This is a genomic window from Bradyrhizobium sp. CCBAU 53351, assembly GCF_015291745.1.
Taxonomy (GTDB): Bacteria; Pseudomonadota; Alphaproteobacteria; order Rhizobiales; family Xanthobacteraceae; genus Bradyrhizobium.
This window is the reverse complement of the sequence record NZ_CP030060.1, coordinates 461,076-573,924: the sequence shown is the minus strand read 5'-3', so window position 1 is coordinate 573,924 and position 112,849 is coordinate 461,076. Positions and strand designations below refer to the sequence as shown.

General features: G+C 60.5%; 109 protein-coding genes and 5 pseudogenes (1 of these 114 running past the window's edge). 89 read left to right on the top strand and 25 right to left on the bottom strand.

The window, feature by feature from the left end; genetic code table 11:
- Positions 1 to 243: 243 nt before the first annotated feature.
- Positions 244 to 831, top strand: coding sequence for a type IV toxin-antitoxin system AbiEi family antitoxin domain-containing protein (locus XH83_RS37705; RefSeq protein ID WP_232995553.1), 588 nt, complete (start codon positions 244 to 246; stop codon positions 829 to 831).
- A gap of 218 nt (positions 832 to 1,049) precedes the next feature.
- Here the strand turns inward: XH83_RS37705 and XH83_RS37700 are convergent, their stop codons facing one another.
- From XH83_RS37700 to XH83_RS37690, 3 genes are all read right to left on the bottom strand, one after another.
- Positions 1,050 to 1,640 carry a mobile mystery protein B gene (locus XH83_RS37700; protein ID WP_128930051.1) on the bottom strand — a complete coding sequence of 197 codons (591 nt, stop codon included), beginning with the start codon at positions 1,638 to 1,640 and terminating at the stop codon, positions 1,050 to 1,052.
- Positions 1,637 to 2,089: a mobile mystery protein A gene (locus XH83_RS37695; protein ID WP_128955143.1), complete on the bottom strand. Its 453-nt coding sequence runs from the start codon at positions 2,087 to 2,089 to the stop codon at positions 1,637 to 1,639. The genes XH83_RS37700 and XH83_RS37695 overlap by 4 nt, the downstream gene beginning before the upstream one ends.
- A 246-nt stretch (positions 2,090 to 2,335) precedes the next feature.
- The gene (locus tag XH83_RS37690) at positions 2,336 to 3,253 is read right to left on the bottom strand and encodes a LysR family transcriptional regulator (RefSeq protein ID WP_128930053.1); all 918 of its coding nucleotides are present in this window, start codon (positions 3,251 to 3,253) and stop codon (positions 2,336 to 2,338) included.
- A 122-nt stretch (positions 3,254 to 3,375) separates the two neighbouring features.
- On the opposite strand from XH83_RS37690, the gene XH83_RS37685 reads away from it, so the two are divergent.
- The 3 genes from XH83_RS37685 (at position 3,376) to XH83_RS37675 (ending at position 7,305) form a co-directional block, all read left to right on the top strand.
- Positions 3,376 to 4,728 carry an MFS transporter gene (locus XH83_RS37685; protein ID WP_128930054.1) on the top strand — a complete coding sequence of 451 codons (1,353 nt, stop codon included), beginning with the start codon at positions 3,376 to 3,378 and terminating at the stop codon, positions 4,726 to 4,728.
- Positions 4,729 to 4,783: 55 nt separating this feature from the next.
- Positions 4,784 to 5,971, top strand: coding sequence for a mandelate racemase/muconate lactonizing enzyme family protein (locus XH83_RS37680; RefSeq protein ID WP_128930202.1), 1,188 nt, complete (start codon positions 4,784 to 4,786; stop codon positions 5,969 to 5,971).
- Positions 5,972 to 6,054: 83 nt separating this feature from the next.
- Entirely contained in the window at positions 6,055 to 7,305 is a 1,251-nt protein-coding gene (locus XH83_RS37675; RefSeq protein ID WP_164933592.1) for a beta-propeller fold lactonase family protein, read from the top strand.
- A gap of 83 nt (positions 7,306 to 7,388) precedes the next feature.
- Here the strand turns inward: XH83_RS37675 and XH83_RS37670 are convergent, their stop codons facing one another.
- From XH83_RS37670 to XH83_RS37660, 3 genes are read right to left on the bottom strand one after another with little or no spacing between them, the layout of a single operon-like run.
- A complete protein-coding gene (locus tag XH83_RS37670) occupies positions 7,389 to 8,684 on the bottom strand; it encodes a glycerate kinase (protein WP_128955144.1) in 1,296 nt (431 codons plus the stop codon).
- 9 nt (positions 8,685 to 8,693) lie between these two features.
- The gene (locus XH83_RS37665) at positions 8,694 to 9,770 is read right to left on the bottom strand and encodes a tartrate dehydrogenase (RefSeq protein ID WP_128930057.1); all 1,077 of its coding nucleotides are present in this window, start codon (positions 9,768 to 9,770) and stop codon (positions 8,694 to 8,696) included.
- A gap of 27 nt (positions 9,771 to 9,797) precedes the next feature.
- The gene (locus XH83_RS37660; protein ID WP_128930058.1) at positions 9,798 to 11,090 is read right to left on the bottom strand and encodes an MFS transporter; all 1,293 of its coding nucleotides are present in this window, start codon (positions 11,088 to 11,090) and stop codon (positions 9,798 to 9,800) included.
- A 153-nt stretch (positions 11,091 to 11,243) separates the two neighbouring features.
- On the opposite strand from XH83_RS37660, the gene XH83_RS37655 reads away from it, so the two are divergent.
- A complete protein-coding gene (locus XH83_RS37655) occupies positions 11,244 to 12,161 on the top strand; it encodes a LysR family transcriptional regulator (RefSeq protein ID WP_128930059.1) in 918 nt (305 codons plus the stop codon).
- Positions 12,162 to 12,769: 608 nt separating this feature from the next.
- Positions 12,770 to 13,024, top strand: coding sequence for a hypothetical protein (locus tag XH83_RS37650; protein ID WP_232995554.1), 255 nt, complete (start codon positions 12,770 to 12,772; stop codon positions 13,022 to 13,024).
- 443 nt (positions 13,025 to 13,467) lie between these two features.
- On the opposite strand, the gene XH83_RS37645 is transcribed toward XH83_RS37650, so the two are convergent.
- Entirely contained in the window at positions 13,468 to 14,373 is a 906-nt protein-coding gene (locus tag XH83_RS37645) for a LysR family transcriptional regulator (RefSeq protein ID WP_128955145.1), read from the bottom strand.
- Positions 14,374 to 14,815: 442 nt separating this feature from the next.
- Here XH83_RS37645 and XH83_RS37640 point away from each other — a divergent pair.
- The 17 genes and pseudogenes from XH83_RS37640 (at position 14,816) to XH83_RS37560 (ending at position 31,280) form a co-directional block, all read left to right on the top strand.
- Positions 14,816 to 15,800, top strand: a pseudogene (locus XH83_RS37640) (pyruvate kinase).
- A 232-nt stretch (positions 15,801 to 16,032) separates the two neighbouring features.
- The gene (locus XH83_RS37635; RefSeq protein ID WP_128930062.1) at positions 16,033 to 17,010 is read left to right on the top strand and encodes a LysR substrate-binding domain-containing protein; all 978 of its coding nucleotides are present in this window, start codon (positions 16,033 to 16,035) and stop codon (positions 17,008 to 17,010) included.
- Positions 17,000 to 18,667, top strand: coding sequence for a GspE/PulE family protein (locus tag XH83_RS37630; RefSeq protein WP_128930063.1), 1,668 nt, complete (start codon positions 17,000 to 17,002; stop codon positions 18,665 to 18,667). Before XH83_RS37635 ends, XH83_RS37630 begins: the two co-directional genes overlap by 11 nt.
- Before the next feature lie 4 nt (positions 18,668 to 18,671).
- Complete coding sequence (locus tag XH83_RS37625) at positions 18,672 to 19,886, top strand: type II secretion system F family protein (RefSeq protein WP_128955146.1); 1,215 nt, start codon at positions 18,672 to 18,674, stop codon at positions 19,884 to 19,886.
- Positions 19,887 to 19,906: 20 nt separating this feature from the next.
- Positions 19,907 to 20,377, top strand: a complete 471-nt coding sequence (gene gspG, locus XH83_RS37620) for a type II secretion system major pseudopilin GspG (protein ID WP_128930065.1) — start codon at positions 19,907 to 19,909, stop codon at positions 20,375 to 20,377.
- Positions 20,259 to 20,831: a GspH/FimT family pseudopilin gene (locus XH83_RS37615; RefSeq protein ID WP_313753858.1), complete on the top strand. Its 573-nt coding sequence runs from the start codon at positions 20,259 to 20,261 to the stop codon at positions 20,829 to 20,831. Before gspG ends, XH83_RS37615 begins: the two co-directional genes overlap by 119 nt.
- Positions 20,809 to 21,207 carry a general secretion pathway protein GspI gene (locus XH83_RS37610; RefSeq protein ID WP_128930067.1) on the top strand — a complete coding sequence of 133 codons (399 nt, stop codon included), beginning with the start codon at positions 20,809 to 20,811 and terminating at the stop codon, positions 21,205 to 21,207. The genes XH83_RS37615 and XH83_RS37610 overlap by 23 nt, the downstream gene beginning before the upstream one ends.
- Complete coding sequence (locus XH83_RS37605) at positions 21,204 to 21,938, top strand: general secretion pathway protein GspJ (RefSeq protein WP_128930068.1); 735 nt, start codon at positions 21,204 to 21,206, stop codon at positions 21,936 to 21,938. Before XH83_RS37610 ends, XH83_RS37605 begins: the two co-directional genes overlap by 4 nt.
- Before the next feature lie 82 nt (positions 21,939 to 22,020).
- Positions 22,021 to 22,884: a general secretion pathway protein GspK gene (locus XH83_RS37600; RefSeq protein ID WP_164933593.1), complete on the top strand. Its 864-nt coding sequence runs from the start codon at positions 22,021 to 22,023 to the stop codon at positions 22,882 to 22,884.
- On the top strand, positions 22,881 to 23,954 hold the full coding sequence (locus XH83_RS37595; RefSeq protein ID WP_128930070.1) for a PilN domain-containing protein: 1,074 nt from the start codon (positions 22,881 to 22,883) through the stop codon (positions 23,952 to 23,954). Before XH83_RS37600 ends, XH83_RS37595 begins: the two co-directional genes overlap by 4 nt.
- A complete protein-coding gene (gene gspM / locus XH83_RS37590) occupies positions 23,932 to 24,489 on the top strand; it encodes a type II secretion system protein GspM (RefSeq protein WP_128930071.1) in 558 nt (185 codons plus the stop codon). The genes XH83_RS37595 and gspM overlap by 23 nt, the downstream gene beginning before the upstream one ends.
- Complete coding sequence (locus tag XH83_RS37585; protein ID WP_128930072.1) at positions 24,486 to 25,085, top strand: hypothetical protein; 600 nt, start codon at positions 24,486 to 24,488, stop codon at positions 25,083 to 25,085. The genes gspM and XH83_RS37585 overlap by 4 nt, the downstream gene beginning before the upstream one ends.
- A 460-nt stretch (positions 25,086 to 25,545) precedes the next feature.
- Entirely contained in the window at positions 25,546 to 26,823 is a 1,278-nt protein-coding gene (locus XH83_RS37580; RefSeq protein WP_128955148.1) for an MBL fold metallo-hydrolase, read from the top strand.
- 82 nt (positions 26,824 to 26,905) lie between these two features.
- Positions 26,906 to 27,556: a DUF1007 family protein gene (locus XH83_RS37575; protein WP_128930074.1), complete on the top strand. Its 651-nt coding sequence runs from the start codon at positions 26,906 to 26,908 to the stop codon at positions 27,554 to 27,556.
- Between the two features lie 279 nt (positions 27,557 to 27,835).
- Positions 27,836 to 30,133, top strand: coding sequence for a type II secretion system secretin GspD (gene gspD / locus XH83_RS37570; protein ID WP_128955149.1), 2,298 nt, complete (start codon positions 27,836 to 27,838; stop codon positions 30,131 to 30,133).
- A gap of 16 nt (positions 30,134 to 30,149) precedes the next feature.
- Positions 30,150 to 30,749 carry an A24 family peptidase gene (locus tag XH83_RS37565; RefSeq protein WP_128930076.1) on the top strand — a complete coding sequence of 200 codons (600 nt, stop codon included), beginning with the start codon at positions 30,150 to 30,152 and terminating at the stop codon, positions 30,747 to 30,749.
- A gap of 45 nt (positions 30,750 to 30,794) precedes the next feature.
- On the top strand, positions 30,795 to 31,280 hold the full coding sequence (locus tag XH83_RS37560; RefSeq protein ID WP_128930077.1) for an SEL1-like repeat protein: 486 nt from the start codon (positions 30,795 to 30,797) through the stop codon (positions 31,278 to 31,280).
- A gap of 732 nt (positions 31,281 to 32,012) precedes the next feature.
- On the opposite strand, the gene XH83_RS37555 is transcribed toward XH83_RS37560, so the two are convergent.
- Both XH83_RS37555 and XH83_RS37550 read right to left on the bottom strand, forming a co-directional pair.
- Entirely contained in the window at positions 32,013 to 33,098 is a 1,086-nt protein-coding gene (locus tag XH83_RS37555) for a TRAP transporter substrate-binding protein (RefSeq protein WP_128930203.1), read from the bottom strand.
- A gap of 88 nt (positions 33,099 to 33,186) precedes the next feature.
- A complete protein-coding gene (locus tag XH83_RS37550) occupies positions 33,187 to 34,863 on the bottom strand; it encodes a thiamine pyrophosphate-binding protein (RefSeq protein WP_164933594.1) in 1,677 nt (558 codons plus the stop codon).
- A 183-nt stretch (positions 34,864 to 35,046) separates the two neighbouring features.
- On the opposite strand from XH83_RS37550, the gene XH83_RS37545 reads away from it, so the two are divergent.
- From XH83_RS37545 to XH83_RS37535, 3 genes are all read left to right on the top strand, one after another.
- Positions 35,047 to 36,522: an aldehyde dehydrogenase gene (locus XH83_RS37545; RefSeq protein WP_128955150.1), complete on the top strand. Its 1,476-nt coding sequence runs from the start codon at positions 35,047 to 35,049 to the stop codon at positions 36,520 to 36,522.
- Positions 36,523 to 36,653: 131 nt separating this feature from the next.
- On the top strand, positions 36,654 to 38,024 hold the full coding sequence (locus XH83_RS37540) for an amidohydrolase family protein (protein ID WP_128930081.1): 1,371 nt from the start codon (positions 36,654 to 36,656) through the stop codon (positions 38,022 to 38,024).
- Between the two features lie 101 nt (positions 38,025 to 38,125).
- A complete protein-coding gene (locus tag XH83_RS37535) occupies positions 38,126 to 39,097 on the top strand; it encodes a tripartite tricarboxylate transporter substrate binding protein (protein ID WP_164933595.1) in 972 nt (323 codons plus the stop codon).
- 27 nt (positions 39,098 to 39,124) lie between these two features.
- Here XH83_RS37535 and XH83_RS37530 read toward each other — a convergent pair whose 3' ends face one another.
- Positions 39,125 to 39,919 (bottom strand): GntR family transcriptional regulator, encoded by a 795-nt coding sequence (locus tag XH83_RS37530; protein WP_128930083.1) that lies wholly within the window; start codon positions 39,917 to 39,919, stop codon positions 39,125 to 39,127.
- Positions 39,920 to 40,472: 553 nt separating this feature from the next.
- On the opposite strand from XH83_RS37530, the pseudogene XH83_RS40535 reads away from it, so the two are divergent.
- Positions 40,473 to 40,595 (top strand): annotated as a pseudogene (locus tag XH83_RS40535) (LysR family transcriptional regulator); the annotation flags it as partial.
- Positions 40,596 to 40,634: 39 nt separating this feature from the next.
- Positions 40,635 to 41,432, top strand: a complete 798-nt coding sequence (locus XH83_RS37525) for a LysR substrate-binding domain-containing protein (RefSeq protein ID WP_232995557.1) — start codon at positions 40,635 to 40,637, stop codon at positions 41,430 to 41,432.
- Positions 41,433 to 42,222: 790 nt separating this feature from the next.
- Here the strand turns inward: XH83_RS37525 and XH83_RS37520 are convergent.
- Positions 42,223 to 42,750 carry a GNAT family N-acetyltransferase gene (locus XH83_RS37520; RefSeq protein WP_128930085.1) on the bottom strand — a complete coding sequence of 176 codons (528 nt, stop codon included), beginning with the start codon at positions 42,748 to 42,750 and terminating at the stop codon, positions 42,223 to 42,225.
- A complete protein-coding gene (locus tag XH83_RS37515) occupies positions 42,738 to 43,052 on the bottom strand; it encodes a DUF1778 domain-containing protein (protein WP_128930086.1) in 315 nt (104 codons plus the stop codon). The genes XH83_RS37520 and XH83_RS37515 overlap by 13 nt, the downstream gene beginning before the upstream one ends.
- A 421-nt stretch (positions 43,053 to 43,473) precedes the next feature.
- Between XH83_RS37515 and XH83_RS37510 the strand changes: the two genes are divergently transcribed.
- Positions 43,474 to 43,761, top strand: a complete 288-nt coding sequence (locus XH83_RS37510) for a type II toxin-antitoxin system Y4mF family antitoxin (RefSeq protein WP_128930087.1) — start codon at positions 43,474 to 43,476, stop codon at positions 43,759 to 43,761.
- Between the two features lie 9 nt (positions 43,762 to 43,770).
- On the opposite strand, the gene XH83_RS37505 is transcribed toward XH83_RS37510, so the two are convergent.
- The 4 genes from XH83_RS37505 to XH83_RS37490 all read right to left on the bottom strand — a co-directional run bounded on the left by XH83_RS37505 (position 43,771) and on the right by XH83_RS37490 (position 45,067).
- A complete protein-coding gene (locus tag XH83_RS37505; protein WP_188637393.1) occupies positions 43,771 to 44,001 on the bottom strand; it encodes a hypothetical protein in 231 nt (76 codons plus the stop codon).
- A 37-nt stretch (positions 44,002 to 44,038) separates the two neighbouring features.
- Positions 44,039 to 44,221, bottom strand: coding sequence for a hypothetical protein (locus tag XH83_RS37500; RefSeq protein WP_188637394.1), 183 nt, complete (start codon positions 44,219 to 44,221; stop codon positions 44,039 to 44,041).
- 49 nt (positions 44,222 to 44,270) lie between these two features.
- Positions 44,271 to 44,501, bottom strand: a complete 231-nt coding sequence (locus XH83_RS37495) for a hypothetical protein (RefSeq protein ID WP_188637395.1) — start codon at positions 44,499 to 44,501, stop codon at positions 44,271 to 44,273.
- A 209-nt stretch (positions 44,502 to 44,710) separates the two neighbouring features.
- On the bottom strand, positions 44,711 to 45,067 hold the full coding sequence (locus tag XH83_RS37490; RefSeq protein WP_232995558.1) for an XRE family transcriptional regulator: 357 nt from the start codon (positions 45,065 to 45,067) through the stop codon (positions 44,711 to 44,713).
- A 291-nt stretch (positions 45,068 to 45,358) separates the two neighbouring features.
- On the opposite strand from XH83_RS37490, the gene XH83_RS37485 reads away from it, so the two are divergent.
- The 8 genes from XH83_RS37485 (at position 45,359) to XH83_RS37450 (ending at position 53,635) form a co-directional block, all read left to right on the top strand.
- The gene (locus XH83_RS37485) at positions 45,359 to 45,538 is read left to right on the top strand and encodes a hypothetical protein (protein WP_128930088.1); all 180 of its coding nucleotides are present in this window, start codon (positions 45,359 to 45,361) and stop codon (positions 45,536 to 45,538) included.
- 612 nt (positions 45,539 to 46,150) lie between these two features.
- Positions 46,151 to 48,214 (top strand): hydantoinase/oxoprolinase family protein, encoded by a 2,064-nt coding sequence (locus XH83_RS37480; RefSeq protein WP_128930089.1) that lies wholly within the window; start codon positions 46,151 to 46,153, stop codon positions 48,212 to 48,214.
- Positions 48,211 to 49,872: a hydantoinase B/oxoprolinase family protein gene (locus XH83_RS37475; RefSeq protein ID WP_128955152.1), complete on the top strand. Its 1,662-nt coding sequence runs from the start codon at positions 48,211 to 48,213 to the stop codon at positions 49,870 to 49,872. Before XH83_RS37480 ends, XH83_RS37475 begins: the two co-directional genes overlap by 4 nt.
- 14 nt (positions 49,873 to 49,886) lie before the next feature.
- The gene (locus XH83_RS37470) at positions 49,887 to 50,246 is read left to right on the top strand and encodes a DUF4286 family protein (protein ID WP_128930091.1); all 360 of its coding nucleotides are present in this window, start codon (positions 49,887 to 49,889) and stop codon (positions 50,244 to 50,246) included.
- A gap of 152 nt (positions 50,247 to 50,398) precedes the next feature.
- Positions 50,399 to 51,655 carry an MFS transporter gene (locus XH83_RS37465; protein WP_245477392.1) on the top strand — a complete coding sequence of 419 codons (1,257 nt, stop codon included), beginning with the start codon at positions 50,399 to 50,401 and terminating at the stop codon, positions 51,653 to 51,655.
- 71 nt (positions 51,656 to 51,726) lie between these two features.
- Positions 51,727 to 52,362 carry an RraA family protein gene (locus XH83_RS37460; RefSeq protein ID WP_128930093.1) on the top strand — a complete coding sequence of 212 codons (636 nt, stop codon included), beginning with the start codon at positions 51,727 to 51,729 and terminating at the stop codon, positions 52,360 to 52,362.
- A gap of 21 nt (positions 52,363 to 52,383) precedes the next feature.
- Entirely contained in the window at positions 52,384 to 52,758 is a 375-nt protein-coding gene (locus XH83_RS37455) for a cupin domain-containing protein (protein WP_128930094.1), read from the top strand.
- 67 nt (positions 52,759 to 52,825) lie between these two features.
- Complete coding sequence (locus tag XH83_RS37450; protein ID WP_128930095.1) at positions 52,826 to 53,635, top strand: alpha/beta fold hydrolase; 810 nt, start codon at positions 52,826 to 52,828, stop codon at positions 53,633 to 53,635.
- Between the two features lie 73 nt (positions 53,636 to 53,708).
- Here XH83_RS37450 and XH83_RS37445 read toward each other — a convergent pair whose 3' ends face one another.
- Together XH83_RS37445 and XH83_RS37440 are read right to left on the bottom strand one after the other, a co-directional pair.
- On the bottom strand, positions 53,709 to 54,656 hold the full coding sequence (locus XH83_RS37445; RefSeq protein WP_128930096.1) for an AEC family transporter: 948 nt from the start codon (positions 54,654 to 54,656) through the stop codon (positions 53,709 to 53,711).
- A gap of 337 nt (positions 54,657 to 54,993) precedes the next feature.
- Positions 54,994 to 55,449 carry a MarR family winged helix-turn-helix transcriptional regulator gene (locus XH83_RS37440; protein WP_128930097.1) on the bottom strand — a complete coding sequence of 152 codons (456 nt, stop codon included), beginning with the start codon at positions 55,447 to 55,449 and terminating at the stop codon, positions 54,994 to 54,996.
- 125 nt (positions 55,450 to 55,574) lie between these two features.
- Here XH83_RS37440 and XH83_RS37435 point away from each other — a divergent pair, with 125 nt between their 5' ends.
- A complete protein-coding gene (locus XH83_RS37435) occupies positions 55,575 to 56,783 on the top strand; it encodes an ABC transporter substrate-binding protein (protein WP_128930098.1) in 1,209 nt (402 codons plus the stop codon).
- Positions 56,784 to 56,797: 14 nt separating this feature from the next.
- Positions 56,798 to 57,976 (top strand): cytochrome P450, encoded by a 1,179-nt coding sequence (locus tag XH83_RS37430; RefSeq protein ID WP_128930099.1) that lies wholly within the window; start codon positions 56,798 to 56,800, stop codon positions 57,974 to 57,976.
- Positions 57,977 to 58,652: 676 nt separating this feature from the next.
- Here XH83_RS37430 and XH83_RS37425 read toward each other — a convergent pair.
- Positions 58,653 to 60,461 carry a bifunctional diguanylate cyclase/phosphodiesterase gene (locus XH83_RS37425; protein ID WP_128930100.1) on the bottom strand — a complete coding sequence of 603 codons (1,809 nt, stop codon included), beginning with the start codon at positions 60,459 to 60,461 and terminating at the stop codon, positions 58,653 to 58,655.
- Positions 60,462 to 60,659: 198 nt separating this feature from the next.
- Here XH83_RS37425 and XH83_RS37420 point away from each other — a divergent pair, with 198 nt between their 5' ends.
- The 19 genes from XH83_RS37420 to XH83_RS37325 all read left to right on the top strand — a co-directional run bounded on the left by XH83_RS37420 (position 60,660) and on the right by XH83_RS37325 (position 78,203).
- Positions 60,660 to 62,102, top strand: coding sequence for a sigma-54 dependent transcriptional regulator (locus XH83_RS37420; protein ID WP_128930101.1), 1,443 nt, complete (start codon positions 60,660 to 60,662; stop codon positions 62,100 to 62,102).
- A 593-nt stretch (positions 62,103 to 62,695) separates the two neighbouring features.
- Entirely contained in the window at positions 62,696 to 63,658 is a 963-nt protein-coding gene (locus tag XH83_RS37415; RefSeq protein ID WP_128930103.1) for a hydrogenase, read from the top strand.
- 57 nt (positions 63,659 to 63,715) lie between these two features.
- Positions 63,716 to 65,314, top strand: a complete 1,599-nt coding sequence (locus XH83_RS37410) for a nickel-dependent hydrogenase large subunit (protein WP_128930104.1) — start codon at positions 63,716 to 63,718, stop codon at positions 65,312 to 65,314.
- 107 nt (positions 65,315 to 65,421) lie between these two features.
- Positions 65,422 to 65,733, top strand: coding sequence for a hypothetical protein (locus XH83_RS37405; RefSeq protein ID WP_128930105.1), 312 nt, complete (start codon positions 65,422 to 65,424; stop codon positions 65,731 to 65,733).
- A gap of 22 nt (positions 65,734 to 65,755) precedes the next feature.
- Positions 65,756 to 66,073 (top strand): hypothetical protein, encoded by a 318-nt coding sequence (locus tag XH83_RS37400; protein WP_128930106.1) that lies wholly within the window; start codon positions 65,756 to 65,758, stop codon positions 66,071 to 66,073.
- A 24-nt stretch (positions 66,074 to 66,097) separates the two neighbouring features.
- Positions 66,098 to 66,580 (top strand): hydrogenase maturation protease, encoded by a 483-nt coding sequence (locus XH83_RS37395; protein WP_128930107.1) that lies wholly within the window; start codon positions 66,098 to 66,100, stop codon positions 66,578 to 66,580.
- Positions 66,580 to 66,888 carry a hypothetical protein gene (locus tag XH83_RS37390; protein WP_128930108.1) on the top strand — a complete coding sequence of 103 codons (309 nt, stop codon included), beginning with the start codon at positions 66,580 to 66,582 and terminating at the stop codon, positions 66,886 to 66,888. Before XH83_RS37395 ends, XH83_RS37390 begins: the two co-directional genes overlap by 1 nt.
- Positions 66,889 to 66,942: 54 nt before the next feature.
- A complete protein-coding gene (locus XH83_RS37385; RefSeq protein WP_232995559.1) occupies positions 66,943 to 68,004 on the top strand; it encodes a hypothetical protein in 1,062 nt (353 codons plus the stop codon).
- Between the two features lie 28 nt (positions 68,005 to 68,032).
- Positions 68,033 to 68,242, top strand: coding sequence for a hypothetical protein (locus XH83_RS37380; protein ID WP_128930109.1), 210 nt, complete (start codon positions 68,033 to 68,035; stop codon positions 68,240 to 68,242).
- A gap of 259 nt (positions 68,243 to 68,501) precedes the next feature.
- Positions 68,502 to 69,371 (top strand): NifU family protein, encoded by an 870-nt coding sequence (locus tag XH83_RS37370; RefSeq protein ID WP_128930111.1) that lies wholly within the window; start codon positions 68,502 to 68,504, stop codon positions 69,369 to 69,371.
- Positions 69,372 to 69,436: 65 nt separating this feature from the next.
- A complete protein-coding gene (locus tag XH83_RS37365; protein WP_232995560.1) occupies positions 69,437 to 70,573 on the top strand; it encodes an NHL repeat-containing protein in 1,137 nt (378 codons plus the stop codon).
- Positions 70,570 to 73,026 (top strand): carbamoyltransferase HypF, encoded by a 2,457-nt coding sequence (gene hypF, locus XH83_RS37360; RefSeq protein ID WP_128955153.1) that lies wholly within the window; start codon positions 70,570 to 70,572, stop codon positions 73,024 to 73,026. The genes XH83_RS37365 and hypF overlap by 4 nt, the downstream gene beginning before the upstream one ends.
- Positions 72,996 to 73,286 (top strand): HypC/HybG/HupF family hydrogenase formation chaperone, encoded by a 291-nt coding sequence (locus tag XH83_RS37355; protein ID WP_128930114.1) that lies wholly within the window; start codon positions 72,996 to 72,998, stop codon positions 73,284 to 73,286. The genes hypF and XH83_RS37355 overlap by 31 nt, the downstream gene beginning before the upstream one ends.
- Before the next feature lie 4 nt (positions 73,287 to 73,290).
- On the top strand, positions 73,291 to 73,983 hold the full coding sequence (locus XH83_RS37350) for an SIS domain-containing protein (protein WP_128930115.1): 693 nt from the start codon (positions 73,291 to 73,293) through the stop codon (positions 73,981 to 73,983).
- Positions 73,980 to 75,110 carry a hydrogenase formation protein HypD gene (gene hypD / locus XH83_RS37345; RefSeq protein WP_128930116.1) on the top strand — a complete coding sequence of 377 codons (1,131 nt, stop codon included), beginning with the start codon at positions 73,980 to 73,982 and terminating at the stop codon, positions 75,108 to 75,110. The genes XH83_RS37350 and hypD overlap by 4 nt, the downstream gene beginning before the upstream one ends.
- Positions 75,107 to 76,174: a hydrogenase expression/formation protein HypE gene (hypE, locus tag XH83_RS37340; protein WP_128955154.1), complete on the top strand. Its 1,068-nt coding sequence runs from the start codon at positions 75,107 to 75,109 to the stop codon at positions 76,172 to 76,174. The genes hypD and hypE overlap by 4 nt, the downstream gene beginning before the upstream one ends.
- Before the next feature lie 8 nt (positions 76,175 to 76,182).
- Positions 76,183 to 76,524, top strand: a complete 342-nt coding sequence (locus XH83_RS37335) for a hydrogenase maturation nickel metallochaperone HypA (RefSeq protein ID WP_128930118.1) — start codon at positions 76,183 to 76,185, stop codon at positions 76,522 to 76,524.
- The gene (hypB, locus tag XH83_RS37330) at positions 76,524 to 77,501 is read left to right on the top strand and encodes a hydrogenase nickel incorporation protein HypB (protein WP_128955155.1); all 978 of its coding nucleotides are present in this window, start codon (positions 76,524 to 76,526) and stop codon (positions 77,499 to 77,501) included. Before XH83_RS37335 ends, hypB begins: the two co-directional genes overlap by 1 nt.
- 15 nt (positions 77,502 to 77,516) lie before the next feature.
- Entirely contained in the window at positions 77,517 to 78,203 is a 687-nt protein-coding gene (locus XH83_RS37325) for an urease accessory protein (RefSeq protein WP_128930120.1), read from the top strand.
- A gap of 642 nt (positions 78,204 to 78,845) precedes the next feature.
- On the opposite strand, the gene XH83_RS37320 is transcribed toward XH83_RS37325, so the two are convergent.
- Positions 78,846 to 79,349 (bottom strand): MarR family winged helix-turn-helix transcriptional regulator, encoded by a 504-nt coding sequence (locus tag XH83_RS37320; RefSeq protein ID WP_128930206.1) that lies wholly within the window; start codon positions 79,347 to 79,349, stop codon positions 78,846 to 78,848.
- Between the two features lie 83 nt (positions 79,350 to 79,432).
- Here XH83_RS37320 and XH83_RS37315 point away from each other — a divergent pair, with 83 nt between their 5' ends.
- The 3 genes and pseudogenes from XH83_RS37315 (at position 79,433) to XH83_RS37305 (ending at position 82,255) form a co-directional block, all read left to right on the top strand.
- Complete coding sequence (locus XH83_RS37315) at positions 79,433 to 80,656, top strand: cytochrome P450 (protein ID WP_128930121.1); 1,224 nt, start codon at positions 79,433 to 79,435, stop codon at positions 80,654 to 80,656.
- A gap of 12 nt (positions 80,657 to 80,668) precedes the next feature.
- A pseudogene (locus XH83_RS37310) lies at positions 80,669 to 80,993 on the top strand (2Fe-2S iron-sulfur cluster-binding protein).
- A gap of 50 nt (positions 80,994 to 81,043) precedes the next feature.
- Positions 81,044 to 82,255, top strand: a complete 1,212-nt coding sequence (locus XH83_RS37305; RefSeq protein WP_128930122.1) for an ABC transporter substrate-binding protein — start codon at positions 81,044 to 81,046, stop codon at positions 82,253 to 82,255.
- A gap of 261 nt (positions 82,256 to 82,516) precedes the next feature.
- Here XH83_RS37305 and XH83_RS37300 read toward each other — a convergent pair whose 3' ends face one another.
- Together XH83_RS37300 and XH83_RS37295 are read right to left on the bottom strand one after the other, a co-directional pair.
- Complete coding sequence (locus XH83_RS37300; RefSeq protein WP_128930123.1) at positions 82,517 to 83,182, bottom strand: RraA family protein; 666 nt, start codon at positions 83,180 to 83,182, stop codon at positions 82,517 to 82,519.
- Positions 83,183 to 83,208: 26 nt separating this feature from the next.
- On the bottom strand, positions 83,209 to 84,417 hold the full coding sequence (locus XH83_RS37295; protein WP_128955156.1) for an aspartate transaminase: 1,209 nt from the start codon (positions 84,415 to 84,417) through the stop codon (positions 83,209 to 83,211).
- 172 nt (positions 84,418 to 84,589) lie between these two features.
- Between XH83_RS37295 and nac the strand changes: the two genes are divergently transcribed.
- The 12 genes from nac to XH83_RS37235 all read left to right on the top strand — a co-directional run bounded on the left by nac (position 84,590) and on the right by XH83_RS37235 (position 94,281).
- Positions 84,590 to 85,528 carry a nitrogen assimilation transcriptional regulator NAC gene (gene nac / locus XH83_RS37290; protein WP_128930125.1) on the top strand — a complete coding sequence of 313 codons (939 nt, stop codon included), beginning with the start codon at positions 84,590 to 84,592 and terminating at the stop codon, positions 85,526 to 85,528.
- A 113-nt stretch (positions 85,529 to 85,641) separates the two neighbouring features.
- The gene (locus XH83_RS37285; protein WP_128930126.1) at positions 85,642 to 86,082 is read left to right on the top strand and encodes an acetyl-CoA carboxylase biotin carboxyl carrier protein subunit; all 441 of its coding nucleotides are present in this window, start codon (positions 85,642 to 85,644) and stop codon (positions 86,080 to 86,082) included.
- Positions 86,083 to 86,086: 4 nt separating this feature from the next.
- Complete coding sequence (accC, locus tag XH83_RS37280) at positions 86,087 to 87,439, top strand: acetyl-CoA carboxylase biotin carboxylase subunit (RefSeq protein WP_128930127.1); 1,353 nt, start codon at positions 86,087 to 86,089, stop codon at positions 87,437 to 87,439.
- On the top strand, positions 87,436 to 88,095 hold the full coding sequence (gene pxpB, locus XH83_RS37275; protein ID WP_128930128.1) for a 5-oxoprolinase subunit PxpB: 660 nt from the start codon (positions 87,436 to 87,438) through the stop codon (positions 88,093 to 88,095). Before accC ends, pxpB begins: the two co-directional genes overlap by 4 nt.
- Complete coding sequence (locus tag XH83_RS37270; protein WP_128930129.1) at positions 88,092 to 89,078, top strand: biotin-dependent carboxyltransferase family protein; 987 nt, start codon at positions 88,092 to 88,094, stop codon at positions 89,076 to 89,078. Before pxpB ends, XH83_RS37270 begins: the two co-directional genes overlap by 4 nt.
- Entirely contained in the window at positions 89,075 to 89,500 is a 426-nt protein-coding gene (locus XH83_RS37265; protein ID WP_128930130.1) for a biotin/lipoyl-containing protein, read from the top strand. The genes XH83_RS37270 and XH83_RS37265 overlap by 4 nt, the downstream gene beginning before the upstream one ends.
- Positions 89,497 to 90,288 carry a LamB/YcsF family protein gene (locus XH83_RS37260; protein WP_128930131.1) on the top strand — a complete coding sequence of 264 codons (792 nt, stop codon included), beginning with the start codon at positions 89,497 to 89,499 and terminating at the stop codon, positions 90,286 to 90,288. The genes XH83_RS37265 and XH83_RS37260 overlap by 4 nt, the downstream gene beginning before the upstream one ends.
- An 83-nt stretch (positions 90,289 to 90,371) precedes the next feature.
- A complete protein-coding gene (locus XH83_RS37255) occupies positions 90,372 to 91,139 on the top strand; it encodes an SDR family oxidoreductase (RefSeq protein WP_128930132.1) in 768 nt (255 codons plus the stop codon).
- 13 nt (positions 91,140 to 91,152) lie between these two features.
- Entirely contained in the window at positions 91,153 to 91,854 is a 702-nt protein-coding gene (locus XH83_RS37250; RefSeq protein ID WP_128930133.1) for an amino acid ABC transporter permease, read from the top strand.
- 1 nt (position 91,855) lies between these two features.
- Positions 91,856 to 92,608 carry an amino acid ABC transporter permease gene (locus tag XH83_RS37245; RefSeq protein WP_128930134.1) on the top strand — a complete coding sequence of 251 codons (753 nt, stop codon included), beginning with the start codon at positions 91,856 to 91,858 and terminating at the stop codon, positions 92,606 to 92,608.
- A gap of 38 nt (positions 92,609 to 92,646) precedes the next feature.
- Complete coding sequence (locus tag XH83_RS37240) at positions 92,647 to 93,381, top strand: amino acid ABC transporter ATP-binding protein (RefSeq protein WP_128930135.1); 735 nt, start codon at positions 92,647 to 92,649, stop codon at positions 93,379 to 93,381.
- 126 nt (positions 93,382 to 93,507) lie between these two features.
- Positions 93,508 to 94,281, top strand: coding sequence for an ABC transporter substrate-binding protein (locus XH83_RS37235; RefSeq protein WP_232995647.1), 774 nt, complete (start codon positions 93,508 to 93,510; stop codon positions 94,279 to 94,281).
- 221 nt (positions 94,282 to 94,502) lie between these two features.
- Here XH83_RS37235 and XH83_RS37230 read toward each other — a convergent pair whose 3' ends face one another.
- Positions 94,503 to 95,420, bottom strand: coding sequence for a LysR family transcriptional regulator (locus tag XH83_RS37230; RefSeq protein ID WP_232995648.1), 918 nt, complete (start codon positions 95,418 to 95,420; stop codon positions 94,503 to 94,505).
- A gap of 180 nt (positions 95,421 to 95,600) precedes the next feature.
- Between XH83_RS37230 and XH83_RS37225 the strand changes: the two genes are divergently transcribed.
- The 8 genes and pseudogenes from XH83_RS37225 to rpe all read left to right on the top strand — a co-directional run bounded on the left by XH83_RS37225 (position 95,601) and on the right by rpe (position 103,401).
- Positions 95,601 to 96,638, top strand: a complete 1,038-nt coding sequence (locus tag XH83_RS37225) for a class 1 fructose-bisphosphatase (protein ID WP_128955157.1) — start codon at positions 95,601 to 95,603, stop codon at positions 96,636 to 96,638.
- A gap of 12 nt (positions 96,639 to 96,650) precedes the next feature.
- A complete protein-coding gene (locus XH83_RS37220; RefSeq protein ID WP_100233973.1) occupies positions 96,651 to 97,526 on the top strand; it encodes a phosphoribulokinase in 876 nt (291 codons plus the stop codon).
- Between the two features lie 16 nt (positions 97,527 to 97,542).
- Positions 97,543 to 99,573, top strand: a complete 2,031-nt coding sequence (gene tkt / locus XH83_RS37215; protein WP_128955158.1) for a transketolase — start codon at positions 97,543 to 97,545, stop codon at positions 99,571 to 99,573.
- Positions 99,570 to 100,121, top strand: a pseudogene (locus tag XH83_RS40030) (type I glyceraldehyde-3-phosphate dehydrogenase); the annotation flags it as partial. The gene tkt and the pseudogene XH83_RS40030, both read left to right, overlap by 4 nt.
- A gap of 57 nt (positions 100,122 to 100,178) precedes the next feature.
- Positions 100,179 to 101,246: pseudogene (locus XH83_RS40025) on the top strand (ribulose-bisphosphate carboxylase large subunit); the annotation flags it as partial.
- A gap of 12 nt (positions 101,247 to 101,258) precedes the next feature.
- Positions 101,259 to 101,666 (top strand): ribulose bisphosphate carboxylase small subunit, encoded by a 408-nt coding sequence (locus tag XH83_RS37205; protein WP_128929478.1) that lies wholly within the window; start codon positions 101,259 to 101,261, stop codon positions 101,664 to 101,666.
- Positions 101,667 to 101,770: 104 nt separating this feature from the next.
- Positions 101,771 to 102,721, top strand: coding sequence for a CbbX protein (gene cbbX / locus XH83_RS37200; protein WP_128955160.1), 951 nt, complete (start codon positions 101,771 to 101,773; stop codon positions 102,719 to 102,721).
- Positions 102,718 to 103,401 (top strand): ribulose-phosphate 3-epimerase, encoded by a 684-nt coding sequence (gene rpe, locus XH83_RS37195; protein ID WP_128929480.1) that lies wholly within the window; start codon positions 102,718 to 102,720, stop codon positions 103,399 to 103,401. The genes cbbX and rpe overlap by 4 nt, the downstream gene beginning before the upstream one ends.
- Before the next feature lie 146 nt (positions 103,402 to 103,547).
- Here the strand turns inward: rpe and XH83_RS37190 are convergent, their stop codons facing one another.
- A complete protein-coding gene (locus XH83_RS37190) occupies positions 103,548 to 103,703 on the bottom strand; it encodes a hypothetical protein (RefSeq protein WP_164933596.1) in 156 nt (51 codons plus the stop codon).
- 445 nt (positions 103,704 to 104,148) lie between these two features.
- Between XH83_RS37190 and XH83_RS37185 the strand changes: the two genes are divergently transcribed.
- The 8 genes from XH83_RS37185 to XH83_RS37150 are packed head-to-tail and all read left to right on the top strand — an operon-like array spanning position 104,149 to position 112,797.
- Complete coding sequence (locus tag XH83_RS37185; RefSeq protein ID WP_246755941.1) at positions 104,149 to 105,462, top strand: sugar ABC transporter substrate-binding protein; 1,314 nt, start codon at positions 104,149 to 104,151, stop codon at positions 105,460 to 105,462.
- 47 nt (positions 105,463 to 105,509) lie between these two features.
- Positions 105,510 to 106,484, top strand: coding sequence for a carbohydrate ABC transporter permease (locus XH83_RS37180; protein ID WP_245478029.1), 975 nt, complete (start codon positions 105,510 to 105,512; stop codon positions 106,482 to 106,484).
- Positions 106,485 to 106,495: 11 nt separating this feature from the next.
- Positions 106,496 to 107,356, top strand: a complete 861-nt coding sequence (locus XH83_RS37175; protein WP_128929482.1) for a carbohydrate ABC transporter permease — start codon at positions 106,496 to 106,498, stop codon at positions 107,354 to 107,356.
- Entirely contained in the window at positions 107,353 to 108,294 is a 942-nt protein-coding gene (locus XH83_RS37170) for a ribokinase (RefSeq protein ID WP_128929483.1), read from the top strand. Before XH83_RS37175 ends, XH83_RS37170 begins: the two co-directional genes overlap by 4 nt.
- Complete coding sequence (locus XH83_RS37165; RefSeq protein WP_128929484.1) at positions 108,291 to 109,061, top strand: SDR family NAD(P)-dependent oxidoreductase; 771 nt, start codon at positions 108,291 to 108,293, stop codon at positions 109,059 to 109,061. The genes XH83_RS37170 and XH83_RS37165 overlap by 4 nt, the downstream gene beginning before the upstream one ends.
- On the top strand, positions 109,054 to 109,878 hold the full coding sequence (locus tag XH83_RS37160; RefSeq protein ID WP_128955161.1) for an HAD-IIA family hydrolase: 825 nt from the start codon (positions 109,054 to 109,056) through the stop codon (positions 109,876 to 109,878). Before XH83_RS37165 ends, XH83_RS37160 begins: the two co-directional genes overlap by 8 nt.
- The gene (locus XH83_RS37155; RefSeq protein ID WP_128929486.1) at positions 109,878 to 110,987 is read left to right on the top strand and encodes an ABC transporter ATP-binding protein; all 1,110 of its coding nucleotides are present in this window, start codon (positions 109,878 to 109,880) and stop codon (positions 110,985 to 110,987) included. Before XH83_RS37160 ends, XH83_RS37155 begins: the two co-directional genes overlap by 1 nt.
- Positions 110,988 to 111,021: 34 nt before the next feature.
- Positions 111,022 to 112,797 (top strand): phosphoenolpyruvate hydrolase family protein, encoded by a 1,776-nt coding sequence (locus tag XH83_RS37150; protein WP_128929487.1) that lies wholly within the window; start codon positions 111,022 to 111,024, stop codon positions 112,795 to 112,797.
- A 12-nt stretch (positions 112,798 to 112,809) separates the two neighbouring features.
- Here XH83_RS37150 and XH83_RS37145 read toward each other — a convergent pair whose 3' ends face one another.
- A protein-coding gene (locus XH83_RS37145) for a hypothetical protein (RefSeq protein WP_232995564.1) crosses the window boundary here: on the bottom strand, positions 112,810 to 112,849 show its final stretch. 458 nt of this gene lie beyond the right edge of the window; only the last 40 of its 498 coding nucleotides appear in the window; the start codon falls outside the window, past its right edge; the stop codon is at positions 112,810 to 112,812.

Sequence of the window (112,849 nt, the reverse complement as noted above, 5' to 3'; positions counted from 1 at the left end):
GGTGCGCCTCATCCAGCCGGGTTGCCCACATGGTGAGACCCGGAGGGGCAGATTCCGAGCCAGTGAAGCGAGGGGTTATGTGCTTGGTTTCAAAAAGGCATTTGTCTTGTGGGAACGTCGCATTGATATAACTCCTTGTGCAAAATCTTGACACTTGCAAGGTTTTGTATCATGCGGGTTTCCATGAGGAAGCAACCACAACGCCAGAGGGATAGGGCGATCTCGCTTCTTCAGAAGCGGGGCATGATGCGCCTTTCTGAATTTCTCCAGGAAGGGATCACGGCCGCAACCATTTCCCGAATGGAACAGAAGGGCACGCTCAATCAGCTCAGCCGCGGCCTTTACCAGCTACCCGATGCACTGCTCGACAGTAACCACTCGCTCGCAGTTGCTGCGAAACTCATTCGAAACGGCGTCATCTGTTACGAGTCTGCGCTCGCCTTCCATGAGCTGACAGACCGCATCCCGCCCTATGTATGGATGGCGATCGGTCCGCGCGACTGGCGGCCCAAGATTGCGCGGCCTCGCATTCAAATTACGCGCTTTGGTCCCAAGGAGTTTGACAAGGGGATCAAGCATTACACCATCGAAGGGATCTCGGTACCGATCTACACACCGGCCAAAACTATCGTCGATCTCTTCAAGAGCGGCCAACGTCAAAAAGCCTTCTACAACGTCCCCACAGGCCTTGCGCACGCCACGCAAGCGATGAAAGACGCGATCAGACTGCGCAAAGCGACACCCTCCGAAATCGCAAAATACGCCGCCGAAGCCGGCATATGGGACAAAATCGTTCAGCCGCGCCTTGAGACGCTGACCTTGAATGCGTAGGCCGCTGACGAATGTCGGAGCATCCATCCGTGGCCGCCTGCTCAATCTTGCAAACAGCGTAACGAGCCTTTCGATCTCTTGCTCACACAGTATGCGTTCGAACGGCTGCTCTACAGGCGAAATCTGCGGATCCCTGCTGTTGATTCCGACGTAGACCGAGTTAGCTAAGGAAAGCGCCTTGGTTTAGTTAGGGTTTGCCCGATGGTGGGCCGGGCATTTTATGATCGCGCGAAAGCGATGAGGGGCCCGAAATCATGGTTGTCGGCAGCCTGAAGCGCTGCAATGTAGGCCCTGCGTGCGGTGCCGGCTGTCTGCAAGCCGGCGGCGCCCCATGTAAAGCGCCGGCCCCCAAGCTGCACGATCAACAAGTCAGCAGCCAATCGTGACCAGCGACCGTTGCCGTTTGGGAACGGATGTACGGATACGAGGCGGTGATGGAAGCGAACCGCAAGTTCGTCCGGTGGATAGGTGTTGTTCTCAATCCAATACCTTGCGTCGTCGAGCACCTGATGCAGCGAAATTTCGATCAGATGTGGCGCGACACCAAGATTGCGCTCCGTCGTTCGAAATTTTCCAGCCCAGCGCCAGACGCGTTCGAACATGCGCCGATGCAAACTCTTGAGAAAACTTTCCCGCGTCGGAACCTTGCGGCGGCCAAACGCCCAGCGGTTTGCCGTCGCGATGTTCTGCTGCTCCAGTTCGTTCAACTCGCTACGTAAGGTAATGTGCGTTGGGATAAGATCTTCGCGCTCCTGAGGGGTCAGCGGTGTCGCGTGATCGTCGGCGGCATGCAGATCAGTCTCAGTCATTCGTCGTCCCAGAGGCGCGCGGGGCGTTTCAACAAATCCTCGATCGCTTGTTCCCGAAGCGCGCGGGCAGCCTGATTGTCCTCCACCGCTTGGTCCTCGAGCCGCATCGTTTGCTCGATAGCTCGTGATTGCCGCTCGGCGACCTCAGCAGCTCGCTTGGTTACAACTTCTGCGAGGGGGCGGTCGGGTACAAGCACATAGACCAGCCTGCAGCCGAGGGCCTCGGCCGCGCGTTGAAGCGTATTGAGGGTTACGCTGCCGCCTTGCTCGGATTTTTCGAGTTCCACGATGCGTGGCTGCGAAACCCCCAGCCTCTTGGCATATTGGGCGGTGGTCATGCCGAGGGCGTCGCGGATCGCGCGAATCCAGCCCTTGGGAGGGCGCTGGGAGTGCGAGAGCGCTCGGAGCGCGGCAAAGCGGCTGTCGAGATGCCGGATAGCGTCTTTCATCCGATAAGATATACCATATAACGAGCTGATAAATCTATAAGGAATACCATATTAATATTTCCCGCGGTAATAAGCTTTTTCTTATAATACACAAGGTTGACAATAAGATAAATCTTATCGAAGTGACGCAGGGCCTTCACTACGACCTTTCGTCAACCATTTAACATCATTGCAGAAGTAAGCGACGAGCCACCCCAGGGCGGCGGTGGCGGACCGAATCCGGGTCCGCGTTCTGGTTAGTGGCCTCTAGGGCTGCAGCTGCAAGGGCCGGCGGACACCGCTGCCCTCGTCCCGAAAGGCAAGCTCGCGCAGGCGCGGTAAAACAGGATTGCGATTGTCACTTCTCCAGATGGCGTGCAATTCAGCAAAGATAGAGCGCCCAAAGCGGATAGGCCGAAACACGACATTGTCGAAGCAGGCATTGCGGGTCTCTCCGGGAACAATCGCAAGACCCAACCCCGTGCTGACCAGCGCGAGGATGGCTTGTGCCTGGCTCATCGACTGCACGACATTCGGCCGGATGCCGGCGGCTCCAAACGCCATGGTCAGCAGCGAGTTCATGTAGGGGCCAGCGCTCGAATACATGATGAAGGGTTGCCCATCGAGCTGCTCAAGCTCGGGCCGGCGCCGCCCCGCGAGCGGGTGATCGAGTGGCAGGGCGAGCGCCAGCTCCTCGCGGAACACGCATGCGCTTCTGACCGTCTCGGCCGTCTGCAATGGGCGCACCAAGCCGAAATCGATTTGCCCTGATTTGAGAGCTTCGAGCTGCTCGCGCGAGGTCAGCTCGACAAAGCTTGCTTCGATGTGCGGTAGTTCGCTGCGCAAGCACGAGGCAAGCCAAGGCAAATACCCGTAAGTTGTAGCACCCACGAAGCCGATCGTCAGGGCACCACCAGCCAATAAGGCTGCTTGTCGCGCAGCCTTCACCGCATTCTCCCGTTGCTGAAGCAGCCCTCGCGCTTCAGAGAGAAACGCCCTTCCAGCGACGGTCAGCTCAACCGACCGGCTCGTTCGCTCAAGCAGCGTCACATCGAGCTGTTGCTCGAGCATCTGGATGTGCCGGCTGAGTGGCGGCTGAGTCATGTTGAGGCGCTTGGCCGCTCGCCCGAAATGAAGCTCGTCGGCAACCGCAACAAAGGCACGAATTTGTGCAAATTCGATCATTGATAACTTTAAGGTATTAGCTCGATCCAAAATTGAGTTTAGACGTGAATTGATCCTGCGTCTAGGTTGGGCTCCGTGATCGGCGAGAGATCGATCCGGGAAAACCTCGACGGGAGGATCGTATGTCAGGGAGCAGAGTGGCGCGCTTCCAATTTCGTTTCGTGATCTTGGCACTCATCACGATGTTGCTGGCACTAAGCAGCGGCGATCGAGCGACGCTCTCGATCGCGGGCCCCAATATGTCCAAGGCTCTTGGCATCAGCCCGGTCGAACTCGGCTGGATGTTTTCCGCTTTCGCATGGGCCTACGTGCTGGCTCAGGTGCCCGCTGGCTGGATCACGGACAAGCTCGGCGCAAAGCTCAGCATCCTGGTCGGATTGATCCTCTGGTCGGTCGTCACGTTCCTGATGAGCGGCGTGGCCTGGCTCGCCTATCCGTTTCTGGCCATGCTCGCCTTGCGCTTCCTGCTTGGCGTGTTCGAATCTCCAGTCGGGCCGGCTGCTGGGCGCATCATCGCTGCCTGGTTTCCATCGAGCGAGCGCGGCATTGCCGGCGCGATCTTCAACAGCGCGCAATATGTCTCCCTCGTGATCTTCACGCCTTTGATGGGCTATCTAGATCATCGCTTCGGCTGGGAGCACATCTTCACTGTGATGGGCGTCCTAGGGCTCGCATTCTCCGCCCTCTGGTTCGTCACGTACTATCCGCCTGCTCAACATCCAAAAGTCGCGCCAGCTGAACTCGATCACATTCGCTCTGGTGGCGGCCTTGTCGACCTCGGCGCAGCTCCTGTGCGCTCCGCCGAGCGCGGTCCAAAATGGTCGGATCTGGCCGAAGTCTTCCGCAGCCGCATGCTCGTCGGCATCTTCCTCGCGCAGTACGGCATTACATCCATCACCTGGTTCTTCGTCTCCTGGTTTCCGAGCTATCTCGTCAAGGCCCGCGGCTTTTCGGTACTCGACGCAAGTTTAGTGGCGACCATCCCGGCCATCGCCGGCTTCGTTGGCGGCGTCATGACCGGCTTCTTCTCAGATTGGCTTCTTCGCAGGACCGGATCGCTAAGCACCGCGAGGAAGACGCCGATTACGATTGGTCTGTTGATGACGATGCTGATCATCGGCTGCAATTACACAGACTCCACCACGTTGATCCTAGTCCTGATGAGCGCCGCCTTTTTCGGCAAGGGCTTTGGATCGCTAGGTTGGACCGTAGTGGCCGATACCGCGCCAAAAGAAGTCATCGGGCTGACCGGCGGCGTCTTCAACGCGATCGGTAATACTGCCGGCATCACGACCCCGGTTGCGATCGGCTACATCCTTGCAGCGACCGGATCCTTCAATGGCGCGCTGCTCTATGTCGGCCTCCATGGCCTACTCGCCATTATCAGCTACTGGGTCATCGTGGGCCCGATTCAACGTGCCGTCATTCAGGAAAGGCCCGAGCTTCCTCGCGCTGCGCCAATACCAGCCGAATAGACGCCGGGCCGCAGAAGAGTATTCAACGACGAAAGAGGACGAACAGATGAACTTTATGCAAAACACGACACGCATCATTGCCAATCCGCTAGCTGCGGGACTTGCGCCCGGCGAAGCCACCACCGATCGAATCGCATGGGTCAAGCTATCGCTGGTTTTCCTTCCACTTGCCGCACCGATCAGCGACGCGAAGGTGCTTACCGGCCGCCAAAAGCCGCTCACGGAGATCGCGTTCCTGTTCGCGGAGATCGAAACCGAGCAGGGCCATAGTGGCATCGGCTATAGCTATTCGAAGCGCGCGGGAGGGCCCGGGCAGTTCGCTCATGCCAAGGAAATTGCCGGTGAACTTATAGGTGAGGATCCCAATGACATCGCGCGCATCTGGGACAAGCTGGTCTGGGCCGGCGCTTCCGTCGGGCGTAGTGGACTGTCAACCCAGGCAATTGCCGCCTTTGACATTGCGTTGTGGGATCTCAAGGCCAAGCGAGCGAAGCTGCCGCTGGCCAAATTGCTCGGCGCCCACCGAGATTCGGTTCGCTGCTACAACACATCCGGCGGCTATCTCTCCATGCCCATCGAGGAGGTCAAGGAGCGCGTCTCGATGGCGCTCGAAAAGGGCATCGGCGCCATCAAGCTCAAAGTCGGCCAGCCCGACCCGATGGTTGATCTCGCCCGCATCGAGGCAGTGCGCAAACATATTGGCGACGTACCGCTGGCGATCGATGCCAATCAGCAATGGGACCGCACGACTGCACTGAGGTTTGGTCGCATTGCCGAGCAGTTCAGCCTGACCTGGATCGAAGAGCCGCTGGATGCTTACGATTACGAAGGGCATGCCGCGCTCGCCAAGGAGCTTGCAACCCCGATCGCCACGGGTGAGATGCTAACAAGCGTCGATGAACATTACGAGCTGATCCGGCACAATTCGGTCGACTTCATTCAGCCAGACGCCCCCCGCGTCGGGGGCATCACCCCCTTCCTGAAGATCCTCGCGCTTGCCGACCATAAGAAGCTGCAGCTCGCTCCCCATTACTGCATGGAGATCCACCTTCATCTGACGGCGGCTTACGGCCGCGAGCCCTGGGTCGAGCACTTCGAGTGGTCGGAAGCCATGTTCAACGAGAAACTCCATGTCGTGAATGGACGCATGATCGTGCCAAACCGACCGGGCCTCGGCTTCAGCCTCTCGGATCAGGCTCGGGCATGGACTCGCGCCACTCACGAAGCCGGAAAGCGGCCCTAATAAACAGAAGGCTGGTCCGGCCCCGCCGGCCCAGCCTTTTGAGGCCGAGTAGACTTAGCAGCACGTTACGAGGAGTTGAACGCATGAACCGCGCAGTGTCACTCAGCCGCCGTACGTTTGTAGGCCTCCTTGCCGCAGCGGGGCTATCGCCACGAGCAGTTGCTGCGCAGAACACAGCTCGCGCGGTCCTCTACGTCGCAGTTGGGTCCGAGCTGATGTGTTACGAGGCCGACGACACGAAGCTCGCCTTGCAGAAAATTGACACTATTCGCGTGCCAGAGGCGGTTCAGTACGCCTGGAAGCATCCATCAAAGCCGCTGCTCTACGTGGCTTTTAGCAACCGGTATACCTCCAAGGCTGACGACCGGCACGGGGTCGCGGTCTATGCGATCGATCAAGACACGGGGCGGCTGCAGCAATTTGGAGAGCCTGTCTTTCTCAAGAACCGCCCAGTTAACCTCACGCTCGATCCGGCAGGGCGCTATCTGCTTGTTGCTTACAACATGCCGTCAGATCTGACCGTCCATGCGCTCGGGGAGAACGGCTCCATCGGAGTTGAAATCAAGCAGTCCGGCTCAATCGATGCCGGCATCTATGCTCACCAAGTCCGTGTCTCACCGTCTGGCAAGCTCGTCGTGCTTCCGACGCGCGGCAACGATCCGGGCGCCGGCAAGCCCGAAGATCCCGGAGCCCTGAAAGTCTTCCGATTTGAAGCGGGGCAGCTTTCGCATGAGACTTCGATCACTAAAGGAAACGGACTTGGCTTCGGCCCGCGGCACGTCGACTTTCATCCGGAAAAACCGTGGATGTTCGTATCGATGGAACGCAACAACCAGCTGCTGGTCTATGGGACGAGTGACGAAGGCATCGATCCTAAGCCGCTGTTCGAAAGATATACTGCTGAAAACCACGAAGCTAGGCTACCGGTCCAGTTCGTCGGCCCCATCCACGTGCACCCCAACGGCCGGTTCGTCTATCTTGCCAACCGCTCGGACGGAACGATCGATTTCGCGGGCCGAAAGGTCCATGGGGAGGGAGAAAATACTGTCGCCGTGTTTTCGATCAATCCCGCAAGCGGAGAGCCGACGCTCATCCAGACCATTGATACCCTGACCTTCCATTGCAGGACATTCTCAATCCATCCGGCCGGACGAATGCTGGTCACAGCTGCGGTTGCGCCGCTTGACGTTCGCGACGGTGGCGCCGTTCGGACGGTTCCAGCAGGGTTGACAGTATTCGACGTCGCCGACGATGGCAAACTGAACTTCGCTCGCAAATACGAGGTCGATATCGGCAAAGATTGGATGTTCTGGTGTGGAATGGTTGCTCTCTGAGCATGCAGCTCTGCACGACGCGCTCGCGGGAGCTCTCGCACGAGCGGGCGCCTTATGTAGGCGAACGAACGAGCTTTGCCAGCTTACGACGTCTGTTGCCTAGTCGGCGCAATCAGAACGGCCCGAATGTCATTGACATTTGTGAGAGTGGGACCTGTTCGAACGAGATCACCAAGACGCTCGAAAAAGGTGTAACTATCGTGAGCCGTCAGAAGCGCGCGGGCATCGAGCTGGCTCGCAGCGGCGCGATGCAAGGTATCTGGCGTCACCAAAGCGCCGGCGGCATCCTCCGTTCCATCAATCCCGTCACTATCCCCGGCAATGGCCCAAATGCCCGCCGCTCCATCAAGGGCCACCGCAAGTCCGAGCAAGAACTCGGTATTGCGACCACCACGACCTGCTCGGCCATGACCGATGCTAACTGTCGTCTCTCCTCCTGAAAGCAGAACGGCCGGCGCCTTTACAGGATGCCCGTGCTGAGCGACCGACCGGGCAATTCCGGCCATCATGGTACCGAGCTCTCGGGCCTCCCCCTCGATTGCGTCCCCAAGTACAACAGCGCTCAATCCCTCGCGCTTGGCGAGCTGCGCTGCAGCATCAAGGGCCGTGAGTGGCGCGGCGATAATACGGACATCTTCGGCAATGTCCCCAGGCTTCGCCGTATCTTGTCCGCCGTCTAGAACGGCTTGCGCAGAGTCGGGCAGCTTGATCCCGAAACGGCGAACGATCTCGCGCGCATTGGCCTTCGTGCTGGCATCCGGCAGCGTCGGGCCGGAGGCGATCGCAGCCGGATCGTCCCCCGGAATGTCTGAGATCACGAGGGTGAGGAGGCGCGCAGGGCGCGCTGCAAGCGCCAGCCGACCGCCTTTGATCGCCGACAGGTGCTTGCGCACCACATTCATCTCCGCAATCGTCGCCCCGCTCGCGAGTAATGCCCGGTTTACCGCTTGCTTGTCCGCGAGGGTCATCGGAGGGGCGGGAAGGGCCATCAGTGCGGACCCGCCACCGGACATCAACGCTAGGACCAGGTCATCCTTCGTCAGCCCTCTGACCGCATCCAGCATCCGCAGCGCCGCGGCCTCGCTCGAGTGGTCCGGGACGGGGTGCGACGCCTCAAGGACTTCGATCCCGCCCGCCGGCACCGCGTGCCCGTGCCGCGTCACAACGACCCCCGACAATTCGACGTCGGGCCAGGCCGCATCGACCACCGCAGCCATTGCCGCGGACGCCTTGCCGGCTCCGACAACAATACAGCGTCCGCTGGGCTTTGGCGGCAGATGCGTCGTGACGGCTATGCGCGGATCAGCGCTCGCGATTGCGGCATCAAAGAGTTGCCGCAGCAAGCTGCGAGCCCGTGCGTCGGTCCACACAGCGGACATTGGGGGGCTTCACGCGTTTTCCGCTTGGATCGCGCTCACGACAGCGTCTGTCACCTTGCGGGTGTTCGCCGATCCTCCAAGGTCTGGCGTATGCAGTTCGGGGTTGGCGGTGACGCGCTCGATTGCCTTCATGAGCCGCTGCGCGGCTGCATTCTCCCCCAGATGCTCAAGCATCATAACCGCCGACCAGAATGTCCCGACGGGATTGGCAATGCCCTTGCCTGTGATGTCGAAGGCGGAGCCATGGATGGGCTCGAACATCGATGGGAATTTGCGCTCGGGATTGAGATTGGCGGTCGGGGCGATGCCAAGCGAACCGGCAAGGGCAGCGGCAAGGTCGGACAGCACATCAGCATGGAGATTGGTAGCCACGATCGTATCGAGGCTCTGCGGGCGCATGACCATGCGCATCGTCATGGCATCGACCAGCATCTTGTCCCACGTCACGTCAGAAAACTCGCGCGCGACCTCCGCTGCAATTTCATCCCACATGACCATTGCATGCCGCTGTGCATTGGATTTCGTCACGACGGTCAACAACTTGCGGGGACGAGACCGTGCAAGGCCGAAGGCAAAGCGCATGATCCGCTCCACACCGGCGCGCGTGAACATAGCGACATCGGTTGCTGCCTCCAAAGGAGATCCCTGATGGACCCGTCCGCCGACGCCCGCATACTCGCCTTCCGAATTTTCCCGAACGATGACCCAGTCGAGCTCCTTGTCCTTGACGGCACGCAAGGGCGAGGTGATGCCGGGAAGGATGCGGGTCGGACGCACATTCGCATATTGATCGAACGGCTGACAGATCGCGAGCCGCAGGCCCCAAAGCGTGATGTGGTCCGGAATTTCTGGGTGCCCTGCGGAGCCAAACAGGATTGCATCGTGATTACGGATCAGATCGCGCCCGTTTTCGGGCATCATGCGGCCATGCCGCTTATAATATTCCCCACCCCAATCAAAGTGGTCGAAGTGAAAGGTGAATGCCCCATCGCGCTTCGCCAGCGCCTTAAGAACTTCGACGCCGGCATCCACAACTTCGGAGCCGATACCGTCGCCTGGGATTGCCGCAACGTTGTAGGTCTTCATGAGAGATATCCTTCCTCTTCCGTATGATTAGTGCGCGACGGCCGCCTGATGGCGGCCGATCGAGCGCGCGAGCAGCAACGTCAGCGTGGCGGACAACAACAAGAGTGCGCAGACGAAATAGAGCCCGCCCTCGAAGCTGCCGGTGAGGTCCTTGATCCATCCGATCATGGCCGGACCGACGAAGCCGCCGAGATTGCCGATGGAGTTGATGGTTGCGATGCCGCTCGCCGCGGCCGGACCGGCCAGGAACAGTGTCGGCATGCTCCAAAGCGGCGGCTTGGCGGCGCTGATGCCGACGTTCACCAGCACCAGCGCAGCGATAACTGAAGCAACGCCAGTCGACATGCCTGCCAGCGCGAGCCCGGCCGCCGCAACGAGGCAAGCGATGACTACATGCCACGTCCGTTCGTTGGTGCGGTCCGAATGCCTTGACCACAGATACATGGCCACCACGGCGATCGTCGGCGGGATCGCATTGAGCGATCCAACCGCCATATTCGACAGGCCGAAGCCTTTGATGATCTGCGGCGCCCATACCCCCAGCGTGTACAGTCCCGCCGACGTGCCGAAGTAGACGAGGGACAAAGCCAGAACGCGTAGATCCGTCAGTCCCCGCCAGACGCTATGGCTCGCCGACCCTGCCTTGGCCGCCCGCTCCGCATTCATGGCCTCGACCAGCCAGGCCCGCTCATCATCGGCAAGCCACTTCGCCTGTTCCGGCCGATCCGTCATGAATCCGAGCACGATGAACCCAAGCACGATGGCGGGTAGCGCCTCGAGGAGAAATAGCCATTGCCACCCCTTAAGGCCGAACAAGCCGTGCAACTCCAGAAGAGCGGCCGAGACGGGCGATCCGAGGACCGTTGAAAGAGGCGCCGCTGCCATGAACAGAGCGGTGATCCCGGCACGCTGGCGCGCGGGAAACCAATAGGACAGATAGAGGATAATTCCTGGGAAGAACCCAGCTTCGGCCGCGCCGAGCAAGAAGCGAAGAACGTAGAAGCTTGTTTGCCCTTGGACGAACGCCATTGCCCCGGATATCAAGCCCCAGGTGATCATGACCCGAGCGATCCACAGTCGGGCTCCCACCTTGTCCAAAATGATGTTGGAGGGCACCTCGAACAGGAAGTAACCCCAGAAGAAAATGCCCGCACCAAATCCGTATACGGAGGAGGAGAAACCAAGATCCTTGTTCATCGTCAGCGCTGCGAAGCCGATGTTCACTCGGTCGATAAACGCGACGAAGTAGAGTAGCATCACGAATGGCACGATCCGGTAAGCTACTCGACGGATCGTGCGCTTCTGAACCTCGTTCACCACCTTGGGCCTCCTCGTTTTTCGGCTGGCGCCCCGGCTGGCAGCCATGCCTTTTATCTACGGCCAGCCTAGAAGGAAGAGACGGCGTCACTCAATACGCCCTTATTTGTACAAAAAAATGGTATAATGGCTCGGATTCGACAAAAGGGCCTGCTCATGGAGCTGCGTCAATTGAGATGTTTCGTCGCCGCCGCCGAGCAGCTGCATTTTGGCCGCGCGGCCCAACACCTGCAGATGCTACCTTCCGCCTTCGGCCGCCACATCAAACTCTTGGAAGAGGATCTTGGTACGCGGCTGTTTGCAAGGACCACGCGAGCCGTCTCTTTGACCGACGACGGCGCGCTACTTCTTCGGGAGGCGCGCATCATTCTCTCAAAGGTCTCGACCGTGGAGGCCGTCTTGCGCGGTCGCTCGCGTTCGGTCGGAGCCCGGAATCTCAAGGTAGGCGCCATAGACAGTGCTGCGGCCGGGCTTATGCCGCAGCTGTTGCGAGACTTCCGCGCGAAATACCCCGACGTCACCGTTCATCTTCTGGAGGAAAAGACGTTCCGGCTGCTTCCCAAGGTCCTTTCCGGAGCGCTCGATCTCGTTTTCATCCGTCCTCCGGAGAAGATGGACCGAAGGCTCGAATGTAAAACTCTGCTCATGGAAACCGCAGTGGTCGCCCTTCCCCGCAGGCACGCGCTTGCACGTAACGAATGTCTGTCGCTCTCGGCGATCGCTCATCAACCGATGATCGTTCCTGATCGGCGATCTCGGCCCCACAGCCACGACTTGACCATGAAGCTGTTCGAGGACGCCGGGCTGACGCCCCGCATCGCTCAGCTCGCCGATGAAAAGCAGACGATCGTGAACATGGTTGCGGCTGGACTGGGACTGGCCGTCGTCCCCCGCTGGACCTCTCGCATGGCTGTTGCGGGCGTTCGCTTTGTTCCGCTCAAGCTGGAGCGCTTTGGAGCAGTTGGACGGCTTCCGCTCGCTGCAAGTTGGCTGCGTGGTTCCCGCGATCCTATTCGCGATACGCTTTTGACGGTCCTCGAAAAGCGGTTGCGGTCTTATGCCAAAGGTGCCTGATGATTCTTGCAGAAAGCCAGGCGCCGAGCTCCGATGCGAGCGCAAATGTCAAGCTCGCCGGTCCGAAAGTGTTTGAACCGTGTTCGGTCGGGTACCGATGGTCATCGTTGAGCGCATCTGGAAAGGGAGGCAAGGAGCACGAATACTCATGAGCCGTCGATTGTCGAGGCATCCTGCAAGCCCACTTCGCGTGCGTTTCGATGTTCATCAGCGCGATCCAAGTTGGACGACCGATCGGGGGTGCGATCCGCTGCTAGCCCCCGAGCCGTAACTATTGCGTTTCACAAACACCTCTGTTCGACCGCGACGGTCGAGGAATGCAGATGACCGAGGCAAGCCTTCTCTTGCACCGGAGCGCATCTCAGATCCTGCGTGACCTTGCCGGTTAGGAAGTCATGGCCGACGGAAAGCATCTCACCAGTGATGTCATCATCGGTGCTACCCCGTCCGTCATTGCATTGGCAGGCGCGGAGCTGATCAGGGCCTACCGGGAGCGTCTGCCCGAGTACGCCCGCACTTGCTAGAGGGACGTTGACGCGCTCGATCGACGTCGCGTTGGTCCACGTCTTCAACCAGAAAGCCCACGCTTAATCAGCAAGCGCCTCGCAGTGGAGCGGCTGTTCGCAATCGGGCCGCCAGAAATGTTCGCCGGCGATCCGGTCAGCCCCGCGAGCCTGCTTGCTATACTCTTTCCCTCTGCTCAAAATCCGATTCGAAGCCTTCTCGACGCCGGTGCCGCGGGCATCGATCTGTCGGTGTCGATTGTGCTGGAGATCGACACGATGATTCCTCTAAAAGACCTCGTCCGGCAGCGCCTTGCCCCGGCGTCCTCCCGTTCTGCGCGGTCAGACATGAGTTCGTGACGGAACTTTGAGCGCCGGCTCAATCGTCAGGCCGAAATCAGAAGGGATCTGGGCCTTATCTGCCTTGCGGATCCGGCCGCCGACGCGCGTCGCCTCCGAGCTGATTGCCCGCTTCGGTATATCCTGCGCAAGATCGTCTCCGGAAAGAGAGGACACGGTTTCGTCGATCCGATAACCGCCTAAGATAGTAGGCCCCTAAATATACAGCGATGGCGCGATGAGGCGGCGCTCCACCAACTTTGGAAGCACAACAAAACCAAGATCCGCGGTGTCTATAACGCGGCCGCTTGAACCCCATGGGCTTCTTCCGAATCTACCTCGAGTGGCCCGAAATGATGTAGCCTTCCGGCCCGGTGGTTTTCCCAGTCTGCCTAACTCCCAAAAAAACGCCCGCCATAGGTGGCGGGCAGTCTGCGGGAGAGAGTAGTGCGATCGGGTGCGACTCAAGCTTCCTTTGCGTAAGCTGCAAGATCGGCCCGCAGCATCTTCAATATGTCGTCTCGGATGGGATCCCTGGTCCCGCGCGACCAAGCAGCCGCAAGGGGAAGTTTGTTCATGTCCGACGCCACGAGCCGGACATAGCGAACCCCGCGGCTCGCCAGGCGCGACGTCCAGCTAGGTACGATAGCGATCCCCAAACCGGCCGACACCAGGTTGACGATCGTTTGCTTTTCCTCCGCAATCTGAGCAATCCGGGCGTCTAGCCCGGCTTCCGCAAAGAGCTTCATCGTTAGATCGTGGCTATGAGGCCTGGACCGCCGTTCGGGAACGATCAGTGGCTCGTTCTTGAGATCCGCAACCTTGACCATCTTCCTCGACGCAAGTCGATGATGGTGCGGAAGGGCTACGACGGCTGTCTCAAAGAAGAGAAATAGAAACTCCAGCCGCTTGTTGGCGTCTTTTGGGGGGCGCACGAAGGCGAGATCAAGCCGTCCGGTCAAAAGGCGCGGCAACAGACGAATGGTCTTATCCTCGACCAGTTGAATCGTTGCATCAGGCCGACGCTTGCGAAAGTCTTTAAGAAGTTTCGGAATAAGTCCGGCGGCAGCACTGTCGATGGCACCAACGCGTATGATTGTTGCCCCTTTGCGCGAGCGCGTCCGAAATCTGACCGCAAGCGCATCGGCTTGCGTCAGCAGCGCACGCGCATCTTTAAGCAAGACAACACCGTCGTCCGTCAGCGCGACGTTTCGCGTCGTGCGCGTCAGAAGCCGCGTGCCGAGATCCTCCTCCAGCAGCCGAACAAACCGCCCCAGGGCCGAGGGAAGCATATTCATTCGTTGCGCCGCTCTTCCGAAGTGAAGCTCTTCGGCTGTTGCTACGAAGCAGCGCAGTTGTTGCAGGTCCATCAGTTCCTCCGTACGACGACGATAACATCAAAAACGCCGGTCTTATTATGTCATTCTTTTGTATAAACGATTGGAGATTGAATCCGCTCTGCCTTGATTGCAGCGTTTTCTCGATAGCGCCGTCGATGCGCAGAACAATCAAACGCCGATCGGGCCAGGAGCCCATCCGGCTTGACGAACGATCTGGAGGTCCGGTTTGCGAAAGTGATGCTGCTCTACTTGGCTGGGACGGAGACGCCGAGTGCGCCAGGCACGATCGTGCGCCGAGCGCGCTAGGCCAGGCACATGCGGCACACTTCGATCCGCTCTTGCCTCGCGGCCCGCGATAGCAACGGCCTTCTTGATCGCGTCGGCGCTCTCATTCGCATCGATTCGATACGCACGAACGTCGGCAATGTCAGGGCTGTTTGATGGGCGGCCCCGCAATTTCGCGAGGTAAAACATGCATCGTCGGCGAGCCAAGATTATTGCGACCGTCGGACCCGCCAGCCGTTCGCCAGAGATGCTCGCGGCATTGGGCCAGGCGGGCGGATACGTTCCGACTTACAGGCAGATCACGCAAGGCGTCATGGCGCAATTCGTCAACTCGAACGAAGATTCAGCCGCCCTATTGGTATTCTTCAGGACTTGCAGGGGCCAAAGATCCGGGTTGGTACCATAAGGAATGGCAGATTTTCCCTCAGTGCCGGTGACGCCGTTCGCTTTGTTCCGTCGGTCGGCGTCCGGGCATATCGATGACATCGTGCGCCTCTCCGATGGGATAGTGATCGCGCGCGTTGATCTTGGCGTCGCAATTCCGCATGCGGAGGTTCCCGGCCGACAAAAGGAATTGATCCGATCGTGCCGCCTCGACGCTCAATGGTTGCTGCGCCGACGCCGACACGCGCCGACACTTCGGATGCGGCCACAGCGATCTATGGCGGAGCCGACGCGATCATGCTGTCCGCGGAATCTGCGACCGCGCAATATCCGTGCGAGGCCGCCACCAACATGAGCCGCATAATCGAAAGCACCGAGCGACATAAAATGTATCGTTCGATCGTCAATGCGTCGGAGCCGGACGAGGAGCAGACCGCCCCGACCGCGGCGGCTGCGGATCTCGCAACGATGATCGGAGCCTCAGCGATCCTCGCCTTCACCTCGAGCGGTACGACTGCAACGCGCATCGCGCGCAAACGTCCCAAGGTACTGATCCTCGCGATCACACCGGAGGAACGGGTCTCGCGCCAACTATGCCTGTTGTGGGGGCGCCCACGGCATGAAGTCCCCCAACATAAGCTCCTACGAGGAGATGGTCGAACGCGCGACGCAAACCGCTCTCAACGTGAACTTTTGCGGAGAATGCCGATGTCATCGTCGCCGTGGCCGGCATACGTTTCGGCGATGCCGGCACAACCAATAATTTACGCGTGGTGACGATTGCTTAAGCGCTTCGCCGCCATCCTGGCCGCCCCCTTCCTCTAACCAGCTGACGTCGCAGCGCGGCCTATGCCGTTTGCCGGCCCAACCTTGCGCAACTGCCCAGCAGATCACGTCCTCGCAAGAAATTATTCTAATCGTTTGTATATTATAATGAGCATTGAGGTCAGCGAGCCAGTGACCTTAAGATTATAGATTAGCGGGCGAATAAGTTCCGTTTTGCAATCGGGAAACGTCGGGGTGAAACCATTAGCACAAGATCTTGAGGTGTTTATCGTTGCGGCGCGGCGGGGAAGTTTTGCTGCGGCGGCGACAGAGTTAGGTGCGTCGCCTGCCTACGTCAGCAAGCGCGTCGCGCTACTTGAGCGGGCACTCGGACGCGTGTTGTTCCTGCGTACCGCTCGACAAGCGGTGCTCAGCAGCGATGGGGAAGTGTTGCTGTCCAAAGCGCAGCGCGTTCTCGATGCCTATGCGGATTTTGTAGCTGACGGTCCTGAGACCGATTCCGTCGCCCGCGGCAGCGTACGAATTACGGCAAGCTCGGGTATTGGCTGCAATCATGTCGCACCACTTGTATCGGAGTTGGCGCTCCTACACCCGGAATTGGATATTCGGCTGGAAATCGTCGATCGGAGCGTGGATCTGGTTGAGGAGAATGTCGACATTGACATTCGGGTCGGCAGGGTACGCGAGCCTCACTTGCTCGTGCATCCTATTGCGCAGGGAAGACGCATTCTCTGCGCGGCTCCCAGCTATCTCAATCGACGCGGCATGCCGGAGGAACTCGGCGATCTCGCTGGACATTCGTGCCTGGTCATGCGCGAACGTGACGAGGTGTTCGAGCGCTGGACTTTGCATGGTCCCATCGGGATGCGCACCATCAACGTCACCGCTGCCCTCTCCACCAACCATGGCGATATCATCCGCAATTGGGCGATTGCCGGCCGTGGGATAATGCTGCGTTCTTATTGGGACGTGGCCAAGGGGCTCGCGAATGGCCAATTAGTCCACGTGCTTCCCCTCTGGTGGCAGCCGGCTGATATATCTGCCGTCACCAAAGTCCGCTCAAGCAGTGTGTACCGATATTATCTTTGCGTCCGCTATATTCGCGAGCGGCTCCGTGACGGGCCATTCGCACTTGCCACAAAGCGATGGCCCGAGACTCCAGGTGAAACAGAGCTCACACTTGAGGAGGCTCCCGCGCTTCATGAGGCCTGAAACCGTGACTGAGTTTGCAGAGCGCCTTCGGGGCGATGCGCATGTCGCAGCCGGCATGGGCGGCCTTGTCGCCGAAAAGCTCACGCTGCGCCAGCTTTTCGAATCGTCCGACCTGTCGGCCCAGGAGTTTGCCGACGCGGTCGCAGCCTTTTTCAAACATGACCGTGCGGCTTTAGCCGACCTCTTGGCTGGGACGAGCTTGGTCGAACACTTCTCGCCTCGCTTCCTCCGGGAAATGACGATTTTTCCGTATCAGCTCGCGAATGGACGCGCCGTGATTGCCCTGTTCGATCCCACGGACACGGCAGCGATCAGCGCCGCGGAGATTGTACTCGGCCCCGCGGTAAAGGTCGCCATCGCGTCGTTTGAGGACATTGATACCGCGCTCTCTCAGCGCCTTAGCGAAGGCGAGACCACCGCAGCGAATAGGGATAATACCATCGCTGTCCGCGAGGAGGATATCGAAAGCCTCCGCGACCTAGCTAGCGGCGCGCCGGTCGTCCGTGCCGTCTCCGAATTGATCGAAAAGGCCGCCGAGCTTCGCGCCAGTGACATACACATTGAGCCTTTCAGGACGGAACTGGCAGTGCGTATGCGGGTTGATGGCCTGCTTCGCCATATCCCCTCACCATCCCATGTACTCCCACAGGCCATAGTCTCCCGCATCAAGATCCTGGCGGGTCTCAACATAGCCGAGCGCCGATTGCCTCAAGATGGCGCCGCGCGTGTCCAACTTGGGCGAGCTGAAATGGATTTGCGCGTCGCTATCATGCCGACGCAGCATGGTGAGTCTGCCGTCATTCGGCTTCTGCCCAAGGAGCGGGGACTCCTTGCGATCGAGAAGCTCGGCTTTGCGCCCGACGACGAAGCAAAGCTCCGCGCAGTCCTGACGCTCCCGCACGGTCTCATCGTGGTCACCGGACCAACCGGCAGCGGTAAAACCACGACGCTTGCGACCGTGCTCGGCCTCCTCAACGAATCCTCCCGGAAGATACTGACGATCGAGGATCCGGTAGAATACGAAATCAAGGGCATCAATCAGTCCCAGGTAAACTCTGCTATCGGCCTGACTTTCGCGAAGGCATTGCGCGCTTTCGTGCGGCAAGATCCGGATGTCATCATGGTGGGCGAGATCCGTGATGCCGAGACAGCGGAAGTAGCGATCCACGCTGCCCTGACCGGGCACCTCGTCCTGACCACGCTGCACACCGAAACCGCTGCGGCCGCCGTGCCGCGACTGCTGGACCTCGGCGTCGAGGCGTTTCTGTTGAGTTCAACCCTCCGTGCCGTGATCGCGCAGCGGCTGGTGCGGCAGCTTTGCGACCGGTGCAAAACAACGAGCCGGCTCGAGCACTCGGAGTTTGCGGCCGATCGGCGGTACGCCGCGATCGGCCTTCGGGTTGGTGATGAAGTTTACAAGGCAGGCCGATGCGAGCGTTGCGGCGGAACGGGCTACCGCGGCCGCGTTGGCCTGTTCGAGGTCCTTGAAGTGGCCGATGAGGTTCGTCAGCTGATGAATGCGCACTGCGACGCCGTGTCGATTGATCGAACAGCGGTTCGATCTGGAATGACCACCATGATCCAAGACGGCCTCGCGAAATGCCGAGCCGGCGTCACGTCGCCCGCGGAAGTTCTCCGCGTAACGACCATACGATAACGTGATGCAAACCTTTCGCTATCTAGCTATGACCCAGAGCGGTGAGCTCGTAAACGGTATGATCTCCGCGTCCACCGCGAAGGAAGTTTTCGCGCGTATCGAGTATCTCGGTCTCGTTCCGATCGAAACAGTCGCTCAGGACACTAAGGTTGCGGTCGCTCATATCGCTGCTGGTTTTCTTGGGCGACCACGCGCCGAAGACGTGACCATCTTTACACGTGATCTTTCTTTGCTGCTCAAGGCGGGCGCGAGGCTTGACGATGCACTGGAGTTGTTGTGCTCAGATGACGACATCGGCCGCCTGCGCCCGATTGTGAGTAAACTCCGCGTCGCAGTGCTTGCGGGCGAAAGCTTCGCTGAAGCCGTCGGCAAATATCCGAGTTGCTTTCCGCCTATCTATGCGGCGCTCGTGCAAGTCGGCGAAACGTCCGGGAAGCTCGGCCACCTTCTCGATATGCTGGCAAGCGAGCGCGCGCGCACGGAGGCCTTGCGCCGAAGAATTACTGATGCGCTGCAATATCCTGCATTCGTGTTGCTCGCTGCATCCTGCGTGCTGGCATTTTTTGTTCTCGTGGTACTGCCACAGTTCGGAGCTGTGTTGCGCGATTTCGGCGCCAAGCAGGACTCGCTGATTGTCACGGTGCTTGGCGTTTCTGAATGGACGCGCTCCAACGGTCTGGCGATTCTTGGAGTCGCAGGGGCCGCCATCTTTGCAGCCTATGCCGTCCTCCGCCGGCCCGTGATCCGGTTCCGGCTGCTCGCAACACTGATGCGATTGCCGGGCCCCAGTTCGATTTTTCGGGCCTACCAAACTGCGGTGTTCTGCCGCAATCTCGGCATCCTTGCTGGCAGTCAGGTACCTTTGACCACCACCCTGCGCATCCTCGTCGATATCATGTCCTTTTCGGGCGATGTTCCCGCCTGGACAACCGCGGCTGATCAAGTACGACACGGCGCGAAGCTTTCTGACGCCCTTTCCCAGTCAACGGTCTTGCCCATGATGGCGATCCGCATGATCCGCATTGGCGAAGAAACCGGCCAGCTGCCAATACTCGCCGGGCGCATCGCGGAGTTCTACGAAGCCAAGCTACAGAGGAGTCTTGACCGGCTCGTCGCCGTTATCGGACCGGCGGCCGTGATCGGCATTAGCGTGGTTGTCGGCGGTCTCATCGTTTCCATTATGACGGCCCTGCTGTCTATCACTCAACTCGTATCGTGATCTCAAAACAGCGAGCGCAAATGACGCTTATCTCATCCCGCGCAATGGCCTGGCGGCGGCGGTCGTTCGCAGCGGGCGAGAATGGATTCACCTTGGTCGAGATGCTGGTCGTCATTACGATCATCGGGCTGATCATGGGACTGATCGGCCCCCGCGTGTTGAACTATCTCGCTGAGTCCAAGGTCAAGACGGCCAAGATACAAATCCGCAGCCTCGCCAGTTCGCTCGATCTCATGTTTCTCGACACGGGACGCTATCCGTCATCTTCGGAAGGCCTTAACGCCCTGGTAAAACCCGCAGCTTCGATGGCCGGATGGCACGGTCCCTACATCGATGGAAATAGCCTACCGAACGACCCGTGGGGTAGGCCCTATGTTTACCGGTCGCCCAGTGGGAACGCCAAGTTTGAGATCATGTCCTACGGGGCTGACGGGCATGAGGGCGGTGCGGATTCTGCCGCCGATATCTCGTCAAACAGCAATGAGAAATAGCCCGGAAGCACAAAACGGATTTACTTTGCTTGAGATGGTCTGCGTGTTGTCCATCGTCGCAATGCTGGTCGGTATCCTTCTGCCACGGCTTTCGCCTGGAACGTCGCGGCCGCGGCTCGAGGCATCGGCACTCGAAATCGCGTCCCTATTGAAGATCGACCGGAACGCGGCAGTTAAGAGCGGGATGCGCGTGCTGACCAGAATCGACGCGAGCACCCGGCGCCTGCAATCAGGTTCGAACGGCAGCGTTCTCGTGGTACCGGACGATGTGACGCTGGACGCACTATTGCCACGGGATTGCGAAGGACGACCCGCCCTTTCGACCATAAGTTTTTTCCCGAGCGGGTTCTCGTGCGGTGGCACGCTTAGACTCTCGCGTCTGAATACTGTCTACGAAGTTCGTGTGAATTGGCTTACGGGGGGAATCGAGATTGTGCGCGTTCCGGCTGTGTAATGCCTCCCGCAGCGTCGCGGGGTTTACGATCGTCGAGGCATTGGCCGCTCTCGCGATCGCCACCGCCATGCTGGCGGCGATCGGCTCGCTCATGTCGACCAGCATAAAAGGCGCGCGGAGGATTGATGATCGCATGGTCTTGGTGGAGACGGCGCGCACTCTGGCGGCAGCATTGCCGCCGCGCGGCGACGCAACCACGGGCGTAACGTCGGGTGAACTCAACGGCATTGTCTGGCGCGTCGATATATCGCCCTTGCTCAGGACAGCGTCCGACAAGCAGCAATGGGTGCCGAAACGGGTCCGGATCCAGGTTAAATCTTCAGCAGGTACGAGCTTCGCCCTGGAAACTGCGCGTCTGGGCCGGAGGTCGCAGTGATAGCCCGGGATCACCTCTCCCAAGCCTTGCACCGCGCGAGTATCGCGGGGTTCACGCTGTTCGAAGCTCTCGCGGCGATCGTACTTATGGGGATTGTTGTTTTTTGTCTAAGCACAATCGCGACGCATTGGCTACCCAGCTGGGATCGTGGCCTGGCGCGCGCGCAACGCGCCGAGCTTATTGGCATCGCCCTTGACCGTTTAACCGCCGATCTTGCGGCATCGCAGTTCATTTCCGCCAACGGCGGAAGCAAAAAGCCGCTGTTCAACGGCACAGAAGGATCTGTCACTTTTGTGCGCACGGTTACAAGCCCCAACGCCAAGTCGGGCCTCGAGATCGTTAAAATCGAAACAATCAAGGACCCTACTGGTCTCGTCCTCATACGCTCTTCGAGGCCCTTCGTCTTGTTTGAAGGTGCGATTGACCCGTCTGGCTTTGGTAATCCCGTCGTCCTGCTGCGATCGCCCTATCGGGCCGAGTTCGCCTATGCGGGACCCGGCGGCGTGTGGAAGGCGAACTGGCTGAATGTCGGCCACTTGCCGGCCGCCATCCGCCTCACGGTCCAAGATCACACCCTTGGGGAGGCGAGGGTAATCTCGACCACGACGCTTATTCATGTTGACGCGCCTGCACTATGCATCAGCGGAAAGAGCACGGATTGCACGGGAGAGCCCGACACTAGTCCCGATACGGCTCCCGCAGCGGACTCTCTCGAGAGCCGTCGGACCTGAGGCCACAATGATATTTTGCAATCCGCAGGAAGGACACTTATCTGGGGGGCGGGAGGGCTTTATCCTCATTGCGGTCCTCTGGATGTTGATTGCACTCGCGACACTTGCGTCCATCTATTCGATTTACATAGGCAGTTCTTCCTGGTCGAGTTCGGTGATCGAGCGCCGTCTGCAAGCCGATCAATTGGTGTCAGCCAGCCTTAATCTCGCGACCCAACGCCTTGCTGTGGCAGACCAGCGCGATCGACCTACGCATGGCCACTTCAGCTTCCGGCTAGGCCAAGCCAACGCATCGGTCAGATTCGTTTCCGAAGCGGCCCGGCTCGATCTCAATCAGGCCCCGCGCGAACTACTATCGAGTTTCTTCATAGCGATCGGCGCATCGGAGGAGGATGCCCCGCGTTTTGCTGCGCGGATTGTTGGTTGGCGAGAGCGCTTAAGACCATCCGATCGCGCTAATGAAGCGCAGCTTTACCGCGCCGCCGGCCGCGGCTATGGACCGCGAGGCGCTCCCTTCGCACATGTAGGAGAGTTATGGTTAGTTCAAGGTCTGCCGCAGGTCATCATAGAACGAATGTTGCCTCTGGTGACCGTTTACAGCGGCAGGTCCGATATTAACGTCTTCGACGCGCCGCCCGAGCTTGTTGCGGCTTTGCCTGGCATGACCCTAGATCGTCTGAATGGTTTTCTTGGCCAACGGCAGCTCGTGGCTCCCAGTAAGGACGCTCTAGTCCGACTGCTCGGTTCAGATCAAACCGCCGCGACCGCCGATGCAAGTGACGCGTTCCGGCTGGACATAAAAATAGGGGGCGCAGGGGGATGGAATAGCTGTGCGGAAGCGGTCATCTTGCTACAGGGTCCGGACGATCCTTTTCATATCCTTGCCTGGGATGACAGTTTGCGCGGTGACTGTCGTCAGGGCATGGCAACGGCGAACCCGCCATGATCCTGTTTAATTCGATAGCGGCAGGCCTCGCTTCGTGGGTACAAGCCGTGGCGTCCGAAGTTTCATCGCTCTCGAACGGCTTGCGCCGACGCTCGCAGGTTCGGATGGTGGAATTCGAGAAGGATCAATTCACCCTTCATCTCGTGACCGACCCCAAAAACGCGAAAGCGCCTGACCACGCGCTCGCGGTCCTGGAGGGAGCGGTTGCTAGCCCAATCCCTCCAGCATGGAAGTTAGCTCTGACTGGAAGTCAGCTTGAACTTGTCCTTCACCCGGCGCGATTTCTGTTTCGCCCGCTGGATTTGCCGAGGCGCGCTGCCGAATATGCGGCGGGTGTCGTGAGGTCCCAAATCGACCGACTAACCCCGTGGGATGTGCAAGAAGCGGTCTATGGTTGGAGTGCTTCACCTGACGAGACTGGCGACCGCATTCAGCTGACAATCGCTGCCACGCCTCGCGCTAAGCTAACGCCCTTGCTCGATGCTATCGGATCGCTTGGGACTTGGTCAATCCTGGTCTCCACGTCACGTTCGAACGTGCCAATTAGGATCGTTGAGACACAAATACACGGACCGACCGATTTCCGTCGTGTTCGTACGTGCCTGATGGTAGTTCTGCTGTTAAGCGGCTTTGCTGCCACTTCGTCGCTTTGCATTTCAGCGCTCATTTCGGACGGTTTGGCCCTGAGACGGGAAGAACTCTCTCGAAAGATATCGGTGCTCACAAGAGCGTCGCAGAATGTTGTTGCCGAATCCGCTTTGCGAGAGCTCGAACAACAGAAGCGCAACACTCCTTCGCCCGTAATGGCGATTGAGGCGCTGTCGGATCTACTGCCAGACAACACGTTCCTAACGGAGCTGCGTATCGATCACGCGAAACTACAGATAGCGGGCCTTACGAGCGACGCCGCATCGCTCATCCGCCTGATCGAGCAGTCGCCCCAGTTTTCACACGCGATCTTCTTCGCTCCAACCACACGGTCTGAAGGAGCAACCAAAGAGCAATTCCACGTCGAGGCTCAAATCAACCCCGCATTCGCCGCTATCCATGAACCAGACCTACCGCATTAGACGCTACGTCAGCGCCATTCCGTTCGTTGCCACAATTTGTTACGCGGCAATGACGGGATTTCTATTGCTGATCACGGGCTGGACGGCGTTGGACCTGGCGGAACAGCATCGTACGCTGGCGAACGCGAACGAAATGTTCGACAGGTTGCAGTCACAACAGCGGGCGGCCCGCAGCACGAACGACGGGGCGCTCGCTGTGAGTCCACCAGTTGTCGAAGGTCCCACGGTCACAGTCGCGGCCGCCGTGGTGCTGCAGCACGTTTCTGCAGAAGCGACGCGGATGGGAAGCAACATCTTATCGTCGCAGGTCGATCTGCAGGACGCAGGAGCACAACACGGGATCGTCAGAGTCTCTGTCGATCTCGAGATCGAGCAGCCGGCCCTTCAAGGCCTCCTTTACGAGCTGGAGGCGGGATCGCCCTTCCTGTTCATCGATCAATTGGTCATACAGGTACCCGAGTCGTCGACAAGACACGCCGCGACGAAGGTGCGCGTCGCAATTGTCGTCTCCGGATGGTGGCGGAGTGTCAAATGAAGTGCCCCCTCACGATTCAAGCTCTCGCGCTGGCCTTCCTGATCTTGGCAGTCGAATCGGGGAGGCGGCCTGCCGAGGCGAGTCAGACTTCAACGGCTACTGGCCTGAATCCGCCAGTGTCGCCCACAATGGAGTACCTGCTTGCGAAGGAGCCATTCGAGGCTACCCGATCGGAGCATAATCCCATTGCCAAAGTCCCCCTTGCGCAGCTCAATAAAACGCAAGAGCGCCCGCTATTCTCTCCGTCACGCCGCCCTCCGTCTCTGCCGCCGCCGAACGCGCCCACTATCCCCGTTGTCGTCGCGGCTCCCAAGCCGCTCGAGCCTGAGCTTCCGCCATTTGAACTCGTGGGCACGATAACTGGGGGCGCCGACAGCATCGCCGTCTTTGTGAATCGCGCGACTGGCGAGACGGTGAAGTTGCGGCAGGATGAAGTTCAATCAGGATGGACGTTGCGCGACATCGGAGCGCGTGAAGCCACGCTTTCGAACGGCGAGAACATCAAGGTTCTGGCTCTCGCCTTGCCCGGCACGACCGCAGATCCGGCGCCTGTGGAAGCCAGCACCGCTTCAATACGGCATCCTGCGAAGCGTTAAGGGTAAATGCGATTATGTTAGCGGATCAATCGCAACCGCCAAGTGTGCCGCGCTGCGATGGGTCGCCTTCAGGTACACCGACACGACGATCTCGTAGCCGCTCGTGCCATTGCGTGCAATGCCGCAGACCCTACGTTGCAGCGCACAGAGGCAATTCATCTTGACAAGCAACACTTCGTGTCGCTCGACAACACACCTCAGATATTGATGTCCGTCATTCAGTCCCTAGCATCGCGAGAAAGCGCCTTATGAACCGCTTTTCGTTTGGCGCGGCTGGCGGGGGACTTTCAAACATCAATGGCCCGATCCGATCTGTCGCCTATCTACTCGGAAACACGAGCGAGGCTTTTCGAGATGGCGACCTTCACTCTAACGATTGAACAACCGAAAGAGGAACCTTTATATGTTACGCAGGAACTCAATCCCAACCAAGTGTGCCTTGGCTTTGGCCGCGACGCTCATGGCAGGTTCGGCGTTGTCGACCACGGCTCACGCAAACAATGGCGACTTGATCGCAGCGCGTCAGAAATTTTTCGGCGACGAGAACGTCGATCCCGAGTCCGGGCGGGTCAGTCCCGACAAGGTCATCTTGTCGTGGCTCTCGAATTCAACTCTGGCGGCTTCCATTGCCGGCCACGTTTTGCTTTTGGACACTTACGTCACTCGGCTCGAAGTTTCGCCGGGCCGCACGCCCTTCGTTATCGGCGATTTGGTTGCTCTCAAACCAGAAGGCCTTCTAATCGGGCATGGTCACTTCGATCACGCGGACAACGCGGCCTACATCGCTGCGATGACCGGCGCGAAACTCTACGCCACCGCGGAAACCTGCGTTGCCCTGCAAGCCGATTTCGCGCGCGAGCAGGCCGACCCGGCGATTCAAGGTAATCCGGCTACGGCGTTTCCTCACAAGGCGTCGATCTCCTGCAACACGGTCACGACGACCGGTTCGGTTCCCGGCACCCAAATTGTCAAACTGGACTTCCTGGAACCGGACGCCTGCGTAATCGCCTTCCGACACTTGCACTCGGTTGCAGTCCCGGTCGACCCGACCTGGCCGCGGGCACCTAATCCGTCCGTTTATTATGCGGTTGACCCGCGCGATCCGGGGCTGTTTCCGGCCGGAACGCCGCTTGCGCCCGGGAAAAGTGGGACGCTGCCTGGGCAGATCAACATTGCTACCAGCGGCAGTGGTGGTCCGGGTGGCCCTATTCCGCTGTTTTTCGATTTTGTGTTGCGCGAAGGTCGTCACTTCACCTTTGCTTGGTATAACTCGTCGGGAGCACTCAAAGAAGGATTGGGAAGCGGGTGGCCCAACGGCACGCCAGCTGACGGCCAGCGTATCACGAACATCCTGAAGAGTTTACCGGCCACCGATGTGGATGCCGGTACGATTGCGACAGCCAATTTCGATAACAATTCTTATCGTGATCCCTTCGCGTATATTCAAGCGCTGAACCCGAAGATCTTCATTCCGTTGCATCTGACCACCGGGTCGACCTTCAAGGAATCCATCTCGCCCGCCGTTTACGGCGGATACCTGGATCAAATTAAGCGCCTCGGCCTGACACTCGATCAATGGCCAGACACACGATGGCTCGTTGATCCCGAAGATTACGCAAAGCCCATCGTCTACGACATTCGGGACCCGCGCTGGGACAATCCAAAGAAGCTGCCCGCCATCAAGCATTATTGCGGTTCTGATCCAGACGACCACCACGACGACCACGGGAAGCCGTGACCACCGCGCCGACGGCTGCTCGAAAAGAGGAGCCGTCGCGCCCTTCCACGATCCGCGCGCCGGATGCAACTGAAATGATGCAATGAAACGCTCTCTGATTTGGTTCGTAATCGTCGCAACGCTGTGTGTGTGCATCCACGCAAGGCACGTCGACGCTCATCCGGATATATTGGTTCACATGCATGATGCGGTTATCTTTGATGGAAATGGCTCTATCAGCGGCGTCCGCGTATCTTGGACCTACGATAGGGAAACGTCGGTGACGGCATTGCGAAGTAGCGGCCTCAACGAAAGCGCCCCACACCTCGGGCGTGACCAGCTTGATCCGCTGGCCAGGGCGACGGTTAATTCGCTGCGCGCGTCTGACTTCTATACGTTCGCGCGCGTCAATGGCACCAAGCAGCCATTCGATGGCGCATCCGATTCATGGCTCGAGTGGGATGGATCGGTGCTAACATTGCATATGGCTCTCAACTTCAAGCAGCCCGTGAGCAACAGCAATTTCACGCTCGAGCTCTTCGATGAAACAGACGAGATCGAGTTCGATTTCCAAGAAGGAGACGCCGTCATCATGACGAAGGCACCCAAAGACTGCGCGCTCGTCGTCGCACGGCCAGGCGATGCCGCCGCTCAACGGGAACTTCTCGGCGATGCTTATCTCAATCCCAACGTTCAACCGGTCGGTTGGGATGCGCAATACTCAAACAAGGTTTCGGTGCGATGTCTAAGTTAGAGGCAATTACAGCCTTGCTCAACCGAATGAAGTCGCCGCTCGACGCTGAACAAGCTGTCTTATGAGCGATTTCGCGCGCGGAGACATTGCTTTGCAGAATTGTCACGGGCGAAACGAAAGTGTCGGTGCAGCGATATTGTTGCATGCGGCTTAGCCGTTGCGACAACAACATAAGGAGTAACGTCAATCATTGAGAAGATTGGGCGCCGCGCGGTTCACGCGCTCGACGATCTGCTCGCATTTGTAATGAAGACGCGAGAGAGTGAGAGGCTACGCGCTATGTTGACACGCCTGCACCGTTTGCGATGTGGCGCGAAGCTGAAGAAGACAATTGCCCTAGTTGCCGCGGGGGCTCTGACGGGATGCGGCGCGCCACTCACGTGGCAGGACACTCACACCAAACCTGACGTAATGGATGAGGTTCGTAATCAGGATCTGCTTCCCCGATTTCCGGAACGCACCGCAGAAGCCGATCTGCAAGGCACTGTCCGGCCAGGTCGCGCCCAACTCTTTTCGGCCGAGCCGGTCTCTTCTATGCAGGCAATCGTGGCCCCGGCGACGAGTACCGGCACCGGTCCCGGGTATGAACTGAATTTCGAAAACGCCACGATTGCGTCGGTTGCAAAAACTGTACTCGGCGACATCCTGAAGACGAGCTACACAATCGACCCGCGTGCTCAGGGCAATATCAATATTGCGTCGGGAAGGCCGGTTCCGAAGCAGGACTTGCTGTTCGTGTTCGAGAGTGCGCTCCGATTGGCAGGAGTCGCGCTCGTCCGCGACGGCGCCGCTTATCGAATTGTCCCACAGACAGAGGCACTCGCAGCCGGCAGTCTTGATTCGCAGCCTGCAAACGTGGAGCCGGGATTTGGCGTCTCTGTCGTGCCGCTTCAATACATATCGGCCGGGACGCTGATGCAGCTCCTGGATAGTTTTGCTACGAAGCCCGGTGCGGTTCGCGTGGATAAGGCTCGCAACATGCTGCTGGTTCAGGGCACAGGGCCCGAGCGTCGCACGGTCGTCGATACGGCTGTTGGTTTCGACGTTGATTGGATGCGGGGGCAGTCAGTCGGTATCTTTCCACTCCAGAACAGCGCTCCTGAGCCTGTCCTGACAGAACTCGAAAAAATCTTGAATTCAAAGGAAGGCGACGTTGGGCACGATCTTGTCAAGTTTCAGGTAATGGAGCGCCGCAACGCGATTTTGGCGGTAACCTCCAAGCCGCAGCTCCTGCGAACGGTCCAGACTTGGATTGGCCGACTCGACGCATCAGATCCTGCCCGTGTTGTTGTACATGTCCGCCGGGTCAAGTACGGCGACGCCCGGCAGCTCGCGAAAGTGCTCGGCGAAATCTTCGGCGGAGGCAGCTCAAATGCAACCGACAGCGCGGCGGGACAGGTCGCGCCTGGGAGCGGTTTGGTGAGGACATCGTCCAATGCCGACCGACTACCAGCCATCTCAACGACTTCCAGCTCCTCCACAAGCACAAAAGGCAATACTGATTTCGGCGGAGGCGCACTCGGGGGCGGATCGCGAACAGGGAACGACACTGGCGGCTCGGAGCTACAGAGCGCTGGCCTTAGCGGCAGGCCCGTGATGGAGGGGATTCGCATCGCAGCCGACGTTTCCACGAACTCCCTGCTTATCTATGCGAACGCTCAGAATTACCGGACCGTCGAACAGACCATACGCCAGCTCGACCAACCGCAGGCTCAAGTCGCGATCGATGCGACCATCGCTGAAGTTACGCTCAACAACAATCTGAGCTACGGGGTTCAATTTTTCATCCAAAGCAAAAACCTCGGTATGGCTCCCGATCGAGGCTCCGCCCTGAACGTCCCAAGCTCCCCCCCAGGACAGCAGTCGAGCGTCCTCAATGGCGTCGCATCCGCTTTCCTTAACCGCGCCTTCCCAGGCTTTAATTTCCTCGTCGGCCCTGAGGCGCAGCCCAACATGATCATAGATGCGCTGCACGCGGTGACAGATGTCAAGATATTATCGAACCCTTCGCTGGTTGTGATCGACAATCAGGTCGGCACACTACTCGTTGGGAACGAGATCCCGGTATCGACCGGCACCGGCAACGTTCTCAATTCGGCGACCGGCACCAACAACACGATCATCAACTCAATCGACTATCGCAACACCGGCATTATCTTGCGCGTCATTCCTCGGGTTAGTCCCGACGGCAACGTGCGCCTCGATATCGAGCAAGAAATCAGTCAGGCGACGAACGCGACCGCGAACTCGCTCACGCCGACCGTCTCGCAACGCAAAGTGAAGAGCTCTGTCGCCGTGCCGAACGGGCAAACCGTACTCTTGGCAGGCCTCATTCAGGAAAACACTGAAGTCGATCGTGGTGGGATTCCGGTTCTCGACGAGATACCGAAAATTGGCGACCTCCTGTCGCACCAGAACAAGACGACGACCCGGACCGAGCTCATTATCTTCATCCGTCCGCAAGTCATTCGGGACAGCATTGCCGCCCACTACGTCGCCGAGGAGTTTCGGGCAAAGCTGCGCGGAACGGTCGAGTCCCTTCCTTCCAAGGGAAGACAACCGCCACTACTTCAATGAAGGAGCAACGAGGAAAATGCCGGAACGCCTCTCGCGTTGCTCGCAAAAGTTTCTCACGTTCCGAGCACCGACCCACGTCACGGTCACGGCGGCATTCGTCCTCTGCGCCGTCTGCATGGCGACGAGCGTCGCAGCGGATCCGAGCTCCGCAGGCCTCCTCGGGGCGGCATTCTCCGCCGTTGCCATCGCAATCGCCGTTATAGATGCGCGACTCTTCGTAATACCAGACGAACTGACCATCCTGGCGCTTGTACTCGGATTGGCAAACGTGTTCGTGCAACCTCCAGACTGGATGGTGCCGACGCTCGCGACGGCAGCATCGCGCGGAGCGGCATTAGCCGCGATGTTCTGGCTATTGCGCATCGCCTACAGGTCCGTCCGTCTGCGCGACGGCATCGGGTTGGGGGACGTCAAACTCGCCGGCGTTGCTGGAGTCTGGCTCGATTGGAATCTGATTCCAATCGCAATCGAGGTCGCGGCCGGATCAGCTTTAATCGCCTGCGGAATTGCGGCGCTTCTCCGTCGCGACAGCATCCAAGCCATCACCCGGCTGCCGTTCGGTCTGTTCTTCGCGCCAGCCATTTGGGTCACATGGCTGATATGGAAGGTCTGGTGAGGTTCGAATGATCGTTGCAGATTGCAAATCGACTCGGGAACATCTATGAAGAATGCACGCCCCCTGATCGGAACTTTGTTCCTCACACTGTGGACTATCGGCAACGTGTTCGGCGCCGAACTCTCCGAAAACGGGCGCTCATTCGCGCGGCGACATGTTTCGGCGGCGGGCGGTGCGATTGAAGCATGCCGGTCCGCTCGAGCCGCAGCTGTCTTGGGCTTCAGGCACGAACATGGCTTCAATGTCCCGCAGTCCTACGAGATAGCCGCGGCGTATTACCACACGGCAGCCGCATGCGGTGATCCGACAGGCCAATATTTGTTCGGCCTCTCCTACGATAAGGGGCATGGCGTTGCGCAGGATGGCGTTCTTGCGTACATGTGGCTGAATTTGGCTGCCGCCCACGCTCCTCAGCTACGGCGCCCGTATTACCTTCGAACAAGAGACGCGGTAGCCAATAATCTCACGCCTGCACAACTCAGCCAAGCTCAATGGCTAGCCATTCAATGGCGGCCCGGAACGGCACCTTAATCCCACTTTTCGAGGTTCCGACCAGGCCTTCTTCGATCATGTGCGAATGGTGCTAGCCGTCGCTTTTCGCGGCGCAGCTAGGATGCATCTGTAGACTCTCGGTTCGGCGGCGTGGCGGTCGACGTCGGTTCTGATCTGCTCGGGTTCGGCGCACGAGCCACCGGTCTTGCGCGCCTTCTGCTCAATTCCTTCGCTCGGAATAGCGAAATTCACAGCGAGCAGATCATTGCCGTGCCTTCTTAAGTTACGCCTTGCTTGCGTATTCACGTGGAGCCAGCCCGGCAATTTGGCTATAAAATGCGGAAAGTCAGTCCCATGGGCGGGTGACAAGGTCTGCCGGAGTTGCCGCCCCGGCGCCGAGCGGTTTTGGCGGTCCCAATCCGTCCAACATGATTGCATCGCCTTCCGGCGGCACCAACCTACTCCGCATGCGCCGGCTCGGGCTGTCCTGTGTTCGTGCTGAATTCGTTACTGGGCGTCGTTGCCGAGTAAGAACTCTGCGGCGTAGCACTATATATATCGCGTCAGGGCCCAGAGTTGTGTTACCGCACACAGTTCGAGGGGATGACGGAGCGTGCGCGGTAAGACCCTCACGATCCATATTCGGCCGCAGCCAGTCCAAGAAGGATAGCCAGCACGAAACTTCTTGGGCATCGTTTGAACGCGGCTGCTGGAAGTCGCCTGAGTTGCCGATGCGAAGCGCGGGCCCCCGAGCCCTAGAGACCGATCCGGTCACGTCTTGTACAAGCTATACAGATTGGATTCGAAGCTCGCTTCTGCGACCCTGAACCAGGTCACGATGTCCTCACGAAACTTCAGCCATTCGCTGTAGATCTTGCGAAACTCGGCATTCTTCTCCGTCTCTTCGGCGTAGAGCGAGAATGCCGCGCGATAGCCGCCCTCCATGATCTCGCGCGAGAATGGCCTGAGCTCGGTGCCGTTTGCGATCAGCCGACGCAGCGGCGCCATGTTGCTGGCGTCGTAATGCGACAGCATGTCCCAGGAGGCCTCCGCGGCGGCCACCTCGAATGCCCGCTGATAATGAGCAGGCAAGGCCGACCAAGCCTTCGCTCCTACATAGAAGGCCAACTGCCCCGTGCAATCCCACCAGCCCGGGTAATAGTAATATTTTGCGACTTTGTTGAAGCCCAGCTTCTCGTCATCGTAGGGGCCGACCCATTCGACCGCGTCAATCGTGCCTCTTTCTAGTGCAGCATAGGTGTCGCCGCCGGCAATGTTCTGAGGAACGACGCCGAGGCGTGCGACCACGTCGCCCGCAATGCCGGGGATGCGCATCTTGAGGCCCTTCAGATCATTGAGCGTATTGACCTCGCGGCGAAACCAACCGCCCATCTGCACGCCCGTGCTGCCGCCGGGAAAGTTCACGACGCCGTAGGACTTGAAGAACTCCCTGAACAGTTCGAGCCCGCCGCCGCGATACATCCACGACAGATGCTGGCGTGGCGTCATTCCGAACGGCAGCCCGGTGTCGATCGCAAACGCCTTGTTCTTGCCGCTGTAGTAGATCGATGCCGTGTGTCCTATCTCGACCGTTTCGCTCTGCACGGCATCGAGTACCTGCAGGCCTGGCACGATTTCCCCGGGGCCGAACACCTGAATCTGGAAGCCGCCATCCGTCATCTCCTCGACGTGCTTGGCAAGGCGAACGGCGATACCGTGAATGGTGTCGAGGTTCTTGGGATAGCTGGACGCCAGGCGCCAGCGGATCGTGGCCTTTTGCGCTCGGACGACAGAGGGGGCGGTCAGCGGCAACAGGCCGACCGCGGCAACTCCAACAATAGCTCGACGGGTCTTCATGGTTCCACCCTGGTTCTTTATGATTGTTGATTGTCGTAGGTTGGATCGCTGACGGCGTGCCCGCTCCTCCGGCGCGCCGTCCGCCAATCTAGAGCTTCCGTTCCATCACGGCATCGAAATTGGTGACGGGCGGAAAGGCTTCCTTGTCGATGACGACGTCGATCACGAACGGATTGGATGCCTTCATTGCGACCGCCATGGCTGCCACAAATTCCTCGCGATTGGTGGCGCGTGCGCCCCTTGCACCCAGCGCGATTCCGGCCGCGGCGAAGTCGACGCGCCCGAAATCGTTCGCTTCCGCAACCACATTTCCCTTCCAGCGATATTTCTCGTGATATTCGAAGGCGAGCGCGCTGTTGTTCATGACGATGATCACGACCGGCAGCCTGTAGCGAACCGCCGTCTCGACATCAGCCAGGTGATAGCCGGCGCCGCCGTCGCCGGTAATGCATACCACCTTCTCCGATCGCGCGATCTGGACGCCGAGCGAGGCGGGGAGCGCCCAGCCGAGCGATCCGACTGCGCGGAAGAAGGCGTCGTAACGCAGCGTCGGGAACAGCACGCCGGTCCAGGCAGCCATGTAACCTGTGTCTGCGACCAGCGTGATCTCGCTGCCATAGCGGGAGAGCTCGTCGAGCACCGAAAGCGGGGAGAGGGCCGTGTTGCCACCTGACGCAGCGAGTTGTTCGCGGTGATTAGCTGTCCATTTATCAGTATCGCGGCGGCAGCGGTCCAGCCAGGCGGACGATGTCCGCAAATTCTGCTGTTTAACGAGGTCAAGTAGGTCGGTGAGGAAGATCTTGATGTCGGCGCGGACACCGAGGCGTGGCGCGTAGGTGTTAATGAGGGAAGCCGGATCATGGTCGATCTGGATCACGGTCGCCTTGCGGCTCGGCAAAGTGTAGCCGTTGGTTGCCAGTCCGCCCAATCGGGTCCCGAGAGCGAGGGCGCAATCGGCCTCTGCCACGAGCTTGTTGGCGCTCACCGAGGAATAGCGTCCGACGATGCCGCAGAAATTCGGGTGTGACGTCAGAATGGCCGGCTTGCCGCCAGCCGTGGCGACGATCGGGATGCCCGCAAGGTCCGACAGCAGTGCCAGTTCGGCCCACGCGCCGGCAAGCCGCACGCCCTCGCCGACAAACAGAACCGGGCGCTCCGCGCGCTTGAGGAGGTCGAGCGCCGTAGCAACCTCGGTGCCGAGCGCACGCACCTTGCTGGCGGCATTTGAGTAGGAACGTTCTAGCCGGTTCGCGGTTTGCGGGTCCCCGGGCAGCGCGAAGAAATTCTTCGGCACGTCGAGATGGGTGGGTCCGCATGTCGGTGTCGCCGCGATGTGAAGCGCCTGCGAGACGAGACTCCCAGTCATCTCAGGAGCGGCGACGGCACCGTTCCACTTCGTGACGGGCTGGAAAATGACATGTTGGTCGAGGTCCTGATACTCGTTCATGTGCAGGGCTTGCGTCGCGGTCGCTCCTGTCAGCGCGAATACCGGCGATTGGGCCCAGACGGCATCTGCCAGTGCGGCCGCGACGTTGGCGGCGCCGGGCCCGGCCTGCCCATAGGCCGGCGCGACGCGGCCGCTGGCGCGGGCATAACCGTCCGCCATGTAGACCGCGCTGGCCTCGCTGCGTGCGACCACCATTCGAATTCCGGCATCGCGAAGCGCGATCCACAACGGCTGGTCGCCGCCGGTGAGGAGGAAGAAGTTCTCGACACCGGCATGCTTTAGCGCAGCGGTGATGTCGGTGGCCACGTTGTTTGTCATTCTAGTCCTCCCCGCGCGGGTTCGTCGACCTGCAACGTCAATAAAGTATGTCATACCGTATTATTGCAAAAGATATTTTGTCAAACCTCCCTCAGGGCGCGTAGTAAGCAATAGCTTGACCTCACTAAAAGCCAATAATACGATATTATGATTCCAGATATTTATGCTGCAGGGAGGCGTTCCGTGAAGAAGTACCAGATGTATATCGGTGGAAAGTGGGAGGATCCGGCCTCGGGCGAGTGGTTCGAGACCATGAATCCCTACACCGCCGAGCCATGGGCGTTGATCCCGCGCGGCAATGCCGAGGATGCCGCGCGCGCAGTCCAGGCGGCGCATCGGGCGATGAATGTGGGGCCGTGGCCCAAGCTGAATGCAACGCAGCGCGGCGCGCTGATGCGCAAGCTGGGGGACCTGATCGCGGCGAATGCAGAGCGGCTCGCCGAGATCGAAGTGAGGGACAACGGCAAGCTGATCAGCGAGATGCGAGGGCAGCTCAATTACATTCCGCAATGGTACTATTACTTCGGCGGCCTCGCGGACAAGATTCAGGGCTCGGTCATCCCGATCGACAAGCCCAACATGTTCACCTACACCAAGCACGAGCCGGTCGGCGTCGTCGTCGGTATCATCCCCTGGAATTCGCCGTTGATGCTGGTCGCCTGGAAGCTTGCGCCGGCGCTGGCGGCCGGAAATACCGTGGTGCTCAAGCCCTCGGAATTCACCTCCGCATCGCTCCTCGAGATGATGGCGCTGGTGGAGGAGGCGGGCTTCCCCCCTGGGGTCATCAACGTGGTTACCGGCTTTGGCAATGAGGTCGGGCCGGCGCTGGTCGAGCATCCTCAGGTCGCCAAGGTCGCGTTCACCGGCTCCGATGCCACCGGCCAGAAGATCTACAAGGGCGCTGCGCGCGGCCTGAAACGCGTCAGCCTGGAGCTGGGCGGCAAGTCGCCCAATATCGTGTTCGACGACGCCAATCTCGACAATGCGGTCAACGGCGCCATTGCCGGAATCTTCGCGGCCGTCGGGCAGGCGTGCATCGCCGGTTCGCGAATGCTGGTACAGGAATCTGTCCACGACGCCTTCGTCGAAAAGCTCCTGAAGGCGGCGGCCACGATCAAGATGGGCGATCCAATGCAGAACGAAACACAGGTCGGGCCGGTCGCCAACCGGCCGCAGTTCGACAAGGTCCTCGCCTATATGGAGATCGGCAAGAAGGATGGCGCGCATCTGGCACTCGGAGGCGATCGTGCCCATCGGCCGGAATGCGGCAAGGGTCTCTTCGTCGAGCCCACGGTCTTCACCGGCGTCAAGAACAGCATGAGGATCGCGCAGGAGGAGGTGTTCGGCCCGATCCTGTCCGTGATCCCATTTCGCGATGAGGAGGAAGCCGTCGAGATCGGCAACGACATCCTCTTTGGTCTGGCCGCAGGCGTCTGGACGCAGAACATGAAGCGCGCCCATGTCATGGCTGACCGGCTAAAGGCCGGCATGGTCTGGGTCAATACCTACCGCACGGTGAGCTACATGGCCCCGTTCGGCGGTTACAAGCGCAGCGGTCTCGGTCGCGAAAACGGCATCGAGGCCATCAACGAATACATGCAGACCAAGACCGTCTGGATGAGCAGCGGCGACGAGCCCTATCCGTTCGTGCTGCGATAAATCGCTGAGTTAGGTGATCCAGGGCGCATCGTCTCGGGATCAATTGCTAATTGCTCGTAATATAGTACTATAAGATTTAATGGCCCCTGGGACCAACCCGTGGGGAACGAGGAAACAGGGAGGAGCGCCGCATGAGAGCCGCATCGGTCGTCATCTTGGCCATCGCGGGCCTGTGTCTATCGGGCATGCCGGGACAGGCGCAAACAAAGTCAGTCGTCCTGAAGGGAGCCACTCTGATCGACGGAGCGGGTGGAAAGCCGCTTCCCGATTCCGTCTTGGTCATTCGCGACGGACGCATCGCGGCCGTTGGGTCCGTAACGGCGGTGCCGGTGCCATCCGATGCCGATGTCGTTGACCTCAAGGGCAAGTCCATCATCCCCGGCATGATCTCGGATCATTCCCATGTGGGTATCGTCAGGGGCCTCAAGGCGAGTCCGGACAACTATAATCGCGACTACATCTTGTCCCAACTTCGACAGTGGGAGGCCTATGGCGTCACCACGATCACGTCGCTGGGCCTGAACGCACCTGAATTCTACGATCTGCGAGCGGATCTACATGCCGGCAAGGCGCCAGGGGCCGACATCTTTGGCGCCGACCGCGGCATTGGGGTTGCGATGGGAGCACCGCCCGTGGCGATCGTTCCCGTCGGCCCGAACCAGATCTATCGCCCGGATACGCCCGACGCAGCGCGCGAAGCGGTGAGGGAGATGGCGGGACGCAAGACCGACCTGATCAAGATCTGGCTTGACGACTTCGGCAAGCTGCTGCCAGTCAAAGTGAAGCCGGAGGTCTATACCGCCGCCGTCGACGAGGCCCACAAGAACGCGCTTCGGGTCGCCTTCCACATCAACGACCTCGAAGATGCTCAGGCCGCCCTGAAGGCCGGCGCTGACATTCTGGCGCACGGCATCCGTGACAAAGAGATCGATCCGCCGACGATCGAATTGATGAAGAAGAATGCCGCCTGGTACGTTCCCACCTTGGCGCTCGACGATTCAAATTTCATTTTTGCCGACAAGCCGCAGGTCTCGGCGGATCCGTTCGTGAACCGGGCACTGGATCCCGCCGTGAAGACGCAATTGGAGGATCCGGCTTGGCAGCAGAAGGTCCATGACGCACCAGCTTCCGAGCGCGCCCGCAAGGCGCTGGCGATGAACCAGAAGAACCTGATGACGCTTTACAAGGCAGGTATCGGCATCGGGTTCGGATCCGATTCCGGCGTGGGCCTGCGTTTCCCCGGCATTGCCGAACATCGTGAGCTCGATCTCATGGTTGAAGCCGGCCTCACGCCGATGCAGGCGCTGACCATCGCGACCAGCGGCGCGGCGAAGCTGCTCAAGCTGGATGACCGCGGTGTCCTGCTAGCTGGCAAGCTCGCCGATCTCGTCGTGCTCGACGCCGATCCATCGGCCGACATAGCCAACGTCCACAAGATCTCGGCGGTCTGGCACCGCGGAAAACCTGTTGCAGGGCCGATCGCAACGTTTGCGCAGCGATAAGGAGAATGGGCGGGGCCGGCGACGCTTGCATGCCGTCCTGGGCCACCCCCCGAACTGTTGGTCCGAAGTCTTGTTCTCGATCATCACCTCGGGAGAAACACATGGGACAACTGACACGACGTGCCGTGCTCGCCGGCGCACTCGCCACCCCCTTTGTTGCCAGGGCAGAGGACTGGCCTGCGGGTCAGATGAAGTTCATCATCCCGTTTCCTGCCGGCGGAACGCTGGACGCTATCGCCCGTCTGGTTCAGCCGGGTTTGCAGCAGAGACTGGGAACGACGATCATCATCGAAAACCGTCCGGGCGCAGCGGGCAGCATCGGCGCGGCGGCAGTGGCGAAGTCACCGCCAGATGGCCGCACGTGGCTGTTCGTATTCGATACTCACGCGACCAACCCGGTGACGCAGCCGAGCCTGCCATATAATTCCGAGACAGATCTGGATCCGGTCATGCTGGTCGGTACGGCGCCGAACATCATTGCCTGTCAGCCGTCACGCCCTTACCAGACTTTGGCTGAGTTGATCGCTGCGTCGAAAGCCAAGCAGGGCGGCTTCGCATTTGCGTCGGCTGGAACGGCGAGTCTTGGCCATCTCACGATGCTGCTGCTTGCCAAACGCTCCGGCGCGCAGTGGAGCCACGTTGCCTATAAGGGAGCAGCCCCCGCGGTGAACGACGCGATTGCGGGACATATTGACCTGATCATCGCAGCGACCACGGTGCTCAACAGCCAGATCGACGCCAAGTTGCTGCGCCCTCTCGCTCAGACCGGCGCAACACGCCACCCGACCCTTCCCGACGTACCGACGCTCGCCGAAAGCGGGTTTCCCGATCTCGTCGCGACGCCTTGGTGGGGACTGTATGCGCCCGGGAAGACGCCCAAACAGATCATCGCGCGTTTCAATACAGAGATGCGCGCGGTTCTGAAGGACGCCAGCGTGACGGGACGGATCAACGCGATGGGGCTGACGGTCGCTGCGAGCGATCCGGACTACATGCGCAACTTTTACGCGGAGCAGGCGCATATTTGGGGGCAGGTGGTTCGAGACAACGGTCTCCAGGCCGAGGGTGGATAGCAGATAGACCATCGCGCGGACCGGTTTTTACATCGTCACCCTACCGACCGGATTATTTGGTGCCGCGTCACGGCGCGGCCGTCCCCGCGGACGTTTCGCCCGAAGCGCGGCTTCCGCGTCCAGCGCGGCCTGGTGTTCCGCCGCCACCTCCAGCTGCTCCAGCACCTTGAGGGTTGCTCTCGCGCCCATGTTGACGTGATTGACGGCAGCCTGCCACGCCGCCTGCGGCTTCCGTGTGATGATCGCGTCGATTATCGCATGGACCTCGACAGCGTTTTCCTTCAGGCGTTCGGGCTGCGACAGAACAATGGGACGAAGATAGCTGAGACGTGCGCGAATGACGCTCACGAAGCCCTTGACGACGCTGTTGGCCGAAACGCTCATCAGGAATTCGTCGAGCTGATTCTTGCATTCGAGCACCTTAGCAACGCTACCTGATTTGAAGGCGCGGTCCAAATCTCGTTTGAGCCGGTGCAAGTCCTTGATTTCGCGCTCAGAGATCCGCTCGGCGGCGGTCCTTGCCGTCAGCCCTTCCAGCATACCCCTGACTTCATAGTGTTGCCGCGCCTCGTCGGGGGATACCCGCGCCACCACGGGTCCTTGATTGGGGATGTTGTCGACGATGCCCTCGGCCTCCAGTTGCCGCAGGGCTTCACGGACGGCAGTCCTACTGACGCCGGTCCATGCACACAGCTCGCCTTCCTTCAACCGCTCGCCTGGTTGAAAGCGGCCATCAATGATGGCGGTGCGCAGATTGCTTGCGACCTGTTGCCGGAGCGGTGCGGCCTTGGCCGGTACGCGCTGGACTTTGGAAACCTTCACGCAGTAATTCCTTGTACTAATTCGGTAATTGGTATCATACAATACTAGTTGATTATCCTGCTGCCTAGCTGCGATTTAGTCTCCTCAGGCTTGAGACGCTCGGACTGACATTGCCGAATATCCAACTTGCACTGGGCGAGAACGAGCCGCGGTCGAAAGAGTTGCCGCCGCACGCGCCTTGCCATCCTTGCTCACCAGGCGTCAAGGTCGGAAAGGGGTCCTGCGGATTGCGGCTCAACGAAGCACGTTCTCGCGGTCCTTTTCGCAGATCGCCGTTCAGGCCCCGCAGACCCATTCATACCTACGATGCCGGAGAGCTCGGCAGCCGCCGCCCTTGCGATGCGTTTGCCCAAGCTAGCTGGCGAATGGGCGAGGAAGAAACCAACGTCTACTGGTGCGCTCTGCCAGGCTCGCATAAGCTGAGTGGCTAACATGTGAGGGCCAAAAATTCATGCGGCAAGCTCGGTTTGACGGTTGGTTGCAGAGCTGTCGCGGTCCCGTCCGCACAAGCCGAACGGCATTTGCTATGTATCAATTCGCCCGTTCATAAGCCATGGACCTACGACAGCTTCGGTACTTCGTTTTCGTCGCGGATCTGAAGAGCATCGCCCGCGCTTCGGCTCACCTCGGCGTAGCAGGCCCTGCCATCAGCCGGTCAATCAGTGCTCTCGAAGACGAACTGCGAACGCCGCTGTTCGACCGAGACGGGAGAGGCATGCAGATGACGGAAGCAGGCCTCATGCTGCACCGAAGCGCATCCCAAATCCTGCGCGACGTGGAGCTTGTTCGTCAGGAGGTCATGGCCGAAGGAAAACACCTGACCGGCGACGTGATTATCGGAGCCACGCCGTCGGTTATCGCCATGGCGGGAGCGGAGCTCATCAGGGCCTGTCGCGAACGTCTGCCTCGCGTTCGTCCGCGCTTACTTGAGGGATATAGCGCTTATTTGCAAAACTGGGTGCTGACCGGCTCGATCGATGTCGCATTAGTCAACGGCCTTCAGCCAGATAGCCCGCGCCTCGTCAGTGAGTGCCTTGCCGTCGAGCGGCTGTTCGCCATCGGGCCACCAGGGATGTTCGCTGGCGATCCGGTCGGCCTTGCGAGCCTCCTTGAACATGCTCTGCTGCTTCCGTCGGCTCAAAATCCGATCCGAAGTTTGCTGGATGCGGGCGCCGCTGGCCTCAATCTCTCCGTATCCACGGTGCTGGAGATCGATTCCGTTACCCTTCTGAAAGACCTCGTGCGACAGGGCCTTGCTCCCGCTGTCCTCCCCTTCGGCGCTGTCAAATACGAGCTCGAGACTGGCGTCTTGAGCGCCAGCCCCATTGTCACCCCCGAAATCAGAAGCGATCTGGACCTCATTTACCTTGCCGATCGTCCGCCAACGCGAGTGGCATCCGAGGTGATCGACATGCTTCTGGAAATCCTACGCCAGATCGTTTCCAAAAAGGAGCCGAATGGTTTCGTCGAGATCCGGCATCGCGCCAGCGTCCGCCGCAAGGCAAAGACGTAGCCAAATCGCCGACAGCCAGAAGCGCGTGCCCACATAGCTCGATAGTGTCCACTGCTCGTAAAGGCCGGTGCGCAACACTCGAAACGAGGCAATGGTACCGGAGCCAAAGGCCATCATGGGTGTTAAGCGCTGGCGACTTCGCAATGAAGGCGTGATCCCTTTGTCGGCCTAACTGTTTCTGCGCGTTTGAGATGGGGCGTCTGAGGTTGACCTTCGCCAAACCGTCGCACGGATTCCGGCCGCCGTGAACGGCAGCAACTCCAGCCAAGGCTCAATTTCCCAGACCGTGATCTTCACTGGCCTTTCCGCGTCGGAATTGTGGGGCAGGCAGGGGTCAATGTCGATTTCACCAAGCGTAAGTTTCATGTTCATGAGCGCGCCGACGAATACAATCAGCTCGGCCGCCCGAAATCAGGCTCGGAGGAGCGTTCGTCCCATTGCCGCCGATCGCATTCAATGCGTTGCGTGAATGGAGGCTGCAATGTCCCAAGCCCGATCTCGGATCGGTGTTTCCAGTCCGGTGAAGGACGTCGAGATCGTCACCCGCGATTACATGGTCAAACGGGGCCCTGTGACCGGTGCAAATCGCCGCCGGTATCACCAAGTTAGGTAAGGCTCCAACGAGAAGGCCATGGACGCCGCAAAATATCCGGGCTTCACTCTCTTTCGGCACTTCTTTGCGAGCTGATATATAAACCGCAAGGTTGATGGCGGGCTTGAATTGCGGCGCCTAAGGTGGTCCAGGAGCGGCTCGGCCATTCGGTACTGGGGCAGTTGGATTGTGACGCCATTAGAGTGCGTCGATGGCAGTTTCGATAGGGAGGAAAAATGTTCGGGACCCAATCGGACTTTCTATGAATTCCGCTTCTTTCCAAAAAGCGGCAGCCTTCTCATCGATCGCGTGTACCAGGATGGCGCGAATACCGATCGTTTCAGATGCGTGAACGATTTGGTGGAGGGCATGTTGAAGCAGGTCTTGGCCGAGCCCCTTGCCCTTGTAGGTAAGATCTCGCGCCAAGCGGCCTATAATGGCTACAGGTACGGGATTTGGGAGTCCGTGCCTTTTTATGGGCGGCTTGGGAATTGCAGCCCTCTCAACACTTCCAGAGGCGATGCAGTAGTAGCCTACGACCGAATTGCCCTCGCAAACAACATAGGTGCGAGCAGTCTTGCCCTCGCTGTCGAGGGCGCGATTCTTCAACCAATCGGTCAGGGCTTCATTACCGCAATCAAAGCGGCTAAAGTCATGCGTCGGCTTGAGAAGCGTGGGGGAGGTTATGCCCGCACGCTTCCTCGGATGTTCGATTACTTCTGCCAAAGCGGCTTACGCTTCATCAGTGCCTTCAACTTGGTCCCGGCCGGAGGCGGGTTATCAAGTGCATTCAAGAAGGCATCGTGCTTCTCTGGATCAAGGACAAATAACCTTTGGTCCAAAAGCACATCGATGGCATGTTGCCGCGCACTATCCAGCATGAATTCGCTAAGCGTCTTGCCCACCGCCACTGCAGCGGTATCGATCAAGTGCTTTACCTGTGCGGTAGCGCGAATGTGGATATTGGTTTCGCTCCGGACGCGGCGCGACCTTACTCGCGCCGCAGGGCGCTGTAGTGCTGCTTCCATTGCGGTTACTCCTCACTTCTTATGAAGCGTTATATTGCATTCGTGTACACAATGTCAACACGGTTCGAATGGTTCCGAAGAAACTATCCAAAAAAGGGCCGAAGAGGACATAAGTGACCAATGGATCAACCGAAACGTTCACATAACCCAACTTAACTCCCCAAGTCGATTCTCAACGGGCGAGGTCCCTGGCAACGGTCGGAAAACCAAAAGCGGAAAAAACCCAGCTGCGGTCGAGCGGGGTCGCCGCTTGCTTGGTCAATGCCAAACTAAGCCGCTGTCGGCGTCTCAAATGATTGGACATCCCGGCGCAGATGTCGTCGATCGGCGACATTCTAAAATGTTGTCAAACGCTGACATTTCCGATTGTCAGCGAACGGCGACACGGTAATGTAAGCGATCGCTGACATTTGGATGTTCCATGCTCACACGTACCGCAGCCGATCTTGGCGCCGTCATCCGCGACCGGCGCAAGCGCCTCAAGCTCGATCAGTCGACGCTAGCTAAACAGGTTGGTGTCAGTCGCCAATGGATCATCGAAGTCGAGCATGGCCACCAGCGCGCAGAACTCGGGCTCATCCTTCGCGTCCTTGATGCTCTCGGCATCAAGCTCGATGCAGACAGCAATCTCTCCTCGGGCCACGCCGCCCCGAAGTCCGCCGTCGATCTGGATGCCATTGTGGCGAAAGCCAAGAAAGGCAAGCCATAATGGCCGAGCTCATTGCACTCCTTGAACGAAGTCGGTCGCGTCCGTAGTGATGCACGCGGCCGGCTGATCGTCGACGTTGGAAATCAGTGCATTGAACGTCATGCGTCGAAAAAGTTCTTTCGCATCCTTTCCCGGCTCCTCCGTGACCCGGCGCATCTCTTCCGCCATCAACACATAGGACCAGCGATCGCGCATCTCGACGGCTTCATCAGCTCGCAAACCGGTTAGCCCGCTGATCATCCGCGAACGCAAATATCCCTTGCCCGTCTACGTGCGATCAAAGCGCTTGACGAGAAGAACGTCCTTCGCTGCAAACCTTGGCCAACTCGAGCATCGCGCGTTCGACGCGAGTGTTGTTCCAGCGGTCGTCCGGACGATTGAACTTTGCGATCCAGAATCCGTGGTCATCTTCGACGACAGCTTTCGGACGGGCTCCGCCCATGGAGGTGCCGAGCAGCATCCAGTCTCGAACCTGGGCGCCTTCCTCGGTTTTACATCTTCCTAGAGCATCAAGGCTTCGGCGATTTCCTGAAGCTTTGCAAGTTCGAGCGTCTTGTTGAATTTGCGACGTGGTGCCGGAGGTTGTTGACCAAGTCCAAACCAAGCGCCCCTACGCCGTCGTCGGCTGAATTCAGCAGATAGTCGAGTTCGCCAAGCTGGGGAACCCCGGCATGCTTCTCGATGACGCGGCGACCCCAATAGTCCGAGCTTGCATCGCGTAACGCGCCAAAGACCGCCATTCAGTCGGCCTGTTTCGTAAGTCTCATCCGATAATTCAAGCTCGATAGGATCAATCGCGACCGCATCTCCGTTTGAGAGGTACAACTTGCCGTAGACGAAGCGAGCCAATGCATTGCCACGGCGATCCTTAGCGAGCTAGAATCGGGCCGGCGGTTATCGGTTCGGTCTGACACGGCAGCGTGATGTAGACGAAGCATTCGGTGTTGCTTTAGAAGTCATTGTCGAGCCCTCCGGACTTGCGCGCCCGCTTGCGTTCCCGCGTCGCTTGCAGAGCAATCCCTTCCCTGTCCTTTGAGGGGTCAGCGAGTTCTTCGAGGGGCTGGAGCATATCGTAGAGCCACAGCAGCCCGGCATACACCACGATACCCGTCGATGCTTTGCCCTTTTCGGCGTCCATAACAGCGCGCACGCCCGTTCCAATTCTGCTGGCTGCGTCCTGCATGGTCATGTTGCGGCGGATGCGTGCAGTACGCAGATCCGCTCCCAATTGCGTGAGCGTCCGTGACACCGGGTAAGGGGGCGCCTTTTGAAGTTTGTTGGTTGCTACCATGCTCTTGAAGGCCATTAAGCAGATTATTATGCTCTTAAGAGCATACAGCAATTTCCTGCAGTTTGCCATATTTTGCTTTTAAGAGCGCTTTATGTGCGATAATTTGCTCTCAAGAGCACTTATTCCATTTTCTAGTGCCGTAAATATATCAACGGGATATGTAACCAAAATATGCAGCTATTAGTTGTGAAAGTTCCTATGATAATCTATTTGGGAAGCTCTTTGACTCGTCAGGGGCAGCCATTTGGGACCAGCACCGAGGGTGCCGCCAGTCACGACTAACCAGGCGGGTCGGAATCCAGAAACATGTCTGGAGCCAACAACGAACAGCTTCGTCCGCCGCCGAGCTGGGACAAATTCGAGGAAATCTGCGCGGATCATTTTTCGCGCATCTGCAAGGACAACCAACACGACCGTGCCGGGCAAGGCAACTCGGCGTCGATGACTACGGCAAGGATAGCGGAGCTGATGCGAGATGAAGCGTGAGTTGACCTCCGAGATCGTCACGCGCGTTGTCAAGGAGGTGCGAAGCACTAATGTTGTTGCTGGTCCCAGCCCTGCGCAGGCACCGACCGGTCGGTCTGATCCACTGGACAACGGCTGACGGAAGCGCTCGAGCGCGACTACGCTGCGCGTTGCGAACCCCTTCTCCAGCAATCGGTCTTTCCCGAACTCCACAAACGAGACGAGCTCCCGCCGCTCCTTCCGATTTGCTGGAAACGAAAGGCAGGCCGCGTACGCTTCTCCCGGCACAGACGCTCGCGTCCGTGAATCAGTCGCAGAGATCCAGGCTTCGCCATCGTCTCCGGATCTCTCGCGAAATACGGCCTTGCTGACTTTGTCGCGTGACAGATTGGCCCTCCCAGGCTTGTCACCGTACGCATCAAGACTCTGGAGAAGAGGCTGCTTAGATGGGCACGGAACGGGAGGAACTCTTCTCACACGATGATCAAGAAGGGGGCGTCGGGCACGCCGCCGCCGCAGCAGGCAGCCGCGGGCGGAGGACTAATGCTCCCTTAAAGCTGGATTGCCCAAACGGTAATTCGGCTGTCACCCCATAGTCGCTAATCCTACCAAATCCTGAATTTGGAGGAGCGGATGCGTTTAGGCGCCGATATTGGGGGAACTTTCACAGATATCGTCCTGGTCGACGATGAGACCGGTTTATTTCGGCTCGGTAAGGTCCTGACAACTCCAGATCAGCCTGACAATGGCGTAATCAATGGAATTAAGCAGGTCATCAACGGTGATGCAGGCCAAGTTTCGCATGTTGTGCATGGGACGACGCTTTTCACCAACGCGCTGATCGAGAGAAAGGGGGCGCTGACCGCTCTCGTCACGACCCGCGGATTCCGCGATGCCGTCGAAATTGCGCGCGAGCACCGCTACGACATGTACGACCTTCGGCTGCGTCGTCCCGCCCCGATTGCCCGGCGGCGTCACCGGTTTGAGATTGCCGAGCGAATTCTGTCGGATGGAACAATCCGCCAGGCCCCCAACGAAGACGACGTCGCGCGCATCGCCGAGGAGATGCGCAGAATAGGCATCGAAGCGGTTGCCGTCAGTCTCATCAACGCCTACGTTTGTCCGGATCACGAGCGCATCGTTGGCCGCATCCTACGGGAAAAGCTCCCCGGCGTTGCGATAACTCTCTCCAGCGACATCTCCCCGGAAATCAGGGAATTCGAGCGTTCGACGACGGCGCTCTGCAATGTCTATGTCAAGAGCATCGCCGAGAAATATCTGACGCGGCTCGAAGCGCGTACGCGCGACGAGCTCAGCGATGCAGCCGGTCTTTATGTGATGCAATCGAATGGCGGTCTGCTCACCGCCAGCCAAGCCATCGAAGCGCCGATCCGTCTTGTTGAGTCGGGACCTGCGGCCGGCGCGTTGGCTGCGGCACATTATGCCAAGTCACTCGGACTTTCAGACGTGCTCTCTTTTGACATGGGCGGCACCACCGCCAAGGCCTGCCTCATCGTCGATGGCGAGCCTCTGCTGGCCCCGGAATTCGAGGTCGATCGGCAATATCAGTTCAAGAAAGGCAGCGGTCTCCCAGTCAAGGTGCCCGTCATCGAAATGATCGAGATCGGCACGGGCGGCGGTTCGATCGCGCAGATCGATGCACTCGGCCGCCTCAAGGTCGGGCCGCATAGCGCCGGATCCGTGCCAGGACCTGCCTGCTACGGGGCGGGCGGGGAACGACCAACGGTCACTGATGCCGATCTGCTGCTCGGTTACCTCAATGCAGGCTTCTTCCTCGGCGGAGATATGAAGCTCGACAAGACCGCCGCAGAACGTGCCATTAACGAACAAGTCGGGGCCTCGCTTGATCTCGACACGATAGCCGCAGCCTGGGGAATCCATCAACTGGCAAACGAAGCAATGGCTTCTGCTGCACGCATCCACGCCATCGAGCGGGGGCGCACCATTTCCCAGTTTCCGATGTTTGCGTTTGGTGGCGCGGGGCCGGTTCACGCCTACGGCGTCGCGCGCGTCCTGAAGTTGCCGAAGATCATCTATCCGTTCGGTGCGGGCGTCATGTCGGCCGTCGGCTTCCTCACCGCGCCACTGGCATTTGACTTTGTGCGATCAAGCCCGGCACGGCTGGAACAACTGGATTGGGGCGCAGTCAATCGGTCTCTCAAAGAAATGGAGGAGGAGGGGCGAAGCCGTCTTGCTCATTCAATGGGTGATCGAGAGGTCTCGTTCCGTCGCTGGGCCGATATGCGCTACCGCAAGCAAGGCTTTGACATCCGTGTGCCGATTCCCTCCGGTAAACTTGGGCCAGACAGCATCGCGGAAATCACCGCTTCGTTCGAGCGGGTCTACACCGAACTCTACGGACATACCGTACCCAACACGCCAATCGACGTGATGTCATGGCGAGTGGTCGCATCGGGGCCCAAGCCTGACTTCAAGCTACCGGTCAATACGTCGAAGTCCGACGGTCCACTCAAGGGCTCCAGAAAGATCTACGTCCCTGACGCAGGACTCATCGACGTGCCGGTCTACGACCGTTATCGCCTTGGAGCCGGTGATCGCCTGCAGGGGCCAGCCATCATCGAAGAACGTGAATCGACCGTTGTTATCAACGGACCCGGCGAAATTAGCGTCGATCAGAACCGTAATCTCATTGTCGATCTCGAGGTGGCCCGATGAGCGCCAAGGAACTGGACCCCATTACGCTCGATATCATGTGGGGGCGGCTCATTGCCGCCGTGAACGAGCAGGCCGCGGCCCTGATGCGTTCGTCCTTTACGTCCATCGTCCGGGACGCCGAAGACCTTTCTGCGTGCGTGTTCGATCGCCGCGGCCGGATGGTGGCCCAATCGGTCACGGGCTCGCCGGGGCACATCAATTCCATGGCGACAGGAATGGAACACATCTTGAAGACGTTTCCGCTGGATACGCTCCAGCCCGGGGACGTCATCATCACGAATGATCCTTGGATTACGGTCTCTCAGCTTCACGACATCACGATTGCAACGCCCGTATTCCACAATGGGCGAGTCGTTGCGCTTTTTGCAAACTGCTGTCACGCGCTCGATATCGGCGGCAGGGGGCTGTCGTGTGATGCCCGCTCCGTCTATGAGGAGGGTCTCTTCATCCCGATCATGAAGTTGCATTCGAAAGGAGAACCCGTCGAAGCCGTTTATCGGCTGATCGCGGCCAACGTGCGGACCCCCGATGAAGTGATTGGCGATATTCATGCACAGATCACCGCGAACGAAGTCGGAGCAAAGCAGCTCAAGTCTTTCCTCGAAGAGTTCGATCTTGCGGATATCGAAGGGGTGGCAGACGCCATCGTCGCGCGCACCGAAAGGGCGATGAGAGCCGCCATTACGGCTCTGCCCAACGGATCGCATCCGTTCAAGATCACCATTGACGGGTTCGACAAGCCGATCGAGATTCAGGCCAAGGTCACTATCAAGGACGATGAGGTCATCGTCGACTATGAAGGGTCTTCCTCAACGGTTGATCTCGGTATCAACGTCGGTTTCAATTATACCGTTGCTTACACCACCTATGGCGTGAAGTGCGCAATTGCGCCAGACGTGCCCAATAACGCCGGTTCGTTCACGCCGATACGCACGATCGCCGCCGTCGGGTCAATCCTCAACGCTCAGCATCCTGCTGCCGTCGCTGGCCGTCATACGGTCGGTCACTTCCTCCCTTCAGCCATCATGGGCGCGTTGTCAGGTATCCTGCCGGATAAGGTGATGGCACCCGGCGCCGACAGTCTCTGGAATACGCATATCAGCGGCTTCGATAAGCGCGACAATCAGTTCTTCTCGTACACTTGGTTCTCTACCGGCGGAACTGGCGCCCTCAAGGGACTCGATGGCCTCTCGGCCACCTCCTATCCAAGCGGTGTCGCCGGTGTGCCCGTGGAAATCATCGAAGCTTTGACGCCTCTGGTCGTACGGCAAAGAGCGCTTCGACCTGACTCCGGCGGAGCCGGCGAACATCGTGGTGGCTTGGGCCAGACAATGGAAGTCGAGGTTCTGACCGAGAAGCCCTATCTCTTCTCAGGCATGTACGATCGATGTCACTATCCAGCACCAGGTTTGTACGATGGCAAATCCGGCGCGACCGGTTCGATCGCCAGTTCGAATGGCGAGGAGGTCCGCCCCAAGCTGAGCCGCATGTTGCCGCCAGATACGGTTTTAACGCTCTCGCTACCCGGCGGCGGCGGATTCGGTGACGTTAAACGTCGGGACCGGGAGGCGATCCTCAACGACGTGCTGGACGGTTACGTAACGCCGGAGGCGGCGAAACGTGACTACGGCTTTGAATACACTCCTCCTCACAAGTAGCAACGGAGCGCTTGATGCCGATCCAATCCCGCTTTGTCCTGATTGCTTCAATGGACGTCGATCCTGCGCACGAAGATCTCTTCAACGAGGTGTACGATGGGGAACATGTCCCGCATCTCCTGAAAGTGCCAGGGGTTCACAGCGTTACGCGCGTCAAAGGAGTTCCCTTCGCGTTCGCCATTGCCAACGGCATCAAGGATATGCCGGCGCCCAAGCCGATCTATACGGCCATTTATGAGATTGACCATCCGGACGTCTTGAAGAGCGCCGAATGGGCAAAGGCAGTCGAGGCGGGCAGATGGGCAAGCGAAGTGAGGCCGCATACCCGCAATAGGCACCACGCTGTCTATCAGAGGCAATCCACTAGCCCATAGAGCACAATCACCAATCAAACGTCGTGACGCTTGCCGGGGCGCCAACGACGGGCAGATCAAATGATAACGCGCAGGAGATAGGGATGACGACAAGCGCAGAGACGACATTGACGCCGCAGCTCGACACTGTCGGCCCAAGCACGGCAGGAAAGATGACGCGGCTTGCACTCGCCAGCATGGTGGGTACCTCGCTGGAATGGTACGAGTTCGTAATCTACAATTCCATGGCAGCTCTGATCTTCAATAAGCTCTTTTTCCCGTCATTTGATCCGATTGTCGGTACAATTCTTGCGTTTTCGACTTATGCCGTAGGTTACATCTCGCGTCCCATCGGCGGAATTATCTTCGGTCGCCTCGGAGATAAGGTCGGGCGTCGTGCCGTCCTCGTCTATACGCTCGCTTTGATGGGCATTTCTACCCTGGCGATGGGCTTGCTGCCTACGTACGGGAGCATCGGAATCGCCGCGCCCCTGCTGCTCGTTAGTCTCAGGACCATTCAGGGCATCGCGCTCGGTGGCGAGTGGGCTGGCGCCATCCTTCTTTCCGTGGAGCATGGCAAGCCACAAAATCGCGGGCTCAATGCGTCGTGGACGCAAGTCGGCCCCTCTGCCGGTACTCTTCTCGCCGCAGGGGCCATCGCCGTCACGACGACGCTGCTGAATGAGGCCGATTTCCTGTCCTGGGGCTGGCGCCTTCCGTTTCTGGCCAGCACCGTGCTGGTGTTCTTCGGATTCTGGATCCGCTGGAGCGTTGAGGAAACACCCCACTTCCATCAGCTGCAGGCCGGCCATGCGACGACCAAGGCGCCGGTTGCCGAGGTCCTGAGGGACCATTGGCGCAACCTGTTAGTGGCCGGTAGCGTTCGAATCGGTTCGGACGTGGTGTATGGACTGCTTGCCGTATTCACCTTGACGTATGTCACTCAGAAGCTGGGTTTGAGCCGCACATTGGCCCTGACCGCTGTTCTGATCGGCGCCGGCGTGCATGCCATATCCGTTCCCCTGCTTGCGGCGCTCTCTGACCGGATTGGTCGACGCACTGTCTATGGGCTCGGTGCTCTGGCATCTATCATCGGCAGCTTCCTCCTGTTCGGCTTGTTCGATACAAAATCACCAGCCATCATCATTGCCGCAGTTTCAGTCGGCATGGTGTTTCAAGCCGCGATGTTTGGTCCGCAAGGTGCTTTCGTCACTGAGCAGTTTCCAACACGTGTGCGATACACGGGGTCCTCGCTCGCCTACACCTTCGCAGGTGTCCTCGGTGGCGGTTTTGCCCCGCTGATCTTCGCCACCTTGTTGAGAGAGTATCCCGACACGTATGCGATTCCAGCCTACGTGACCGGAGCCCTCGTCATCACGCTCATTGCTTTGTTGGCAGCAACGGAAAAAGCCGGCCGCGAGATCGATTAGCCACCTTGTGCGATTTGGCGCCGCACATTTGCGATGCGGCGCCAGATCGCCGGATTGACCGGATGTGAACCATGAACGTCAAAACCGCGCTTGCCAGCGTGCCAAAGCCGCCTTCCGCTCTCATTGAAGCCTTCAAAGATGCCCCCACTTCGGTCATCTCGGACAATCTCGACCGATTGGCGGGTGCTGTTGGCTTGAGGCCATTCCATCGTTCCGGACGGTTGGTCGGAACGGCTTTCACCGTGCGGACGCGTCCTGGAGACAACCTCGCAATTCACAAGGCGCTTGAACTGGTCGGCCCCGGGGATGTCATCGTCGTGGACGGAGGCGGCGACGAGACGCGGGCACTGGTGGGTGAGATCATGAAGAATATCGCAGAAGAGAGGGGAGCTGCCGGCTATGTAATCGACGGCGCCATCCGAGACGTCGCGGCCTTCAGCGGTTCGGATTTCCCCTGCTTTGCCCGCGCAGTGACCCACCGCGGCCCCTATAAAAGTGGCCCAGGCTGCATCAACGTGCCAGTGTCGATCGGTGGGTCACCGATCGCCCCTGGCGACATCGTCGTTGGCGATGAGGATGGCGTTGTATCCTTTCCGGCCGCGATGGCAGATTCCCTGATTGAGGCTGTTCGTGCCCAGATCGCGCGCGAAGAGGAGACCATGAAGGCTATTCGCGAGGGGCGTTACGAGGGCTCTTACGGACGGTAGTAACCAGAACCAGAGGACGACATGACTGACCAGAAAAAGGAATTTCACAATCTTGATACACCGGATGACGGCTTGCTTCGCGAGCTGGCGCCCGGACTCACCACGCGCATCTTTTCGGGCGAACACGCGATGCTCTCGGTGGTGAGCTTCGCACCGCACGCCGAAGGCGTGCTCCATCATCATCCTGAGGAACAATGGGGCGTGCTGCTGGACGGCACTGCCATTAGGATTCAGGGAGGGGAGGAGATCCCTGTGCGCAAGGGCGACTTCTGGCGTACGCCCGGCAACGTCCCTCACACCATGCGAGCTGGTCCCGAGGGCGCCCGTGTGCTCGACATCTTCAGCCCACCCCGGCCCGAATATAAGAAGCCGGGATCCGGGTTCGGACAGACTTAGCCAGTGGCCTGGCTCTTGCTGCAAAGCGAGAGCCAGCTTTGCCCGTTAACGCTTCAAAGGGAAAGCCGTGCCGGAAAACCGTGAACTGGCCTTGGTTCGGTTGCCGTCACAAGTTGATGGCGTCGAATTGAACCTGTCAGCGATTCATCGCGCCGGAAAAGCGGCGCCAATCGTCTTCCTGCACGGCTTCGGATCTACCAAAGAAGACTACGCTGACATCGTGCGCCACGAAGCTCTCGCGGCGCATCCGTTTCTCGCCTATGACGCACCGGGTTGCGGAGAGACGTATTGCGCGGATCTATCAGACATTTCAATTCCGTTCTTGTTAAAGACTGCGCAGCGCGTAATCGAGCATTTTAAGCTCGACCGATTTCATCTCGTTGGCCACTCCATGGGTGGTCTGACGGCACTTCTGCTCGCGCACAAGTATCCCCAACACGTACTCAGCTTCGTCAATATCGAGGGAAACATTGCGCCCGAGGACTGCTTCCTCAGCAGGCAGATCTTGCAATTTCCGGAGCAGAACGTGGAGCGGTTCTTCGCCGATTTTATCGACCGAACCCGGCATATGCCAGCCTATGCCAGCGCGCTCTACGCTTCCAGTCTTCATCACAAAGTGAGGGCGGCTGCGGTACCTGGAATATTCCGCTCGATGGTCGATCTGTCGGACAGTGGAAAGTTGATGCAAAAGTTTATCGGCCTTCGCTGCCCGAAGATGTTCATGTACGGCGAACAGAATGCGACGTTATCCTATCTCGGCCTGCTTCGCACAAATGGCGTACGCCTTACCGAGATTCCGGCGTGCGGCCATTTCCCGATGTATTCCAATCCGATCGCCATGTGGACGCAAATTGCAGCGTTCCTGGCTGACGTTTAGAGGTCCCGGCGATCGCTAAAGCGCTCACCGAGGCTGTGCGCAATGAGGCCTTCGGCGGCTGAACGCGGGGTTGCTATTCGAGTGGATTCATCAGCAAGATCGTAATGAGCAAAGGAAGCGTCACTGCCGACAAAAGCGTGCCTAAAGCAACCGCAGCAGACGTTGAGTTCGCCAGCAATTTGTACTGCGTGGCGAACAGGTACGCATTGGCCCCTGCCGGCATGGCCGCAAATAGAACGATGACGTCGCCAACCAAGGGCGGCAGATGTAGAACGGGAAAGGCCAGCGTCCAGGCAACAAGGGGCATGATGATGAGCTTCAGAAAGCACATGACCGCGAGGCTCAGTGCTTCTCCGCGGAGTTCGAATCGCATAAGGCCGACCCCCAGCGCGATCAGAGCTGCCGGAGACCCGGCTTGAGCGAGTTGCTCGCAAGTCCGATCTACCAGCGAATTCAGTCCTGCCCCGGTCATTCGCCAAAAGAAGCCAGCTGCAATCGCGATTATGATCGGATTGCGCAAAAGATCTAACAGGAGGCGAAGCACAAGTGCCCAAATCGAGGCGCCATCTTTCCGCTCGATCCAGGCGATCTGAAGTGTTCCGCTGAGCCATAACAACGGTGTGTTAATGGCAAGGATCAGCGCCATTGGCCCCGCCGCCTTCGGACCGAACGCCGTGAGCGCGAGCGGAATACCGAGCATCGCTATGTTGCCGTACACAGCGCTCGTGGCTGCGACAACGCCGGCCGCGGGCGTCACGCGAAGCAGGCGTGCCGACAGAGCTAGAGCGGCGATCCAGGTGAGGGCGACAGCGCCATAGTAGGCGCCCCATGCCAGCAAAGGATTCATAGCAGGAAATTGCGAGATGACGATGGTCCGGAAGAGAAGCGCTGGTATTGCAATCGAGAATGCGAACTCGGAAATGCCCTTCTGCGCACCTTCTGAAACCAGTCCGCTAACAGCTGCGGCGTAGCCCACAGCAATGAGCCCAAAGGTCGGAGCAACGATCGCAAGTACATTCATATCGGGGTTGACGAGCAGACTGATTGTGATGCCGACGATTAGTCCAGACCGGCGCCGCGGTCCACCCGAAATTCAATAGGCAGTCTGTTTGAATTTCGATGAAGCGCAGCGAGCGAAAAAGCGGTGAGGTGCACCTCGCTCTCGACCGCCTGGCACGCGGCTTCGTTCCAGCAGCAGACTAACTTCGATGTCGAGGCGCATGCGCATCAGCTCGCGCTAAGGCCAGTCGTGGCATCCTGGTGAACTTGGCGCGAGGATGCGCGCGCATCAGCCGCCTGATTGCGAATGGCCAATGTCTTCTCCTTGTAAACGATACGGTCAAGATTTGATTAAGAGTCTAAAAGGGGCAGATCCGATTTAGCAGGCCGATCAAAGTGGATCGCTCCGTTTCATTAAGGGGAGCAAGCATTCGGCGGTTATAGGGCGCCGTGAGCCGGACGGCGTCCCTCATCAATTTCTCGCCTTTCGACGTCAATGTGATCTCAATCGCACGCCGGTCGATTTTGGACCGGCTTCGCTTCACCAGACCCGCGTCCTCGAGCTGGTGCAGAATTTTTGTCAAATTCGGGAGTTGAAGCCGCAACAGTGCTGCGATGCTACTCGGAACGACCCCCGGGTTGTCCCGCACCAGCATGAGGATTGCGTAGGTCGCAGGCGTCAGTCCGAGCTCGGCGAAGGTCTCATAGAAGCCGTCGAAGAACTTCAACTGGATCAATCGGATCACGAAGCCCGGGACGTTGCGAAGTGCGGCCAAATCGAGCTGCTTCTCTGCCGCCGTTGTTGCTATTGTCATTAGCTCCCCTGGGTCATCCACGTTCGCATCTATCATGACGCATGCCGAATTGACATCGCCCAATATACTTATAAAATATAAGTATTATGCGGCTGAGACCGCAACGGTAGCCGGGAGGAGTATCCATGAGGGTGACAAGCCTATTGGCGACGTGCGTCTCCTTGCTTGCGCTGATTTGCGGATCGGCCGATGCGCAGGAAACGGTGAAGCTCGGCGTTCTCAATGACCAGTCCGGAGCATTTGCAAGCTATCAGGGCATTGGGTCCGTCATCGCGGCTCAATTGGCTGTCGAGGATTATGGCGGAAAGGCTGGCGGCAGGCAGGTCGAAGTCGTCAGTGCGGATCACCAGAACAAGTCGGACACCGGCGTCAACATCGCGCGTCGCTGGTATGAGAATGAGGGCGTCGATGCAATCTTCGACGTCCCCAACTCGGCGATTGCGCTGGCAGTCGCGGGGATGAGCGCCGAAAAGAACAAGGTGTTCGTCGGCTCTGGCGCCGGTACGGCATTGTTGACTGGAGAAAAGTGTACGCCGAATACGGTGCACTGGACTTACGACACCTATGCTTATGGCCGCGGGCTCGGCAAGACCATCGTCGAGCAGGGCGGCAAAAAGTGGTTCTTCATCACGGCCGATTATGCCTTCGGCCACGATCTGGAGAAGCAGGCGTCCGAATCGGTCAAGGCATCCGGGGGACAGGTCCTCGGAGCCGTCCGTCATCCCCTCGGGACGGCCGACTTCGCCTCGTTCCTGCTGCAGGCGCAGGCTTCCGGCGCCGACATCATCGGTATCGCCAACGCCGGCGACGATACGATCACTTCGATGAAGCAGGCCGCCGAGTTCGGCCTGACCAAAGATCACAAACTGGTCGGTCTGATTCTGGGCATGAACGGCATTCCGTCTCTCGGGCTGCAATTCGCCCAAGGCGCCCAAATCATGAATCCGTTCTACTGGGACCTCAACGAGGCCACCCGGTCCTTCGCCAAGCGCTTCTCGGAGCGCATCCCATCCAAGGCCTATCCCAACGACATGCAAGCCGGCGTCTACGCTGGCGTCATTCACTACCTGAAGGCCGTCGACAAGGTCGGTGGCGCGAAAGACGGTAGGGCGGTCGTTGCCGCCATGAAGGAGCTTCCGACCGACGATTCCTTGTTCGGCAAAGGTTTCATCCGCAAGGACGGACGTAAGATCCATCCGCTCTATCTCCTCCAGGTCAAATCGCCCGACCAGTCGAAATCCAAGTGGGACCTCCTGAAGGTTGTCGGGATCATCAAGGGCGAAGATGCCTTCAGACCCGAGAACGAGGGCAATTGTCCTCTCAGCAAACAATAAGTCGAGGGGCCGCCATGAGCCAGTTTGCTTCTACTCGGATCGATCCGTTCGCTGATGAGGTGCTGAGGGATCCGTATCCGGCGTACCAGACCTTTCGCGAACTGGGACCGGTGTTCAGGATCGAGCCGTACGACATCTGGGCCATGGCGCGGTATGAGCAGGTTGATTCCACGCTCAAGGATTGGCAGACCTTCATCAGCGGAGAGGGCGTCGGCCTAAAGGGTATGAACCCAGCGCTGCCCCGGCCGATGACGCTACAGATCGACCCGCCCGATCACGAGAAGGGACGCCGAATCCTCGCCCGGACCATGTCACCGGGCGTAGCGAAGAACCTGCGCGACACCTTTCAGAAGGAGGCCGAGAGGAAAATCGGCGAGCTCGTCGAGCGGGGGACCTTCGACGCGATGACAGATCTGGCCATAGCTTATCCCCTAAAGGTGTTCCCCGACGCCATTGGCGTCTCAGAGGAGGGACGCGAGAACCTGCTTGCCTGGAGCACGTTCGTCTTCAACAGCTTCGGACCGGATAATCACATTCTCGCCAGATCTCGTGATCCAGGGCTGACCGCGCAGAAATGGATCATGGACCGTTGCGCACGCAGCGCGCTCAGACCCGATGGCATTGGAACGATGATCTACGAAGCTGCTGATGCAGGTGAGATTACTGAACACGAGGCCACGCATTTGGTCCGGCCATTCCTAACTGCGGGTGTCGACACGACGATCAATGGACTGGGGAATACCTTGCTTGCACTCGCAAGCCATCCAATGCAATTCGCCAAACTACACGAGCGCCCGGCACTCGCCCGCAATGCGTTTGAGGAAGGGCTACGCTATGATTCACCTGTGCAGACCTTCTTCCGCACCACCTCGCGTGAAGTGGAAATGGCGGGCGATATCATACCAGCGAGGACCAAAGTGCTGGTCTTCATGGCATCCGCCAACCGTGATCCGGCTCGTTGGCAAGAGCCCGAGCGCTTCGATGTGGAGCGACCTGTAACAGGACATGTGGGCTTCGGCTCCGGCATTCATGCTTGTGTGGGCCAGATGATCGCACGCTTGGAGGGTGAGTTGGTTCTAACGGAACTTGCGAAGCGGGTAAAATCAATTGAACTCATTGCCGAACCCGAGCGCATGCTAAATAACACCCTTCGGGGGCTCAAAAGTATGCCAGTCCGCGTGACTGCTGCCTGAGCGACCAATGGTGGCACTGTCCGATCTTGAGACCACCATCATCGACAGAGCAATTCCCATGCTACCAACTAGGGTCGGCCGCGAGGCGGGCAAGCCGCAGTTGGTTTGCTGCCCTGTTCAACAGCGTAGCCTCTCAGGCCTTGAAACGTCGCAAGACTACCGTTTTCAGGAGGCGCCAAGTCAAGGACAGACAATCGGCAGAATTTCAGCGTTGGTGCCAAACGACAATGAGCGAGACGATCACGCACTTGTCCCGAATTGGGCTCGCGATGCATGCGGCCTGAGCAATACAAAGGCGCAGTGTCAGGTCAAAAAAGACGAGAGGGAGCTCCGCCAAAAGACCGGTTGTCTGCCCCCTCCCTGACTTGGCCGCCACAAGAGTGTAGGGAGGTCCTTTCAGGCATTCGGGCTTTCTAGAATAGCGTGAAAAGCTTCAAAGCCATGATCGGAGTAGGCAAGGCGTTTTGTTGCCTGAGGGCTGTTTTGTTCTCCTGATCTCCTCGTTGAGTCTCTCCTGCCAGCATGTAGACTAGCTTTGCCCCCAATGGCTACATCAGTAGCGGCCCGCCGCGGTGTTGGCGCGAACGGCTCGAAGTGTTAAGGTGCATCAAGACCTCAGCGGGTGGCTTCCGCTTTAAAATAGCCGAGGGGTTCTCGAACCTTGGGCAGCTCCAGATTAGGCAACAGCTTTCAGCTCCTCAATGACGCGGATCAGCTGCGCCGCAGGCTGGGGGTAAGCGATGAAGTAGCCTTGGGCTTGCGTGCAGCGTTGGTCACCAAGAATCCTAAGCTGCTCAGCTGTCTCAACCCCCTCAGCGACAATGGTCATGTCCAAGGCTTGCCCCAACTCGGAAATTGCCCTGACAATCGCCGCCGCGCTCGTCTCGCGGCTGAGATCCTGCACAAAGGATCGGTCGATCTTGATCTTGTCCAATGGGAAGCTCCGCAGATAGCTCAATGCGGAGTAGCCTGTGCCGAAGTCATCTATGGCGATGTGAACTCCTAGCACCCGCAACCTATTGAGAATGTCGCGCGTGATCTCTTCGTCGTGCAGCAGAATGCTCTCGGTAATCTCCAGTTCGAGACGAGACCCATGCAAGCCCGCAGCAGCCAGGGCGCGGGTCACGGACAGTTCCAAGGCTCCGCGCCTGAATTGAACAGACGACAGATTGACCGCAACTCTTACGTCTTGCGGCCATGATGCGGCATCGCGGCAGGCCTGCTGAAGCACCCAATCACCAATCGGAACGATGAGCCCTGTCTCTTCGGCGAGGGGAATAAAGGTCGTAGGGGGTATCGTCCCTTTTTGCGGATGATGCCAGCGTAAGAGCGCTTCGAACGTGACAATCTGCTTGGATTCGATATTCACGATGGGCTGATAAAACAGTTCGAACTCAGATCGTTGCAAAGCCTGGCGAAGGTCTACCTCGAGCTGCAGGCGCTCTTGCAAACGGACGTTCATTTCGTTCTGGAATATTCGATAGGTGCCGCGTCCATCGGACTTTGCCTGATAGAGCGCCACATCGGCATTCTTAATCACTTCGTCTGTTCCGTTTTCGGAGCATGCCGTGATATTTATGCCAATGCTCGTGCCAATCATCACCCGGTGTTCATCGAGGAAGTAGGGTTCGCCAATGGATGCGAGGATTCTCTCAGCGAGGCTGCTGGCGTCCTCAGGATCGGCGGCATCAACCCGCAGAATCGCGAACTCGTCCCCGCCAAGCCGAGCGACGAGGTCTGTCGTCTTGGCGCAAGATTTCAATCGCTGCGCCACCTCAAGCAGCAGGGCATCGCCAACGCCATGTCCAAGCGTATCATTGACGCTTTTGAAGCCATCAAGGTCCAGACACAAAATCGCAATGCGCTTGTGCCGCCCTCGTGTTCCAACCGCGCGCTCCACAAGCTCGTGAAAGCTGCGCCGGTTGGCCAGTCTTGTGAGGGGATCGTGGGCCGCCAGAAATGCAATTTGCGCCTCGTGCAGCTTGCGCTCGGTCACATTCCGGCAGGTGCCTCGATAACCCTGGAATTTACCCCTCGCAAATGTCGGATTGCCGTTGATCTCCAGCCAAAGCTCGTCCCCCGCACGTCCGTCCAAGCAGATTTCGAACCCCCGAAATGGCTTTCGATTGGAAAGAGCCTGCAGATATTCGATCCAGGATTTGCTCGCGAGCGGATTGATCCCCAAGGCCTCCGCCAACTTGATTCCAATTTGGCCGGCCGGCAGCCCGAGGTCTTCCTTGCCGCTTGTAATCGTCAGCTGGTCATCGGTTTCCCAGACGACCTCCGAAGAGGTATCAAGGAAATCGCTCAGGCGTTTGAGCTCGCGCCTCAAACGGTCATTGTCCAATCTAAGCTGCTCGAGCGGGCCGGCTTCGCCAGAGCGACATGATTCTAGCGGGCTAGGCTTTGCTGCAGTCAACCAACAGCGGACATCGTTCATGCAGCTTGCAAGCGCCGCCGCGATAAAGTTGACCGGAAATGCCATTTGCACTGCCCCCAAACAGCGAGGCCGCGATAGTAAGTGGGGGAAGCTGCGAAAAGGTTGCCGGCCTTTGGGGAATTGCGGCGGGGTTAATTGCGGGTTCACGGACCTGCCGAACCACTATGGACAGCGCAAGCCTCGCGAAGTTGATTTATCTTGCAGATATTGCTAACCTGCTTTGCATTTTGGAAAGAATGTTGCATGCGCGACCTGCAAACAGTGCTGATCATCGCGCGGAGCGGCCCTGAATGGGCTGCCATCGCAGACACCTTGTCAGACCAATACGACTACCGCGTTCTTTCCGCCGATTCGGTCGAAAATGCGAGGGCATCCCTGGCCGACGCCCAAGTAGACATTGCTCTCGTCGAGTATGGCGAAGGCAAAGGTCTGAAGTTCCTCGTTGATCTACGAGTATCTCATCCTGACGTGATCCGCATCCTGGCGCTCGAGGCCAAGACCGAGATCGGCCAACGGGAAATGGCGCCCGCCGGCATCTATCAGCTCATCCGTAAGCCGCTGGACGCCAACCAGATTGGACTTATGGTGGAGCGTGGCCTTGAGGCCCGTGAACTTGCCCGTCGACATCGCCTTCTTACACGAGAGTTCAAATTTCCAGCGAATGCCACAGGCATTCACGCAAGGCCCATTCTGCCGATGCAGCCGGAGAGCCGCCGTTTCGAAAAGCTCGTCTACGTCAGTGAAAAACTACACAACCTCAGCGAGCTCGCGCGAAAAGCAGCCAAAACGGAGCTGCCTATCTTGATTCAGGGGGCAACGGGGACGGGCAAAGAGCTTCTCGCTCGCGCCATTCATTACAACTCTGGCCGCCGCGACAGCCCGTTGCTGGTCCAAAACTGCGGGGGGATGTCCGATGAGCTCTTACAATCCGAGCTCTTTGGGCACAAGCGCGGCGCTTTTACGGGCGCTGTCTCAGACCGGCTGGGCCTTTTTCGCGCCGCGGACCGGGGAACGGTATTCCTCGATGAAATATCCGAGGTGTCTTCATCTTTTCAGGTGAGCCTGCTTCGTTTCCTGCAGGAGGGAGAGGTCAAGCCGCTCGGCTCCGACAAGATCGTCACCAGCAATGTCCGCATTATCGCTGCCTCCAACCGTCCTCTCCGCGCGTTGGTCGCCGCGGGCAAATTCCGACAGGATCTCTATTTCCGCCTGCGGGGATTCGAGCTGGAAGTTCCCTCGCTGAGTGATCGCCGAGAGGATATCCCGGTGCTAGCGGAGTTCTTTGCCGCCAAGCACAGCGAGGCGATGGGGCGCAAGATCCTTGGAATTTCTGCAGCCGTTCTCGAAAAGCTCTCCGCTTACGACTTTCCGGGAAACGTTCGAGAACTTGAGAACGAAATCCGCCGCATGGTGTCACTGACGGAGGAGGGGGAGTACGTCACCACCACGCACATGTCGCCCGCTATATTGGCGGCCCCGCCGCGCTCCCGCTTCAAGTCAGCCGGCGGGTACGAGCTGCGGGGCACCACCTTGAAAGAAAAGGTCGAATGCCTCGAAAAGCAAGTTGTCGCCGAAGTGCTGTCGCGGCATCGGTGGAATCAAAGCAAGGCTGCGAACGAACTTGGACTCTCGCGCGTTGGACTTTCCAACAAGATCAAGCGCTATAGCCTCGATGAGGCAGAGTGAGACAGCCGATGGTACGCAACGAAGATCAGTTTAAGAGGGATCCCTCACCCAACCTGGTGCGCTTCCCCCAGTCGCGAGTTTCGCCTGCTCGCAGGACGCCAGCAAAGGATCTCGGGCTGAGCCTGCTTTCCAGAAGGCTCGGTCTGCCGGAGCGCCAATTGACTGGACATTGGTGCAGCCGCTGCGAGGGCATCTGGTACGGTTATCTGCTCGAGGTCGATTGTCCTGCATGTGGCAATCGTCACGGCTGAGTACCGCTGCTCGTCTTCAAAAAATCAGCACCGAACGAGCGATACTTCAGCCTGCCTCAGGGAAGGAGCTTTGGGCACCGTCACCCCGTAACAAGGACTAATGCCAACCCTTGCAATATTTGATGCGCTGCAACGATCATTGCTTACATTGACAAGCTGGTATGCATAGCAAACTTAGTATGCGCGGCGTCACACACCGTAGATCGCCCTGCGAAGTCAGCTGACGCTTAGAATCCTTGAGCTTTTTGAAAATTGCAAGGTACGAGCCGCTCGGCATGGTCCTTGCTACCTCCTTCCGACAAAGATGCCATGCCAGCGCGTCTGATTTGGTGGAGGAAATAGATGACTAATCTTCTTTGGCTCCAGGGGGGAGCGTGCTCCGGCAACACGATGTCGTTTCTCAATGCCGAGGAGCCAAGCGCCTGTGATCTCGTCACAGATTTCGGCATCAACGTCCTATGGCACCCATCGCTCGGCCTTGAGCTCGGCGAGAATCTGAAGAAGCTTCTCAACGCGCTGACATCAGGACAGATGCCGCTCGATATTTTCGTGTTCGAGGGCACGGTGGTCAACGCGCCGAATGGCACTGGCGAATGGAATCGCTTTGCGGGCCGCCCGATGAAAGATTGGGTCACCGATCTTGCCAAGGTCGCCGGCTATACTGTCGCGATTGGCGACTGTGCAACATATGGCGGTATTCCCGCGACTGCTCCCAATCCGTCAGAAAGCCAAGGACTACAATTTCTCAAACGTCAGCAAGGTGGCTATCTCGGCACAAGCTACCGATCAAAGGCAGGCTTGCCCGTCATCAACATACCGGGATGCCCAGCCCATCCGGATTGGATCACGCAAATTGTCGTCGCGGTGGCGACCGGCAGAGGTGCTGAACTCTCGCTCGACGAGTTTCAACGCCCAAAGACGTTTTTCACGAGCTTCACCCAGACCGGCTGTACGCGGAACATGCATTTTGCCTATAAGGTCTCAGCCACGGAATATGGCCAGCGAAAGGGGTGCCTGTTCTACGATCTCGGCTGCCGTGGACCGATGACGCATTCACCCTGCAACCGCATTCTCTGGAATCGGCAATCGTCGAAGACCCGAGCAGGCATGCCGTGCATGGGCTGTACCGAGCCGGAATTTCCGTTCTTTGAGCTGGCCCCCGGGACGGTATTCAAGACCCAGACTCTGATGGGCGTGCCCAAGGATCTGCCGTCCGGCGTTGACAAAGCCGGTTACGTCAAGCTGACCGCGGCCGCGAAAGCCGCCTCACCAGCATGGGCCGAGGAAGACATCTTCGTCGTCTGACGAGTGTCCTGCTCACAGACCTGTCGCTCAACCATCAGTCATCAGGAACCGATTCACATGCCAAGCGCAGTGCAAACTCTGGACATTTCGCCGGTCGGCCGGGTCGAAGGCGATCTCGACGTGCGTGTCAACATCCAGGATGGGGTCGTGGTCGACGCCTGGACCCAAGCGGAGCTGTTTCGCGGTTTCGAAATCATTCTGCGTGACAAGGATCCCCAAGCCGGCCTCGTTGTCACACCGCGCGCCTGCGGCATTTGCGGCGCCTCGCATCTGACCTGCGCCGCATGGGCGCTCGATACGGCCTGGCAGACCGAGGTGCCACGCAACGCCATCCTGGCCCGAAATCTCGGCCAGCTCGTCGAGAGTCTGCAGAGCCTTCCGCGCCATCACTACGGGCTCTTCATGATCGACTACACTCACAAGAATTATTCGAGCTCGAAATATTATAAAGAGGCGGTGAGGCGCTACGCTCCCTTCACCGGCGCAAATTACGAAATCGGCGTGACGATTTCTGGCAAGCCCGTCGAAATCTATGCTCTGCTGGGCGGGCAATGGCCCCACTCGAGCTACATGGTACCGGGCGGGGTGATGTGTGCCCCGACGCTCACCGACGTGACGCGCGCCTGGTCGATCCTCGAGTATTTCCGCCGCGAATGGATGGAAAAGATATGGCTAGGCTGCTCGCTCGAGCGGTACGAACAAATCAAAAGCTATGACGATTTCATGGCCTGGCTTGATGAAACGCCGCACCACGCCAATTCTGATCTGGGCATGTTCTGGCGGATGAGCATCGATTGCGGCATGGACAAGTATGGTCAAGGTCACGGCCGCTTCGTGTCCTGGGGATACCTTCCCCACGAGGACAAGTATCAGAAACCGACGATCGAAGGCCGCAACGCCGCGGTCATCATGAAGAGCGGCGTCTACGATGGCCGTAGCGATACGTTCAAGCTCATGGACCAGAACTTTACGCGCGAAGACACAGCCCATGCTTGGTACGATGAGCCGGGTGGGCTGCATCCGTTTGACCGCAAGACTGTACCGACCCAGAAGAACGCCGTCGACATGGGTGGAAAGTATTCCTGGGCCACCGCCGTGTGTCACGATGAAAGCGGCCGGCTCGAAGCTGGGCCGCTATCGCGGCAGCTGATCGCAGGCGGCAAGCACGGCGAGAGCTGGCAACATTACGATCCGCTGGTCCTTGATATGTACAAGAAGCTGGGGGGCGCCAGCGTCATGCTCAGGCACTTCGCCCGCATGCACGAAGGTGTCAAGTTATACCGGCAAGCTGAACACGCGCTTCGTGAGTTTCGGCTGAACGACCCGTGGTATATCAAGCCCAACGAGCGCGACGGGCGCGGCTGGGGCGCCACAGAGGCAATCCGAGGAGCGCTGTGCCATTGGATCGACGTCAAGGACGGCAAGATCAAGAACTACCAGATCATTGCGCCGACTACCTGGAATGTTGGACCGCGGGCGGCGGACGGCACCCGAGGACCGATGGAGCAGGCCTTGATCGGCTCGCCTATCAAGGATCCGAGCGATCCCGTTGAAGTCGGCCATGTCTGCCGCTCCTATGATTCGTGCTTGGTTTGCACGGTCCACGCGCACGACGCAAAGACAGGAGAGGAACTGGCGCGCTTTAGAACAGCCTGACCGCAAACTCGCTCGAGTCACTGGATTGCATCAACAGGCTTCGTTTGGTCATTCTCGCAGGCCGAGCGAACCACGGTGGATCACTACGTCAAAAGGCGCGTCGCACAATGGCGTCCGAAAACGGGGCTACCCTGAAAGCCATCGCCGATATGCTTGCGGATGGGCTCGAAACGCAAGTCGAGCCCTTTCCCGAGACGGACAAGGAATTTGCGGAAATTTTGCTGCAGCTGCGTCAGCTCGATACGAAGGACCTCAAGGCCAAACTCGTGATCTCGGGGTTCCTCGACCATCCTTACGGACCTGACAGGCAACGCTGCCTGGAATGCATGTACTATCTCGTGCACCGCAAATGGTGCGATCTGCCAGAGCTGTCTGTGCCTGTCGAGCCGGACTGGTGGTGCCGGCTATGGCGCATCTAGCTTCTCACCCGAGGCGCTCGTCATGGCCTCCGCCAGCGATGAAAGCTTACGTTCCCGCATCATCGGTCTCCTGACCTCTGGTCTTGCCACGGACGTGTATCCGCGCGCAGACAGCCATGAGCAAGTTCAGCGGCTTGTCTGCGACCTTCGCCTTGCAGGCGATGATCTGGAGGCTAAGCTCAAGCTCGCGGGGTTTACCTCATATCCGATTGAGCACGCCGGCATTACGCAGCTTTGCGAAACTTGCATGTACTACAAGGTGCACCAGCGCTTCTGCGAGCTGCCGGAACTGAATGTGCCGGTCGAACCCGATTGGTCCTGTAAGCTCTGGCGCATCTGATGCGCCTCATGGAAAGGGCACGCCGTGATTGCCGTGGTTGCTTGTGGAAATCCAAATCGTTCCGACGACGGCGCCGGTCTTGCTGTTCTCGGGCAGCTCAAAGATCGGGGGTTCGGACAGAATGCTGACATTCGTCTGCTCGACGCTGGCACCGACGGGATGGCGGCGATGTTCGCTGCGCGGGGCTGCCGAACGCTGATTATCGTCGATGCCTGCAGATCCGGCTCCGAGCCGGGCGCAATCTTCGAGGTCCCAGGACACGAATTGACCAAACCTTATGGAGGTGGACTTAATCTGCACGACTTTCGCTGGGAGCACGCACTTTTCGCCGGAAAGGCGATATTTCGCGATGCGTTTCCCGACGATGTCATCGTATTTCTGATCGAGGCAGAGCAACTCGATCTTGGTCTGTCGCTATCTTGTCGTGTATCGCAGGCGGTCATGAAGGTCGCCGCTAGGATCGAAGAGTTGCTGCGAACGCCCCAGGAGGCCGTGCCGGTGGGCTGATGCCAAATCTTGCGGTCACCATCAAAGACGGCTCGCTCTACTTTTCTGCCGCGCTCTGCAGACGCTTCTTCGATGGCCTTCAATGCGTCATCCTGCTCCGACGAGACAACGATCTTTGCATCCTGCCAGTCCGTCACCAGGCGGGCGGTGGATATCTGTTGAAGATGCGCAACATCGCTGGTGATCGCGTGGTGCATGCACCCGACTTCTTCAGCGAGCACAATGTCCCGATAGACGTCCGCGAGTTCGCAGCCGAATGGTCCTCCGCTGACCAAGCTCTCATCATCGCGCATGCGTTCGATTTGTAAACTTTCTTTACATTTCGCTTATTGAGTAGACAGACTGAAAATTTGGCTGCAAGATTGATCCGCATCAATGACGCGCGGCAAATCAAGCGCTCGGTCCGGGAGGACACCTTGGCGGCAGGCCTTCTGAGCGAACAGGTACGCGCAGCCTTGCAAGCAGCGGAGGCCGAGACGGCTACGCCGGCCGAGCGAGCCGAGATGCTCATGGAGATCGGAATAGGGCTGCAAACGAGGCCCAAGTCGCCGGATGAGATCAACTCCGCAATAGAACTCTACGACAAAGCCCTGACCGTCTGTCCCGGTGAGCTGGCTTTGCTGCGATCTCGTATTCTGGCGCGCAAAGCAACGGCGCTGCAGGCGATGCCCGAGCAGGGCACAAAGTCAATCGAGCTCGCTCGGTCCATCTTCGAAGCCATCATGCCAGAGCTCACTCAACTCGCAACGCTTGAAGAAACCGCGGAAGCCGAGATGAATCTCGGGCTGTGCATCCAAAGCCTCGCTGCCGTTGGCCGCGCAAAGATCTCTGAGGCGATAGCAGCCTATCAACGCGCCCTTCGTACCTTCACTCGAACGAGCCACCCCAAAGAGTACGCCATTCTTCAGAACAATTTGGCGACGGCCTTTCTCTCCATGCCGATGACCGATCAGCGCGGCAAAATGCGAGAGGCTCTTGCTGTTCAAGCCTTCGAGGAAGCGCTCAAAGTCGTGACTCTCGTCGATGATCCTGTCGAATACGCGATGTTGCAGAACAACCTCGGCAATGCCCTCCAATATGTCGCCTCGAGCCACGTGCTCGAGAATAATCTTCGCGCGCTTGAGGCCTATGACGAGGCACTTAAGGTCCGCACCCGCGAGACGATGCCGATCGAGTACGCGAACACCATCTCGAACAAGGCAAACTGCCTGTGGAATCTGCCCGGTCATGCCTCGAACTCGGAAACCGGCAGGGGCATCAATCTCTCAATGGCCCTCGTCTATTACAGAGAGGCGCGCGAAATATTCCTGGCCCATGGAGATCCCGGTCGCGCTCAGATCGTCAGCGAGGCCTCCATGCAGATCGAGCGCGAGCTGATGGAGCTGTCGGCGCTTCTCGATCGACCTACCACCCTGCATTCCTAGCAAATCTGGATCGAAGGAGTTCTTGCAAATGAGCGTGTCACTTACTCCGGCAATATTCGCCTTAAGTCTCGGTCTGGCGATGATTGCATCAATCGCAGGAGGAATGGTCGGCGGCCTCATCGTCGGCGGAAAAGTGCTCGGAAATGAGCTCGCAGCGCTGCTCGGTGGTTTCTACGGCCCGTTGGCTGGAATTGCCGGCGTTTTCGTCGGCCTTATCGCTCTTTCGATCATCGCTTGAGGAAGATGACATGTGGGCAATGACACAGAACTCCATCTTGTTGTTCTTCCGCGGAAAGCTTTTCGCAGACCCAGCCAAGGCTTACCGGCAAATTGCGATCGGGGTGGCGGTCACAGCCATGCTGCTCATCATTCTTACGCTGGTCGGGGCGCCGATATGGGCGGCTTCAGCCCTGGCAGCAGCAATTGGTGGGGGCTTGCAGCCTTATCTCTTCCGAAACCTCCGCTATAGGTGAGGAGCGCGGCCGGCGCGAGATCGCATGAACGCTCACGAATCGACACCAACACTTCGGGAGGATCTCGCCGGCTTTGTCGGCGATATCGAGCGGTTGGAAACGGTCGTGGCGACCTGGGATGAAACGCAGCGGGGCGTCGTTTCCGCCTACAAGATCGCGATCGAAGCGCTCAATGCGGAAGCGTTCCGGCGCCTGATACGTGCCTTGAAGGCCGATCCCGCCGCGCTGGCCGCCATGAAGAGCGCAGCTTCGGACGAGCTCGTCTACGCGGTGCTGCGGCGCTACAACCTCTTGAGGGCGGCCCTCAACGAGCGGGTCGAGCAGGCACTCGAAAGCGTCCGGCCGATGCTGAAATCGCATGGTGGGGATGTCGAACTCGTCTCGGTTCGCCCGCCGGCAGTGGAGGTTCGGTTCAAGGGAGCCTGCGACGGCTGTCCCGCCTCGGCGCTGACATTCCATGCCGGCGTGAAGAAGGCGCTTCAGGATGTCTGCCCCGAGATCACCGACGTTATTCAGGTCAAGGGGCTGGCCGCGGCGAGCGAAGGCGGCGTTCGGTTCATCAGCCCCTTCGCGCTGAATGCGGAAGGACAGTGGATACCGGCGGGAGCTTGGGCGGATTTTCCGGAGGGCTTGGTCCGCGCGATGGAATTGGGCGGACGCAAGATCATCCTGTCACGTAGTGGGGAATCGATCTCCTGTTTCGAGAATGCCTGCGCGCATCTCGGCCTTCCGATCCATGATGGCGAGGTGCAGGGCGGCATCATCACCTGTCCCTATCATGGGTTCAGATACGACCTCGCCAGTGGCGAATGCCTGACCGCGCCTGAGGTGCAACTGCAGCCGCACGCGGTCAGGATCATCGGAACCAGGGTTGAAGTGAGGATAACGGCATAGCCATGATCACTTCAGCCGCAACCATTCGCTTGGACCGACCGCGCGCTAGGATGCGCGACAACCACGTGCCACGCCGGTTTCTCTCGCCGGCCGGCGCCCGCGTGATTCTGGGTGGAGAGGTCACGCCGGACGGACTTGTGCAATCGATCGTTCCGTCGGCCCAGACGTTGTTCGGCCCGCGTGGGGTGTGTCTCGACAAGAACGGGCCCATGTTCGTCTGCGACAGTGGCCATCATCGGCTGCTGATCTGGAGCCGCTGTCCGTCCTCCGATCAAGCGCCCGCCGATATTCTGATCGGTCAATCCGACTTCTCGCGCGAGGGCCGCAACGCCAAGCGCGACATCGGCCCCGACACGCTCAACTTCCCGACCGGCGTCGCTGCCGCAGACGGCATCCTGGCCGTGGCGGATGCATGGAATCACCGGATCCTGATCTGGAATCGCTATCCATCCGCCTCGAACCAGCCCGCCGATGTGGTTCTAGGTCAGGCGGACTTCGTCTCAGGCCTAGCCAATCGCGGAAGAGCGGTGTCTCGCTCCGACACACTGAATTGGTGCTACGGGGTCGCGATCTTCCAGGGCAGGCTGATCGTCTGCGACACCGGAAATCGCCGCGTTCTGATCTGGAACGGCATTCCGACCGCCAACGGCACGCCGGCCGATCTGGTCCTCGGCCAAAGAGACTTCGTCACCCGTGATGACAATGCCGGCGGCGACGTCTGTGCCACCAGCATGCGGTGGCCGCACGGCATCGCCTGCCATGACGGCGCACTCGCGATCTCGGACGCGGGCAACAATCGCGTCATGGTATGGCGCCATTTCCCCACCGTCAGCGGGACGCCGTGCGATTTCGTGCTGGGCCAGGACGATTTCGCGGGCGTCGATCACAATCGCAGCTCGTACGATCCATCCTCGAGCGCGATGAGCATGCCCTATGGTCTCGTCATCTGGGATGGCCAGCTCGTGGTCTGCGATACCGCAAATTCGCGGCTGCTTGGCTTCCATCTCCAGGACCTCGCCATGGATGCGCCGGCCACAGGGCTGGCGGCCCAGAACGGCTTTGCCGACAAAGGTGACAATCGCTGGCGCGCGGCAAGTCGCGACAGCCTGTGCTGGCCTTATGCTGCTTCGGCAGTCGGTCGGACTCTGGCGATCGCCGACACCGGCAACAACCGGATCCTGATCTGGGACAAAACACCATGAGCAGGCTCAACCTCGCCGCGCCGCAGAACCCTGTCGAGGTCGTTGAAATCCGGTTTCGCGGACGTGTGCAGGGCGTCGGCTTCCGGCCGGCGGTCTGGCGCCACGCGCGGGAACTGCGGCTTGGCGGCGAGGTGCTGAATGACGGAGAAGGCGTTCTGGTTCGCGTGCAGGGAGAACGGGCGATCATTGACATGCTCGTCGACCGCATCGCTGGCGATCCGCCGCCGCTGAGCCAGATCGAGGCAATCGAGATCACCGCCTATGCGGGCGTGCTGCGCGACGATTTTGCGATAGTCGAGAGCGCACATGGCGGGGCTCATACCGAGATTTCACCTGACGCGGCGCTCTGTGCCGATTGCGCGCGCGAAACCACCGATCCCTTTGCGCGCCGCTTCCGCTACCCCTTCACCAATTGCACCAATTGCGGGCCGCGGCTGAGCATCGTCGACGGCATCCCCTACGATCGCGCCAAGACCGCGATGTCGCCGTTTGCAATGTGCGCCGACTGCGCCCGCGAATACCGCGACCCTTCCGACCGGCGGTTTCACGCCGAACCGATCGCCTGCCATGCCTGCGGGCCCAAGGCGAAGCTGGTCAGGCTCGACGGGCGTCACTTTACCTTCGAGCAGTTTTCCATGCTTGACGATGTGGATGCGGCGTGCAGCCTGATCCAGAAGGGCGAAATCGTCGCCGTCAAAGGGCTCGGCGGCTACCAGCTCGCCTGTGACGCCACCCAGGCCGACACGGTCAGGAGGCTGCGCAAACTGAAACAGCGGGACGGCAAGCCGTTTGCCCTGATGGCCAGGGACGTTGACGTTATCCGCCGGTTCTGCGATCTCGCCGAACACGAGTTGGTCGCGTTGACAAGCCCGGCGGCCCCCATCGTGCTCCTGCATGCGAATGGGCCGGAGCACCTGCCTGACGAGATTGCACCGGGATTGCGGACGCTCGGTTTCATGCTGCCGACGACGCCGCTGCATGTCTTGCTGCTGCGGCGGATGGACCGGCCGGTCGTCATGACCAGCGGCAATTTGTCGAGCGAGCCGCAGGTGACGGGCGATACGGAGATGACGGAGCGCCTCGCGGGGATTGCGACGTTCGCGCTCACCCACGATCGGCGCATCGCCAACCGTGTCGACGATTCTGTGGTCCGGGTGGTGGCGGGCGGGCCGCGGCTCCTGCGTCGCGCCAGAGGATACGCACCGGCGCCGATCGCCCTGCCCAGGGGGTTCGCGAAAGCGCCCGATCTGCTCGCCATGGGCGGGGAGCTGAAGGCCACGTTCTGTTTGCTCAAGGACGGCGCTGCGATCCTGTCCCAGCATCAGGGCGACCTGGAGGATGTCGCGACATTCGACGATTACAGGAAGAACCTATCGCTCTATGCCGCGCTCTTCGAGCACGAGCCTACGGCAGTGATCGCCGACATGCACCCCGAATATCTGTCCTCCAAGCTCGCGCGCGAGCACCTGGCGGGCGGGACGCTGCCTTTGATGGAGGTGCAGCATCATCACGCCCATGTGGCGGCCTGTCTTGCCGAGAACGGATATGCGCTCGACGGCCGTCCGGTCCTCGGGATCGTTCTCGATGGTCTCGGATGGGGCGAGGACGCGACGTTCTGGGGCGGCGAGTTCATGCTCGCCGACTATGTCGGCTACACGCGGGCCGGTACGTTCAAGCCGATCCCGATGCTTGGCGGCGTCCAGGCCGTGCGCGAGCCCTGGCGCAATCTCTATGCGCATCTCATGGCGGAGATGAGCTGGGCCGAGCTGACAATGAATTTCGCCGAGCTCGAGCTCCATTCATATTTGGCGGCAAAGCCGCGCGCGCTGCTGGATTCGATGGCGCGCAACCGCATCAACGCTCCGCCAGCATCATCCTGCGGGCGCTTGTTCGACGCCATGGCCGCCGCCCTCGATGTCTGCCGGGACGCGCAGAGCTATGAGGGCGAGGCGGCGGCGCGGCTGGAAGCCATGGTCGACGAGAAAACTCTCGCCGATGAAGACGAGGCGCTGGCCTATCCGCTGACGATCCCCAATCTCGCCGGCACGGGTTTGCCCTATATCGAGCCGCTCGCGATGTGGCATGCGGTGCTGGGTGACCTGATCCTGAAGACACCGGCGCCGGTGATGGCTGCACGGTTCCACAAGGGGCTGGCCAAGTCCATCGCCGCCATGACACGCAAGCTCGCCGGCTCCCCCGAGGACGGCGAGCGACGCTTCTCGACCGTCGCGCTCACCGGCGGCTGCTTCCAGAACCGCATCCTATTCGAGGAGGTGGTGCGCCGGCTGGAGCGCGAGCAGTTCACTGTGCTGTCACATGCGCGCGTTCCGTCCAACGATGGCGGACTTGCTCTCGGCCAAGCCGTCATTGGAGCTGCGCATCTGATGAAATCAAACAAAGACTTCAGGGAAGGAAAGCCGTCATGTGTCTCGGTATTCCCGGGCGGATCGTAAGGATCGACGACGAAGCGAGAAAGCTTGCGACCGTCGACGTCAGCGGCGTCAAGCGGCAGGTCAACATCGCCTGCATCGTCAGCGAGGATCATCCGCCGTCGGCCTGCCTCGGCGACTGGGTGCTCGTCCATGTCGGATTCGCGATGAGCCGGATCGACGAGGAAGAAGCCGCGCAAACGCTCAAGATTCTCACAGAACTGGGTGAAGCACAGGCTGAAATCGAAGCCATGAAGCGTTCGGCAGCTGAGCCGGGAGGGTAGCGCCATGTCAGGCAACAGCGACCTGAAGGAACTTTATCCGTTTCTGCATGGCGGACAGCAGGAGCCGGCGCGGCTGGATGCCGCCCTCCTGCTCTCGGTCGAAGAGAAGGCACGCGATTCGCGCGACACCAATGCGCGCTTCTTTGCCGAGAACGCCGCGGTGCTGATCGCCGCGGCGAAAACGGTCGCGGATGTCTATCGCAACGGCGGACGGCTATTCTCGATGGGCAATGGCGGCTCGAGCTGCGACGCCTCGCATGTCGCCGTGGAGTTCGTCCACCCGATCACGGCGGGCAGGCCCGCACTGGCCGCAACCAACCTCGTCGCCGATCTGGCGATGATCTCGGCGGTCGGAAACGACCTCGGTTTCGATCACGTCTTCGTCCGCCAGATCGTGGCCCAGGGGCGGAAAGGCGATGCGCTCATTGGCATCTCCACCAGCGGCAATTCGTCGAACCTGATGGCCGCCTTTGCCAAGGCGAAGGAGATGGGCCTCGTGACCATTGGGCTTGCGGGCGGCGACGGCGGAAAGATGAAAACCGCGGGTGTCGTCGACCATTGCCTGGTCGTCCCGACGACGTCGATCCATCGCACCCAGGAGTGCCATGTAACCGCCTACCACATCCTCTGGGATCTCGTTCACACGCTCTTGGCTGACGACCGGGGATCGGCGCGAACGAAGGGAGCCGTGGCATGAAATATGTCGACGAATTCCGCGACGGCGAAAAGGCGCGCGTACTCATCGGCGAGATCGAGTCGCTGGTTTCCGGCATGAAACTTCCGGAGGGCCGGCCGCTTTACCTGATGGAGGTCTGCGGCGGGCACACCCATTCGATCTTCCGCTATGGGCTCGAGGGCATGTTGCCCAAGGCTATCGAGCTGGTTCATGGTCCGGGATGTCCGGTCTGCGTCCTGCCGATGGGACGGGTCGATGATTGCGTCGCGATCGCGGAGAACCCGAAGGTCATCTTCACAACCTTCGGAGACGCGATGCGCGTGCCCGGCTCGCGGAAGAGCCTCCTGCAGGCCAAGGCGGATGGTGCCGACGTGCGCATGGTCTATTCGCCGATGGACGCGCTCCAGCTCGCTCGGCGCAATCCCGCTCGCGAGGTCGTTTTCTTCGGCCTCGGCTTCGAGACCACCATGCCGTCGACCGCATTGACGATCCTGCAGGCGGAGAGCGAGGGGATCCGGAACTTCTCCGTGTTCTGCAACCACATCACGATCGTTCCGACCATCAAGGCGATCCTCGACAGTCCCGGCCTGCAGCTCGACGGCTTCCTCGGGCCCGGCCACGTGTCGATGGTGATCGGCACGGCTCCTTACGAGTTCATCGCCAATTTCTATCGCAAGCCGATGGTGGTCGCCGGCTTCGAGCCGCTCGACATCCTCCAGTCTATCTGGATGCTGCTGAAGCAGATCGCGGAGGGGCGGGTCGAGGTCGAGAACCAGTATGCCCGCGTCGTGCCGAGCGAGGGCAACAACGCGGCGCTGCGCGCGGTGGCCCAAGTATACGAATTGCGCGAGTTCTTCGAGTGGCGCGGGCTTGGATCGATCGATCATTCCGGCGTGCGCCTGCGCGATGCTTATGTGCATTTCGACGCGGAGCGCAAATTCGCGATTCCCAACGTCAGGATCGCCGACCCGAAATCGTGCCAGTGCGGCGAGGTGCTGAAGGGCGCACTCAAGCCGTGGCAATGCAAGGTGTTCGGCACCTCATGCACGCCGGAAACGCCTCTCGGAGCACTGATGGTGTCCTCCGAAGGAGCCTGTGCTGCCTACTACCAGTATGGCGGCCAAAAGCGCCAAGCGGAGGTCGTATGAATTTCGTCCCCTTCGTCAAGACGCGCACGCGCGGCAAAGTCAATGTCAGCTCGGTGACGCTGGCTCATGGCGGCGGCGGCAAAGCCATGAAGGACCTGATTGACGACGTGTTTCTGACGGCCTTCGGCGAGCACGCCTGTGAGCCGCTCGAGGATCAGGCGCGGTTCGATCTGGCGGTCTTCGCAGCCCATGGCGACAGGCTCGCCTTTACGACCGACTCCTTCGTGGTCGATCCCCTGTTCTTCCCGGGCGGCGATATCGGAAAGCTCGCGGTTTGCGGCACGGTGAACGATCTCGCCGTCGGCGGGGCGGTGCCCATGTATCTGTCCTGCGCGGTCATCATCGAGGAGGGCGTGCAGATCGATCTCTTGCGACAGGTCGCGCTTTCCATGGCGCGAACGGCTTCGCAAGCGGGGGTGCAGATCGTCACGGGCGACACCAAGGTCGTGCCACGGGGAGCGTGCGACAAGATCTTCATCACGACCACGGGCGTAGGCGCGATCCCTGCCTCGCTCGCGCTCGGCGTGGACAAGGCCCGCGCCGGCGACGCCGTCCTCGTGAACGGACTGCTGGGTGACCACGGTGCCGCCATCCTGTGCGCCCGCGGCGACATGGCGCTCGAGACGCCGATCGCCAGCGATTGCGCCTGTCTGCACGAGCTGATCGGCGCGATCCTCGCCGCCGCACCGGGCACTCGCTTCATTCGGGACGCGACGCGCGGCGGCGTCGCGACGGTGCTGAACGAGATCGCGGACGGCTCGGGGGTCTCCATCGAGATCGAGGAGGGCATGACGCCGATCCGCGAGGAAGTGAAGGCGTTCTGCGAGGTGCTTGGGCTCGATCCGCTCTATCTCGCCAATGAGGGCAAGATCGTCGTGATCGTTCCCCCCGATCAGGCCGAAGCCGCGCTGGCTGCCATGCGGCGAGATCCACTGGGTTTGGATGCCGCCCGTATCGGCCGGATCACCTCGGACCAGGATAGCCGCGTCATGATGCGGACGAGCTTTGGCGGACACCGAATGGTCGACATGCTCGTCGGCGAACAGCTGCCTCGGATCTGCTGAGAGGACCCATGCACGAGCTCGGCATCACCCGTAACATCGTGGCGATCGTCAGCGATGCCGCCAAGGGCCGCAAGGTCCGCCGCATCACCGTCGATGTTGGAGATCTCTCCGGCGTGATGGGAGAGGCGATCGCATTCTGCTTCGAGACCGTCGCCCGCGGGACGCCTCTTGACGGCACAGCGCTCGACATCAGGCGCGTGGCCGGGCGAGCGCTGTGCGCGACGTGTCGTTCGGAATTCGAGCAGGCGAGCCTGTTTGCGCCGTGCCCTTGTGGCTCGCGGCAGTTTACGCGCCTTCAGGGCGAGGAATTGAAGATCAGAAGCATGGAGATCGAAGGGGAGGCTGCCTGATGTGCGGACATTGCGGTTGCGGCGCCAAGGCGGGTGCCACGGTGATCAATCTCCAGACCGGACATGAAGCGAGCCTGGGCGGTGGGGAGACCGGTGAGCACCTGCATGATCATTTCCATGTCCACGCGGATGGCGTTGCTCACGCCCATTCGCATGACCATGATCCCGCCCACGTCCACTCTCACGCTGGACACGGCCATGATCACCATCATCATGACCATCATGATCACGGACATCATGGACGCCGACATTCGCATGACCATGCCCACGAACACGGGCATACCAATCATGACGAAGCTGCGGGCCTGGTGCTCGATCTGGAAGCCCGGATCCTCGCCAAGAACGACGTTTTGGCAGCAAGGAACCGGGCCTGGTTCGCCGGTCGCGAAATCCTGGCCCTGAACCTCGCAAGCTCGCCCGGCGCCGGCAAGACCACGCTGCTGGAGCGAACCATTGGCGACCTTCATCACGAGGTCAATCTCTTCGTCATCGAAGGAGACCAGGTGACGGCCAATGATGGGGAGCGAATTCGACGCGCAGGCGCCCCAGCAGTCCAGGTCAATACGGGCACGGGTTGCCATCTCGAGGCCGACATGATTGCGCGCGCTCTTTCAGAGCTGCGTCCACCGCCGGAATCGATCGTGATGATCGAGAATGTCGGAAATCTAGTTTGTCCTGCGATGTTCGACCTTGGCGAACATGCAAGGGTCGTCATCCTCTCAGTGACCGAGGGAGAGGACAAGCCGATCAAATATCCTCACATGTTCCGGTCGGCTGACCTCATGATCTTGAACAAGCTCGACTTGCTTCCGCATGTGGATTTCGATGTCGATCGCGCGGTGGCATACGCCAGAGACGTCAACCCGGCCATCGAGGTTCTGCAGGTCTCGGCCAGAAACGGCGCAGGATTTGAGGAGTGGTACGGTTGGATACGACGGCAAAGCAAGTTGCTGAAGGACACCGTATTTCCCTCTTGATGATTGGATCTTGCCATGTTCGGAATATTGGGGCTGGGACTGCTGCTGGGCATGCAGCACGCGCTCGAGGCCGATCACATTGCGGCGGTATCGAGCATTGCGGCGCGCCGCAGCGATGTGGGCGAGATCGTCAAGCATGGGTTGACGTGGGGAATTGGACACACCATCACTTTGTTCCTGTTCTCCGGGGCGGCTTTGGTGCTCGGATATGCAATTCCGCCGGGCGTTTCGCAACCGCTAGAGGCGGCCGTCGGCTTCATGTTGATTCTGTTAGGAAGCAACGTCATATGGCGCTTATGGCGCGAACGTGTCCATGTTCACCATCACATCTCAGATTTTCGTGCTCCTAGTCACAAGAGCGAAATTTGGCGCCCTGAGGCGCGCGCGCATGATCATGACCATGGTGCGCGCTGGCGGACGCTGGCGGTCGGGCTCATGCATGGGATGGCAGGCTCAGCCGCGCTCCTCGTCTTAACCGTCTCACAAGCGCCGAACCATCTAGCGGGGATACTTTACGTGTTACTATTTGGTATGGGCTCGATGATGGGGATGGCCGCACTGTCGTCGCTGATTGCGGTTCCCTTAGTCATCTCAGCCCGAACCTTAACTTGGGTCAACCGGTCTTTGCAGTTCGTTATCGGAAACATCGCGATGGGACTTGGCCTCTTGACCATCTATGGAACAGTCGCCGCCGCTGGCTAGCGAGAGGTCAGCTACCCTTCGCCATTTGAATGCGTCTTTTTTCTAAGGATGGTCCGGAGAATCGATACCGGGGGTGTCTCGACCGCCCCTAGCAGCGCGCTGCTCTCCTCGGTCGTGCCGCTTGGGTGCGACCCGGTAGATACGCTGCGCGAGCCAGCAAGCTCCCAATGACGGCGGCTCCCTTCGCTCTCGCATTTACGGACTTTATCTCTTCATCCTCTCGGCAGTCCCGGGTTGACATTAAACCGCTAGCGCCGTCTCGAACTTGGCCTCTATGTTAGTAGCGATCCTTTCCGATGGCTCGACATTGAGCATCTCGCCGCGCGCGCTGCCAGGATGCTCTGCCAGACGGCGGATTGTCGGCCCCTCGCAATCGACAAAGGGTCTATAAGCGGTTGCCGCCTATCCGCGAACCAGGAGAGGTTCGCGAATAAGGAAGGGAGGGTTCAAGCCGGAGGCAAAGGTTTTTTGTTGCCTAGGCAACTAATTCATGCGAACCTTCGCGCAAGGGAAGATGGCGGGACAACCGCTACGCCTTTCCTGGGAGGACCGATGTTCGGCAGGGATGGTATCGCCAGCAAACGCCGGCGCAAGCGTGAAGGTAACGAAGCCTTGCGTGCACATCGTGCTGTGCGCCCTGGCTTAGCTATCGGTATCCGTCACCGCGCCGAGATTTTCATGCAAACGGCGCAGCAGCCCGATCAGTATTTCCTGCTCATCCCTGGAAAGGCACGACAGCAGCCGCCGCTCGCGCCCAAGCGCCACGGCGATCACCTTGTCGTGGGTGGTGCGCCCCTTCGCTGTCAGGGAGATCGAATGGGTGCGGCCGTCATTCGGGTCGATGCGGATCGCGATCAGGCCTCGCTTCTCCATGGCGGCGAGCGTCCTGCTCACCGGCCCCTTGTCGAAGCCGATGACGTGGCAGATGCGGGCGGCCGGAATGCCTGGCTCGATTGCGAGCAGGGCAATGATGCGCCACTCGGTGACGTTGACGCCGAACGCGGGCTGATAGAACGCGTTCGCGCTCTTGGACAATTTATTGGCGATGAAGGTGATCAGAGCCGGGATGTAGCGGTCGAGATCGAGCAGCGGCGCATCGCCTTCAGTCGCGGTGTTGTGTCTCGATTTGCTGGTCGGTGGCTGCATCACGTCGGGGCTCGCTTCATGCGCTGCTCCAGAAATAAGGACATGCGCGAACGCTTCACAAGCCCAAATTTGCGAGGACTGCAATGACTGTACCGAGCGCCTGTGCTTCGACCGCCGGTCCAATGGCCATTCCACACCTTGACGTCGACCCCTTCGCGATCTCGTTCTTCGACGATCCCTATCCGACCCATGAAAGGCTGCGAGAGGCCGGCCCTGTCGTCTATCTCGATAAATGGAACGTCTACGGCGTGGCGCGTTATGCCGAGGTCTATTCAGTCCTCAACGATCCCCAGACCTTCTGTTCCAGCCGCGGCGTCGGTCTTTCCGACTTCAAGAAGGAAAAGCCCTGGCGGCCGCCGAGCCTGATCCTGGAGGCCGATCCCCCCGCGCACACCCGCACCCGCGCCGTGCTGTCAAAGGTGCTGTCGCCCGCGACCATGAAGCGGATCCGCGACGGCTTCGCTTTGGCGGCCGAAGCCAAGATCGACGAGCTGCTGCAGCGGCGCAAATTCGATGCGGTCGCCGATCTCGCAGAGGCCTATCCGTTGTCTGTATTTCCGGATGCGCTCGGACTGAAGGCGGAAGGGCGCGAGCACCTGATTCCTTATGCTGGTCTCGTCTTCAATGCCTTCGGCCCGCCAAACGAGCTACGTCAGACCGCAATCGAGCGATCGGCGCCGCACCAGGCCTATGTCGCCGAGCAGTGCCAGCGACCGAATCTTAAGCCTGGCGGCTTTGGCGCCTGTATCCATGCGTTCTCCGACACTGGCGAGATCACGTCGGATGAGGCGCCGTTGCTCGTGCGCTCACTGCTGTCCGCAGGCCTCGACACCACAGTCTATGGCATCGGAGCCGCTCTCTATTGCCTGGCACGCTTTCCGAAGGAATTCGCGCGGCTGCGGGCCGATCCGTCGCTGGCGCGCAACGCCTTCGAGGAAGCCGTTCGCTTCGAAAGCCCGGTGCAGACCTTCTTCCGCACCACGACGCGCGAGGTCGAGATCGGCGGCACGCGCGTCGGCGAGGGCGAGAAGGTCCTGATGTTCCTCGGCGCGGCGAACCGCGACCCGCGCCGCTGGATCGAGTCCGATCGCTACGACATCACCCGCAAGACTTCGGGCCATGTCGGCTTCGGCTCCGGCATTCACATGTGCGTTGGCCAGTTGGTAGCGCGGCTCGAAGGTGAGGTGGTGCTGTCCGCGATCGCGCGAAGGGTTGCATCGATCGAAATCTCCGGTCCCGTCGAGCGCCGCTACAACAACACGCTGCGCGGGCTAGAGAGCCTGCCGATATCCATCACCCCGGCCTGACGAGGACCTTTGATGCCAGCCATTACTTTCGTTCATTCCAACGGCAATAGCGATCACCTCGACGCCAGCGACGGGGAGAGTGCGATGCAGGCGGCAACCCGCTACGGCCTCGACGGCATCCTCGCCGAGTGCGGCGGCAACGCCATGTGCGCGACCTGCCATGTCTATGTCGACGACGCCCTGGCTGGCGCGATTGCCGGCCGTCCGCGACGACGAGGACGCGCTGCTCGATGGCACCGCCGCGGAGCGGCGGCCGACGAGCCGGCTGTCCTGCCAGATCAGGATCACGTCTGAGCTCGACGGTCTCGTGCTGCGTCTGCCGGAGCGGCAGGTCTAGGTTCCAGTTTTCGGCAACGACCGACTCGCGGGAGTGAGGGAGGACAAAGAATGAAGCACCTGGGGTGGACCATTGCGCTTGCCGCAAGCTTTTGGGTCGGCGCCGCGAACGCGGAGATTTCGGATGGCGTCGTGCGTATCGGCGTGCTCAACGACATCTCCGGCATATTCCAAGACACCAACGGCATGGGCTCGGTCGAAGCCGCACGCATGGCGGCGGAAGATTTCGCCGGCGGCGGCAAGGACGTCAAGGTTGAAATCGTCTACGCCGATCATCAGAACAAGGCGGACGTCGGCTCGGCCATTGCGCGAAAATGGCTCGATGTTGAAGGTGTCGATGCCATCGTCGACGTGCCGAACTCGGCGGTGGGCCTTTCCATCAACAATGTGCTACGCGACAGCCGGATGACGTTCCTGGCGTCCTCCACCGCGAGCGCCGACCTAACCGGCAAGGCCTGCTCGCCCAACACCATCCAATGGGTCAACGACACCTGGGCGACCGGCAACACCACGGCGGCGGCAATGATGTCGCACGGCGGCAAGGAGTGGTACTTCCTCACCGTCGATTACGCGCTCGGTAAAGGCATCGAGGCGGAAGCGCAGAAATATATCGAGGCGCATGGCGGCAAGGTGATCGGCTCCTCCAAGCATCCACTCGGCACTTCTGACTTCGCCTCCTTCCTGCTTCAGGCGCAGGGCTCGAAAGCCCAGGTGATCGGGCTTGCCAATGCAGGCGGCGACACCATCAACGCGGTGAAGCAGGCGGCTGAGTTCGGTATCCAGCAGAGCGGACAGAAGCTCGTTGCCTTCCTCCTCTTCATCAACGACGTCCACGGAATGGGATTGAAGGTCGCTCAAGGACTGCAACTCATGGAGGCTTTTTACTGGGACATGAACGACGACACCCGTGCCTTCGCCAAACGCTTTGCGGCACGCCCCGGCATGAACGGCAAAATGCCGAGCGGCAATCAAGCCGGCGTCTACGCCTCCACGCTCGCCTACCTCAACGCGGTCGCCGCTACTGGCAGCGACAACGCCAAGGACGTCGTGCCGCAGATGAAGACGTTCAAAGGCCACGATAGGCTTTTCGGCGATACCGCGATCCGTCAGGATGGCCGCGTCGTGCATCCGATGTACCTGTTCGAGGTCAAGAAGCCGGAGGAGACGAAATATCCGTACGATTATTACAAGCTTGTTTCGACGATCCCGGCAGACCAGGCGTTCCGGCCAATGGTGGAGGGCGGCTGTGCGTTGGTGAAGTAGGGAGCGCTGCCGAGTAACCAGGACATTGGCACGCTTCACGTTTTGGTGCGGCGTTTCCAGCCTGCAGGAAGTACCTGCGAACTGGCTGGTTGGTAGCGGCCGGGGTTGCGATTTCGCTGTCCGGGCTGCGCCGCGAGCCATGATCTCAAGAGCGCATATCCGTGACTCCGCCCGGTGTCCTTATCTCAAGAGTTCACCTGGCTCTGCGGTTGTTCTGGCGTGAAGACGCCGCAGCAAGCTTTAACAGAGGCAGAAACGCGCTCAATTGGCGCAGCGCGCTTCCAGCGCGTCGACAAAGGAACGGTCCCAGCGGCCCTCGCGAATGGCCTGCATCGTCGCCTCCTCCTTCTGATGTTGAGCCATCGCCTTCTCGATCACGCTTGCGGCAAGACCGGGCGGGAAGGCGAGAAGTCCATCTTGGTCCCCGACGATCACGTCTCCCGGATTGACCACCATACCGCCGACCGTGATCGGCACGTTGATCTCCCCTGGACCGTCCTTGTAGGGGCCGCGGTGGTTCACGCCGCGGGCATAAACGGGAAAAGCTCGTGCGCCGATTTCGGCCGCGTCCCGAATGGCGCCATCGAGCACCATGCCGGCGAGACCCAGCGAAGCGGCGGCGAAGGTCATGATGCCACCGACCAGAGCGTTGGTAGTGTCTCCGCCGGCATCGACCACCATGACGTCTCCGGGCCGGCAGAAATCATAGGCGCGCAGAATGGCGAGGTTGTCCCCGCCACGCGTCTTCACGGTCACCGCCGTGCCGGCCATGGGGGCGGGCGAATGGTAGGCGCGAAGACCGATGCTGCCGCAGTTGCGGTGCAGTTGATCGCTCAGCAGCGCCACCGCGATGCTCCGCAGCTTGGCGACGGTGGACGGGTCGACCTGGGGAGCGGAGGGGTTTCTGACGATTCCGGGATTGGTCATGGAGGATGCTTTCGATCAATTTCAGGTTAGTGCAGCTCGGCAACTGCACGGGCGATGCGATCCGTGCCTTCGTCGAGCGCCGCTTGCGATGTCGCGATCGAGGCACGGAAGAATGGCGACAGACCGTAGGCGGTGCCCTGGACGACGGCCACGCCGGCCGCCTCCAACAAGTACATCACGACGTCACTGTCGCTCTCGAGGCGAGTCCCGGCCGGCGTTGTCCGGCCGATCAGGCCTGCACAATTGACGTAGAGATAAAACGCTCCGTCGGGCGGCCGGCAACTCAGCCCGGGGATCGCGTTGATACGCGCGAGCGTGCGATCGCGACGCGCCCGATAAGTCGCAACGGTCTCGCCAACGAAGCTCTGGTCGCCGGTGAGCGCCGCGACCGCCGCCGCCTGGCTGATCGAGCAGGCATTGCCCGAGGCCTGCGACAGCAGCGTATTCAGCGCGCCGACGAGGTCCGCGGGGCCGGCGATCCAGCCGATGCGCCAGCCGGTCATCGCATAGGTCTTGGATACGCCGTTGATGGCGAGGACGCGCTCACGCAGCTCGGGTGCTGCGTTGAGCAGATGCGGCGTACTCTCGCCGTCGAAACGGATGTGTTCGTAGATGTCGTCGGTCATGACCAGCACATGCGGATGGCGGGCGAGAACCTCGGCAATCCCGCGATATTCCGCTGCGGAATAGCTTGCGCCGGTCGGGTTCGATGGCGAGTTGATCAACAGCCAGCGCGTCTTCTCCGAGATCGCCGCCTCCAGCTGGGCCGGCGAGATCTTGAAGCTCTGGCTTTCCGGACAGGCCACGATCTTAGGTATTCCTTCGCAGGCGAGCACCATGTCCGGATAGGACACCCAATAGGGCGCTGGGATGATCACCTCGTCGCCGGCCTCGAGGGTCGCTTCGAGCGCGCTGTAAATGGCGCTCTTGGCGCCGTTGGTGACGACGATCTCCGCGGGATCGTAGACGAGGCCGTTTTCGCGCTTCAGCTTGGCGACGATCGCCTGGCGCAGCTCCAGCGTGCCGGCAAGCACCGTGTACCGCGTCTCTCCCTTCTCCATCGCCCAGACGGCGGCAGTGCGAATATGCGCGGGCGTGTCGAAATCCGGCTCGCCGACCACAAGGCTGACGATGCTCTTGCCCTCGCGCTTGAGCGCGCTCGCCCGATCCGCAGCCGCCGTGCTGGGCGAAGGCTTGATGCGTCTGACGCGCGCGGAAATACGAGAACGGTTCATGGCAATTGACCCCGGTCTGGAGAGGTGCGACGCTAAAGACAGCCGCCGGCGCTGACCAACACGAGTTCAATCTGGCCTGATAGGCATATCTTATGGTTGGATTCCTCCTCGGCGCCCCGTTGAATGCCGCGCAGCCGGGAAGGCCGCTGCGCCGATCGATCCGAGGGACAAGGTGAATCTGAGGCGTCTTCAGTATTTCGTGAAGATCGTCGACGTCGGCAGCCTGACGCAGGCCGCCGATGTGCTCCATGTCGCGCAGCCGGCGCTCAGCCAGCAGCTCGCGACCTTGGAGGGCGAGGTCCGCCAGCAGCTCCTGGTGCGCACCAAAAGCGGCGTCGTGCCCACGGAAGCGGGCAAGGTGCTGTATCGCCACGCGCAGCTCATCTTGCGTCAATGCGAGCAGGCGCGCGCCGATATGAGCGCGGCGGCCAAGAGCATCTCCGGTGCGGTCGCCGTCGGACTTGCGCCTGGAACGGCCGCGGCCGGACTCGCGCTGCCGCTGCTGCGGACCGTGCGCGCCCGCCACCCTGGCATCCTGCTCTACCTCAACGAGACCTACGGAACGACGCTCTCGGAGCTCGTCATGAACGGCCGGATGGATCTCGCCGTGCTCTACGGCGGCAAGACGGCCGTTCATGGCCTCTCGTTCGTGCCGCTGCTGCGCGAACAGCTCTACGTGGTCGGCCCCGCCAGCATGATGGCCCCGCCGGGCGAGATCAGCGTGCCAGCGCTGGCCGACATGGATCTCTATCTCGCCCGTCCCTACAACGTCGTGCGCAAGATGGTGAACGAAGCCTTTGCGGCGATCGGTCAGGCGCCGAAGGTCGTCGCGGAAATCGAATCGGCGAGCACATTGACGGCGGTGATCGCCGACGGGCTCGGCGCGACGATCCTGCCGGAATCGATGGCCCGACAGGTGGCGGGCTCCTGCGGCGGCTGGCAGTCCCGCATCGTCGATCCGATCATCGAGGCGCCGTTGGCATTGTGCCAGTCCGATCATTTGCCGCTATCGGAGCCGGCCCAGGCCATCAAGGAAATCCTGCTCGAGCTCGTTGCTGGGCTGCCTGGCAATCTCGTCGTCGCCGAGGAGCGGGCGCAGAAAGCGTCATAGCGCTCTCTTATATGGGCAAAGCCAAACCGTCTTGGTCGGGGAAGACCGCCAGCGGTAGCGTTCGTCGGTAGGTAGCGACGCCGCGGGCGCCGACCTCGACGAACGGCCGGAGCATGGATCTCGATCGTATCAAGTCACTGATTGACGCCATGGCGGCTTCCGATCTGGCCGAGATGGAGTTCAGCCAGGGCGGCATGTCATTGCGGCTGGTGCGCCGACCGCAGCCGACCGAATCGCGGCCGGCGGTGCCAGTGGTCGCCGCCACGGCGCGCCCCCCGAGCCGTCCCGAGCCTGCGCAACCGGCACCGGTCAACGCCGCGGCGGATGGCGTCGTCGCGCCGCTGTTTGGCGTTGCCTATCTGCAGCCCGATCCTGACGCGCCGCCCTTCGTCACGGTGGCCCAGGCGATCACCGCCGGCACGACATTGTGCGTCATCGAAGCCATGAAGATGTTTCACGAGGTCCGTGCCGATCGGGACGGCGCCGTGATCGCAATTCTCGTCTCCACCGGGCAGGAGGTCGAGGCCGGGCAAGAACTGATGCGGATCAGGTAGGCACATGTTCGGCTCGGTCCTCATAGCCAACCGGGGCGAGATCGCGCTGCGCATCCAGCGTGGTTGCCGGCGGCTCGGGCTGCGCACCATCGTCGTCCATTCGGAGGCCGATCGCGATGCGCCCTACGTGCATCATGCCGACGAGGCCATCTGCATCGGGCCGGCCGCGGCAGCGCAGAGCTATCTCAACCAGACGGCGTTGCTGTTCGCCGCCGAGGTCAGCGGAGCGGAGGCGATCCATCCGGGCTACGGGTTCCTGTCCGAGAACCCTGGCTTCGCCGAGCAGGTCGAAGCTGCCGGCCTGACCTTCATCGGCCCGACGGCCGCGGTGATGCGCGTCATGGGCGACAAGGTCGCGGCCAAGCGGGCGATGCGCGCCGCCGGCGTTCCCTGCGTACCCGGTCCGGATGCGGCGCTCGGCGACGACCTCGATCTCGCGCGCGCAACCGCGCGGCAGATCGGCTACCCCGTGATCCTGAAAGCGGCGGGCGGCGGCGGTGGACGCGGCATGCGCATGGTGGAGAGCGAGGCTGGCCTCATCGATGCGATCGCCGTGACGCGGGAAGAGGCGCGGCGCGGCTTCGCCAACAGCGCGATCTACATCGAGAAATTCCTGCGCCGGCCGCGACATGTCGAGATCCAGGTGATTGCCGATACCCATGGCAATGCCGTCTGGCTCGGCAGCCGCGATTGCTCGCTGCAGCGACGGCACCAGAAGGTGCTGGAGGAGGCGCCGGCACCGGGACTGGACCAGGACGTGCTGGCGCAGATCGGCGAGCGCTGCGCGGAGGCCTGCCGGCAGCTCGAATACCGCGGCGTCGGCACGTTCGAGTTCCTCGTCGAGGATGACGCGTTCTACTTCATCGAGATGAATACGCGCCTGCAGGTCGAACACCCCGTCACCGAGATGACCGCTGGGATCGATATCGTCGAGGCGCAGATTCGTGTGGCTCAGGGCGAGGCGCTGCCGTTCGCGCAAGCCGACATCGTCTGCCGCGGTCATGCCTTCGAATGCCGGATCAACGCCGAAGATCCCGACACGTTCGTGCCGTCCCCCGGTGTGATCACCGCCTGGGAGCTCCCCGGCGGCCCCGGCGTGCGCATCGATAGCCATGCCAGCAGCGGATATCGCGTGCCGCCATATTACGACTCGCTGATCGGCAAGCTCGTCGTGCACGGCGCGAATCGCGCCGAGGCCCTGGACCGGCTGCGCATCGCCCTCGACGAAATGCGCGTGGAAGGAATCGCGACCAACCTGCCGCTGCACCGGCGGCTCGTCAGGGATGCCGCGTTCATCAGGGGCGGCGTCAGCATTCACCATCTCGAGCAGCAGTTGTGCGGGAGCGGCAAGGCATGACGACGGACCTGCCACAACTCAGCCTGCTGGGAACGACCGCGCTGCTGTTCGAAGCTCCGGGCGAGACCTCGCTGACGACGCAGTGCCGCATCTGGGCCCTGGCGCTGGAGGCGGGCCGTCTGCCCGGCGTTCGGGAGGCCGTGCCGGGCATGAACAACCTCATGATCGCTTTCGCCGAGCCGCCGCGGCACCGGGGACAAATCGAGCACAGACTGATCGAGCTGTGGCACGCCCTCGAGCCGCTTCCTGTCGCCGGGCGCTGCCTTGATCTGCCGGTGGTCTATGGCGGCGACGGCGGCCCGCACATGGCCGATGTCGTGGCCCACACCGGATTGAGCGTCGACGATATCGTCGCGATCCACAGCGCACCGACTTACACCGTCTACGCCCTCGGCAGCCATCCCGGGTACTGCTATCTCGGTGGCATGGACCAGCGCATCGCGACGCCGCGGCGCAAGGTGCCGGTGCTGCGCATCCCACGCGGCGCCGTCTCCATCGGCGGCAGTCAGACCGGCGTCTCTGCCTCCGATGGGCCGAGCGGCTGGAATACGATCGGCAGCACCGAGGTCGCATTCTTCGATGTCGAGCGCACGCCGCCAGCGCTGCTGCAGCCCGGTGACTGCATCCGCTTCAAAACCATCCGGGTGCTGCGATGATCGAGGTGCTGTCGGCCGGCGCGCTCGCCACGGTGCAAGATCTCGGCCGCACCGGCGCGCTCAACCTCGGCGTCGGGACATCGGGTGCGATGGACCCGTTGGCGCTCGCCGCTGGAAACATCCTGCTGCGCAACGAGGAGAATGCGGCAGCCCTCGAGATACCGCTGTTCCCGTTCCGCGTCCGCTTCACCCATTCGACGGTGTTCGCCGTGACCGGCGCGGATTGCGCGCCGCGGCTCGACGAGGCGCCAGTGCTACCATGGTGGGCGCACCGCGCCGATGCCGGCCAGGTCCTCTCGCTCGCCGTTCCCTCAACTGCGACCTGGCGCGCCAGCCGCGTCTACCTGTGCATCGCGGGCGGGATCGATGTTCCCTCGGTGCTCGGCTCACGCAGTACCCAGCTGCGCGGCGCCTTCGGCGGGTTAGAGGGCCGTCCGCTGCGCGACGGCGATCGGTTGCCAATTGCCGAGCCCCCCGGTCGCGCCAAGACAGGCTTCGGCATCACGCCGCCCGGCCTCGCCTTGCCATTGGAGGTGGACGGGTTGACCGCCGTGCGGGTGCTGCCGGCTGCCGAATACGATAGCTTCACGCCGTCTTCCCACGAGGCGCTATGGTCCGAGCCTTGGAAGATTACGTCACAGAGCGACCGCTACGGCTATCGTCTCGCCGGCCCCGAACTCAGGCCGCAGCGACCCATGGAGCTGCGCTCCCACGGCATTGTCCCAGGCGTGATCCAGGTCCCCCACGGCGGCCAGCCGATCATCCAGATGCGCGATGCGCAGCCATCGGGCGGCTATCCCAAGATCGGCACCGTCATCGACGCCGACCTCTGGCGCCTCGGCCAGGCTCCCATCGGCAGCCGGATTCGTTTCGTGCTGTGCAGCTGGGACGAGGCGCTGGACGCGTCGGCGGCGACCCGGCGCTGGCTGAGCAACGCCCGCCGATTGGTCGAGCTCTACTGCAACCAGGGAGCGGTGCGATGACCAACCCGCTCGACCATGTCGACCAGCTCTGCGCCTTCCTCGCGGCGACCGACATCGGCCTGCTCGAGCTGAAAGGCCCAGCCGGGGTGCTGCGCCTGCGGCATGACGGCGCCCGAGTCGAAGTCGAAATGATCGAGGCTGCGACGGCGGCGCTGTCTTCTTCCCCCACGCAGATCATTCGGGCACCGGTGCCGGGTCTCTACCTCGACCGCCATCCATTGCGCTCGCAACCATCGGTCGCCGTCGGCGACGAAGTTGCGGCCGGCACGCCGCTCGCCTTTCTCCAGATCGGACCGCTCTTGCTTCCGGTCCCGGCCCCGGAGGACGGCATGGTGGTCGAGACGTTCGCCGAGCATGGCGCGACGGTGGGATACGGCGCGCCGCTGATCGGATTGCAGCCGCACGGGAGTGACGCCGAATGAAGATCGATCTCAATGCGGATCTGGGCGAGGGCTACGGTCCCTGGTCCATGGGCGACGACGACGCTCTGCTCGGCCTCGTCTCGTCGGCCAACATCGCCTGCGGCTTTCACGCGGGCGACCCGCTGATCATGCAGCGCACCGTGGAATCGGCAAAGGCGCGGGGTGTCGATGTCGGCGCCCATGTCGGCTTCCCGGATCGCCAGGGCTTCGGCCGCCGGGCGATGCACATCGATCCTACCGAGCTCGCGGCGATGGTCACCTATCAGCTCGGCGCGCTTGCAGGGATCGTCCGCGCAGCCGGTTACCGCATGACCCACATGAGTTTCCACGGCGCCTTGGGCAACATGGTGGCCGCCAACGCCAAACTCGCCGAACCGCTGGTCCGCGCTGTCGCCGCCTTCGATCGAGAGCTCCTCATCGTATCGTCGACCAGCCGCGCCATCGAGGGGGCGGCGGCGGCCTGCGGCCTGCGCGTCGCCACCACTTTCCTCGCGGATCGCGCCTACGACGATGACGGACTGCTCGTGCCACGGGGCACGGCCGGCGCGGTCATTCACGACCCGGCGCTCGTGCTCGAACGGGTGCAGCGCCTGCTCTGCGACGGCGTCGTCATCACCGCGACCGGCCGGGCGCTGCCGATGCAGGCCACATCGATCCTGCTGCATGGCGACACCCCGGGCGCGGTCGAGTTCGCCCGGACGATCCGTGCGGCGATCGAGACCGCCGGTGGCGAGATCGCGCCGGTGTCGCACCTGATCGCCGGCGGCCCCGGGCGTGGCCCATCATAAGCGCCCCTTATCCCGCCAAAGTGATTCCATCTTGGCGGCGGAACTGCTCCGTCGGTAGCCTCTGGAGAACAGCGAGGACTCAGATGCCATTTTCCGACTACAGGACGGCTCTCGTCACCGGCGCCTCGTCAGGCATCGGCCTCGCCGTCGTCGAGCGCCTGGCGCGCGAGGGACTGCAGGTGCACGCGTTGGCGCGTAGCGCCGATCCACTGAAGGCGCTGGCAGATCGCACCGGCTGCATTCCCCATGCCGTCGACGTTCGCGATCTGCCTGCGCTTACCAAGCTCGCCGGCAGCGTCGAATTCGACGTTCTCGTCAACTGCGCCGGCGTCGACCGGCCCAAGAAATTCCTGCAGGCGGATGCCGAGGATATCGAGCTACTGCTCGGCGTGAATCTGGGGGCCGTCCTGCATCTGTGCCGCCTCGTCGTGCCCGGCATGGTGGCGCGCGACCGCGGTCACGTCGTGAACATCACTTCAATCGCCGGCGCCTATAATTTCGGCGGCAACTCGACCTACCACGCCACCAAGGCGGCGGTCAGCATGCTGTCCCGTCAGCTCCGGATCGATGCCTTCGGCAAGCGTGTTCGCATCACCGAGATCTGCCCGGGGCGGGTCGAGACCGATATCTTCGCTCACGTCCACGGCGACTCCGCCGCGACCCGCGCTGCCTTCATCGACGGATTCGAGCTGCCCAAACCGGAGGACATCGCCGACACGATCGCTTTCGCCATTGCCGCGCCAGTGGCGGTAAACATCGGCCATATCGAGATCACACCGACCCTGCAGGTGCCGGGCGGACTGTCGACGGTCCGTCCCGAGCACCCCGCCAGCCCTCCAGCCGTCACCTAGAGCGGAGGGTGCGATGAAGGGCTTCGACCTCATGGCGATCCTGCTGAACCCCGAGTTCAGCCGCATGCTCGTCCACGGGGTGAAGATGACCTTCATCATCTTCGCAGGCTCCTGGCTGCTCGCCATGAGCCTCGGTATCACCCTCCTTGCAATTCGAATGCTGCCGGGCCGGATCGCCGACGCCCTGGTCGAGGCCTACGTTGCCTATCACCGCAACGTGCCGACACTGGTGCAGCTGATGCTCTGGTATTTCGGTGTCTCCAGCCTGCTGCCCGAGCGGCTCCAGGTCTGGCTGTCCGATCAGAACGGCGAGGCAATCTTCGCGGTGATCGCGCTCGGACTGTGTCAGGCCGCATATTTCAGCGAAGACCATCGGTCGGGCTTGCGCGCCGTGCCCAAGGGCCAGTGGGAGGCCGCTCGCGCGCTGGGTCACAGCTATCTCGGCGCGATGACTTACATCCTGCTGCCGCAGGCGGTCCGAAATGCGATGCCGGCGCTGGTGAACCACACGGTGTCGCTGTTCAAGAACAGCAGTCTTGCCATGGCGATCGGCGTCACCGAGCTCACGCATGCGGTGAAGGAGGTCGAAAACCAGAGCTTCCGCGCTTTCGAGACCTACCTGATCGCGACCGTCTTCTACCTCGTGTGCTCGCTGCTCCTGATGTGGCTTGGCTATTATTTCGAGCGGCGCAGCCGCATGGCGGGAGCGCTCTGACATGACGCTCCTGTTCAACATGATAGGCATCGTCAGCGACAACTGGCTGCTGCTGCTGGTCGGCCAGTTTCCGAACGGCCCGCTCGGCGGGATCGCCGCGACCCTGATCCTGTCGATTCTTGGAATTGCGCTGGCATTCCCGCTCAGCGTGGCGATGGCGCTCGCGCGTCTATCGCCTTGGCCCGTGCTGCGCTGGCCGGCGACGGCGCTGGTCTATGTCGTGCGCGGCGTTCCGCTGCTGCTGATCATCCTCTGGGTCTATTTCCTGCTGCCGCTCCTGATCGGCGAGAGCGTTCCCGGCTTCGTGACCATGCTCGCCACCTTGGTCATCTACGAGGGGGCCTTTCTCAGTGAGATCGTGCGAGCCGGAATCACGGCATTGCCGCGAGGGCAGATGGACGCGGCGCGGGCGCTCGGCCACAGCCACCTCGGCGCGATGCGCTACGTGATCCTGCCGCAGGCGCTGTTCAACATGATCCCGAGCATCATCAGCCAGTTCGTCTCCACCATCAAAGAGACGACGTTGGGCTACATCATCAACGTGCCAGAGCTGACCTTCGCGGCGGGACAGATCAACAACCGGCTTCTGACCAAGCCGTTCGAAGTCTACTTCATACTCGCCATCATCTATTTCGTCGTCTGCTGGACTCTCACTAAGCTGGCCAGCACGCTCGAACGTCGGATTGCCGTTCGGCGCGCCAGGTCGATGGATGGTGCTGCAGCGCCGGCTTTGGCAGCCGCATCGAGGACATGATCATGTCAAACCAGGCCTCGAACAGTACGGCAACTCCGATGATTGAATTCATTGGCATCAACAAGTTCTACGGTTCGCTGCCCGCCCTCGTCGACATCAACGCGGAGGTGAAAAAGGGCGAGGTGGTCGTGGTATGTGGCCCCTCGGGCTCTGGCAAGTCGACGCTCATCCGCACCGTCAACCGGCTTGAGGAGATCCAATCCGGAGTGCTGCGCTTCGACGGACAGAATGTTCATGCGAAGATTAGCAGCTTGGCAATGAACCACCTGCGCAGCCGTATCGGCTTCGTTTTCCAGAGTTTCAATCTGTTTCCACACCTCAGCGTGCTGGACAATGTGATGCTGTCGCCTGTGAAGGTGAACGGCATCAAACGGAGCAAGGCAAGGGAGATCGCGCTTCAGTTGCTCGACCGGGTAGGCCTTTCCAGCAAGGCGCAGAACTATCCGGCGCAGCTGTCCGGCGGCCAGCAGCAGCGTGTCGCGATCGCGCGAGCGCTGGCCATGGAGCCGCCGGCGATGCTGTTCGATGAGCCGACCAGCGCGCTCGACCCGGAGATGGTCGGCGAAGTTCTGGCGGTGATGCGGGGACTTGCTCGCGATGGCATGACCATGATGTGCGTCACCCATGAGATGAATTTCGCACGCGATGTCGCTGATCGTGTCTGGTTCATGGATGCCGGGCGCCTGCTGGAATCGGCGTCGCCGAGCGCGTTCTTCGGCTCGCCGCAGCATCCGCGTGCGCAGCGCTTTTTGTCGGATCTGCGGGCACGATGACAACGCCTGCCATCATTGCAAAACAGGGAGTTCGAAATGTCGATCGGGATCGGGACTAAGACTGGAAAATGCGTGCTCCGCGCCGCCATCGTTGCCACGGGCCTGAGTTGCTTTGCCAGCGTGGCCATGGCTGATCAGCTGGCCGATATCATGCAGCGCAAAGAGCTGCGCTGCGGCACCTTCGCCGACGTACCCCCGTTTGCCGCGCCCGATCCGAAAACGCGGGAGATGGTTGGCTTTGATGTCGACCTCTGCAGAGCCATTGCCAAGCGCTGGGGCGTCGAGGCGAAGATCAGCCCGCTCTCGGTCGAGGCGCGGGTGCCCGAGGTCAAGCTCGGCCGCGTCGACATCACAGTCGCCAATCTCGCCTATACGCTGGGCCGCGCCGAGCAGATCCAGTTCTCCGACCCCTATTATCTCGCCAAGGAGATGTTGGCGGTGAAGGCTTCGGATCCAGGAACCAAGAAGGCCGACTTCAAAGGTAAACGTCTGGCTTCGACCAAGGGCTCGACCTCCGAGCTCGCGATCAAGCTGAATGAGTCGGATCCCCTCACTTTCGTCGACACCGGCTCGGCTTTCATGGCCGTCCAGCAGAACAAGGCGGTCGGAATGGTGGCCAATACCATGACCATCACCAAGCTCGTCAACGAATCGAAGTCCGCTGGCCAACCGCTGAAGATGATCGATGAGCCCATGGTCTTGCAACCGATCGGCATCGGCATGAAGAAGGACGAGCCGGCGCTGCTCGCCAAGATCAACGAGACACTGCTCGCACTCGACCAGGCAGGTGAGATCAACCAGCTCTGGGACAAGTGGCTCGGCCCGAACACCGAGTTCAAGATGACCCGCACCGACAAAGTCGTGCCGCTCGGCCAACTTAAGTTCACGCCGTTGCCGTAACCGGTGCACCGGGGCACACCTCCAAGAACCGGCCCGGACAGACTTGGTGGTTGAAACGGCGTCGGCTCCTGGACGCGGTGGGTCAATGCCTGGTCGACGTGCAATAAAACATTGGAAGAAGTCGAGAAAAAAGCGCGATGGGTTGAATCGTCATGGCGCTTTAGCTCTTTGTTTGAGCATGAGTTTTGGGAAAACCGCTTCACACTTTTCCGGATCTTGCTTTAGCGCCCGCCGAGTTCAGGTAGGTACGGCAAATAATTCGACCCTTCAGAGCCAAGAAAATCGAACATAGCCTGCGCCGGCGGCAGCAGGACCTTGTCACTGCGGCGGATCACGTACCATTGCCGCACGATTGGTAGGCCCGCGACGTCGAGCACGACGAGGCGGCCCTCGCCGAGCTCGTGCGCGACGGTGTGCGCCGAGATGAAGGCGATGCCGAGCCCGGCGATAACAGCCTGCTTGATGGTCTCGTTGCTGCTCATCTCCATGCCGATGATTGGCTCGAGATCCGATTTCTGGAACATGCCCTCCATTAGTGTTCGCGTGCCCGAGCCCGGCTCGCGAGTGAGAAAGGTCTCGTGCACAAGGTCGGTCAGACTGAGTCCTCGGTCCTTTTCCAGCCAATGTCCCCTGCGGGCGACGATGATGTGCGGATTGCGGCCGAGCTGGCGCACGTCGACGTGGACGTCGGCGGGTGGCCGGCCCATCACCGCGAAGTCGAGATCATAACCGTGCATGGCTGCGCGGATCTCATCGCGATTGCCAATCGTCAGCTTGATCTCGATCTTGGGGTAGCGCTTGGAGAACGCCGCGATCGCATGCGGCACGAAATATTTAGCGGTCGAGACCGCACCGAGATGCACCGCGCCGCCGCTCCGTCCGGCGAGCAGGTCGAGCGCGCCCTGGCAGTCCGCGATCGCGGCCTCGACCCGCTCGGCCAGCGCCAACACTTCCTTGCCCGCCGCGGTCAGCTGCATGCCGTCGCCGGTCCGCTGCACCAAGGGCAGGCCGGCGAGGTCCTGAAGTTGCCGCAGCTGCTGGGTCACGGCCGGCTGGGTCAGCCCAAGATGGCCGGAGGCCGCCGTCACGCTGCCCTTGGCCGACAGCGCCGCGAGCGAGCGCAGCTGCCTGATCGTCAGATGCCGGAGCTGTGCAGCCGCCTGTCCGGGTCAATTATAAGAAAATTCTTTGGTGCTCATTACGAATAGAAATTTTCCTTATTAATCTGTCCCTGTCAATCTCCTGGTGCTGGGACTGACCGCGACCGACCTTCAGAGGGGAGGGCATGGCTGCGGCGCCGGCCAAGGGGATGGACGCAGATGACTGGGCAACTCAGGCTGGACGATCACCTTCAACGGTATTCCGAGACCGCGCCGCATGCGCTGGCCGTGGCGGCCGCAGTCGATGCCATCGCGGCGGCGGCCATCGAAATCGCCGACCTCATCGCGTCAGGTGATCTCGCTGACGCCTCTGGCCTGACCACGGAGCGCAACAGCGACGGCGACATCCAGCGCGACCTCGATGTCCAGGCCGATGCGATCCTGCGCCGCTGCCTCAGCAAGCTGCCGATCGCGGCGCTGGCGTCGGAGGAGATGCGCGAACCCCAGATCGGCGACCGCGAGGGCCGCGTCTGCATCGCGATCGATCCGCTCGACGGATCCTCCAACATCGACATCAACATGACGGTGGGGACGATCTTCTCGATCCTGCCGGCACCCGACGACCTCTCGCTCGCCTTTCACCAGCGCGGATCAGTGCAGCTTGCGGCGGGCTTCGTCACCTACGGGCCGCAGACCTCGCTGGTGTTGACGCTCGGCGAAGGCGTCGACATCTTCACGCTCGATCACAAGGCCGGCTGCTTCCGTCTCGCCCGCAGCGGCGTGCAGATCTCCGAGGCCTGCGAGGAGTTCGCGATCAACGCCTCGAACCGTCGGCACTGGGATCCGCCGGTGCGCGCCTTCATCGACGAATGCCTCGCAGGCGTCGAAGGCCCCGCCAACCATGATTTCAACATGCGGTGGGTCGGCTCGCTGGTTGCCGAGGCCTACCGAATCCTCACCCGCGGCGGCGTCTTCCTCTACCCTTCGGACGCGCGCCCCGGCTACGGCGAGGGCCGCCTGCGCCTGACTTACGAGGCGCATCCGATGGCCATGATCATCGAGCAGGCCGGCGGCTCCGCCTCCACGGGACGCGAGCGCATCCTCGACCTCTCCGCGCAGAGCCTGCATCAGCGCGTGCCCCTGATCATGGGCTCGAGCAACGAGGTGCGGCGCGTCGAGGAGCTTCATTGCGATCCAGTGCTGGTCGCCAGCGTCTCTGCGCCGCTGTTCGCGCGGCGCGGATTCTTCCGGCTCTGAGCGAGGTGTCCCATGTCCAGGAAGCATCCGATCATCTCCATCACCGGCTCCTCCGGCGCCGGCACCACCTCGGTCAAGAAGACTTTCGAGCAGATTTTTTTCCGCGAGAAGGTCAATGCCGCCTACATCGAAGGCGACGCCTTCCACCGCTACGACCGCGCCGAGATGCGCGCGCAGATGGCGAAAGAGGCCGAGCGCGGCAACAAGCATTTCAGCCATTTCAGTCCCGAGACCAACCTGTTCGAGGAGCTGGAGCGCGCGTTCCGCGACTACGGCGAGACCGGTACGGCGGTGACGCGGCACTATGTCCACGACGCCGAGGAATCCGCGCTGCATGGCACGGCGCCCGGTACTTTCACCGACTGGAAGCAGCTGCCGGAGAACTCCGACCTGTTGTTCTACGAGGGCCTGCACGGCGCCGTCGTCACCGACAAGGTCAATGTCGCGCGCTATGCCGATCTCAAGATCGGCGTCGTGCCCGTCATCAACCTCGAATGGATTCAGAAGCTGCACCGCGACCGCAGCGCGCGCGGTTATTCGACCGAGGCGGTCACCGACACCATCCTGCGGCGGATGCCCGACTATATCCACTACATCTGCCCGCAATTCACCGAGACCGACATCAACTTCCAGCGTGTGCCGACGGTCGACACGTCCAATCCGTTCATCGCGCGCTGGATCCCGACGCCGGACGAATCGATGGTCGTGATCCGCTTCAAGAATCCACGCGGCATCGACTTCCCCTATCTGCTCTCGATGCTGCCGCAGAGCTGGATGTCGCGCGCCAATTCGATCGTCTGTCCCGGCGCGAAGCTCGATCTCGCCATGCAGCTGATTCTGACGCCGCTGATCATGCAGTTGATCGAGCGCAAGCGCAGCCTGAAGTGAACGAGGAGAGACACCGATGAATATCTCCGTCCACGCCGAAGCCGACATCACGGCAGTCGCGCATAACGATCTCGCCAACGCCGTCCGCTTCCTCGCGGTCGATGCCATCGAGACCGCGCAGTCGGGCCATCCAGGTCTGCCCATGGGTATGGCCGATGTCGCGACCGTGCTGTTCTCGCGCTTCCTGAAATTCGACTCGGCGCATCCCAATTGGCCGGACCGCGACCGCTTCGTTCTGTCGGCGGGCCACGGCTCGATGCTGCTCTATGCGCTGCTGCACCTGACCGGCGGCGACCTCAGTCTCGATGACATCAAGGCGTTCCGGCAGTGGGGCTCGAAGACGCCGGGCCATCCCGAATACGGCCACACGCCGGGAGTCGAGACCACGACGGGTCCGCTGGGGCAGGGGATTGCGACCGCGGTCGGCATGGCGCTTGCCGAGCGCATGGCCAATGCGCGGCATGGCGACGGCCTCGTCGATCACTTCACCTACGTGATCGCGGGCGACGGTTGCCTGATGGAAGGTCTCAGCCAGGAGGCGATCTCGCTCGCGGGTCATCTCGGGCTCGGCCGTTTGATCGTGCTGTTCGACGACAACGGCATCTCCATCGACGGTCCGACGTCGCTCGCGACATCGGATGATCATCTCGCGCGCTTCGCGGCCTCCGGCTGGTCGGTGCGCCGTGTCGACGGACACGATCCAGAAGCCGTGGCCCAGGCGATCGCGGAGGAGCGGGAGACCGCCAAGCCGTCGCTGATCGCGTGCCGCACCATCATTGGTTATGGGGCGCCTGATCGGCAGGGCACCGAGAAGGCGCATGGTGCGCCACTCGGCACCGAGCAGACCGCGGCGGCGCGCCGCGCGCTCGGTTGGGATTATCAGCCTTTCGTGGTGCCGATCCCGGTGCTCAAGGCGTGGCGGATGATCGGACAGCGCGGGCAGGTCGAGCGACTCGCCTGGCTCGATCGTTATGAGCGCGCAACGCCCGAGCAGCGCGATTTGTTCGTGGAAGGTAGGGCGGTTGCCCTGCCTGCTGCCTATGTGCTCGCCGCGGCGAAGTTGCGCGAGCGCTTCGCATCCGAACGGCCGAAGCTGGCGACGCGGCAGGCTTCGCAGCAGGTGCTTGACGGCATCGCCAGCACCATTCCCGGACTGGTCGGCGGCTCGGCGGATCTGACGCATTCGAACCTGACGCAGGCGAAGGCGCAGACCCCCGTTAAAGCCGGTGCGTTCGCCGGTGGCTACATCCACTACGGTATCCGCGAGCACGGGATGGCTGCAGCAATGAACGGCCTCGCGCTGCATGGCGGCTTCATTCCCTATGGCGGCACGTTCCTCGCCTTCTCCGACTACAGCCGTCCCGCGATCCGGCTCGCAGCGTTGATGCGGCTGCGGGTTATCCACGTGATGACGCACGACTCCATCGGGCTCGGTGAGGACGGCCCGACGCATCAGCCGGTCGAACACCTTGCCGCGCTGCGGGTGATCCCGAACTTGCTGGTGTTCCGTCCCGCCGACGCGGTCGAGACGCTGGAGGCTTGGGACTGCGCACTCGGCTCCGAGCATCGCCCGTCCGTGCTGTGCCTGTCGCGTCAGGCGCTGCCAACTTTCCGCAGCGATGCCCGCGGCAAGAACCGCGTCGCACGCGGCGCCTATCTCGTCGTCTCGCCCGACGGCGGCCGTGACGTGACGCTGATCGCGACCGGCTCGGAAGTCTCGATTGCGCTGGAAGCAGCCCGCCTGCTCGCGACCGAGCACATCCGCGCGGCCGTGGTGTCCGCGCCCTGCTTCGCCTTGTTCGAGGAGCAGCCGGACGATTACCGCGCCACCGTGCTCGGCACGGCGCCGCGCGTCGGCGTCGAGGCAGCGGTTGTCGGCGACTGGCATCGCTGGATCGGTGCCGACGGTGAGTTCGTCGGCATGCGCAGCTTCGGTGCCTCGGCGCCGGCGCCCGTGCTGTACCGCGAATTCGGCATCACACCGCAGAGCATCGCAGAAGCGGCCAGGCGCTCGGTCGCACGTCGGAACCAGGGAAGAACAGCATGAGCTTGCGTGTCGCCATCAACGGATTTGGCCGGATCGGTCGCAACGTGCTGCGTGCGATCGCCGAGTCCCGCCGCAACGACATCGAGGTGGTCGCGATCAACGACCTCGGTCCGGTCGAGACCAATGCGCATCTGCTGCGCTTCGACTCGGTCCACGGCCGCTTTCCCGGCGAAGTCAAGGTCGACGGCGATACGATCGACGTCGGCGGCGGCCCGATCAAGGTGACCGCGATCAAGGACCCGGCGCAGCTGCCGCATCGTGCGCTCGGTGTCGATATCGCCCTGGAATGCACCGGTCTGTTCACCTCGCGTGAGAAAGCCGCCGCACATATCCAGGCCGGTGCCAAGCGCGTGCTGGTCTCGGCGCCGGCAAGCGAGGTCGATCTCACCGTCGTGTTCGGCGTCAATCATCTCGCCCTGACCGGCGATCACATCGTGGTCTCCAACGCCTCGTGCTCGACCAACTGCCTCGCGCCGCTCGCTCAGGTGCTGGACGACGCCGTCGGGATCGAGAAGGGGTTCATGACCACGATCCACTCCTACACCGGCGACCAGCCGACGCTCGATACGTTCCACAAGGACCTCTATCGCGCCCGCGCCGCGGCGCTGAAGGCGCTGCGGCTCGAGGACATGCGGCTGCCGGTCGCCTATGTGAAGACGTTCCAGGGGCCGGCCACCGGCATCGTGGTCGAGCGCGAGCGGCTCGACAAGTTCGGCCGGCCGCTGCTCGGCGCCACCATCAAGCCGAAGCTCGGCCTCTCGGGCCGCAATTACGGCCGCGTGGTCTATGAGGCGCTGAAGGGCGGGCTCGACTTCACCAAGGACGACGAGAACATCAACTCGCAGCCCTTCATGCACTGGCGCGACCGCTTCCTCTACTGCATGGAAGGCGTCAACCGCGCGCAGGCGGCGTCGGGCGAGGTGAAGGGCACCTATCTCAACATCACGGCCGCGACCATGGAGGACATGTACGAGCGTGCGGAGTTCGCCAAGGAGCTCGGCTCGGTCGTGGTCATGATCGACCTCGTGATCGGCTACACCGCGATCCAGTCGATGGCGAAATGGGCGCGCCGCAACGACATGATCCTGCATCTGCACCGCGCCGGTCACTCGACCTATACGCGCCAGAAGAGCCATGGCGTGTCGTTCCGCGTCATCGCCAAATGGATGCGGCTCGCCGGAGTCGATCACATCCACGCCGGCACGGTCGTCGGCAAGCTCGAGGGCGATCCCAACACCACGCGCGGCTATTACGACATCTGCCGCGACGACTTCAACCCGATGAAGCTCGAGCACGGCGTGTTCTTCGACCAGAGCTGGGCGAGCCTGAATAAGCTAATGCCAGTGGCTTCCGGCGGCATCCATGCCGGCCAGATGCACCAGCTGCTCGACCTGCTCGGCGAGGACGTCGTGCTGCAGTTCGGCGGCGGGACCATCGGCCACCCCATGGGTATCCAGGCCGGGGCGACCGCCAACCGGGTGGCGCTGGAAGCGATGATCCTCGCTCGCAACGAGGGACGTGACTACGTTCACGAAGGCCCAGAGATCCTGGCCAAGGCCGCAGCGACCTGCACGCCGCTGAAGGCCGCGCTGGAGACCTGGAAAGACGTCACTTTCAACTATCAATCCACCGACACGCCGGACTTCGTGCCGACGGCGCTCGCCGCTGTCTAAAGGAGAGCAAAGATGAAACTGACCCAAGGCTGTTTCTCCTTCCTGCCCGATCTCAGCGACGAGCAGATTACCAAGCAGGTGCAATATTGCCTGAGCAAGGGTTGGGCGGTGAACATCGAGTTCACCGACGACCCGCATCCCCGCAACACCTATTGGGAGATGTGGGGTCTGCCGATGTTCGATCTCGCGGACGCTGCCGGCGTGATGATGGAGCTCGCCGAATGCCGCAGGGTGTATGGCGACCGCTACATCCGCGTCTCGGGATTCGATTCCAGCCATGGCTGGGAGTCGGTGCGCATCTCGTTCCTCGTCAACCGGCCCGCGAAGGAGGCTGAGTTCGAGCTGGTGCGCCAGGAGATGGCCGTACGCTCGGTACGTTACACCACCGTACACCGGCAACCTCAGCCGGCTTCCTCTTAGTCGCTTTCCGCTCGGAGCGACTCTTTCTCCCCGCTCCGACTCCCTGGCGGACAACTGCTTCGCCGTCATTTGCGGCGGCGAAGCCTCTTTATTCGAGGTCCAAGATGCTGGATGTGCCGCACACGACGACCATTGAGGTCAATGAGGTGCCTACTGCGTTTGACCTGCGCAAGGAGGCCGAGGCGGCGGGGATCACGGAGACCTTGCACCAGCTCGAACAAGAGTTGATCGGCTTGAAGCCCGTCAAGCAGCGGGTGCGGCAGATCGCTTCGCTCCTGTTGATTGAGCGGATCCGGCAGCGGGCCGGGCTCGTCTCCTCGGCCCCGACGCTGCACATGTCCTTCACCGGCAATCCCGGCACCGGTAAGACTACCGTCGCCCTGCGCATGGCGAAGATCTTGCACGGCCTCGGCTTCGTGCGGCGCGGACAGGTGATCTCGGTGACGCGCGACGACCTTGTCGGTCAGTATATCGGTCACACTGCGCCGAAGACCAAGGAGATCCTGAAGAAGGCGATGGGCGGCGTACTGTTCATCGACGAGGCCTATTACCTGCACCGGCCCGACAACGAGCGCGACTATGGTCAGGAAGCCATCGAGATCTTGCTGCAAGTCATGGAAAACCAGCGCGAGGATCTCGTCGTCATTCTCGCGGGTTATGGCGAACGGATGACCAGTTTCTTTGCCTCCAATCCAGGCTTCCGATCACGCATCGCCCACCACATCGAGTTTCCCGACTATTCGGAGGCGGAGCTGCTCTACATTGCCGAGCTTATGCTGAGGGAGCGCGGCTACCGCTTCTCGGCCGCGGCACGCGAGTCGTTCGAAAGATACATTGTGCTGCGCCGGACTCAGCCGTTCTTCTCCAATGCGCGCTCGGTCCGCAACGCTGTCGATCGCATCCGGTTGCGCCAGGCCGATCGGCTGGTCTCCGATCTCGACCGGATGCTCGAGATCGCTGATCTCGAAACCATCGATCCCTCCGACGTATTGGCGAGCCGCGTGTTCAGCGGCGGAGCTGGCAGCGAGCAGGCGACCGGGAGCAAATGTCCATGACCAGGGATATCGTCATTGCTCCCTCGATCCTGGCGGCGAATTTCGCGCGTCTCGGCGAGGAGGTCGCGGCGATCGACGCAGCCGGCGCTGACTGGATCCATTGCGATGTCATGGACGGGCACTTCGTGCCGAACATCAGTTTCGGTGCGGACGTGATAAAGGCGGTGAGGCCGTTCACCACGAAGACGTTTGACGTTCACCTCATGATAGCGCCCGTCGACGCTTATCTTGAAGGCTTTGCCAAAGCCGGTGCCGACATCATCACGATTCATGCGGAAGCCGGTCCACATCTCGATAGTTCGCTGCAGGCTATTCGCGCGCTCGGCAAGAAAGCGGGCGTAAGCCTGTGTCCGTCGACGCCGGAGGGTACAATCGAATATGTGCTCGATAGGTTGGATCTGGTGCTTGTCATGACCGTCAATCCGGGCTTCGGTGGCCAGGCGTTTTTGGAGTGCCAGATCCCCAAGATCAGGCGCATTCGCGCCATGATCGGCGATCGCCCGATCCGCCTTCAGGTCGATGGTGGTATCACGTGCCACAATGCTGCCGCCGTCGTGGAGGCTGGGGCCGACACGTTGGTGGCGGGTTCAGCCCTGTTTGGCGGCAATATCGCTGCCGAGTACGCCACCAATATCGCGGGCCTACGAATGGCAACTAGGGTTGGCCGGTCCCCGAGTTAGACTTCGGCATGGGTCAACAAACACGCAGGACGCGGCGGCTAGGCGCTATGCCGGAGGGACGATGGGGCCGTCGCGGTGAATTCCTCTGCCGTGCGCTTTAGTGGGAACTGCTCGGCTCGACCTCATCGTGATGAACCGCTGAACCATCACAAAGGCGTCAAGTCGAGCGCAAAAGCCATTGCGACGAGTAGAGAGAGCAGAAGGCCTGCTCCACAAAATATACCAAGAATCTTGAGAGTATCGCCGTCCTCAGCTGGTTTTCTGACCGTGCTGGAAACGACTCTTGCGATTTGCGCGATCATCCTGCAACTCCAATTGGCAATGCCAGACTGAAAGCAATTTATACTGAGAACAGCGTCATCGGGCCAGCATTGCAAGCATGAGAGGCTACTCTGCCTAGACCAAATGTCTGGCGGAGGCTTTTTTCAGATCGTTTTCGTATGCCTGCAAAAGTGCTGTTGAAGCGTCCACTGGCGCTTCGCATTGCGTAGCCTCGTCGCGGCCAGCCGATCTTATTTTAGAAACCCCGATTTCTGGCTCTTACCCAACCTTACCCAAACTCTGTGTCAAAAGCCGCTTAGCCCGTTAGAATGGCGCATAGCCTTCGCCTACCACGGCCTCTGCTAGAGGAGAGGGCGCGTGGTTTGCGGGCCAAAGAGCCCATCGGAGGGAATCATGCCAAGGACGCTAGCCGTTGTTTGCGGTCATTCGGCTCAACTTATCAAAAAAGCTCTCATTAACTCCACCGTGTGCGCCGGGGCGGCACTGGCTGCCACCCAGGCCTACGCAGAAGACATCAACTGGCGGCAATTCGAAGGCACGTCCATCGTCTGGGCCTACGATATTCACCCCTATGCTGACGCTGTTGCGGCTCAACTGCCCGAGTTCGAGAAACTCACCGGCATCAAGGTGACGCCGGAGCTTTATCCGGATGATGCCTATTGGAATAAGCTAACGATCCAGCTCAGCACGAAATCGCCAAGCTGGGATGTCGTCGGCACGGGCATCCAGCCCGCCTGGGACCTTGCCCCGGGCCAACTGCTCGAACCGCTCGATCGCTATCTAAACGATTCAAAGCTCACCTCTGCAGCCTACGACTACAAGGACTTCTTCCCAGCCTTGCGCGAAGCGCTGACATGGAAGGTCAAGGAGGGCCAGATCGAGGCCGGCAGCGGGCAGGTCTGGGCGATCCCCCATGGCTTCGAGAACATCCAGTTGTTCTACCGCAAGGATGTGCTGGACAAGCACGGTATCAAAGTCCCGAGCACCCCGCCGGAGATGTCGGCCGCTTGTGAGAAACTCAAAGCTGCCGATCCCACCATCACGCCTCTCGGCGTTCGCGGCGTAAGGTTCTGGAGCAGCATCCACACGGCTGCGATCTCGATTGCGAGGTCCTATGGCGTGCACGATTTCGTCGTCAAAGACGGCAAACTCGACACGGGCCTGGATTCGCCAGAGTCGATCGCCTTCCACAAAGACTATGTCGACATGATCAAGAAATGCGCTGCTCCCTCCTTTGCCAATGACAATTGGTACCAGGTGGTCGAAGGGATCAATTCAGGGCGGACCGCCATGGCGATCGATTCCAACATGTTCGGTTTCTGGAACGACGTCGCCGGCAAGCCCGCCTCCGGCAAGATCGCCTTTGCACCACCGTTGCGCGCACCGAACGGCAAGAACTTCGAATCCAACATCTGGATCTGGTCTCTGGCCATGAACGCCGCCTCCCAGAAGAAGGGCGCGGCCTGGCTCTTCATCCAATGGGCGACCTCCAAGCAGGTCGAGCTGAACGGTGCCGTTGCGGGCAAGCTCGTCAACTCTCCGCGCGCATCGACCTGGAGCGACAAGGCCTGGCTCGAATACGCCGCAAAGCCTGAATTCAACAACTTCGTCGAGACGTTCAAGACTGTGCAGGACCAGGCGCAACTCGCCTTTACGGCCCGCGTCGGCTTCGCCGAGGCAATGAATGCCTGGGCGGTGGCGATGCAGAAGATGGTCAATGGAGCGGATGTGAAGGCAACGCTGACCGACCTTGCCTCCGAGATCCGTTCGTCGATGTGAAGTCCCAAAGGGGGTGGTAGGCTTGCATGCCGCCCCCTTGGATTTCGATGTCAGTTGAAATGTATTCTTCAGGATTAGACGCAATCGTGACGCTGCAGTCTTCAGTGAGCCAACTCGCTTCGGCGCAAGACGGCGCGGCCAAGAGTGCCAGCCCGCCGCGCCTTGACTGGTGGAGCATCGCCGCGATCGCGCCGGCGGTCTTGATCCTTCTTGGCTTTCTGTTCCTGTTCTTCTACGGCGTATTTCAGTCCCTGACGGATCTCAAGTTCGGCCGGCCACTGGTCCACTTTATTGGCCTTACCAATTACGCCGCGTTGATCAAGACAGACGACTTCTGGAATAGCGTCCGAGCAACACTTGTCTACGCTGGTTCAGCGGTCCTTGCGGAAGCCGTGCTCGGCGTTGCCCTCGCCAAGCTCTTTGCCACCGAAGTGTTCCTGGCACGCGTGATGCGGCCGGTCATTCTGTTGCCACTCGTGCTTCCGCCCATGAGCGTTGCCTTGATGTGGACGACGATGATGGATCCGCAGAGCGGCATCCTGAACTATCTGCTGTCGCTTGTAGGAATGGGCCGGTTTGCATGGATTTCTGATCCCGCGACAGCGATGATTTCCCTCGTCCTGATCGACATATGGACTTACACCCCCTTTTTCACGCTGATCATCTTCGCCGGCCTCCAGGGCATCAATGAGGAGATCAGGGAGGCCGCGCGCGTCAATGGTGCAAAGGGCTGGGCAACCTTCCTCTACATCGAGCTGCCGTTGATCGCGCCCTACATCCTGATTGCTGCGGTCTTCCGTCTGATCGAATCTCTCAATCAATTCGACATCATTTTCGGAACGACGCAAGGCGGTCCCGGCAACAGCACCTCCGTTCTTTCCGTGCGCGCCTACATCACCGCATTCCAGAACCTCGCCTTCGGCCGGGGCGCGGCCCTCATGGTCGTCAATTGGATCATCGTCCTGGCCGGAGCGTTCCTCACGGTCAAGTTGTGGCGATACGTCCGACAACGCGTTAGCTGAAGAGACGCGACATGCGCCTAAATCGCTCAGGATCGACAAATATCGCTCTCAATCTGCTGGTTGGCATCTGCGCGCTCACTCTCGCTTTTCCGCTGATCTGGATCCTGCTGATGTCGTTGAAACAGCAGGGCGAGGTCATGGCCTGGCCGCCCAAGTTCATCTTCTCGCCGACGCTTGAGAATTTCCGGGTGCTGTTCGACGCCGCGCAGGCCGGCGCGACAAGCTATGGCACCATCAAGGTTGATTTCCTCACGCCAGTGACAAATAGCGTCGCCATCGCGCTCGGATCTGTTTTCGTCTCAATGCTCCTTGGCGTGCCCGCCGGTTACGTTCTGGCAAGGCGAGACATCCCGATGAAGGAGGACATCGCCTTCTTCATTCTTGGCTTCAGGTTCGCCCCGGCCTTGCTCGTCGTCATCCCGCTCTTCAACGTGTTCCAGACCATCGGACTCTACGACACCTATCTCGGCATGATCTGGGTCTACCAGGTCGTCACGCTGCCTATGATCGTGTGGTTGAGCCGCTCCTACATCGAGGATATTCCAAAGGACATCGAGGAGGCTGCAGCGATGGACGGGGCCAAACCTGTCAGGGTCATTCTGCATATCGTGCTGCCGCTTCTCAAGCCCGGCCTGATCGGCGCCTCCTTGCTGATCTTTCTGCTGGCCTGGCACAACTTCGCGCTCGGCTTGATCCTGAGCTCCACCAAGGCGCCGGTGACCGTCGCGCTACTCAAGCTGCTCAATCCGGGGGTGCAGTTCTATCCCGTCATGGCTGCAGGACTGGTCGTTACCATGATCATTCCGGTGATCTTGATCGTGATGGGCCAGCGCCACCTCGAACGTGGTCTCACTTTCGGGGCAGTAAAATGAATCCCAGGCCCTTGATGTTCTTTGGAACGACCAATCTCGACCTCTGCTTCAATGTCGAGCGGCTGCCAACGCCGGGTGAAAGTTTGATGGGCAAATTGAACCGCAATCCTGGAGGGAAGGGCGCCAATCAAGCCGTAGCGGCCGCACGGCTTGGACTGAAGCCCCTATTCTACACCCGTCTTGGCGGGGACGAGGCTGGCCAGTCCCTCTTGCAGTCACTGCGCGAAGCCGGAGTCCGTGCTGAGGCCATCACCATTTGTGCCGGTGAGGTCTCCGGCTCGGCCCTCGTCCTGGTGGGAGACGACGGTTCGAACATGATCGTGATCGATCCGGGCGCCAATCTGAATGTGATGCCGGCCATGGTTGAGAGCGCGGCCGCATTCATCGCGCCAGGCGCGCTCGTTGTTGCCGAAATGGGCTTGCCCATCTCCGCCCTCAACCGGCTCTTTGAAATGAAAAGCGAGAAGGGCTTCGAACTCATTTTTAATCCGGCGCCGGTCAGACCCGGGCTTTCGCCGGCGGCATGGCGACAAGTCGATTACGTGACCCCCAACCAGACCGAGGCCTTCGAGCTGACCGGGGTAGAGGTGACCGATTTCGACAGCGCCGCAGTGGCGGCGTCCAAGCTTCTGCACCTCGGACCCAAAGCCGCACTGATCACGCTGGGAGCGCAGGGCGCCTTCTATGCCGACGCGGCGCACTCGTTTGCGCTGCGTGCCTTTCCCGTCAAAGTCGTCGATACCACGGCCGCCGGGGACGCCTTCAATGGCGCTTTTGCCGCTTCGCTCGCTCAAGGCCTGCCTCTGAGGGATTCGGTCAGACGAGCACTAGCCGTTGCTGCCCTGTGCGTAACGCGCCGCGGGGCGCAGGCCTCAATGCCGCTGGCAGCAGAGGTCGATGAATTCCTCAAATCACAAACGATCTTGGAGTTGGAATGACCGAACAGTTCTCAGTCTCAGACAGAACGGTGCTCGTGACAGGGGCAGGGGGCGGCATCGGATCTGCCATTGTGAATGCGTTTCGGGCAGGAGGGGCCAACGTCGTTGCCACCGACGCCAATCTCGAAAGCCTCAGGCAGACATTGGTAGGACTTCCCCATGGCAATGGCGTGTTGCCGATGGCCATGGACGTTTCGCGCGAAGAGGACGTGGCGCGCGTGCTCGAGGAGATCGGAAAACGATTCGGCCGGCTCGACGTGCTCGTCAACAATGCCGGCGTTAAATCTGCCCAGCCGCTCCTCAGCGGGGCGGCCGACAAGATCGAACGCACAATCCAGATCAACTCGGTCGCAATCCTCCGCTGCTCGAAGCTCGCGATCGAGCGCTTCATGACAACCAAGGGCGGCCGCATCGTCAATGTCGGTTCCTCCTTGTCTTCGCAAGGCGCCGTATTCAACTATCAGGCCGGAGGGGCGGACTATTGCCTCTCCAAGGCAATCGTTCACGACATCACAAAGCTCCTTGCTTATGAATGCGCGCCGCTCAAGATCAATGTGAATGCAATCGCACCGGGGATCATCGACACCCCCATGCATGGCCGTCCGCGTGAGGAGACGGAAGCCCGCCATAGCGGCCGAATCCCATTGGGACGGGTTGGATTGCCGAACGACATTGCCGGCCTTGCCGTGTTTCTCGCAAGCCCTGCGGCCTCCTACATGACCGGCCAGATCGTTCACGTGAACGGCGGGATGCTGATGAATGGCTAAGTCCGGCACTCAGCTTCAATGGCCCGAGATCGCCGGTGTCATTTCCGATCTGGATGGCGTGGTCTACCGGGGGAACGCCGCGATCGCGGACGCCATCGAAGCCTTCAAGAGCTGGCAGCGGGCAAAACTTCCCTTCTGCTTCGTCACTAACAATTCGACCCACACGCCGGAAGATGTTGTGCGCAAGGTCGGAGGTTTCGGGCTTTCGATCTCCCCGAGGCAGGTCGTGACGAGCGCCATCACGGCCGCGGCGCTCATTCGCGCCCAATACCCGAAACTGACACGGGCCTTTGTCATCGGCGCGCCATCCCTTGCCAAAGCGATCGAGGAGGCGGGCCTCGAAGTCACCGATGCGAAGCCTGAAGTCGTGGTGATGGGGCTCGACCGCCAGATTACGCATGACAAGCTGCGAATTGCTGCTGCGGCTATCCTGGGCGGCGCCGTGTTCATAGGCACAAACCCTGATCTTCTCTTGCCGACTGCGGACGGCTTCGAACCAGGGGCAGGGGCCATGATCACGGCAGTTGCAGCCGCAACTCAAGTCCAGCCTCTGATCGTCGGCAAACCCGAGACGCACATGATCGAAGCCGCGCTTTCGCGGCTTGGAACGCCACGTCAATCCACATTGATGATCGGCGACCAGATACAGACAGATATCCAGGCCGGCAAGCGCGCCGGCCTTCCTGCCGTGCTCGTCACGACAGGCGTCCCACCTCGCAAGGACGCCGCGCTGCTGCCAGCCGACTTTACCGTGTCCAGCCTTTCAGAAATCGCCGTGAAGGCTGGTGTAGACACCGTACGGCAGAGGAGAGCGTGATGGCCAATGTTCGCCTGGAAGGCCTCAACAAGGCCTATGGCACTATCCAGATCCTGCGCAATATCGACCTCACCATCGATCACGGCGAATTCGTCGTCTTCGTCGGGCCTTCAGGGTCGGGCAAGTCGACCCTGCTGCGCATGATCGGCGGTCTCGAGCCGATTAGCGGAGGACGGCTTTTCATCGACAATGAGCTCGTCAACGACGTGGACGCGGCCGACCGCAATCTAGGCATGGTGTTCCAGAGCTACGCCCTCTATCCGCACATGACCGTCCGGGAAAACCTGGCTTTCCCCTTGCGGATGGCCAAAGCGACGAAAGCGGAGATCGGGAAGCGTGTCGCTGAGGCCGCGTCCTTATTGCAGATCGACCATTTGCTCGATCGCAAGCCACGGCAGCTCTCCGGCGGCCAGCGCCAGCGCGTGGCGATCGGGCGGGCCATCGTCCGCGAGCCCAAGGTGTTTCTGTTTGACGAGCCGCTGTCCAACCTCGACACCGAGCTGCGGGTGCAGATGCGGGTCCAGATCGCCAAGCTCCACGAGCAGCTTGGAAACACCATGATCTACGTCACTCACGATCAGGTCGAGGCCATGACCATGGCTGACAAGATCGTCGTGCTCAAGGACGGCAATATCGAGCAGGTGGGGAGCCCCCACGAGCTCTATCACTACCCGGCGTCGCGCTTCGTCGCCGGCTTCATTGGCTCGCCTAAGATGAATTTTTTGGGCGGTCATATCGAGGCCGCGCACGAGACAGGGGTGGAGGTCAGGCTTGACGCGGGCTCGACCGTCTCGGTCCCCGTTCGGCCGGATCAATTGCTGGTCGGCAAGCCGATCACGCTCGGGATCCGTCCCGATGATTTCTCGCAGCCGGCAGAAGACAAAGAGATCGCTCTCGAGCTGGACGTCGATTTCGTCGAGCACCTTGGCAGCGTCACCTACATCTACGGCAACGCGGGCAAGGAAGCCGTGGTCGCCAAAGCGCCACGGCTCGAGCCAGCCAAACGATCTGGCAAGGTCCGCCTTGCGGCTTCACCAGCCGATTGCCACCTGTTCACGGCCAACGGCAAGGCCCTGCAGCGGTTGCACGCACCGGCAAATTGGAGCTAATTTTCGGGCCTGCCGCACAGGAGGGGCGGCCGGTATGCACAACCGGGTAGAGCAGGTCAAGAACGCAGGAATCAGGCAGTTCTTCCGCAATTCCCGTTCATTCGTGCTCGGGGCAGGCATCGGCTCGGGCATGACCGCAAGGGCGGCCGAACGGGCGGGTGCAGATTTTGTCCTTGCGCTCAACGCTGGCCGTTTTCGCGCCATGGGCGGCTCCTCGCCAGCCTCGATCCTGCCCATCCGCGATAGCAACGAATTCGTCGCCGGATTCGGCCGAACCGAGATCCTGCCCAGCACCAAACTGCCGGTCTTTTTCGGCGCATGCACCTTCGATCCGCGCCTCGATCTCGATCGCTTCCTCGACCGGATCATCCGATGGGGCTTTACAGGGGTTACCAATTTCCCCTCCGTCATCCACATCGACGATTTTAGAAGGTCCTTGCTCGAGAAATCTGGCCTCGGCTACGAGCGAGAAATCGAACTTCTAACAAAAGCCCGTCAACGCGGTTTGATGACGATTGCCTATACCCGCTCCCAGGCCGAAGCGCGGCGCATGGTCGAGGCAGGCATTGAGGCGATCTGCATCAACTTCAATCTCAATCGCAGCGTCGAAAGCGGATCTGATCCATCGATCAGCCAGTCCGAGCTCGCAGCGCGGACCAGCGCCGTGACACGGGTGGCGCACTCCACCGACAAGAACGTCATCTGTCTACTCGGCGGCGGACCCATTACAAAGCCGGACGAACTCCTCGATATCTGCCGCGAAACGGGCGTCCAGGGCTTCATAGGCGGCTCTTCGCTGGACCGGGTCCCGTTGGAGATGTCGGTCCTCGAGGTCACATCCGGGTTCAAGACGATTCATCTCTTGCGCGAGAAAGTCGATCTGCTCGAGCGTCAGCTCCAATTGAGCGGGTTCAGGCACGGCGTCATTGCCCAATCCTCAGTCATGAAGCGGGTGCTCGAGACCGCCAAACGCCTGGCTGCCAATCCTAATCCTGTGCTCGTGTGGGGCGAAACGGGCTCGGGAAAACGCAGGATAGCGAATCTCGTTCACAGCTTCAGCGACCGCAAACATACAAAGGCTGCGCTCTTCCAGTGCCGCGCGGGGCCGGCAGCGGGCAACATCGGTGCATTGTTCGGCGCGGAGCGCGACGAGACCAGGAAGCGCCAACTATCGATTCTTGAAGCTGCAAACGGCACTGCCGTCCTGCTGCTGCATCTGGATCAACTGCCGCGGGATGGCCAGGAGCGTCTTGCTGATTACCTCGAGACCGGCGGTTTTGCACCCCTGAACGGGGTATCGGTCGTGCGGTCCAACGCACGGATCATTGCAACAGCGACAATTGCTCGCAGCGCCAGCCTTCAAACCGTGCTCTGTCCTCGGCTTCTTGCCCTGTTTACCGGGCTTGACATTGCCCTGCCGGCCTTGCCGGACAGGCTCGAAGACCTTCCCCAACTGGTCCAGCATTTCACGGTGGAAGCGAAGGGAGATTCAAACGCGCCGACGTTGGGAATAGAGAATTCTGCCTTCCTGGCGCTTGCCGGGCATGATTGGCCGGGAAACCTGCGAGAGTTGCGCCAAATCGTCAACCAGCTGGTGACGCTGCAACTGTCACACATTACGGCTGACGTCCTAAGGCCTTTGCTGACCGCGTCATCGGCCGTGAAACGGACAAATGTGTTCTCCGAGCGCGAGTGGATCATCGAAGGGCTGAAACGAAACAAGCTCCACCGCGGAAAAACTGCCCAGTCCCTTGGACTCTCCAGGAAGACCCTCTACAACAAGATCAAGAAGCTGCGGATCCTGGAGTAGCTCTGCTCCTCATTATTTTCGCGCTGGCGGCTTCGTGCCGCTCAGAAGCGCG

Excerpts from the sequence above, each read along its gene's own strand:
- XH83_RS37630 (WP_128930063.1), top strand. The coding sequence starts at position 17,000 with ATGAGGCCTGAAACCGTGACTGAGTTTGCAGAGCGCCTTCGGGGCGAT.
- XH83_RS37460 (WP_128930093.1), top strand. The coding sequence starts at position 51,727 with ATGAACGTCAAAACCGCGCTTGCCAGCGTGCCAAAGCCGCCTTCCGCT.
- XH83_RS37390 (WP_128930108.1), top strand. The coding sequence starts at position 66,580 with ATGCCAAATCTTGCGGTCACCATCAAAGACGGCTCGCTCTACTTTTCT.
- rpe (WP_128929480.1), top strand. The coding sequence starts at position 102,718 with ATGACCAGGGATATCGTCATTGCTCCCTCGATCCTGGCGGCGAATTTC.
- accC (WP_128930127.1), top strand. The coding sequence starts at position 86,087 with ATGTTCGGCTCGGTCCTCATAGCCAACCGGGGCGAGATCGCGCTGCGC.
- XH83_RS37705 (WP_232995553.1), top strand. The coding sequence starts at position 244 with ATGATGCGCCTTTCTGAATTTCTCCAGGAAGGGATCACGGCCGCAACC.
- hypF (WP_128955153.1), top strand. The coding sequence starts at position 70,570 with ATGAGCAGGCTCAACCTCGCCGCGCCGCAGAACCCTGTCGAGGTCGTT.
- gspM (WP_128930071.1), top strand. The coding sequence starts at position 23,932 with ATGAACCAGACCTACCGCATTAGACGCTACGTCAGCGCCATTCCGTTC.
- XH83_RS37585 (WP_128930072.1), top strand. The coding sequence starts at position 24,486 with ATGAAGTGCCCCCTCACGATTCAAGCTCTCGCGCTGGCCTTCCTGATC.
- XH83_RS37335 (WP_128930118.1), top strand. The coding sequence starts at position 76,183 with ATGCACGAGCTCGGCATCACCCGTAACATCGTGGCGATCGTCAGCGAT.
- XH83_RS37300 (WP_128930123.1), bottom strand. The coding sequence starts at position 83,182 with ATGACCAATCCCGGAATCGTCAGAAACCCCTCCGCTCCCCAGGTCGAC.
- XH83_RS37615 (WP_313753858.1), top strand. The coding sequence starts at position 20,259 with ATGTTTACCGGTCGCCCAGTGGGAACGCCAAGTTTGAGATCATGTCCT.
- XH83_RS37645 (WP_128955145.1), bottom strand. The coding sequence starts at position 14,373 with ATGGACCTGCAACAACTGCGCTGCTTCGTAGCAACAGCCGAAGAGCTT.
- XH83_RS37425 (WP_128930100.1), bottom strand. The coding sequence starts at position 60,461 with ATGGCATTTCCGGTCAACTTTATCGCGGCGGCGCTTGCAAGCTGCATG.
- XH83_RS37475 (WP_128955152.1), top strand. The coding sequence starts at position 48,211 with ATGAGCGCCAAGGAACTGGACCCCATTACGCTCGATATCATGTGGGGG.
- cbbX (WP_128955160.1), top strand. The coding sequence starts at position 101,771 with ATGCTGGATGTGCCGCACACGACGACCATTGAGGTCAATGAGGTGCCT.
- XH83_RS37420 (WP_128930101.1), top strand. The coding sequence starts at position 60,660 with ATGCGCGACCTGCAAACAGTGCTGATCATCGCGCGGAGCGGCCCTGAA.
- XH83_RS37550 (WP_164933594.1), bottom strand. The coding sequence starts at position 34,863 with ATGACAAACAACGTGGCCACCGACATCACCGCTGCGCTAAAGCATGCC.
- XH83_RS37675 (WP_164933592.1), top strand. The coding sequence starts at position 6,055 with ATGAACCGCGCAGTGTCACTCAGCCGCCGTACGTTTGTAGGCCTCCTT.
- XH83_RS37490 (WP_232995558.1), bottom strand. The coding sequence starts at position 45,067 with ATGGCCTTCAAGAGCATGGTAGCAACCAACAAACTTCAAAAGGCGCCC.
- pxpB (WP_128930128.1), top strand. The coding sequence starts at position 87,436 with ATGACGACGGACCTGCCACAACTCAGCCTGCTGGGAACGACCGCGCTG.
- gspG (WP_128930065.1), top strand. The coding sequence starts at position 19,907 with ATGACGCTTATCTCATCCCGCGCAATGGCCTGGCGGCGGCGGTCGTTC.
- XH83_RS37305 (WP_128930122.1), top strand. The coding sequence starts at position 81,044 with ATGAAGCACCTGGGGTGGACCATTGCGCTTGCCGCAAGCTTTTGGGTC.
- hypD (WP_128930116.1), top strand. The coding sequence starts at position 73,980 with ATGAAATATGTCGACGAATTCCGCGACGGCGAAAAGGCGCGCGTACTC.
- tkt (WP_128955158.1), top strand. The coding sequence starts at position 97,543 with ATGAATATCTCCGTCCACGCCGAAGCCGACATCACGGCAGTCGCGCAT.
- XH83_RS37320 (WP_128930206.1), bottom strand. The coding sequence starts at position 79,349 with ATGCAGCCACCGACCAGCAAATCGAGACACAACACCGCGACTGAAGGC.
- XH83_RS37470 (WP_128930091.1), top strand. The coding sequence starts at position 49,887 with ATGCCGATCCAATCCCGCTTTGTCCTGATTGCTTCAATGGACGTCGAT.
- XH83_RS37235 (WP_232995647.1), top strand. The coding sequence starts at position 93,508 with ATGGCTGATCAGCTGGCCGATATCATGCAGCGCAAAGAGCTGCGCTGC.
- XH83_RS37370 (WP_128930111.1), top strand. The coding sequence starts at position 68,502 with ATGAACGCTCACGAATCGACACCAACACTTCGGGAGGATCTCGCCGGC.
- XH83_RS37405 (WP_128930105.1), top strand. The coding sequence starts at position 65,422 with ATGGCGTCCGAAAACGGGGCTACCCTGAAAGCCATCGCCGATATGCTT.
- XH83_RS37255 (WP_128930132.1), top strand. The coding sequence starts at position 90,372 with ATGCCATTTTCCGACTACAGGACGGCTCTCGTCACCGGCGCCTCGTCA.
- XH83_RS37665 (WP_128930057.1), bottom strand. The coding sequence starts at position 9,770 with ATGAAGACCTACAACGTTGCGGCAATCCCAGGCGACGGTATCGGCTCC.
- XH83_RS37440 (WP_128930097.1), bottom strand. The coding sequence starts at position 55,449 with ATGACAATAGCAACAACGGCGGCAGAGAAGCAGCTCGATTTGGCCGCA.
- XH83_RS37350 (WP_128930115.1), top strand. The coding sequence starts at position 73,291 with ATGTCAGGCAACAGCGACCTGAAGGAACTTTATCCGTTTCTGCATGGC.
- XH83_RS37285 (WP_128930126.1), top strand. The coding sequence starts at position 85,642 with ATGGATCTCGATCGTATCAAGTCACTGATTGACGCCATGGCGGCTTCC.
- XH83_RS37480 (WP_128930089.1), top strand. The coding sequence starts at position 46,151 with ATGCGTTTAGGCGCCGATATTGGGGGAACTTTCACAGATATCGTCCTG.
- XH83_RS37325 (WP_128930120.1), top strand. The coding sequence starts at position 77,517 with ATGTTCGGAATATTGGGGCTGGGACTGCTGCTGGGCATGCAGCACGCG.
- XH83_RS37580 (WP_128955148.1), top strand. The coding sequence starts at position 25,546 with ATGGCAGGTTCGGCGTTGTCGACCACGGCTCACGCAAACAATGGCGAC.
- XH83_RS37415 (WP_128930103.1), top strand. The coding sequence starts at position 62,696 with ATGACTAATCTTCTTTGGCTCCAGGGGGGAGCGTGCTCCGGCAACACG.
- XH83_RS37495 (WP_188637395.1), bottom strand. The coding sequence starts at position 44,501 with ATGGCGGTCTTTGGCGCGTTACGCGATGCAAGCTCGGACTATTGGGGT.
- hypB (WP_128955155.1), top strand. The coding sequence starts at position 76,524 with ATGTGCGGACATTGCGGTTGCGGCGCCAAGGCGGGTGCCACGGTGATC.
- hypE (WP_128955154.1), top strand. The coding sequence starts at position 75,107 with ATGAATTTCGTCCCCTTCGTCAAGACGCGCACGCGCGGCAAAGTCAAT.
- XH83_RS37655 (WP_128930059.1), top strand. The coding sequence starts at position 11,244 with ATGGAGCTGCGTCAATTGAGATGTTTCGTCGCCGCCGCCGAGCAGCTG.
- XH83_RS37525 (WP_232995557.1), top strand. The coding sequence starts at position 40,635 with ATGCAGATGACGGAAGCAGGCCTCATGCTGCACCGAAGCGCATCCCAA.
- XH83_RS37510 (WP_128930087.1), top strand. The coding sequence starts at position 43,474 with ATGCTCACACGTACCGCAGCCGATCTTGGCGCCGTCATCCGCGACCGG.
- XH83_RS37505 (WP_188637393.1), bottom strand. The coding sequence starts at position 44,001 with ATGATCAGCGGGCTAACCGGTTTGCGAGCTGATGAAGCCGTCGAGATG.
- XH83_RS37670 (WP_128955144.1), bottom strand. The coding sequence starts at position 8,684 with ATGTCCGCTGTGTGGACCGACGCACGGGCTCGCAGCTTGCTGCGGCAA.
- XH83_RS37260 (WP_128930131.1), top strand. The coding sequence starts at position 89,497 with ATGAAGATCGATCTCAATGCGGATCTGGGCGAGGGCTACGGTCCCTGG.
- XH83_RS37205 (WP_128929478.1), top strand. The coding sequence starts at position 101,259 with ATGAAACTGACCCAAGGCTGTTTCTCCTTCCTGCCCGATCTCAGCGAC.
- XH83_RS37445 (WP_128930096.1), bottom strand. The coding sequence starts at position 54,656 with ATGAATGTACTTGCGATCGTTGCTCCGACCTTTGGGCTCATTGCTGTG.
- XH83_RS37575 (WP_128930074.1), top strand. The coding sequence starts at position 26,906 with ATGAAACGCTCTCTGATTTGGTTCGTAATCGTCGCAACGCTGTGTGTG.
- XH83_RS37565 (WP_128930076.1), top strand. The coding sequence starts at position 30,150 with ATGCCGGAACGCCTCTCGCGTTGCTCGCAAAAGTTTCTCACGTTCCGA.
- XH83_RS37165 (WP_128929484.1), top strand. The coding sequence starts at position 108,291 with ATGACCGAACAGTTCTCAGTCTCAGACAGAACGGTGCTCGTGACAGGG.
- XH83_RS37225 (WP_128955157.1), top strand. The coding sequence starts at position 95,601 with ATGACTGGGCAACTCAGGCTGGACGATCACCTTCAACGGTATTCCGAG.
- XH83_RS37410 (WP_128930104.1), top strand. The coding sequence starts at position 63,716 with ATGCCAAGCGCAGTGCAAACTCTGGACATTTCGCCGGTCGGCCGGGTC.
- XH83_RS37625 (WP_128955146.1), top strand. The coding sequence starts at position 18,672 with ATGCAAACCTTTCGCTATCTAGCTATGACCCAGAGCGGTGAGCTCGTA.
- XH83_RS37150 (WP_128929487.1), top strand. The coding sequence starts at position 111,022 with ATGCACAACCGGGTAGAGCAGGTCAAGAACGCAGGAATCAGGCAGTTC.
- XH83_RS37400 (WP_128930106.1), top strand. The coding sequence starts at position 65,756 with ATGGCCTCCGCCAGCGATGAAAGCTTACGTTCCCGCATCATCGGTCTC.
- XH83_RS37535 (WP_164933595.1), top strand. The coding sequence starts at position 38,126 with ATGGGACAACTGACACGACGTGCCGTGCTCGCCGGCGCACTCGCCACC.
- XH83_RS37690 (WP_128930053.1), bottom strand. The coding sequence starts at position 3,253 with ATGATCGAATTTGCACAAATTCGTGCCTTTGTTGCGGTTGCCGACGAG.
- XH83_RS37160 (WP_128955161.1), top strand. The coding sequence starts at position 109,054 with ATGGCTAAGTCCGGCACTCAGCTTCAATGGCCCGAGATCGCCGGTGTC.
- XH83_RS37240 (WP_128930135.1), top strand. The coding sequence starts at position 92,647 with ATGATTGAATTCATTGGCATCAACAAGTTCTACGGTTCGCTGCCCGCC.
- XH83_RS37695 (WP_128955143.1), bottom strand. The coding sequence starts at position 2,089 with ATGAAAGACGCTATCCGGCATCTCGACAGCCGCTTTGCCGCGCTCCGA.
- XH83_RS37500 (WP_188637394.1), bottom strand. The coding sequence starts at position 44,221 with ATGCTGCTCGGCACCTCCATGGGCGGAGCCCGTCCGAAAGCTGTCGTC.
- XH83_RS37265 (WP_128930130.1), top strand. The coding sequence starts at position 89,075 with ATGACCAACCCGCTCGACCATGTCGACCAGCTCTGCGCCTTCCTCGCG.
- XH83_RS37220 (WP_100233973.1), top strand. The coding sequence starts at position 96,651 with ATGTCCAGGAAGCATCCGATCATCTCCATCACCGGCTCCTCCGGCGCC.
- XH83_RS37600 (WP_164933593.1), top strand. The coding sequence starts at position 22,021 with ATGTTGATTGCACTCGCGACACTTGCGTCCATCTATTCGATTTACATA.
- XH83_RS37270 (WP_128930129.1), top strand. The coding sequence starts at position 88,092 with ATGATCGAGGTGCTGTCGGCCGGCGCGCTCGCCACGGTGCAAGATCTC.
- XH83_RS37170 (WP_128929483.1), top strand. The coding sequence starts at position 107,353 with ATGAATCCCAGGCCCTTGATGTTCTTTGGAACGACCAATCTCGACCTC.
- XH83_RS37680 (WP_128930202.1), top strand. The coding sequence starts at position 4,784 with ATGCAAAACACGACACGCATCATTGCCAATCCGCTAGCTGCGGGACTT.
- XH83_RS37315 (WP_128930121.1), top strand. The coding sequence starts at position 79,433 with ATGACTGTACCGAGCGCCTGTGCTTCGACCGCCGGTCCAATGGCCATT.
- XH83_RS37540 (WP_128930081.1), top strand. The coding sequence starts at position 36,654 with ATGAGAGCCGCATCGGTCGTCATCTTGGCCATCGCGGGCCTGTGTCTA.
- XH83_RS37595 (WP_128930070.1), top strand. The coding sequence starts at position 22,881 with ATGATCCTGTTTAATTCGATAGCGGCAGGCCTCGCTTCGTGGGTACAA.
- gspD (WP_128955149.1), top strand. The coding sequence starts at position 27,836 with ATGTTGACACGCCTGCACCGTTTGCGATGTGGCGCGAAGCTGAAGAAG.
- XH83_RS37180 (WP_245478029.1), top strand. The coding sequence starts at position 105,510 with ATGTCAGTTGAAATGTATTCTTCAGGATTAGACGCAATCGTGACGCTG.
- XH83_RS37465 (WP_245477392.1), top strand. The coding sequence starts at position 50,399 with ATGACGCGGCTTGCACTCGCCAGCATGGTGGGTACCTCGCTGGAATGG.
- XH83_RS37245 (WP_128930134.1), top strand. The coding sequence starts at position 91,856 with ATGACGCTCCTGTTCAACATGATAGGCATCGTCAGCGACAACTGGCTG.
- XH83_RS37555 (WP_128930203.1), bottom strand. The coding sequence starts at position 33,098 with ATGAAGACCCGTCGAGCTATTGTTGGAGTTGCCGCGGTCGGCCTGTTG.
- XH83_RS37430 (WP_128930099.1), top strand. The coding sequence starts at position 56,798 with ATGAGCCAGTTTGCTTCTACTCGGATCGATCCGTTCGCTGATGAGGTG.
- XH83_RS37380 (WP_128930109.1), top strand. The coding sequence starts at position 68,033 with ATGAGCGTGTCACTTACTCCGGCAATATTCGCCTTAAGTCTCGGTCTG.
- XH83_RS37515 (WP_128930086.1), bottom strand. The coding sequence starts at position 43,052 with ATGGAAGCAGCACTACAGCGCCCTGCGGCGCGAGTAAGGTCGCGCCGC.
- XH83_RS37455 (WP_128930094.1), top strand. The coding sequence starts at position 52,384 with ATGACTGACCAGAAAAAGGAATTTCACAATCTTGATACACCGGATGAC.
- XH83_RS37700 (WP_128930051.1), bottom strand. The coding sequence starts at position 1,640 with ATGACTGAGACTGATCTGCATGCCGCCGACGATCACGCGACACCGCTG.
- XH83_RS37155 (WP_128929486.1), top strand. The coding sequence starts at position 109,878 with ATGGCCAATGTTCGCCTGGAAGGCCTCAACAAGGCCTATGGCACTATC.
- XH83_RS37355 (WP_128930114.1), top strand. The coding sequence starts at position 72,996 with ATGTGTCTCGGTATTCCCGGGCGGATCGTAAGGATCGACGACGAAGCG.
- XH83_RS37190 (WP_164933596.1), bottom strand. The coding sequence starts at position 103,703 with ATGATCGCGCAAATCGCAAGAGTCGTTTCCAGCACGGTCAGAAAACCA.
- XH83_RS37685 (WP_128930054.1), top strand. The coding sequence starts at position 3,376 with ATGTCAGGGAGCAGAGTGGCGCGCTTCCAATTTCGTTTCGTGATCTTG.
- XH83_RS37560 (WP_128930077.1), top strand. The coding sequence starts at position 30,795 with ATGAAGAATGCACGCCCCCTGATCGGAACTTTGTTCCTCACACTGTGG.
- XH83_RS37175 (WP_128929482.1), top strand. The coding sequence starts at position 106,496 with ATGCGCCTAAATCGCTCAGGATCGACAAATATCGCTCTCAATCTGCTG.
- XH83_RS37485 (WP_128930088.1), top strand. The coding sequence starts at position 45,359 with ATGTCTGGAGCCAACAACGAACAGCTTCGTCCGCCGCCGAGCTGGGAC.
- XH83_RS37250 (WP_128930133.1), top strand. The coding sequence starts at position 91,153 with ATGAAGGGCTTCGACCTCATGGCGATCCTGCTGAACCCCGAGTTCAGC.
- XH83_RS37295 (WP_128955156.1), bottom strand. The coding sequence starts at position 84,417 with ATGAACCGTTCTCGTATTTCCGCGCGCGTCAGACGCATCAAGCCTTCG.
- XH83_RS37435 (WP_128930098.1), top strand. The coding sequence starts at position 55,575 with ATGAGGGTGACAAGCCTATTGGCGACGTGCGTCTCCTTGCTTGCGCTG.